The sequence below is a fragment of the Sabulicella flocculans genome (genome assembly GCF_045449635.1).
Taxonomy (GTDB): domain Bacteria; phylum Pseudomonadota; class Alphaproteobacteria; order Acetobacterales; family Acetobacteraceae; genus Roseococcus.
This window is the reverse complement of record NZ_JBJJBR010000015.1, coordinates 1-99633: the sequence shown is the minus strand read 5'-3', so window position 1 is coordinate 99633 and position 99633 is coordinate 1. Positions and strand designations below refer to the sequence as shown.

Genomic DNA, 99633 nt, shown 5'->3' with positions numbered 1-99633 from the left:
CGGGCGCGCCTGCGCCGCCGGGCGGGCCGGGGCGGCCGGCGTCGCGGCGGGGGCGGGCGCGGCGGCGGGCGCAGCAGGGCGGGGCGGCGGCACCGAACCGGCGCCGCTCAGGGAGGATTGCGCCCAGGCGGAGCCGATGCTGGCCAGCAACAGGGCGGCGATCGGCAGGGCGTGGCGCATCACGGCCTTGGTGCCGCGCCCGCCGGGGCGCGGTCAAGGGTCAGAAGGTGAGGACCGGCCCCTGCCCCACCGCGGACAGGAAGGTGACCAGCCCCGCCACCTCCGCCCCCGGCGGCGCCTCGGCCCCGGCCATGCGCAGCGCGGCGTCGCACAGCAGCAGGCGCACGCCCATCGCCCGCGCCGCCTCCAGCAGCTCGGCCACCGTGGCCACGCCGCGGGCGGCGGCCAGCGCCTCGCGCGGGTCGCCGGCGAAGGGATCGGGGCGGGACAGCAGCGCCGTCGCCTCGCCGGTGACGAACAGGGTGACCGGGCGGCCCAGCGCGGCGGCGGCGGCGGCGGCCATCAGCGCCAGCTGCGCCGGCCCATGCCCGGGGCGGGAGAGCAGCACGCCCAGGGGCATGCCCGGGGCGGCGCTCACGGCGCGGTGCAGGCCAGCGGGGCGGCGGCGCGGTGGGCCGACAGGTCGCGGATGCTCGCCTGCGGGCCGCACAGGGCGCAGCCGGGGTCGCGGCGCAGCCGCACCTCGCGGAAGCGCATCGCCAGCGCGTCCCACAGCATCAGCCGGCCATCCATCGGCTCGCCGATGCCCAGCAGCAGCTTCAGCACCTCCGTCGCCTGCAGGGTGCCCATGACGCCCACCACCGCCCCCAGCACCCCCGCCTCCGAGCAGGAAGGCACCAGCCCCTCGGGCGGCATCTCCGGGTGGAGGCAGCGGTGGCAGGGGTGCGGCGCGCCCAGGTGGCCGCGGAACACCGAGAGCTGCCCCTCGAAGCGCAGCACGGCGGCGGAAACCAGGGGCCGGCCCAGCAGGTGGCAGGCGTCGCCCAGCAGGAAGCGGGTGGGGAAGTTGTCCGTGCCGTCGCAGACCAGGTCGTAGCGGGGAATCAGCTCCTGCGCCGCATCGGCGTCGAGCCGGCGGTGGTGCAGCTCCAGCCGCACCTCCGGGTTCAGGGCGCGCAGGGCGGCGGCGGCGCTGTCCACCTTGGGCTGGCCCAGCCGCGCCGTGGCGTGCGCCACCTGGCGCTGCAGGTTGGACAGCTCCAGCGCGTCGTGGTCCAGCAGGCCCAGCGTGCCCACCCCGGCGGCGGCGAGGTAGAGCGCCAGCGGCGAGCCCAGCCCGCCGGCGCCCACCAGCAGCACCCGCGCGGCGCGCAGCCGGGCCTGGCCGGCCGCCCCCACCTCCCGCAGCAGGATGTGGCGGGAGTAGCGGTGCAGCTCGTCCTCGGAGAAGTCCAGGTCCATGGGGCGCATATGGCCGCGCCGGGGCGGCTTGACCACCGGGGGGTTCCGTGGTGCGCCATGCGGGCTTCCCGCGGAGAGAACCCATGCGCGTGCCGACCCCCAACCCCCCGCCCGGCATCATCGGCCAGGACCGCTCGCGCATCGCGCCCAGCTACGCCGTCTTCCCGGCCGAGGGCATCATGGACAGCCTGCTGCCGGACTGGCCGGGCTGCATCCTGCGCTTCCAGGCGACGCCGCACCTGGGCGCGCGCTTCGCCCAGGCGCTGGCCATCATCCCCGCCGGCTGCGGCACCGCCGGCGCGCTGGACGCGCGGGTGCAGCACTTCCTGTACGTCCAGCAAGGGGAGGTGGAGGCCACGGTGGGCGGGGCGGCGCACCGGCTGGTGCCCGGCGGCTACTGCTACGTGCCCGAGGGGGTGCCGCTGTCCCTGCGCAACGCGGGCGAGGCGGAGGCGCGCGCCCTGTGGGTGCGCAAGCGCTGGCAGCCCGCGCCCGGCGTGGCGAAGCCCGAACCCATCATCGGCCACCGCGACACCGCGGAGCGCGAGGAGAACGGCCCGCGCTGGCGCGTGCTGCTGCTGGGCACCCGCAACATGCCCATGGACTTCGAGATGAACATCATGGGCTACGCCCCCGGCGCGCATTTCTGGTGCGTGGAGACGCACGTGATGGAGCACGGCATGGTGATGCTGCAGGGCCAGTGCCTGCAGATGCTAAACCGCGACTGGCACGAGCTGTGGGAGGGCGACTTCGTGTGGATGGGCCCCTTCGTGCCGCAGCAGATCTACGCCACCGGCAGCGGCGACTGCGAGTACCTGCTGTACAAGGACGTGAACCGGGACGTGGAGCTCTAGAGGAAGCTCACCGGGTCCACGTCCACCTGCACCCGCACGTGGCTGGGCACCTCCACCTTGCCCAGCCAGTCGCGCAGGATGGCCTGCACCGGCATGCCGCGCTCGGCCTTCAGCAACAGGCGGTGGCGGTGGCGGCCGCGCAGCAGGGCCAGCGGCGCCGGGGCCGGGCCCAGCACCTGCACCGCCTCGCCCGCCGGCGCCGCCAGGGACAGGTCGCGCGCCACGCGCTCGGCCGCGCGGGCTTCCTCGCTGCTCACGATCAGCGCCGCGAGGCGCCCGAAGGGCGGCCAGTGGCCGGGGCGGCGCTGCTCGGCCTCCGCCTCCAGGAAGCCTTCCAGGTCGTCGCGCAGCAGGGCGGCCATCACCGGGTGCTCGGGGCTGAAGGTCTGCAGCAGCACCCGGCCGGGGGATTCCGCGCGCCCGGCGCGGCCGGCCACCTGGTGCAGCAGCTGCATGGTGCGCTCGCCCGCCCGCAGGTCGCCGCCCGCCAGGCCGAGGTCGGCGTCCACCACGCCCACCAGCGTCAGGTGCGGGAAGTGCCAGCCCTTGGCGACGATCTGCGTGCCGATGATCAGGTCCACCTCGCGCTGCTCGATCTGCCGCGCCGCCTCGGCCGCCGCCGCCGGGCCGGGGATGGTGTCGGACGCCATCACCAGCCGGCGCGCCTCGGGGAACAGGTCGCTCACCTCCTCCTGGATGCGCTCCACCCCGGGGCCGATGGGCACCAGGGAATGCTCGGCGCCGCATTCGGCGCATTCGGGGCGCACCGGCTCCACGTGGCCGCAATGGTGGCAGGCCAGGCGCTTCTGCGCCCGGTGCTCCACCAGCCAGGCGGTGCAGTTGGGGCACTGCATCCGGTGGCCGCAAGCGCGGCACAGCGTCAGCGGCGCGTAGCCGCGGCGGTTGAGGAACAGCATCGCCTGCTCGCCGCGCGCCAGCGTCTCGTGGATGGCCGCGGTCAGCGGGCCGGACAGGAAGCGCCCGCGCTCCGGGGGGGTGGCGCGCAGGTCGATGGCGCCCACCTGCGGCAGGGCGGCGCCGCCGTGGCGCTGGGGCAGCAGCACGCGGGCGTAGCGCCCGGCCTGGGCGTTGGTGACGCTTTCCAGCGAGGGCGTGGCGCTGACCAGCACGGTGGCCGCGCCGGCCAGCCGCGCGCGCACCACCGCCATGTCGCGCGCGTGGTAGATGACGCCGTCCTCCTGCTTGAAGGCGGTCTCGTGCTCCTCGTCCACCACCACCAGGCCAAGGTCGGGGAAGGGCAGGAACAGGGCCGAGCGCGCGCCCACCAGCACCGGCGCCTCGCCATCGGCCACCGCGCGCCAGGTGACGCGCCGGGTGCGCGAGCCCAGCTCGGAATGCCACAGCGCGGGCGGGGCGCCGAAACGCCGCTCGAAGCGCGCCAGCCACTGCGTGCTCAGCGCGATCTCCGGCAGCAGCACCAGCGCCTGGCGGCCCTGGCGCAGCGTTTCGGCGATGGCATCCAGGTAGACCTCCGTCTTGCCGGAGCCGGTGACGCCCTGCAGCAGCGTCACGCCGAAGGCGCGCCTGGCCACGGCGTCGCGCAGGAAGGCGGCGGCCTGCGCCTGCTCCTCGCCCAGGGCGGGCGGGCCGAAGGCGGGGTCGGGGCGCGGGAAGGCGGGGGCGCGCGGCAGCAGGGCGGGGGCCAGCAGCCCGGCATTGGCCATGCCGCGCACCACGCCAGGCAGCACCTCGGCCCGGCGCGCAATCTCGCCGCCGGTCAGCACGCCCTCGCCCAGCGCCTCCAGGGCGCGGAGGCGCTCGGCGGTCAGGCGCACGCCCTCGGGGCGCGGCAGCACGGCGCGCCAGCCGCCGCTGGCCGCCGGCTCGTCCAGCGCCTGGGGCGAGGACATGGCCATGCGCAGCACCGCGCCCGGCGGCGTCAGCGTGTAGGCCGCTACCCAGTCCACGAAGCGGCGCAGGCTGGCCGACATCGGCGGGGCGGGCTTGGCGGCGATCACCTCGCGCAGGCGGGATTCGGGGATGGGGTCCGGGTTCTCCGGCGGGTCCCACACCACGCCCAGGGCGGTGCGCCCGCCCAGCGGCACCTCGACGAAGCTGCCCGGCTCCGCCGCCACGTCCGGCGGCAGGCGGTAGTCGTAGGTGCTGCCCAGCGGCAGCGGCAGCATGACCGTGATCCGCCGCCCCGCCACCGCCTTCCTGTCCCCTGCCGCCATGGGCTATTGCTCCGCCAGAACCTCGCCCCCCGGAAGGGACCGACAATGAAATTCTTCGTGGACAGCGCCGATGTCGGCGAGATCAAGGCCCTCGCCGGCACCGGGCTGATGGATGGCGTCACCACCAACCCCTCGCTCATCGCCAAGTCCGGCCGCAGGATGAGCGAGGTGATCGCGGAGATCTGCTCCCTCACCGACGGCCCCGTCTCGGCCGAGGTCACCGCCACCGACCTGGACACGATGCTGCGCGAGGGGCGCTACCTGCGCGACATCGCGCCCAACGTCGCGGTGAAGGTGCCGCTGACCGAGGCCGGGCTGCGGGCCTGCAAGGCGCTGAGCGACGAGGGCACCCCGGTCAACGTCACCCTGTGCTTCTCGGCACCCCAGGCCCTGATCGCGGCGAAGGCCGGCGCGGCCTTCATCTCGCCCTTCATGGGCCGGCTGGACGACATCGGGCAGGACGGCCTCGACCTCATCCGCGATGTGGTCACGATTTATTCTCATTACAAGTTCCGGACGGAGGTGCTGGCGGCCTCGGTGCGCCACCCCGTCCATGTCCTGCACTGCGCCAAGCTGGGGGCGCACGTCGCCACCATGCCGCCCTCCGTCATCAAGGCGCTGTTCCGCCACCCGCTGACCGACCGCGGGCTGGAGGCCTTCCTGGCCGACTGGGCGAAGACGGGGCAGAGCATCCTCTGATGCCGCCGCGCGCCGCCCCATGACCCCGGAGGCCGTCGAGGCCTGGCTGCGCGAGAACCCGGGCTTCCTGGCGGAGCGCCCGGCCCTCTACGCCGCGCTGCACCCGCCGCGGCGCCACCACGGCCCGCCCCTGGCCGACCACATGGCGGCGATGATCGCCGAGGGGCGCCGGGAAACCGCGCGCGTGCTCGACGCCTCGCGCGCGCGACAGGCGCTGGCGGCGCGGGTGGGCGAGGCGGTGATCGCGTTGCTGCGCGCCCCCTGCGCGCTGGACTGCATGGCGGAGGAGTGGCCCGCCCTGCTGGCCATGGATTCCGTGCGCCTGCTGGCCGCCGGCCCGCCCGGCCGCCACCTTTCCCCCCTGCCCGCCGGCGCCGCCGCGCCGCCGGGCGGCGTGCTGGTGCGCCCGGTGGCCCACCCCGCCTGGCACGGCGAGGCCGCCGGGCTGGTGGTGCGCGAGGCGCTGGTGGCGCTGCGCCCCGGCGCGCTGCTGCTGCTGGGCGCGCGGGAGGCGCGGCTGCTGCCCGCCCAGCCGGCGCCGCTGGCCTTCCTGGGCCGCGCCCTGGCCGCCCGGCTGAAGGGATGACCGGCGCCGAGGCCCGCGCCGCCTTCCTGGCCTGGCTGTCGCGGGAGCGCCGGGCCTCGCCCCACACCGTCGAATCCTACGGGCGGGACGTGGCGGATTTCCTGCTGTTCCTGTCCGGCCACCTGGGCGGCGAGCCCGACCTGGCTGCCCTGGCCGACCTCACGCCCGGGGACCTGCGCGCCTTCCTGGCCGCCCGCGCCATGGCCGGCGCCGGCAACGCCACCCGCGCCCGCCAGCTGGCCGCCGTGCGCGGCTTCCTCAACTTCCTGTCGCGCCACCACGGCCTGCCGCCGCTGCCCATCCAGGGGCTGCGCGGCCCGCGGCGCACGCCGCCTATCCCCCGCGCCCTGACCCCCGCCGACGCGCGGGAGATCGCGCGCGAGGTCGGGGTGGCGCACCAGGCCGCCCGCGCCGAAAGCCCGGCCCTGCAATCCGCGCGCGACACCGCCTTGCTGACGCTGCTCTACGGCTGCGGTCTGCGCATCTCCGAGGCGCTGGCGCTGGACCTGCGCGACGCCCCGCTGCCGGGCAGCGAGGCCGGGCTGCGCGTGCTGGGCAAGGGCGGCAAGGCGCGGGTGGTGCCGGTGCTGCCGGCGGTGCGGCAGGCCATCGCCGCCTACCTGCGCCACCGCGGCCCGGGCGAGCCGGGGGAGCCGCTGTTCCTGGGTGCGCGCGGCGGGCGGCTGAACCGCCAGGTCGCCAACGGCGCCATGCGCGACGCCCGCCGCCTGCTGGGCCTGCCCGAGCACGCGACGCCGCACGCGCTGCGCCATTCCTTCGCCACCCACCTGCTGGCCGGCGGCGCCGACCTGCGCGCCATCCAGGAATTGCTGGGCCATGCCAGCCTGTCCACCACCCAGCGCTACACCGCGGTGGACGCCGAGGCGCTGCTGGCCACCTGGCGGCTGAATCACCCGCGGGCGGACCGTTAGAGCGGCTGCCGGCGGCGGATGACGCCGCCGCGGCGGATCGCCCCTCTCCGCCTCAGAACGGCTTCACGATGACCATGACGACGATGACGATCATCAGCACCGTCGGCGCCTCGTTCCACCAGCGCCAGGCGCGCTCGCTCAGCGGGCGCTCGTCGCGGGCGAAGCCGTGGCGCTGCGCGGCCAGGAACATGTGGAAGGCGCTCATCAGCAGCACGGAAAGCAGCTTCAGGTGCCACCACCCCGCCCGCCAGTCCACCACGCCGGGCGTCAGCACCAGCAGCAGGCCGAAGGCCCAGGTCCAGAGCATCGCCGGGTTCATGATGGCGCGCAGCAGCAGGCGCTCCATCCTCGCGAAGTGCTCCTGGCGCGGGTCCGCCCCGCCGCGCGGCACCTGGTGGTGGTTCACGTAGAGGCGCGGCAGGTAGAACAGCCCCGCCATCCAGGCGATGACGCCGATCAGGTGCAGCGCCTTGGTCCAGGGATACAGCGCGGCCAGCCAGGTCATGCGAGGATTCCCGCCACGAAGGCGTCCAGGTCGCCGCCGGGGAATCGGTGGCCGGGGATGCCGGCGGCGGCGGCGGCCTGCAGGTCGGTGTCCCGGTCGCCCACCAGGAAGGAGCCGTCGCGGCGCAGCGGGAAGAAGCGCAGCAGGTCCTCGATCATGCCGGGGCCGGGCTTGCGGCGGGGGCTGTCGCGCCGGTAGCGGCCCTGGCCTTCCGTGGGGTGGAAGGGGCAATGGGCGAAGGCGTCCAGCCGGGCGCCGGCCGCCGCGGCCTGCGCGCGCAGCCACAGGTGCATGGCGGCCACCTGCGCCTCGTCGTACAGGCCGCGCGCCACCCCGGCCTGGTTGGTGACGACGGCGACGAACAGGCCCGCCGCGTTCAGCCGCCGCACCGCCGCCCAGGCACCCGGCGTCACCTGCGCCTGCTCCGGCCGGTGGGGGTATCCGGTGTCGGCGATCAGCACGCCGTCGCGGTCCAGGAAGGCGGCGCTCCTCATGGCCCTGGTTGTAGCCATGCGCGCGCGGCGGGACTAGACAGCGCGCATGGACGCCCGCACCGCCACCGTCGCGCGCAAGACCGCCGAGACGGACATCACCGCGACGCTTTCCCTGGACGGCACCGGGCAGGCGCGCGTCGCCACCGGCATCGGCTTCCTGGACCACATGCTGCACGCCCTGGCCCGCCACGCCCTGCTGGACCTCGACCTCGTGGCCACCGGCGACCTGCACATCGACTTCCACCACACCACGGAGGATTGCGGCATCGTGCTGGGCCAGGCGCTGGCGCGCGCGCTGGGCGACAAGCGCGGCATCCGCCGCTACGGCCACGCCATCCTGCCGATGGACGAGGCGCTGGCGGAGGCGGCGCTGGACATCTCCGCCCGGCCCTTCCTGGCCTGGAACGTGCCCTTCGCCCGCCCCAAGGTCGGCGAGATGGACACGGAGCTGTTCGAGGAGTTCTTCCGCGCCTTCGCCTTCAACGCCGGCATCACCCTGCACGTGACGCTGAAGGCCGGCACCAACGCGCACCACGTGGCGGAGGCCTGCTTCAAGGCGGTCGCCCGCGCCCTGCGCATGGCGCTGGAGGCCGACCCGCGCACGCCCGGCGCCATCCCCTCCACCAAGGGGAGGCTGGACGGGTGATGCGCGCCTGGACCCTGCACCTGCCGCCCGCCCCCGGCCCGCGCCCGCTGCTGCTGCGCGAGGGCTTCTCCCTCTGGGCCTTCCTGCTCGGCCCGCTGTGGCTGCTGTGGCAACGCTGCTGGCTGGCGGCGGCCCTGGTGCTGCTGGCCGAGCTGGCGCTGGCGCAGCTGCCCGGCGCCGCCGGGCTGGCGCTGCCGCTGGCCTTCCAGCTGCTGGTGGGCTGGCACGGCCGCGACCTGCTGCGCTGGACGCGCGAGCGCCAGGGCTGGCGCCTGGCACAGGTGGTGCTGGCGGCGGATGAGGAGCGCGCCCTGGCCCGCCTCTGGGCCCGCGCCCCGGCGCTGCGGGAGGCGTGGCGGTGAGGCGCGTCGCCCTGGTGGACCCCGGCTCGGGCAACCTCGCCTCCGTGCGGCGCGCGGTGGAGCGCGCGGCCGAGGGCAGCGTGGCGGTGGAGATCACCCGCGAGGCCGAGAGCCTGCGCCACGCCGATGCCGTCATCCTGCCCGGCCAGGGCGCCTTCGCCGCCTGCCGCGCCGGGCTGGACGCGCTGGATGGCATGGTGGGCGCGCTGTACGAGGCGGTGCGGGTGCGCGGCCTGCCCATGCTGGGCATCTGCGTCGGGATGCAGCTGCTGGCCGAGAAGGGGCTGGAGCACGGCGAGACGCCGGGCCTGGCCTGGCTGCCCGGCGTGGTGGCGCCGATGGACCCGCGCGCCCCCGACGGCACGCCCCTGCCCTTGCCGCAGATGGGCTGGAACGCGCTGGACATCCACCGCTCCCACCCGGTGCTGGCCGGCATCGCGCCGGGCGAGCACGCCTATTTCGTGCATTCCTACGCCTGGCAGGGCGCGGCGCCGGGCGACCTGCTGGCCACCACCGACTATGGCGGCCCGGTCACCGCCGTCATCGGCCGGGACAACGTGGTGGCCACCCAGTTCCACGCCGAGAAGTCGGCGGGGCTCGGCCTCACCCTGCTGCGGAACTTCCTGCAATGGCGACCGTGACGCACCGGCTGGCGGTGGACCGCGTGGAGGCGCTGGAGCCGCACGAGCTGGCCGCGCTGTGCGACGCCACCAACGCCGCCATCGTGGAGGGCGGCGGCTTCGGCTGGGTGGACGCGCAGAGCCGCGCGGCGCTGGAGCGCCACTTCCGCGGCGTGCTGCTGGTGCCCGAGCGCGAGCTGTTCGTCGCCCGCCTGGACGGCGAGGTGGTGGGCAGCGCCCAGCTGGTGCGCCCGCCCCGCAACAACGAGGCCCAGGCCTTCAGCGCCACCCTGACGCACGCCTTCATCGCCCCCTACGCGCGCGGCCACGGCCTGGCGCGGCTGCTGGTGCGCCGGGTGGAGGAGCGCGCGGCCGCCGCGGGCGTGCGCGTCATCAACCTCGACGTGCGCGCCACGCAGGACACCGCCATCACCCTGTTCGAGGGGCTGGGCTACACGCGCTGGGGCACCCACCCCGCCTATGCGCGGGTGAACGGCGTCACGATCGAGGGCTTCTTCTACTTCCGCCTGCTGGAAACGCCGCGCGGCCGCTCCACCGGCGCCGCGCTGGGACTTCCCGAATGAGCTTCACCCTGTATCCGGCCATCGACCTCAAGGGCGGGCAGGTGGTGCGCCTGCAGCGCGGCGCGATGGACCAGGCGACGGTGTTCGGCGCCGACCCCGCCGCCCAGGCCGCCGCCTTCGCCGCCCAGGGCTTCGGGTGGCTGCACGTGGTGGACCTGGACGGCGCCTTCGCCGGCCAGCCGGCCAATGCCGCCGCGGTGCGCGCCATCCTGGGCGCCACGCCGGCGCCGGTGCAGCTGGGCGGCGGCATCCGCGACATGGCGACCGCCGCCGCCTGGATGGAGGCCGGGGTGTCGCGCCTCATCCTCGGCTCGGCGGCGGTGAAGGATCCCGGCTTCGTGCGCGCCGCCGCCCGCGCCTTTCCCGGCCGCGTCGCCGTGGGCATCGACGCCCGCGACGGGCGGGTGGCGACGGAAGGCTGGGCCGAGACCAGCGAGGTGACCGCCACCGAGCTGGCGCTGCGCTTCGCCGATGCCGGGGTGGCGGCCATCATCTTCACCGACATCGCGCGCGACGGCATGCTGGCGGGCGTCAACGTCGCGGCGACGGCGGCGCTGGGGCGCGCGGTGCCCATCCCGGTCATCGCCTCCGGCGGGGCGGCGGGGCTGGAGGACATCCGCGCGCTGAAGGCGGCCGGCGCCGTGGCCGGCTGCATCCTGGGCCGCGCGCTGTACGACGGCCGCATCGAGCCCCGCGCGGCGCTGGAGCTGGCGGCTGCGTAGTCGCCCTGCTTGACCCGGGGGCGGCATGGCCGCAATGCCATGTCGCCAGGCCGTCCCCGCGCCTGGACAAGCCGGGAAAACATCCGCGATGGCACTCGCGCTGCGCATCATCCCCTGCCTGGACGTGAAGGATGGGCGCGTCGTGAAGGGCGTGAACTTCCTCAGCCTGCGCGACGCCGGCGACCCGGTGGAGCAGGCCGCCGCCTACGACGCCCAGGGCGCGGACGAGGTGACCTTCCTGGACATCAACGCCTCGCACGAGAACCGCGACACCATGCTGGACGTGGTGGCGCGCACGGCGGCGCGCGTGTTCATCCCGCTCACCGTCGGCGGCGGCGTGCGCAGCGTGGAGGACGTGCGCAAGCTGCTGCTGGCCGGCGCCGACAAGGCCTCCATCAATTCCGCCGCCATCGCCGAGCCCGGGCTGGTGACGCGCTGCGCCGCCGCCTTCGGCTCCCAGGCCATCGTGGTGGCGGTGGACGCCAAGCAGGTGGCCTTCGACCGCTGGGAGATCTTCACCCATGGCGGCCGCCGGCCCACCGGCATCGAGGCCATCGGCTGGGCGAAGCGGATGGAGGAGGCCGGGGCGGGCGAGATCCTGCTGACCTCCATGGACCGGGACGGCACCAAGGCCGGCTTCGACCTGGAGCTGCTGCGGCGCATCCGCGCGGCGGTGCGCCTGCCGCTGGTGGCCTCGGGCGGGGTGGGCACGCTGGAGCATTTCGTGGAGGGCGCGCGCGTGGGCGCCACCGGGCTGCTGGCCGCCAGCGTGTTCCACGACGGCGTGTACCGCATCGGGCAGGCCAAGGCGGCGCTGAAGGCCGCCGGCTTCCCGGTGCGCGAGGTGAGGGACGCCGCGTGACCGCCGCGGCGGCGGATGGCGGGCGCCGCCCCAGCGGCGCGCTGGAAGGAAAAGGTGCCCATGGCTAAGCTGGCGAACAAGAAGAAGGTGAAGCTGCCGGTGCCGGCCGCGGTGGCGCCGGTGCGGGCCAAGCTGCCCAAGGCGGTGCGCAAGGCCGAGAAGGCGGCGCTGGTGCCCCTCGCGCCGCCGCGCCCGGCGGGCGACGCCGCGGTGCTGCAACGCCTGTGGGACACCATCGAGAGCCGCCGCGTCTCGGGCGACGCCGCCACCTCGCACTCCGCGCGGCTGCTGAAGCGCGGCACCGCCAAGGTGGCGCAGAAGCTGGGCGAGGAGGCGGTGGAGCTGGTGATCGAGGCGGTGGCGCAGAACCGCGACGCCATTGTGGGCGAGGCCGCGGACGTGGTCTATCACCTGCTGGTGCTGCTGGTGGATGCCGGCATCCCGCCCGGCGCCGTGTGGGGCGAGCTGGAGCGGCGCGAGGGCATCTCGGGCATCGTGGAGAAGGCCGCCCGCCCCAAGGCGCTGATGGCCGCGGCGCAGACGACCAAGATCCCCTGAGGCATGGGTCCGCTTCGCTGAATCAGGCGGCCGCATACCTGAGGGGGCGCTTCAACGCGGTGACGTTTCCGTCACGTCGGACCGCACTCTAGGCCGCCGGGGGCAGCACCTTGTCGCGGTAGTTGCAATGCGCCACCGCCGGGCAGCGCCAGCATTCCGGGGCGCGCGCCTTGCAGGTGTAGCGCCCGTGCAGGATCAGCCAGTGGTGGGCGTCGCGCAGCATCTCCGGCGGGCAGCGCTTCACCAGCGCCTCCTCCACCGCGCGCGGCGTGCGGCCGGGGGCCAGGCCGGTGCGGTTGCCCAGGCGGAAGATGTGGGTGTCCACCGCCATCGTCTCCTCGCCGAAGGCGACGTTCAGCACCACGTTGGCGGTCTTGCGGCCCACGCCGGGCAGCGCCTCCAGCTCGGCGCGCGTGCGCGGCACCTCGCCGCCGTGGCGCTGCTCCAGCAGCGCGCCCAGGGCCGCCAGGTGGCGCGCCTTGGCCTGCCACAGCCCCAGCCGGCGGATCAGCGCGCCGATGCCTTCCGCCCCCAGCGCGGCCAGCGCGGCGGGCGTCGGCGCCGCGGCGAACAGCGCTGGCGTCACGCGGTTCACCATGGCGTCGGTGCACTGGGCGGACAGCACCACCGCCACCAGCAGGGTGAAGGGGCTGTCGAAAGCCAGTTCCGTCTCCGGCGCCGGGTTGGCGGCCGCCAGGGCGCGCAGGAAGGCCGCCGCCTGGGTGCGCGGCATCAGCCGGGCGCGGCGCGGCGCCTGGGCGGTGCCATGCAGGGGCGGGCGCGGGGTGTTCAGCACGCGGATCGTCCTATCTGATTTCCCCATGGCCGAAAGCCCCGCCTTGTTCGAGAGCCGCACCCAGCCCCCGCAGGGGTTGCAGGACCAGGGTTTCCGCGTGGTCTGCGGCGTCCTGATGGCCGGCTTCACCTTCACCGGCACGGTGTTCACCCTGATGGGCGCCTGGCCGGTGCTGGTGTTCGCCTCGGTCGAGACGGCGCTGGCCATCGGGTTGCTGGCGCTCTACCGCCTCCATGCCCGGCGCTCGGTGGAATGGGTGATGCTGACGCAAGGCCGCCTGCTGGTGCGCCGGCAGGAGGGCGGGCGCCGGCTGGAGGCGGAGTTCGACCCGTTCTGGGCCCGGCTGGGCTGGGAGGGGGAGGAGCGGCTGGTGTTGCGCCACCGGCAGCGCGCGGTGGAGATCGGCCGCTTCCTGGCGCCAGACGACAAGAAGGCGCTGGAGCGCGCGCTGGCCGAGGCGCTGCGCCTCTATCGCAACCCCGTGTTCGACAATCCGCAACTGCGGTGAGTTCCCCGCCGCGGGGGGGGGGGGGGCGCCGCGGGGGGGGGGGCGCGGGGGGGGCGCCCCCCCCCCCCCCCCGGCGGGGGGGGCCCCGGGTGGGGGGCGCGCGTTTCGGTTGAGTGTGGCTACCGGCTGGGTGGCGGCCGCGCGGCTTCGCGCGCTCCGGGCCGTGCCTGGTCCTGGGGGGCCTGCTCCGCGCCAGGGCGAAGCCCCGGCGCGACCGCAAGGTGGGGGGTGCGCGGACGGGGAGGGAGCGCCCGGCGACCGAGGCCGATGCCGAAGGCGCGGCCGGCCCACCTGCGGCGCTGCTTGGAAAGTCAGGGCTCCGCCGCAGAGGCCGTGGCCGCAGGCGAGGCCGGTCCACTCGCGCTGTCCCGCAGAGAGTGAGCGCACGCCCCGCGCCCGAGGCCAACGCCGCAGGCGCGGCCGGCCCACCCGTGCCGCACCGTGCAAGGTCAGCGCATCCCAGCACCAGAGGCCGACGCCGCAGGCGGGCCGGCCCAAGCGCGTCGTCCCGGCAAGGGTGAGCGCACCCCGAACCCCAGAGGCCGACGCCGAAGGCGAGGCCGGCCAGCCGGAGCCGCCCGGCCAAGGTCAACACCGCGCACGGAGGATGCGCGCGCACAGCGCGCGCCGGCCCCCTTCAGGGGGCCGCAGCCAAGGCGGGCGGATGCCCGCCGCCCGGCGTAGCCGCCGCCATGGGCGGCGGCGGTGAGGGCACGAAAAACGGACGAAGATCGTGTGAGGCCAAGGGCCTCACACGATCTTCGTCCGGACCTCGCCCACGCCTTCGACGAAGCCTTCCAGCAGGTCGCCGCGGTTCACGGCGGCCACGTTCTCCGGCGTGCCGGTCATGATCAGGTCGCCGGGCTGGAGGCGCACCAGCGAGGACAGGTTGGCGATCACCTCCGCCACGCTCCAGATCATCTTGGACAGGTCGCTCACCTGGCGCAGCGTGCCGTTCACGTTCAGCTGGATCTTGCCCTTGGTGGGGTCGAAGGATCCGGCCTGGATCAGCGTGCCCATCGGCGCCGAATGGTCGAAGCCCTTGCCCATGTCCCAGGGGCGGCCGGTCTTCTTGGCGGCGTTCTGGATGTCGCGCCGTGTCATGTCGAGGCCGGCGCAGTAGCCCCACACATGCTTCAGCGCATCCCCCAGCGCGATGTCCACCCCGCCGGTGCCGATGGCGACCACCAGCTCCATCTCGTGGTGCAGCTCCTTGGTCTGCGAGGGGTAGGGCATGTCGGCGCCGCCCGTCAGCACCGCATCCGCGGGCTTGGCGAAGTAGAAGGGGGGCTCGCGCGTCGGGTCGCTGCCCATCTCGATGGCATGCTCGGCGTAGTTGCGGCCGACGCAGAAGATGCGGCCCACCGGGAACATGGCGCTGGTGCCCTGCACCGGCAGGCTCGGCTGCGGGCGCGGCGCAATCACGTAATCTGGCATGTAACGAATCCTTCCTCGACGGCGTTCCCATACCGTGGAAGCGTCGCCGCGGAAATCAGGGCCTGCCCCGCTTGACGCGGCTTCGCGCGCCCTGACATCCTGGCAATGTATGGCGTCCGCGCGGCGCGCAACAAAAAGCGCCCGGCCAGGGGGGTGGCCGAGCGCCCATTGGGAAACTCAAACTTCCGATCGGAGTCTGGTCTGGTCGGGCGAGCCGGTCGGGGGAACCGGGTCGTCCACCGGGCGTAGCGCTGTCCCGGCCAAGGGAGCATAGCAACGCCCGGTTCCGGACGCAATCGGGAATTCGCCTCATTCGGCGGCTTGCTGCCCAAGACGAAGGCGTGACAATGCGGCACAGGCGGCGCCGAACTGCTCAAAGATGCGACGGCTGAAGGCGTCACGGTCCCAGTCGTATTCCGGGTGCCATTGCACGCCCCACGCGAAGGCGCGCGCGTCGCGCACCTGCACCGCCTCCACCGTGCCATCCGGGGCCCAGGCGGCCGGCTCCAGCCGCGGCGCCAGGCGCTGAACGCCTTGGTTGTGCAGGGAATTCACCGGCACCTCGGCGCAATTGGCCAGCCGCGCCAGCAGCGTGCCATCGGCCAGCCGCACCCCATGCGCCTTGCCGGTGCGCACCAGCGGGATGGGCTGGTCGGCGGGGGTGGAATGGTCCATCCGCCCTGGCAGGTCCTGGATGCGCTGGTCCAGCGTGCCGCCCAGCGCCACGTTCAGCTCCTGCATGCCGCGGCAGATCGCCAGCAGCGGGACGCCCTGCGCGATGGCGGCGCGGATCAGCGGCAGGGTGGTGCTGTCGCGCTGCGGATCTTCCGGCGTGCCCTCGGCATGGGCAGGGCCGTCATAGAAGGACGGGTGGACGTTGGAGCGGCTGCCGGTCAGCAGCAGCCCGTCCAGCCGCGGCAGGATGTCGGGCACGCTGGCCTCGCCCGCGGCGGGAATCAGGATGGGAATGCCGCCGATGGGCCCCAGCACCACCTTCACGTAGTGGTCGGAGGCGGCGTGGTTGGGCGTGTTGAACAGGCCGAAGCCCTTCACGCAGCAGGATATCCCGATCAGCGGCTTCACGGCGCCACGCCCCTGTCATGTCACGGCCAAGGCCATGCAATAAACGCGCCGGATGCGGCGCGATCAAGGCGGGAAATTCACCTGCGCTCCAGTTCCTCGCGGAAGCGGGGGTCGTTGAAGGCGAACAGCAGCGAATCGAACCGCAGCCCGGTCTGGATCTGGTTCAGGGTGACGCGCGTCTGCCGCCCCTGCCCGTCCACCACCAGCCATTGCCGCAGCTGCATCGGCTGCTCCTCCAGCGCCAGCTGGATGCGCCCTTCCGCCTGCCGCCCGGTGCGGAACACCGTGACCCGCAGCAGCCCGCCCGAACGCTCGACCCCGCCCACCGTGACGTCGCCGCTCAGCGCGAGCGGCGAGCGCAGCAGCACGCCCAGCGGGGTGGAGTCCAGCGGCACCACGGTGGCCTGCCGCAACTCCTTGTCCCAGTGGAAGAACTGGCGGTCGGCCGCCACCAGCAGGGTGGGCTCCGGCGGGTCGTATTCGAAGCGCATGCGGCTGGGGCGCCAGATCCAGGCGGTGCCCTCGGCCGAGGCGCCGTTCTGCGCCAGTTGCAGGAAGCGCGCCCGCAGCGTGGTCAGCCCGTTGAAATAGGCCTCCACCCGCCGCAGCGCGTCGTCCTGCTGGGCCAGGGCCATGCCCGGCAGCAGCAGGGCGGGGGCGGCGAGGAAGCTTCGGCGGTGCATGCGGGCAGACATGGCGCGGGGGGCGGGCCGTGGCCAGCCCCCCTGGCACGCGGCGTCAGCGCGGCTTGCCGTCCACCGCCTCGCGCAGCGCGTCCTTGGCGCCGCCCACGGCGTTCTGCGCCTTGCCGGCGGCCTTGTCGGCCTTGCCCTCGGCCTGCAGCTTGGCGTCGCCGGTCAGGGCGCCGGCGGCGTCCTTCAGGGCGCCCTTGGCCTGCTTCAGCGCGCCGTCCACGCGGTCCTTGTCCATGGGAAACTCCTCCAGGCTTGCCGCGCCGGGGTGGCGCGGCCTCGACGGAGTCAACGCTCCCGCCCCGTCAGCGTTGCCCCAGCCCGGGCGGCGGCAGGGCGCTGCCCCGCGGCGGCTCGCCGGCCGGCGCGGCGCGGCCGCCGGGCATGGCCATGGTGCGGAAGCTGGGCGGGCGCTCAAACCGCGCCGGGTCCAGCGGCGCGCGGGACACCGCGGTGGCCTCCATGCGCCCCTGCGGGCTTTCGGCGCGCAGCAGCAGCCCGTCCTCGGTCAGGCAGGCGCGGGAGGAACGGCCCTCATCCGTCACGCGCCAGATCGTGCAGGGCAGGCCGGCCACGCTGTCCGCGCCCTCGCGCACGAAGCTGGCGGTGTCGCGCGGCAGGGCGGCGGCGGCGTTGCCCTCGGACGGCAGGTCCATCACCGTGCGCTGCGCCTCGATCACCATGAAGCCGGAGCGCCCGCGGCCATCGGCGACGATCCAGGCGCCGGGGGCGGCGTCCACCCGCACCAGGCCACGCGCGGCCAGGAAGCTCAGCCGCAGTTCCTGCAACTGGCCCTGGGCGGCGCCGGACAGGCGGTAGGTGACGGCGGCATCCCTGGTGGGCAGCACGGAAGGGCGCGTCTGCGCCGCCGCGGGCGCGGCGAGCAGCAGGGCGAGCAGGAGGGCGCGGGTCATGGGCGGCGAACCCCCCGCCCGCGCGCCGGTTTCAGAGGCGCACGCCCGTGGTGGCGAAACGGTGCTCCACCGTGTCCTGCACGCGCGTGTCGAGCACGAAGGCGGCGGTGACGGCGAAGAGGCTGGCGAGCACGATGCCCGTGATGACGGCCTTCATGGTGAACCCCCGGTGACTTGGTGCGGCGCAGACTTCCTGCACCGGGAAGGGATTAGGGTGCAACCGCCCCGCGCTGCAAGAGCGCTTCCGCCTCCGCCAGTTCCTCCGGCGTGTTGGCGTTGAAGAAGGGGTCGAGGGGCTGCACCGGCCAGGGGGCCTGGGCGCAGCCCAGCGTGGCGGTCCAGCGGTCGATCTTGCGCTCGCCGCGCTGCACCGCCGCGCGCAGCGCCCCGGCCAGGGCGCGCGGCCACAGGGCGATGGGCGGGTGCGCCCAGCCGCCGGAGGCCGCGCAGGCCAGGGGCGTTCCCGCTTCGTCGCGCGCCGCGTGCAGCCGCGCCACCAGGTCTGCGGGCAGGAAGGGGCCGTCGCCGGGCACCGTCACCACCCATTCGCAGGGGCTGTTCTCCATGGCGGCCAGGATGCCGGCCAGCGGGCCGGGGTGGTCCGGCAGGGTGTCGGGCCAGACCGGCAGGCCGAAGGCGGCGAAGCGCGCGGCATCGCCATTGGCGTTGATGGCCACGCCGGCCACCTGGGGCGCCAACCGTTCCAGCACATGCGCCAGGATGGGGCGGCCGCCGAGTTCGCGCAGCGGCTTGTCGCCGCCGCCCATGCGCCGCGCGAGCCCGCCGGCCAGCACCACGCCCCAGGTGTCACTCCGCATCGCGCGCATTCTTCCGCCAGTGCTTCGCGCTTTCCTCCGTGACGTAGTTCGGGTCGGCGTCCCACAGCAGGCGGTCCTCGCCGGCCAGCACGGTGAAGCGCCGTCCCTTGCAGCGGCCGATCAGCGTCAGGTTCGCCTCGCGTGCCAGCTCCACCCCCCAGGCGGTGAAGCCGGAGCGGCTGACGAGGATGGGGATGCCCATGCGCACCGTCTTGATCACCATCTCCGAGGTCAGGCGGCCGGTGGTGTAGAAGACGCTGCCGCGCACCCCTTCGCGCATCATCCAGCCGGCGATCTTGTCCACCGCGTTGTGGCGGCCGACATCCTCCATGTAGCACAGCGGCTGGTCGCCCTCGGCCAGGGCGCAGCCATGGATGGCGCCGGCCTCCAGGTACAGGCTGGGGATGGTGTTGATCCGGTGCAGCAGCCGGTAGAGCTGCGAGGTGGCCAGCCGCGCCTCGGGGTCCAGCTGCACTTCGGAAAACCCTTCCATCAGGTCGCCGAAGGCGGTGCCCTGGGCGCAGCCGGAGGTCAGGGTCTTCTTCTTCAGCTTCTCCTCGAAGGAGGTGCGCGCCTCCGTCCGCACCACCACCACGCCGAGGTCGTCGTCGTACTCCACGCCGGTCAGGGTGTCGTCCTGGCGCAGCATGCCCTGGTTCAGCAGGTAGCCCACCGCCAGATCCTCCGGCCGGTCGAGGATCGTCATCATGGTGACGATTTCCTGCCCGTTCAGGTAGAGCGTCAGCGGGCGCTCCACCGTCACGCTGGTCTCCACCGCCGCGCCGGTGTGGTCGCGGCCGGTGACGCGCTTCGTCAGCCGCGGGTCGGCGGGGTCTGGCGCGACGCGCAGCAGCGGCAGGTCGCTCATCCGCTGCGGCCCGCGGCCTGCGCGGATGAGCGCCTGTCCCTGCCCTCAGGCGCCGGGCGCCGGCTTGGCTGCGCCGCGCCGCGCGTGCTCCCCCTGCGATGGCATCCTGGCGGCGGGCCGCGCCGTGCGCGGCCGGGCGATGGCGGCACGGTCATCCCCGCCGCTTGGCCTCGATCACGTCCCAGATCGCCTTCTCCAGGTGCACGCCGTCGAAGCGCGCCAGCTCCTGCAAGCCGGTGGGCGAGGTGACGTTGATTTCCGTCAGGTGCCCGCCGATCACGTCGATGCCGACGAAGACCAGCCCGCGCGCCCGCAGCTCCGGCCCGATGGCGCGGCAGATCTCCTGCTCGCGCTCGGTCAGCGTGGTGGGCATCGGCGTGCCGCCGACATGCATGTTGGAGCGCGCCTCGCCCGCCGCCGGCACGCGGTTGATGGCGCCCATCGCCTCGCCATCCACCAGGATGACGCGCTTGTCGCCCTCGCGCACCGCCGGCAGGTAGCGCTGCACCATCAGCGGCTCCCGCGATTTCTCCGTGAACATCTCCAGCAGGGAGTTCAGGTTGGGGTCGTCCGGGCGCAGGTGGAACACCCCGGCGCCGCCATTGCCGAACAGCGGCTTCACCACGATGTCGCCGTGCTTCTCGCGGAACTTGCGGATCTCGCGCACGTCGCTGCTCACCAGCGTCTCGGGCATCAGCTCGGGGAAGCGCAGCACGAACAGCTTCTCCGGCGCGTTGCGGACATGCTCGGGGTCGTTCACCACCAGCGTCTTCGGGTGGATGTGCTGCAGGATGTGGGTGGCGGTGATGTAGGCCATGTCGAAGGGCGGGTCCTGGCGCATCAGCACCACGTCCACGTCGCGCGCCAAATCCAGCTCCACCGTCTCGCCCAGGGTGAAGTGGTTGCCGTGCTCGCGCCGCACCTGCACCGGCTGGGCGTGGCACAGCACGCGGCCGGCATGCATGGACAGGTGCCGCACGTGGTAGTGCCACAGCGCATGGCCGCGCGCCTGCGCCTCCAGCATCAGCGCGAAGGTGCTGTCCCCGTTGATGTTGACCGATGCAATCGGGTCCATCTGGACCGCCACGCGCAGGCTCATGCCGTCTCTCCGCCCCTGGCCCGTCCTGCTGGACGGGCTTTCCTTCCGCAACCGTTAATGTTTCCCTGGATGGCCGCAAGAGAAGGAAACGTCCATGTTCCGACGCCTGGTCCTCGTCGCCCCCGTGCTGCTGGCCGGCTGCGTGCAGCCGGGGGTGGCCACCGCCCCGGTCGCCACCATGGCCTGCGACACCTCCATCCGCGTGTCCAACCAGTCCTCCGGCGTGGTGCAGCAGCTCTACTTCAGCCACTCCTCGCTGAACGCCTGGGGGGCGGACCAGCTGGGCGCCAGCGTGCTGCCGCCCGGGCGCTTCGTGAACTACCGCATGAACAACCCGGGCAACTACGACTTCCGCGTCGTCTGGTCCAACGGCCAGGCGGCCGAGCTGCGCCGGGTGAACGTCTGCGCGGCGTCGCAGGTCATCGTCACCAACGCCGGGCTGCGCGCGGGCTAGGGGGCGATCCGCGGCGGCGGAGGCGTCGCCGCGGCACCTCGCCCTAGAGGCTGCGCTCCAGCCAGGCCCGCATCTCGCTGTGCGGGGCGGCGCCGACCTTGGTGTCCACCGGCTTGCCGTCCTTGAACAGGATCAGGGTGGGGATGCCGCGCACCGCGAACTGGGTGGGGATCATCGGGTTCTCGTCGATGTTCACCTTGGCGATGGTCAGGCGGTCGCCGTACTCGGTGGCCAGCTTGTCCAGCACCGGGGCCACCATGCGGCAGGGGCCGCACCACTCGGCCCAGAAATCCACCAGCACGGGGCCGGGGGCCTTCAGCACCTCCTCCTCGAAGGTGTCGTCGCTCACGGCCTTGGTCAGTTCGCTCATGGTCGGGGGTCCTTTCGTTCCCCGGAAGGTCGGGTGCCGGGGCGGCCGGGTCAAGCCGGGCCCCCTCCGGCCTCAATCCGGGGCGAAGCGGTCCAGCAGGGCGTCCGGCAGCGGCATGGCGCGGGCGTCCACCGTCCAGACCAGCACGCATTCCACCGCCGGCGCCCCGGGCAGCTGGCGCAGCACGGCGCGGTAGGCCGCCATCTGCCGCAGGTAGCCCTCCGGCGCCTCCTCCGGGGTGTCCGGCGGCAGGCGGTTGGTCTTGTAGTCCAGCAGCAGGATGCGGCCGGGCGTCATCCACAGCCGGTCCACCACGCCCAGCACGGTGCGCCCGCCCACCCGCCCCGCCACCGGCGCCTCGGCCAGCGAGCCGGGGCCGAAGGCCGCCGCCAGTTCCGGCAGGCGCATCACCGCCAGCGTCTCGGCCAGCACGGCGGCCTGCTGCCGGGCGTCCAGCCCGTGCGCGGGGCGGGCCAGGAAGGCGCGTCCCGCCGCCTCGCGCCGCGCCTCCGGCATGGCGGGCAGGGATTGCAGCAGGGCGTGCACCAGGTTGCCGCGCCGGAAGCGCTGGCCCAGCGGGTCGTCCCCGCCCTGGGGCGCCAGGGCCGGGCCGTCGCCGATGTCGTTCTCCTGCTGCGAGGGGGTAAGCAGCGCCTCCTCCTCCGGCGGGGTGGCGCGCAGCCGGGCCCAGCCGGGCAGCGGCGCGGCGGCCGCGGCGGCGGCGGCGCGGGATTCGTCGCGCCGGGGGTCCTTCTGCGCCGCCTCGTGCACCAGCAGCGGCGCGCCCACGAAGCCGTCCGCCGGGGCGCCGAAGGATTCCGGGTCGAAGGGCTCCTCCGCCGCGCCCAGGCGGCGGAAGCCGTGCAGCAGCTTGGCGTACCAGCTGTCCGGCGTCGGCTCCTTGCGGCGGTACCAGCCGCAGCACAGCAGCCGGTCCTCCGCCCGGGTCAGCGCCACGTAGAGCAGGCGGTTCATCTCCCGCCGCTCCGCCTCCTCCTGCGCCCCGGTCGCCTCGCGGTAGGCGGGGGCGTCGAAGCCCTCCACCCGTGGCGCCCACAGCGGCAGCCCGTCCGCCGTCCAGCGCAGCCCGGCGGCGCGCGGCCCGCCGGACAGGGTGTCGGGCAGGATGACGATGGGGGCCTGCAGCCCCTTGGCGCCGTGCACCGTCATGATGCGCACCTGGTCCGCGCCGGCGTCGTTGTCGCGCTTGACCTCGGAGGCGGCGCGGCGGAGCCAGTGCAGGAAGCCCTGCAGCGAGGAGGGGTGCGCCGCCTCGTGCGCGGCGGCCGCGGTCAGCAGCTCGTCCAGCGGGTCGGCGGCGTCGGGGCCCAGCCGGGCCAGCAGCCGGGCGCGGCCGCCGCGCTCGCCCAGGATCTCCGCGATGAGGGCGTGCGGCGGCACGTGGTCGGCGCGCTGCTCCAGCGCCGCCAGCAGCTCGGCGGCGCGGCCCAGCGGCGTTTCCGCCCCACGCTGCGCCATCAGCCGCGCGTGCAGCGAGGTGCCGCGCTCGTGCGCCAGGGCGAACAGGTCCTCCTCGCCGATGCCGAAGATGGGCGACTTCAGCGCGGCGGCCAGCTGCAGGTCGTCCTCCGGCAGCAGGATGGCGTCCAGCGTCGCCAGCACGTCCTGCACGGCGATCTGCTCCACCAGCACCATGCGGTCGGCGCCGCCCACCGGCACCTGCCGGTCCTTCAGGGCGCGCACCAGCTGCGGGATCAGCGCGTTGCGCCGGCGCACCAGCACCAGCACGTCGCCGGGGCGGATGCGCCGGCCCCGGGCCTTGTCGCCCTCGTGCCGCGCCTCCAGCACCTCGTGGTCCAGCATGTGGCGGATGCGCGCGGCCAGGGCCACCGCCAGGCGGGCGTCGGGGCCGCTCTCGTCGCGCGCCTGCTCGGGCACGTCCCAGGCGGGGGGGTCCTCCTTCTCGCCGCCGGCCTGCAGGGGCCACAGCTCCACCCGCCCGGCCGCCCCGGCGCGGTCGGGGATGTGGCGCAGCGTCGCGCCGGGCTCCACCACCCCCTCGCGCGCCTCGCCCTCGGCGAAGACGGCGTCCACCAGCCGCAGCACCGGCGGGGCGGAGCGGAACGAGACGTCGAGCGGCACGGCGCGGAACTGCTCGCCCGCCGCCGTCACCTCGCGCTCGTAGCCCGCCAGGGCGCGGCCCAGCCCCTCGGCGTCGGCGCCCTGGAAGCCGTAGATGCTCTGCTTCACGTCGCCCACGGCGAAGACGGTGCGCGGCAGCGGCGTCCGCTCGGAGCGCCCGCGCGATTCCGCCCCCTCGCCGGAGAAGAACTCGCCGGTCAGCGCGCGGGCGATGCCCCATTGCTCCGGGTTGGAATCCTGCGCCTCGTCCAGCAGCAGGTGCTCGATGCCGCCGTCCAGCTTGTACAGCACCCAGGCGGCGCCCGGGTTCTCCAGCAGGCGGCGGGCGCCGGCGATCAGGTCGTCGTAGTCGCGGCGGCCCAGCAGGTCCTTGCTGCGGGCGAAGCGGTCCAGCACCGGCACCGCCAGGCCCAGCGCGGCGGCGGTGGCCTGGTGCAGCGCCAGCGCGCCGCGCCGCCCGCGCAGCGCCACCAGCCGCTGCGCCTCCGCGGCCAGGGTGTCCTGCACGAAGTCGCCATCGGGGGTGGCCTTCACCCGGAAGGACTTCCGCGCCTCGCCCTTGTCGGTGAGGAAGATGCCCTCCCACTCCTCCCGCGCGGCGCGGCGGGCGGCGGGCTCCAGCGCCAGCAGCTCGCGGATGGCGGTGCCGCGGGCGTTGTCGTTCGCGTTGGGCGAGAGCAGCAGCTGCGCGGCGGCGCGGCCGATGGCCTTCTCCTCCGGCGGGCGCACCGCCTCGTCGTCCAGGTCGGCATCCTCCAGCCCCGGCGGCAGGTCCAGCTTGCGGGCGATGCGCGCCAGCAGCCCCTCCAGCCCGCCGGAGCGCCGCAGCGCGGCCTCCAGCCGGTCCTCCTCGCCGCGCAGCTCCGCCATCAGCGCGCCCAGCTCCTGCCCGCCGGCCAGCGGCGCCAGGATGGTGGAGACCTCGACCTCCGGCAGCACCGCCTCGCGCGCGTGGGTCAGCTCGGCGGCGGCGTCCATCTCCTCCATGAGGCCGAAGCCCGGCGGCAGCCCGGCCTCCAGCGGGAAGCCGCGCAGCAGGCTCTGCGCGAAGGAGTGGATGGTGGCGATGCGCATGCCGCCCGGCAGCTCCAGCACCTCGGCGAAGAGGGAGCGCGCGCGCGCCACCTCCTCCGGCTCCGGCACGCGGCCCAGCAGGGCGCGCAGGTCGCCCAGGATGGCGGCGTCGGTCTCGATGGCCCAGTCGCCCAGGCGGGCGTTCAGCCGCTGCGCCATCTCCGCCGCCGCGGCCTTGGTGAAGGTGAGGCACAGCAGCCCTTGCGGCCGCGCCCCCGCCAGCAGCAGGCGCAGGATGCGGTCGGTCAGCAGCTTGGTCTTGCCCGAGCCGGCGGAGGCGGTGACGAAGGCCGAGACCTCCGGGTCGCTGCCCAGGCGCTGGCGTTCGGCGGCGATGGAGCGGGCGTCGGGCATGGCGGCAGCATAACACGCCAGGGGGTTTTTGGCTGGCGCCGCCGCCCGCCGCGCCTCTAGCATCGCCCCAACGAAGGTTGCGGAGGGAACGGATGCAGGTCTCGGACCGCGCGGGCGGTGCCGTGCTGGTGGCCCTGGGCGCCGCCGCGGCCTGGGGCGGCTCCCGCCTGCCGCCGGTGCCGGGGCAGGAGGTCGGCCCCGCCGCCTTCCCGCTGCTGATCGGCCTCGGGCTGGTGCTGTGCGGCACCCTCATCGCGCTGGGCATCGGCCGCGGCTTCGAGGCGCCGGGGGAAGCCGCGCCGCCCGCCCCGCGCGGCGCCGCCTGGCGCGTGCTGGTGCCGCCCGCCCTGCTGCTGTTCTACGTGCTGGCGGCCAACACGCTGGGCTTCCTGCTGGCCGCGGCGCTGATGGTGGCCGTGGCCGCCTGGGCGCTGGGCGCCGGGCCGCGGCTGGTGCTGGGCCTGGCGCTGCTGGCGCCGCCGCTGGTCCACCTGGCCTTCGCCAAGGGGCTGCGCGTGCCCCTGCCCGAGGGGCTGCTGGCGGCCCCCTGGTGAGCGACCTGGCGGAAGCCTTCCGCCTGGTGATGGCGGGCGACGTGCTGCTGGCCATCGCGGCCTCGGCGCTCTACGGGCTGGTGGTGGGCTCGCTGCCCGGGCTGTCGGCCACCATGGCGGTGGCGCTGCTGGTGCCGGTCACCTTCTGGCTGTCGCCCATCGCGGCGGTGGCCACCATCATCACCGCCTCGGCCATGGCCATCTTCTCCGGCGACATCCCGGGCGCCCTGCTGCGCATCCCCGGCACCCCGGCCTCCGCCGCCTACACCGACGAGGCCTACGCGCTGACCCGCAAGGGCCAGGCGGAGCTGGCGCTGGGCGCCGGGCTGTGGTTCAGCGCCATCGGCGGCGTCGTCGGCACGCTGTCGCTGATGCTGCTGGCGCCCGCCCTGGCGGAGATGGCGCTGAACTTCTCCACCTACGAATACTTCTGGCTGGCGCTGCTGGGGCTGATGTGCGCGACGCTGGTGGCGCGGAGCTCGCCGGTGAAGGCCATCGCGGCGATGCTGGGCGGGCTGCTGCTGTCGTGCATCGGGATGGAGAACCCGGCCGGCACGCCGCGCTTCACCTTCGGCGTGGCGGAGCTGCTGGGCGGCATCGAGCCCATCCCCGCCCTGGTCGGCGTCTTCGCGGTGAGCGAGGTGATGCGCGCGATGGCCAGCGCCGAGCCGCCGCGCCTGCCGCGCCGCCGCTTCGGCTCCATCCTGGCCAGCCAATGGGCGCTGACCAAGCGCTACCAGTGGCCGATGTGGCGCGGCAACCTGGTGGGCGTCATCATCGGCGTGCTGCCCGGCGCGGGCGCCGACATGGCGGCCTGGGTGAGCTACGCCATCAGCAAGCGCTTCTCGCGCGAGCCGGAGAAGTTCGGCACCGGCCACCCGGAAGGGCTGGTGGAGGCGGGCGCCTCCAACAACGCCTCGCTGGCCTCGGGCTGGGTGCCCTCGCTGCTGTTCGGCATCCCGGGCGACACCATCACCGCCATCGCCATCGGCGTGCTGTACATGAAGGGGCTGAACCCCGGCCCGACCCTGTTCACCGAGCGCGCGCCGGCGATGTACGCGCTCTACATCATCTTCATCCTGGCCAACATCCTGATGATCCCGCTGGGTATCGCGATGATCCGCGCCGCCTCCTTCATCCTGCGCGCGCCGCGCGCGGCGGTGATGCCGGTGATCCTGCTGCTGTGCGCGGTGGGCGCCTTCGCCACCTCCAGCTCCCCCTTCGCGGTGCTGATGGTGGGCGCCTTCGGCTGCCTGGGCTTCGTGATGGAGCGCAACGGCTACCCGGTCGCGGCCCTGGTGCTGGGCGTGGTGATGGGCTCCATGGTGGAGCAGAACTTCGTCACCTCCCTCATCAAGTCCGACGGCGACGTGATGCCCTTCTTCGAGCGGCCAGTCTCCGCCGTGCTGGCCGCGCTGACCCTCGGCGCGCTGCTCTGGCCGCTCGCCGCGCTGCTGCTTCGCCAAGGGAGGAAACCCGCATGAGCACGAGACGCCTGATCCTGGCCGCCACGCCGGCCCTGCTCGCCGCGCCGGCGCTGGCGCAGCCGCGCTGGCCGGTGCGGCCCGTCACCATGCTGTGCCCCTGGGCGGCCGGCGGCGGCACCGACGCGGTGCTGCGCATCGTCGCCGCCCAGCTGGAGAAGGAGCTGGGCCAGCCCTTCAACGTGGTGAACCGCACCGGCGGCTCCGGCGTGGTGGGCCACGCCGCCATCAGCGGCGCGGCGCCCGACGGCTACACGCTGGGCATCATCACGGTGGAGATCGCCATGCTCCACTGGCAGGGGCTGACGGAGCTGTCCTTCCGCAACTTCACCCCGCTGGGGCTGATGAACAACGACCCGCCGGGCATCCAGGTCGGCCGCGATTCGCCACACCAGGATGCGCGCGCGCTGGAAGCGGCGATCAAGGCGTCGCGCCCCGGGCAGCTCAAGGCCTCGGGCACCGGGCAGGGCGGCATCTGGCACCTGGCGCTGGCCGGCTGGCTGGGCGCCATCGGGCTGCGGGCCGACCACGTGCGGTGGGTGCCCTCCAACGGCGCCGCGCCGGCCATGCAGGACCTGGCGGCGGGCGGGCTGGACATCACCACCAACTCGGTGCCCGAGGCGCGGGCGATCATCGAGGCCGGGCGCGCGCGTTCCCTGGCCGTGATGGCGCCCAGCCGCATCGGCGCCTTCCCGAACATCCCCACCCTGCGCGAGGCGACGGGGGTGGACTTCTCCACCGGCGCCTGGCGCGGCATCGCCGGCCCGGCGAACCTGCCGCGCGAGGTGGTGGCGGCGATGAGCGCGGCGCTGAAGCGCATCTACGACGGCGCGGAATACCAGGGCTTCCTGAACGGCCGCGGCTTCGGCGGCACCTGGGCCGACCCGGAGGGCTTCGCCACCCACCTGGCCGCCGCCGACCGGCAGATGGGCGAGGCGATGCGCGCGGCGGGGCTGGCGCGGACATGACCCGCCGCCGCGTCCTCGCCGGCCTCGCGCTGGCGCTGCCCGCGCTCGCCGCCCGTGCCCAGGCGCCCTGGCCGGAGAAGCCGCTGCGCTTCGTCGTCGGCGGCGCGCCGGGCGGGGCCAGCGACATCTTCATGCGCATCCTGGAGAACCGCCTGCGCGAGACGCTGGGCCAGGGCATGTGGCTGGACAACCGCCCCGGCGCCGGCGGCATGGTGGGGGCCGAGGTCGCGGCCCGCGCCGCGCCGGACGCGCACACCTTCTTCGTCAACCACATCGCCAGCCACGGCATCGGGCCCACGCTCTACCGCACGCGCCTGTCCTTCGACCCGCTGCGCGACCTGCCGGGCGTGGCGCGCATCGCCCAGCTGCCCAACGTGCTGATCGTGCGGCCGGACCGCGGCATCGCCGACGTGGCGGGGCTGGTGCGCTTCATCCGCGCGAACCCGCGGCTGGCCAATTTCTCCTCCGCCGGCTCGGGCACCTCCTCGCACCTGTCGGGGGTGCTGTTCGGGCTGCGCATGGGGCTGGAGGTGCAGCACGTGCCCTATCGCGGCACCGCCCCCTCCATGGCGGCGGTGATGAACGGCGAGGTGCTGTTCGCCATCGACAACGCCCCGGCCAGCCGCCAGCAGGTGCTGGCCGGCACCTTGCGGGCGCTGGGCGTGTCCACCGCGCAGCGCGTGGCCTTCATGGCCGAGCTGCCGAGCCTGCAGGAGCAGGGCGTGCCGGATTTCGACGTCGCGAGCTGGTACGGCGTCGCCGCGCCCGCCAGCACGCCGCGCCCGGTGATCGAGCGCCTGGGGCAGGAGATCGTGGCGGCGCTGCGCGAGCCTTCGATCATCCAGCGCACCCGCGACTTCGGCGCCGAGCCGATGCCGCTGCCGCCCGCCGACTACGACGCCTTCATGCGCGCCGAGGTGGCGAAGTGGCGCCCGGTGGTGGAGGCCGCGGGGGCGACGGTGGATTGAGGGGACGCGGCGCCCTCAGGGAAGGGCGAGGTCCGTCCGGAGGGCATCGTGCTGCGCCACCGGGAAATGCTGGCGCAGGAGCGTGGCGACGGCCTCGGCCGCGAGGCCGGGATGTCCGTGCAGCAAGGCCGTGACCTCAGGCGTGAAGCCGCCTTGGGGATTCAGGAGGTCGAGCTTCGCGGGCGTCCAGCCTTCGCCGCCCGCAATGGCCCACAGCCCCTCGCTCGCGAGGTAGATGAAGGGGTCCGCCGCGCTCGGCGCCATGCCGGTGGCGCCATGGCGCGGCAGCAGGGGATCGAGGCGGTCGCGCGCCTCGCGAAAGGGGATGCTGGTCCTGCCCCGGCGCACGAAGTCGCCGAGGAGCAGGAGCAGCAGGAGCGGCTTGTGCGGCGCCCGTCCGCGGTCGCCCTTCCTCAGGTGCGCCAGTTTCCCGAGGAAGGTTGCGGGCGTCCAACCGTGCAGGCCGGGCGCCCCGCCCGCCGTCACGCGATGAACTCGGCCTCGGTGGCCGCGCGCAGCTCGTCCAGGGACACTCCCGGGGCGAGCTCCAGCAGCTTCAGCTCGGTCGGGCCGCGGCGGGCGATGCTGAACACCGCCATGTCGCTCACCACCATGTCCACCACGCGCTGGCCGGTCAGCGGCAGGGTGCATTCCTTCAGCAGCTTGGGCTTGCCGCCGGCGGTGTGCTCCATCAGCACGATCACCCGCTTCACCCCGGCCACCAGGTCCATGGCGCCGCCCATGCCCTTCACCATCTTGCCGGGGATCATCCAGTTCGCCAGGTCGCCGTTCGCGGCCACCTGCAGCGCACCCAGGATGGAGCAGTCGATGTGCCCGCCGCGGATCATCGCGAAGCTGTCGGCGCTGCTGAAGATGCTGGTGGTCGGCAGCATCGTCACCGTCTGCTTGCCGGCGTTGATGATGTCCGGGTCCTCCTCCCCCTCCACCGGGAAGGGGCCGATGCCCAGCATGCCGTTCTCGCTCTGCAGCTGCACCGAGACCCCTTCGGGCAGGTGGTTGGCCACCAGCGTGGGGATGCCGATGCCGAGGTTGACGTAGAAGCCGTCTTGCAGTTCGCGCGCCGCGCGGGCGGCCATCTGGTCGCGGGTCCAGGCCATGGTGCGTTCCTCCCGTTCAGGCCGCGCGCGGCCGCGTGGTGCGCTGCTCGATGCGCTTCTCGTGGCCCGCCGGCAGCGCGATCATGCGCTTCACGAAGATGCCCGGCGTGATGACGTGGTCCGGGTCGATCTCGCCCGGCTGCACCAGGTGCTCCACCTGGGCCACCGTCACCTTGGCGGCGGTGGCCATCATCGGGTTGAAGTTGCGCGCGGTGCGCCGGTACACCAGGTTGCCCTCGGTGTCGCCCCGGAAGGCGTGCACCAGCGCCAGGTCGGCGAAGATGCCGCGCTCCTGCACGTAGGTCTCGCCGTCGAACTCCGCGGTGGGCTTGCCCTCGGCGACCTTCGTGCCGACGCCGGTCTTGGTGTAGAAGGCGGGGATGCCGGCGCCGCCGGCGCGGATGCGCTCGGCCAGGGTGCCCTGCGGGTTGAACTCGATCTCCAGCTCGCCGGCCAGGAACTGGCGCGCGAACTCCGCGTTCTCGCCCACGTAGCTCGCGATCATCTTGCGGACCTGCCGGGTGCGCAGCAGCTTGCCCAGGCCCACGTCGTCGATGCCCGCGTTGTTGGACACGATGGTGAGGTCCTTCACCCCGCTTTCCTTCACCGCGTCGATCAGCGCGTCGGGGATCCCGCACAGGCCGAAGCCGCCGGAGTGGATCACCATGCCATCGCGCAGCAAGCCCGCCAGCGCGGCGGTGGCATCCGCATAGACCTTGCCCATCGTCATCCCATCCCGGTTCCGATGGGGGGATGATTAGCCGCGCATGGGCCGATGCGGAAGGGGCATGCCGGGGCCCGGGGGGTGGGGTTGCGGGCCCGCGGAAGCGCCGCTATACGGCCCCTCACCTGCGTGGGGCCATAGCTCAGTTGGGAGAGCGCTTGAATGGCATTCAAGAGGTCGGCGGTTCGATTCCGCTTGGCTCCACCAGGTCCCTCCCGCTTCGGATGAGCTGAGCGCCGCCTACTCTGCGGCTGCCCTGGCGGGCGGCCGGCGCACGCGCAGGCGGCGGATGCGCCGGGCATCGGCGTCCAGCACGCGGAACTCCAGCCCGCTGGGCGCGTGGGCGATGATCTCGCCGCGCGCCGGCACGCGGCCGGCCAGGGTGAAGACCAGCCCGCCCACGGTGTCGATGTCCGCCCCGCGCTCCTCCTCCGTCAGCACGGGGCCGATGCGCGCCTCGAAATCCTCCACCGGGGTGCGGGCGTCCAGCTCCAGCACGCCCTCGGCGCGCTCGGTGATCTGGGGCGCGCCCACCTCGTCGTGCTCGTCGGCGATGTCGCCGACGATGGTCTCCACCAGGTCCTCGATGGTGATCAGGCCGTCGATGCCGCCGTACTCGTCCACCACCAGGGCCATGTGCACGCGCTCCATGCGCATGCGCAGCAGCAGGTCCAGCACGGGCACCGAGGGCACCACCAGCAGCGGCCGGCGCAGGATGGCGCGCAGGGAGAAATCCTCCGAGCGGCCGAGCTGGGCGATGATGTCCTTAATGTGGACCATGCCCAGCACGTCATCCAGCTCCCGCCCGTAGACCGGGTAGCGGGAATGGCCCTCGCGCTGCACGAATTCCAACGCCTGGGGGAAGCCCATGTCGGCCGGCAGGGCGATGATGTCGGCGCGCGGCAGCATCACGTCATAGGCGGTGGCGCCGCGCAGCTTCAGCACGTTGCGCAGCAGCGCGCGCTCGTGCGGGCCCAGCGCCTCGGCGTTCTCGCCGCGCTGCTCGACGCCCGGCTCCTCCTGCTCGATCAGCGCCTCCACGCTTTCGCGCAGGTTGGCTTCCTTGCGGCCGAACAGGCCGCGCAGGCGGTGGATGACCGGCGGGCGCGGGTGGCTGTCGCTGGGCATCAGGCGGCGCTCCGCGGGCGGGCGGTCCAGGGATTGGCGAAGCCCAGGCGGCGCAGGATGCGCGCCTCCGCGCGCTCCATCAGCACCGCCTCGCCGGCCTGCAGGTGGTCGTGGCCCAGCAGGTGCAGCACGCCGTGCACCACCAGGTGGGCGAAATGCGCCGCCACGCTGCGGCCTTCCTGCGCCGCCTCCCGCCGCAGCACGCCCAGCGAGACGGCGAGGTCCCCCAGCGTCGGCGCGCCATCCGGCGCGGGAAAGGACAGGACGTTGGTCGCCTTCTCCTTGCCGCGGAAGCCGCCGTTCAGGCGGCGGATGCGCGCGTCATCCGTCAGCAGCAGGGTCAGGTGGCCCTCCGCCCCCTGGTCGGCCAGGGTGGCGGCGGCGGCGCGGCGGGCCAGGCGCTCCAGCCCCGGCAGGGCGGCGCGCCAGCCCGGTGCCTCATGGATGATGTCCAGCCCGGGGAAATCCGCCCCGGGCAATCTACTGTCGCAGTCCATCGCGTCCCTTGCGGGCCTCCATGGCGCCATAGGCCTGCACGATGCGGCCCACCAGCGGGTGGCGCACCACGTCCCGCTCGTCGAAGCGGGTGAAGCCGATTCCGGGCACCCCGTCCAGCACTTCCATCGCCTGCACCAGCCCGGACTTCTGCCCCGGCGGCAGGTCCACCTGGCTGGGGTCACCGGTGATGGCCATGCGCGTGCCCTCGCCCATGCGGGTGAGGAACATCTTCATCTGCGCCGGCGTGGTGTTCTGCGCCTCGTCCAGGATGGCGAAGCAATGGGCCAGGGTGCGGCCGCGCATGAAGGCCAGCGGCGCGATCTCGATCTCGCCGGCGGCGAGGCGGCGGGCCACCTGCTCGGCCGGCAGCATGTCGTGCAGCGCATCGTAGAGGGGGCGCAGGTAGGGGTCCACCTTCTCCTTCATGTCGCCGGGCAGGAAGCCCAGGCGCTCGCCCGCCTCCACCGCCGGGCGGGACAGCACGATCCGGTCCACCCGGCCCGATTGCAGCAGCGCCACCCCCTGCGCCACCGCGAGGTAGGTCTTGCCGGTGCCGGCGGGGCCCAGGCCGAACACCATCTCGTGGCGCGCCAGCATGTCCATGTAGGCGGATTGCGCCGGGGTGCGGGGCGCGATGGCGCCGCGGCGGGTGCGGATCTGCGGGATGTCCTGCAAGGGCAGGCGCGGGTCGCCCTCCGCCTCGCCCTCGGCCATGCGGATGGCGCCTTCCACTTCGCTCGCGCCGATGCTCATGCCGCGCTCCAGCCCCCGCCACAGGCCGCGCAGCACCTGCTCGGCCATCAGGGTCTTGGCCGGGGCGCCGGAGATGGTGAGCTTGTTGCCGCGGCTGGCCACCCGCACGCCCAATCGCCCCTCGATCCGCGCCAGGTGCCGGTCATGCTCGCCATGGAGCAGCGGCAGCAGGGCGTTGTCCTCGAATTGCAGCGTGACGGATCGCGTCTCGCTGGAAGGCGGGGCGGGGCGGGGGCGCAAGGCGACGGTGGTGCTCAAGCGGCGGTTCTCTCCTGCTCGGCCAGCTCGCCGGACAGCGAGTTGGGGTGCCCTGCGAGGATGCGGACCGGGGTGATCCGCCCCACGCAATGGGAAGGCGCGAGGGCATGGACGGGTTGCAGCCATGGGGTGCGGCCGGACATCTGCCCGGGGTGGCGGCCAGGGCCGGTCCACAGCACCTCGCATATGGTGCCGGTCATGCGCGCGTTGAAGGCCGCCTGCTGGTCGCGCAGCAGCGCCTGGATCTCGGCCAGCCGGCGGTCCTTCGTCGCCTCCTCCACCTGGCCCGCCATCCCGGCCGCGGGCGTGCCGGGGCGAGGGGAATACTTGAAGGAGAAGGCCTGCGCGAAGCCCACCTCGCGGATGAGGGCCAGCGTCGCCTGGTGGTCCTCCTCGCGCTCGCCCGGATGGCCGGCGATGATGTCGGTGGACAGCGCGAGGTCCGGCCGCGCCCGCCGCAGCCGCTCCACCAGCCGCAGGTAGTGCTCCGCCGTGTGGCCGCGGTTCATGGTGGACAGGATGCGGTCGGAGCCGCTCTGCACCGGCAGGTGCAGGAAGGGCATCACCTGCGGGATGTCGCGATGCGCGGCGATCAGCGCCTCATCCATGTCGCGCGGGTGGCTGGTGGTGTAGCGCAGCCGCTCGATGCCCGGCACCTCCGCCAGCAGGCGCAGCAGGCCGGCGAGGCCATCGGCGCCCTCGCCGTGCCAGGCGTTGACGTTCTGGCCCAGCAGGGTGAGTTCCTTCGTGCCCTGGGCGGCCATGCGCCGCGCCTCGGCCAGGATGGCGCCGGCGGGGCGGGAGAACTCGGCGCCGCGGGTGTAGGGCACCACGCAGAAGGCGCAGAACTTGTCGCAGCCCTCCTGCACCGTCAGGAAGCCGGTCACGCCCTGGGGCGCGCCGCCTTCGGGCAGGTGGTCGAACTTCTCCTCCGCCGGGAACTCGGTCTCGATCACGGCGCCGGCGGCGCGGGTGGCGCGGGCCACCATCTCGGGCAGGCGGTGGTAGCTCTGCGGGCCGAAAACCATGTCCACGTAAGGCGCGCGGGCGGTGATCTCCGCGCCCTCGGCCTGCGCCACGCAGCCGGCCACGGCGATGACCATGCCGGGCCTCTCCTGCTTCAGCGCGCGCAGCCGGCCGAGCTCGGAGAACAGCTTCTCCGTCGCCTTCTCGCGGATGTGGCAGGTGTTGAGGATGACCATGTCCGCGCCCTCGGGCGCCTCCGCCGGCGCGTAGCCCAGGGGGGCCAGCACGTCGGCCATGCGGCCGCCATCGTAGACGTTCATCTGGCAGCCCCAGTTCTTCACGAACAGGCGCTTCTTGTCGGTCATGGCAGAGGGACCCCCGGACTTCCGGGGCGGGAGATGCGGGCCGGGGGGCGCGCGGTCAAGCGGCGCGCCGCCGGCGGGGGAACGACCGGCTCATCGGGCGCCAGCGTGGCAGGGCGGATTCGCGCCGGTCAAGCAACATCGCGCGCGGGGGCCCCGGGGTGCCGCGCTGGCGCGCGTGGGGCGGCATCGCGCGCTGGCGCGCGTGGGCGGCATCGCGCCGTGGCGCGGGGGGCGGCACCGCATCTCGGCGCGCGTCGGGCGGCACCGCGCCAGGGCGCGTCAAGCGGCGTCGCGCGCCGGCAGCGGGCGGTTCTGCCGCAGCGCCGCCGCCGTCGCCGTCACCCGGCGCCCCACCTCGGCGGCCATCGCCTTGCGGTCGGGCATCCCGGCGGGCGCGAAGGGCGCGCCCAGCGCCACCGTGGCGCGGGTGCCGCTGCGCCGCAGCAGCCGCCAGGCATGCGAGGCGGTCTCCATGTCGCCGTACCAGGCGAAGAGCGGGCGGTCCTTGCGGCCGACCGGCAGCCCGCCCAGGCGGTCATACACCACCGTCACCGGCTGCACCGCCGCCGCCGCCCCCGCCACCGCGAAGAAGGAGGAGCGGAACGGCAGCACCCGCGCGCCGTCGCTGGTGGTGCCCTCGGGGAACAGGATGATGCTCTCGCCGCCGGCCAGCCGGGCGCGCATCGCCTCGGCCTCCGCGCCCGTGCGGCCGCGGCTGCGCGAGACGAACACGGTGCGCCCCAGCCGCGCCACCCAGCCGACCAGCGGCCAGGCGCCGACCTCGGCCTTGGAGACGAAGCGCGCGTCCAGCACCGCGCCCAGCACCAGGATGTCCAGCCAGGAGGAATGGTTGGACACGAACAGGGTGGGCCGCGCGGCGCTGGCCGTGCCCTGCACCTGCAGCTTCATGCCGATCAGGCGCAGCAGGGTGCGGTGGTAGAAGCGCGGGAAGCGGTCCTTGCCGCGGCCCGGCAGGGCCAGCAGCGCGGCCTGCACCGGCATCGCCAGCAGGGTGAACAGCACCACGCACGCCAGCCGCCGCACGGCGCGCAGCCGCCCGCCTTCCGGCCGCTCCTCCAGCACGTCGGCCCAGGTGCGGCCGGGCAGGCGCGGGCGGAAGCGCAGCGGGGCGCCGGGGCGCAGGCGCCGGGCGCCGGGGGGCGAGGTGCGGGGCTTGGCCATGGCGCCGCGTTAACCTGCCCATCGCGGCAGGTCCATGACGTTGCGCGGACAGGGCGGTGAATCCGCGCTAGCCTGCGCGGCAGGGGGTTGGGGCATGAAGGTGGCGATCCTGGGCGCGGGGCCGGCGGGGCTGGCCATGGCGGCGCTGGCGGCGCGGCAGGGCCACGCGGCGCGGCTGTGGTCGCCGCGCGGCGGCGGCACCCGCCACGTGCTGGGCGAGGTGGCGGCCGAAGGCGCGCTGGAGGGCCGCTTCCCCCTGCGCGCCGCCGCCGATGCCGCCCGGGCGATGGACGGCGCCGCGCTGGTGCTGCTGTGCCTGCCCGGCCACGCCCTGCCCGCCGTGCTGGAGCGCACGGTGCCCATGATGACCGGCGAGCCCGCGGTGCTGCTGGCCCCGGCCGGCGGCTTGGCGGCGCTGCGCCTGCGCGCGCTGGCGCAGGCGCGCGGGCTGCGGCCGCGCATCGGCGCCCTGCCGGTGCCCGCCCTGGCGGCGCGCCGGGCCGGCGCGGCGGTGCACGTGGCGGCGCTGTGGCCACGCTGGTGGCTGGCCGGGCTGGACCCGCGCGACACCGCGCCGCTGGCACGCCTGGCCGGCGAGGCCTTCGGCCTGGCGCCGGACCCCCTGCCCGACCTGCTTTCCGCCGCGCTGGCCGACCCGCTGGCGCGGCTGCACGCCGCCCGGCTGCTGGGCGGCGCCGGCCAGCCGGCCCGGCTGCTGGCGCGGCTGGAGGCGGAGGCGCAGGCCCTGGCCGCGGCGCTGCGCCGCCCCCTGCCCGGCCTGCCCACCCTGGCGGAAGGCGGCGCGCTGGCCGAGGCCCGGCCGGACCCGGAGGCCGCGGCCGCCGGCCTGGCCTTCCTGGAGGCGGTGGGCGCCGCCGCCGGCCAGCCGCTGCCGCTGACCGCCGCGGCGCGCCGCCTGCTGGAGGCCGCCTGCGGCACCGAGGCCGCGCCGCCCCCGCCCGAAGCCGTCGAGGAGGCGCTGCGATGAGCCTGTATCAGCGGATGGTCCTGGCCTTCCTGGCCGTCGCCCTGGCGGTGGGGCTGCTGGCCCTGCTGCTCCAACCCTGAGGCCGGGCGCGGCGTTCAGCCCGCACCCGCACAGCAGGAGCCTTCGATGACCGAGAGCAAGGGCAAGGGCAGCGCCACCGCGCGGAAGGCCAACGCCAAGGCGGCGAAGGAGGGCAAGGGCAACCCGCGCACCTCCTCGGCCGCGCAGAGCGAGCTGGGCAAGAAGGGCGCGAAGGCGAAGAAGTAGCTACTTCCGCCGCCAGGCCCGCCACACCCACCACAGGATGACCAGCCCGGCCAGGGCCAGCAGCGGCTTGCTCAGGGGGTCGATCCAGCCCTCGATGGCGGTGTACTGCTCCTCCAGCACCCAGCCCAGCAGCGCCAGCGCGCCGACCCAGATGACGGTGCCCAGGGTGGTCAGCGCGTAGAACACCCGCCGCGGCATCTCGATGAGGCCGGCGGGAACGGAGATCAGGGTGCGGATGCCCGGCATCATGCGGCCCAGGAACACCGCCCAGGGGCCGTACTTGCGCAGCGCCGCCTCCGCCTCGTCCAGGTCGCCCTCGCGGATGCCGATCCAGCCGCCGAAGCGCGCCACCAGGGCGCGGGTGCGCGCGGTGCCGAAGGCGCGCGCCGCCTCGAACCACGCCGCGTTGCCCAGGATGGTGCCCAGCACCCCGGCCAGGATGGCGCCGGAGAGCGACATCTCGCCCCGCGCGGCGGCGAAGCCGGCCAGCGGCATGATGACCTCGCTGGGGATGGGGGGGAACAGGTTCTCCAGGAACATCAGCGCGAAGACGCCGGCCAGGCCGCCGGCGGCCACCCAGGAGGTGACGAGGTCCATCATCGGGAAGGTCAGTCCTTCTGGAACAGGTGCAGGGTCAGCGCCCGGCCGCGCGTGTAGTTGAAGCCCGCCACCTGCGCCACCTCGCGCGCCGCCATGCCCAGCGACGCCGCCTCGCGCCGGAAGTCGTCCAGCGCGCGGTCGCCCACCGCCACGGTGCGGGCCGGGCCCTCGTGCAGGAAGCGCGCCGCGTCCTCGCCCCGGCGCAGGAAGCGCACCTCCGCGCCCAGGCGGAACAGGGTGGAGGGCTCGGCGTGGGAGGTGATGCCGAAGCGCCCCGGCGCCCAGCCGGGGGCGTGCGCGTTCAGCGCCGCCTCCAGCCGCGGCGCGATCCAGATGGGCGCCACGCGCGGCAGGGTGAACTCCATCACCGCGGCGTAGAGCGGCACCGCCGCCGCCACGCCCAGGGCGGCGGCGCGCACCCAGGCGCCGCGGCCCAGCGCGCGCCCCACCAGCACCAGCAGCAGCAGCGCGAAGGGCAGGGCCAGCAGCGCGCCCAGCGGCTCGTGCCCGGTGACGAACCAGGGCACCGCCAGCGCCGCCGCGGCGATGCCCAGCGCCACCAGCGCCACCAGCGCCTGCGCGGCGCGCACCAGCCAGCGCGGCGGGGCGCGGCGCAGCGGGTCCATCGCCCAGGCGGCGGCCAGCAGCATGATGGCCGGGTAGGTGGGCAGGGTGTAGTGCGGCAGCTTGGTCGCCACCGCCTCGAACACCAGCCAGGTCGGCACGATCCAGGCCAGCAGGAAGCGGGTGCGCGGCAGGGCGCGCTCGGCCCAGGCGCCGCGCGCCGCCAGGATGGCCAGCACCCCGGCCGGGAAGGCGGCGATGGGGAAGCTCAGCAGGTAGAAGCCCGGCGGCCCCCAGTGCTTCTCGTCGCCCGAGCCCACCTTGCCCAGCATGTCGTCGCCCAGCGCCTGGGCGAAGAAGCGGCCCTCGGTGGCGATGCCGATGGCCACCATCCAGGGCAGCACCATCAGCAGCAGCAGCGGCACGCCCCAGGAGGCGCGCAGCACCCGCAGCCAGGGGGCGCGCCGGCGGTCGGCCAGGAACAGGGTCAGCCCGGCCAGCAGCGGCACCATGGGCGCGATGGGGCCCTTCAGCAGCACCCCGATGCCCAGCGCCGCCCAGAAGCCCGCCGCCTGCCGCGCCGTGAAGCCGGCCGGGTTCAGGTAGGCCGCGCCCATCAGCCCCATCGCCGCGGTGACGCTGGCCAGCAGGGCGGCGTCGGTCTTGGCGATGTGCGCCTCCACCATCAGCACCAGGCAGCCGGCCAGCATGGCGGCGGCCAGCAGCGCCGGGCGCGCCCCCACCAGCCGGCGGCCCAGCGCGTGGGTCAGCAGCACCGCCAGCACCATCCCCAGCAGGGAGGGGATGCGATAGGCCCAGATGTCGCGCCTCCCGCCCAGGCCCAGCGCCTCCATCGCGTGCACGCCGGCCGCCTGCGCCCAGTGGATGCCCACGGGCTTCTTGTTGCGGTCCTCCTCGCCCACGCGCAGGCGCACGTAGTCGCCGCTGTCCAGCATCTGGCGGGTGGCCTGGGCGAAGCGGCTCTCGTCGCGGTCGCCCGCGGGCAGGGAGAAGAAGCCCGGCAGCGCCATCGCCAGGCACAGCCCCACCAGCAGCAGGCGCGGGAAGCGCTCGGCCCAGCGGGCGAACGGGGCGGGAAGGGCGGGCATGTCGGCGCTGCGCCTAGCACGGGGGGCGCACGGGGGCCATAAACGCCCCGCCATGCCCGCCAACGCCGCCCGCCTCGTCGCCGCCCACCTGCTGGAAGCCGTGCTGGAGCGCGGCCGCTCCCTGGAGGACGGGCTGGACCACGCCCCCGCCGCCGACGGGCGCGACAAGGCGGCCGGCCACCGCATCGCCGCCGCGGTGCTGCGCCGCCTGGGCAGCCTGGACGCCGCGCTGGAGCCCTGGCTGCGGCGCGACCCGCCGGCCCCGGCCAAGCGCGCCCTGCGCATCGGCGCCGCCGAGCTGCTGCTGCTGGGCACGCCGCCGCACGCCGCCGTCTCCGCCGCGGTGTCCGTGGTGCCGCGGCCGCTGGCCGGGGTGGTGAACGCCGTGCTGCGCCGGGTGGCCGAGGCCGGGCCGGCGGCGCTGGACGGGCTGGACGCCGAGCGCCTGGACACCCCGGCCTGGCTGTGGGCCGCCTGGCACGCCGCGCACGGCGCCCGGGTGCGCGCCATCGCCCGCGCCCACCGCGAGGAGGCGCCGCTGGACCTGTCGCTGCGCCCCGGCGCCGAGGCCCCGCCGGGCGGCGAGGCCCTGGGCAACGGCAGCTGGCGCTTCCCCGCCGGCACGCGGATGACCGAGTTGCCGGGCTTCGCCGAGGGCGCCTTCTGGGCGCAGGACCAGGCGGCCGCCCTGCCGGCGGCGCTGCTGGCCGCGCGGCCGGGCGAGCGCGTGGCCGAGCTGTGCGCCGCCCCCGGCGGCAAGACGGCGCAGCTGGCCGCCGCCGGCGCCCAGGTGGTGGCGGTGGAGCGCGAGGCGCGCCGCATCCCCCGCCTGCGGGAGAATCTGGCCCGGCTGCGGCTGGAGGCGGAGGTGGTGCAGGCCGACGCCGCGCAATGGGCGCCCGGCGTGCTGTTCGACGCCGTGCTGCTGGACGCGCCCTGCACCGCCACCGGCACGGTGCGCCGCCACCCCGACGTGCCGCACCTGAAGCGCCCGAAGGACGTGCCTGCCCTGGCGCAGCAGCAGCGCGCCCTGCTGGAGAACGCGGCGCGGCTGGTGCGGCCCGGCGGGCGGGTGGTGTTCGCCACCTGCTCCCTCCAGAAGGAGGAGGGCGAGGACCACCTGGGAGCGCTGCCCCCCGGGCTGGTGGCGGAGGAAACCCGCCGCACCACGCCGGACATGGGCATGGACGGCTTCTTCATGGCGCGGCTGCGGCGGGCCGCCCCCTAACTGTTCCTTCACGCGATGCGGCGATGGTGCGGCTATGGCCGCCCTGCGCCCCGCTCTGTTGCTCACCCTTGCCGGCCTGCTGGCTTTGCCGCTGCTCGTCCTGCGGCCAGCCAGCGGTCAAGCGGTGATGTTGGTCTTCACCGATGCAGCAACGGCGGAGCGCGCGCTGCCGCTAGCCGCCGCTGCCGGATGGCGTCCGCTGCGGCTAGCGGGCCGGTCCTGGGCAGTGCTGCACCTGCTGCCCGATGCCGATGCCCTGCCGCCTGCCGCACTAGCGCGAATCTCTAGCGCGTCACTCATCCTCGCTGCCCGCACTGTGGCCGGCTGCGCCCCACCCCCAAGGACTACCTGACCGATGACGCTCGATACCCTGCGCTGCCAGCTGGCGCGCGCGCTGCTGCTGTTGCTGGCAGGTCTCGTACCCCTCACCGCCGTGCTGGGTTGGCTGGAAGGACTGGAAGGCACCGCGCTGTTGGGGCCTACCCTCCTGGCCGCCGCCGGGCTGAGCGCCGCGCTGGCGGCGGCGCGAGCAGGGCTGGAATCCACCGTGCTGCGCCACACTATCGCCGCAGCGCTGGTACTGGGCATCTCCATCCAGGTGGCCGTGGTGCCCGCCGCTTGGCAGACCGACCTGCACATGGTGTATTTCGCTGGACTAGCCCTTCTAGCGGGGTTCTGCTGCCCGCGCACGATCCTGGTGGCAACGGCCGGCGTTGCGCTGCATCACTTGGGGCTCAACATCCTGGCCCCCTACGCCGTCTTCCCCGAGGGTTCGAACTTGGCCCGCGTGGCACTGCACGCCGTGATCCTGTTGTTGGAGGCGGCGGCGCTGGTCTGGATTGCCACTCGCCTGGCCGAGGCGATTGCCGCCGCCAATGCCGCGGTGGCGCAGGCCCATGCCGCCCATGCCGCCGAGGCCGAGGCGGAAGCCCGGCGGCGCGCCGCGGAGGCCGAGGGCGCTACCGCCGCCCACCAAGCCCGGCTGGACATCGCCGAGGAGCTGGAGCGCAGCTTGGTCCGGCTGGCGCAGGAAAGCCGCGTCAACGCCCAGCGCATGGCCGAGAGCGCTACCGCGCTTGACGCCGCCTCTGGCGCCGCGACCGACCAAGCCGACCGTGCTGCCGGCGCCGCGGCCAGCGCCAGCGAGAACGTTGCTACAGTCGCCACCGCCACCGCCGAGTTAGCCGCGAGCGTGGGCGAAATCACCCGCCAAGTGGCACTAGCCAGCCAAGTCTCGGGCGAGGCGGTGCAGCGCACCAGGGAATCCGACGCGGTGATGCGCCGGCTAGCCAGCGACGCCGCGCGCATCGGCGACGTAGTGCGCCTGATCAGCGATATCGCCGGGCAGACCAACCTGCTGGCGCTGAACGCCACCATCGAGGCGGCGCGGGCCGGCGAGGCGGGCAAGGGCTTCGCTGTGGTGGCCAGCGAGGTGAAGGCGCTAGCGGCGCAGACTGCCAAGGCCACGGAAGAAATCGCCGCTCAGATCGGTGCCATCCAGTCTGCTACGGGTGAGGCGGTGCAGGCCATCGGAGGCATTGGCGTGGTGCTGGCACGAGTGGAGGAGGTGGCCTCGGCCATTGCTGGTGCGGTGGAGGAGCAGGGCGCCGCGACCCGCGAGATCGCCGCCACCGCCGAACGGGTGGCCTCCGGCACGGCAGAGGCGAGCGAATCCGCTCGTACTGCCAGCACTGCGATTGGTCAGGCTAGCGCGCGCATCCAAGTTATCCGCGGCGCCGCTGGTCAGCTTGGTGAACAGGGGCGCGTGCTGGACGAAGCATTGTCCGCCGCGCTGGAGGGGTTGCGCGCTGCTTGACGCCGCGGCCGCGATGAAGCGCGCTGTCCCTTTCCAGCGGTAAGGGACAAAACTATGTTCTTCGAGGGCTTCGCGCTGCGCGAGTTCGCCGGCACGCGCTTCCGCGTCGGCGGCTCCGGCCCGCCGCTGCTGCTGCTGCACGGCAACCCGCAGACCCACGCCATGTGGCACCGCGTCGCGCCCGCGCTGGCCCGGCGCTTCACCGTGGTGTGCCCGGACATCCGCGGCTACGGCTTCGCGCCCAAGCCGCCGCCCAGCGCGGACCACGCCCCCTACGCCAAGCGCGAGATGGCCAAGGACCCGCTGGCGCTGATGCGCCACCTGGGCCACGGGCGCTTCCAGCTGGTGGCGCATGACCGCGGCGCCCGCGTGGCGCACCGCCTGGCGCTGGACCACCCGCAGGCGGTGCAGCGCCTGTGCGTGATGGACATCGTGCCCACGCTGCACCACTTCGAGCGCGCGGACATGGACTTCGCCATGGGCTACTACCACTGGTTCTGGCTGGCCCAGCCGCACCCGCTGCCCGAAACCTTCATGGGCCACGACGTCGAGACCTGGTTCGACCTCCACACCTCGCGCGAGCCCAAGGACCGCGGCTTCTTCGACCCCGAGGCGCGGGCCGACTACCTGGCCGCCCTGCGCGAACCGGGCACGCTGCACGGCATCTGCGAGGACTACCGGGCGGCGGCCACGCTGGACCTGGAGCACGACCGCGCCTCCCGCGCCGCGGGGGAGAAGCTGCGCTGCCCGCTGCTGGCGCTGTGGGGGGCGAAGGGCCGCATCGGCCACTGGTACGCCCCGCTCGAGGTGTGGCGCGCCTACGCGGAGGCCGAGGTGAGCGGCCACGCGGTGAACAGCGGCCACTACCTGGCCGAGGAGGCGCCGGAGGAGGTGCTGGCGGCGCTAGAGGGATTCCTCGAGTCCTAGCACGAGCGGGGCATGTCCCCATTCCCGCAGCACCCGCACCAGTTCCGCCCCCGCCAGGGCGGTGGAGCGCGTGTTCACCAGCGGGTGGAACCACGCGGTGCCTGCCCCGGCCAGCGCGGCGTCCAGCAGCACGGCCACGCTGCCCGGCGCGGCATGGACCAGGCCGAAGGGCGTCACGCTGCCCGGCTCCACGCCCAGGGTGGCGCGCAGCTCGTCGGCGCCGGCCATCCGCACCCGGCCCCAGCCGGCCAGGCGGGCCAGGGCGTTGACGCTGGCCTGGCGGCCTTCCTCCAGCACCGCCAGGGCGAAGCCGCCGTCGCGCCGGCGCAGGAACAGGTTCTTGCTGTGCGCGCCCGGCAGCGCGCCGCGCAGCGCCCGCGATTCGGCCACGGTGAACACGGCGGCGTGCGACACCGTGCGGTGCGCCACGCCCAGCGCGTCCAGCCGGGCCAGCAGCTCCTCCGGGCTCATTCCGCCGTGATGCGGTTCTCGCGCACCACGCGGCCCCATTGCTCGGCCTCGCGCGCCAGCCAGGCGGCGAAGGCGGCGGGGCCCATGCTGCTGCGCTCCGTCGCCAGCTGGTCGTAGCGGCGCGCGATCACCGGGTCGGCCAGGTGGGCGCGGTCCAGCGCGGCGGACAGGCGCGCCACCGTCTCGGGCGGGGTGGCGGCGGGCGCCAGGATGCCCTGGAAGGTGCCCGAGCCGCCGGCCGGCCAGCCCAGCTCGTCGAAGGTGGGCACATCCGGCAGGGCAGGCAGGCGGCTGCCGGCGCGCGAGGTCGCCACGGCGCGCAGCCGGCCGTCGCGCGCGAAGGGCAGGGTGGCGGCGGCGCCGTTCACCAGCACCTGCGCCTCGCCCCCCGCCACCGCCGTCAGCGCCGCCGCGCCGCCGCGATAGGGCACGGTGGTCAGCGTCACGCCCCAGTGCTTCGCCAGCAGCAGCGGCACCAGGTGGTTGGCGGCGCCGACGCCGGAGGTGGCGATGTTGATGCTGTCCGGGCTGCGCCTGGCCAGCGCCTCCAGCGCGCGGGCGTCGGCCGCCGGCACCGCCGGGTTCACCACCAGCAGGTAGGGCGAGTAGCCCAGCATCTGCACCGGCCGCAGGTCGCGCAGCGCGTCGAAGGGCAGGCGCGGGAACAGCGCCGGCGCGGTGGCCAGCGCCCCGGCATCGGTCAGCAGCAGCGCCGTGCCGTCGCCGGCGGCGCGCGCCACCAGCTCCGCCCCCAGGTTGCCGTTGGCGCCGGAGCGGTTCTCCACCACCACGGGCTGGCCCAGCTCGGCCGCCAGGGGCCCTTGCAGCAGCCGGGCCAGGATGTCGGAGGTGCCGCCGGGCGCGAAGGGCACGACGAGGCGCAGCGGCGCCCCCGACTGGGTACCCGACTGGGCCCGCGCCACGGCGGGCAGGGCGAGCGTGGCGGCGAGCAGCGTGCGGCGGTGCATGGCGGTTCCTTCCCTTCTTTGCCTCAGCGATACCACAGCGAGGGCAGCCACATCACCACCCCGGGCACGTAGGTGCACAGCAGCAGCACGCCCACCAGCGGCACCATGAAGGGCAGCACGCCCTTCGCCGCCTCCTCGAACGATATCCCGCCGACGCGGGCCAGGATGAACACCACGATCCCCACCGGCGGCGTCAGCAGCCCGATGCACAGGTTCAGCACCATGATGAGGCCGAAATGCACCGGGTCCACGCCGATCGCCTCCATCACCGGCAGCATGATGGGCGTGAGGATGAGGATGGCCGGCAGCGGCTCGATGGCCAGCCCCACCAGCAGCAGGAAGATGTTGGCCAGCAGCAGGATCAGCCATTTCTGCTCGGTGATCGCCAGCACCCAGCCCACCACCTGCTCGGAGGCGCGGGTGGTGGTCAGCATCCAGCCGAACACCTCGGAGGCGGCGACGATGAGCAGGATGGTGGCGGTCACCTCCACCGTCTCGAAGCTCACCTTCGCCACCGCCTTGAAGCCCAGCGTGCGGTAGACCAGCACGCCCAGGAACAGCGCCCAGGCGACGGCGCAGATCGCGCCCTCCGTCGGCGTGAACAGCCCCGCGCGCATGCCGCCGATGATGAGCACCGGCGTGAGCAGCGGCAGGATGCCGCGCGCCAACGTGCGCCCCACCTCGTACAGGCGGAAGGACGCGTCGGCGCCGTAGCCGTGGCGCACCGCGTACCAGCGCACCATCGCCATCAGCGCCGCCGCCACCAGCAGCCCGGGCACGATGCCGGCCGCGAACAACTGCCCGATGGAGGCGTTGGCCGAGACGCCATACACCACCAGCGGCAAGGAGGGCGGCAGCAGCGGCCCCAGCATGGAGGACGCGGCCGTGATGCCCACGGCGAATTTGGGGTCGTAGCCATGCGCGCGCATCGCCCGCACCTCGATGGTGCCGAGCCCCGCGGCGTCGCCCACCGCGGTGCCCGACATGCCGGCGAAGACGACGGAACCCACCACGTTCACCTGGCCCAGCCCGCCGCGCATCCAGCCCACCGCGGCCACCGCGAAGTCGTAGATGCGCTCGGTGATGCCCGAGGAGTTCATCAGCATGCCGGCGAAGATGAAGAAGGGCACGCACAGCAGGGGAAAGGAATCCACCCCGCCCACCATGCGGTGCACGATGGCCAGCAGCGGGATGGAGCCGTCCACCAGCGCGAAGGCGATGCCCGAGCCCGCCAGCGCGACGGCGACGGGAACGCCCAGCGCCATCAGCGCCAGGAAGCCCAGCAGCAGGATGGCGGCGGTCATGCCAGGACATCCTGCGCGGCCGGCGCGTCGCCGTGGCGCCAGCGCCGCCACACCCATTGCCCCTCGCGCAGCAGCATCAGCACGAAGCCGATGAACACGGGCCAATAGACCCAGGCCAGCGAGTGATCGAGGCTGTCCATCGGCATCACGCCCATGCGGTCCGCCAGGTCGAAGGAGATCCAGGCGCCGAAGCCCCAGAAGCCCAGGCGCAGCGCGTCCTGCACCGCCCACAGCGCGCGGCGTCCGCGCGCGGGCAGCGCCATCTCCAGCGCCTCGACGCGGATGTGGGTGCCGCGCCGCACCGCCCCGGCGGCGCCGATGAAGGTGAGGACGACCAGCAGGTAGCGCGCCACCTCCTCCGTCCAGGCCAGGCTGTCGTTCAGCACGTAGCGGGTGAAGAACTGGGTGAAGACCAGCGCGCCCAGCACCCACAGCAGCACCAAGCCGGCCCATTCCTCCGGCCCGTGGTTGCTCCAGCGGAAATGCCGCAGGTCGTCGGCGTAGCCGGCTTCCTCCGCCTGCGCCACGCCCTCGAACGGCTTTCCCGCCATCGCCCTTGCCTCCCCTTCGTTGCCTGGAAGCGGACACGCGGCGCCGCGCCGTGTCAAACCCGGGCTTGCACGGACCGCGCTTCTGCCCCAGATGGCCCGCAGATGCGTGGGGGTGCGCCCCTCTGCCCGGTCGGCTTTCCCCGTCGCTGCGCGGCGGGGGCGGAGCGGGAGGCGGCGCTGAGAGGCGGGGGCCAGCCCCGCGACCCTGGAACCTGATCCGGATCATGCCGGCGGAGGGAAGCGCATCCGGGCGCACCCGCGCCCGCCCTCCGGATTGCGTTTGGAGGGATCATGCTCAACCGCCGCCACCTGCTCGCCGCGCCCTTGGCGCTGCCTCTCGCCGCCGGGGCGCAGACCGCGCGCGCCCGCACGCTGCGCTTCATGCCGCAGGCGGCGCTGGCGGTGCTGGACCCGGTGTTCAACCCCTCCACCATCATCACCACCCACGGCTTCTGCGTGTGGGACACGCTGTATGGCGCCGACCGGCAGATGCGCCCGCTGCCGCAGATGGCGCAGGGCCACGCCATCAGCGCCGATGGCCTCGAATGGCGCATCACCCTGCGCGAAGGCCTGCGCTTCCATGACGGCGAGCCGGTGCGCGGGCGCGATTGCGTGGCCAGCATCCGCCGCTGGGCGATGCGCGACAATTTCGGATTGGCGCTGATGCGCGCGGTGGCGGAGCTGGATGCGCCGGACGACGCCACCATCCGCTTCCGCCTGCGCCGCCCCTTTCCCGCCCTGGCCGACGCGCTGGCCAAGCCCGGCAGCAGCCCCTGCTTCATGATGCCCGAGCGCTTCGCCTCCCTGCCGGCCGACCGGCCGCTGGGGGTGGACGCGATGATCGGCTCCGGCCCCTGGCGCTTCATCGCCGGCGACTACGTGCAGGGCTCGCGCGCCGCCTACGCCCGCAACGAGGCCTATGTCCCGCGCGAGGAGCCGGCCGAGGCGATGACCGGCGGCAAGCGCGTGCATTTCGACCGGCTGGAGCTGGTCTGGATCCCCGATGGCGGCACCGCGGCCGCGGCCCTGCGCACCGGCGAAGTGGACTGGGTGGAATACCCCCTGCCCGACCTGGTGCCGGTGCTCCAGCGCGACCGCAACATCCGCACCCAGGTCTATGACCCCAACGGCTTCCTGGGCTTCCTGCGCTTCAACCACCTGCACCCGCCCTTCAATGACGTGCGGGTGCGCCGCGCCATCCGCGACATGCTGGTGCAGCCTGACTTCATGCAGGCGGTGGCCCTGCCGGGCGACTGGCAGGAGTGCCATTCCATGTTCCCCTGCGGCCTGCCGGGCGCGATGGAGTTCCCGGCCGCCCCGCGCGGCGCCGCGGCGCTGGACCGCGCGCGCGCCGCGCTGCGGGAGGCCGGCTACAACGGCGAGCCGATCATCCACATCAACCCCAGCGACTTCCCGGCGGTGACGCAGCAGGGCCGCGTCACGGTGGAAGCGATGCGCGCCATCGGCCTGAACATGCAGCCGGTCGAGAGCGACTGGGCCACCATCCTGGCCCGCCGCGCCAACCGCAACGCGCCCGCCCAGGGCGGCTGGCACCTGCACAACACCAACGCCCCGGCCGCCACCATCGCCAACCCGGCGGTGAGCTTCGTGATCCGCATGAACGGCGCCCAGGCCTGGCCCGGCTGGCCGGAGGACCCCCAGGTGGAAGCCGAGGTCAGCGCCTGGCTGGAAGCCGCCGACGCCGAAGGCCAGGCCGGCGCCATGCGCCGCCTGCAGGAGAAGGCGTGGGACAGCGTGCCCATCGCCCCCACCGGCCTGTTCCGCCTGCGCACCGCCTTCCGGGCCGACCTGTCGGGTGTGCTGCAGGCGCCCAGCCCGATGCTGTGGAACCTGCGGCGGGGCTGACGCCGCCTCAGGCCCGCGCCGCCACCCAGCCGCCGCCCGCCACCAGCCCCAGCGCGACGAGGAGGCGCCAGGAGGCCTCGCCCGCGCCGGCCAGCACCAGCAGCGCGGTGGAGGCCACCGGCACCGCGTAGGCCAGGGTGCCCAGCAGCCGCGGGTCGCCGCGCTTCATGCCGTGGTCCCACAGGAAGAAGGCCAGCCCCACCGGCCCGGCGCCCAGCAGCGCCACCGCCAGCCACTGCCGGGCATCGGGCGCCACCGTCGCCTCCAGCGCCAGGTGCGCCAAGGCGGCCAGGGCGGCGGAGGCGGCGCAGAACCCGGCCACCGCCTCCGTCGGCACCGCGGCCAGGCGCTTGGCGGAAACGGAATACAGCGCCCACACCAGCGCGCAGCCGATGGCGCAGAGGAAGCCCAGCCAGGCCCCGGCCGGGAAGCGCGCCCCGGCCCCCACCAGCAGGGCGCAGCCGGCGAAGCCCAGCGCCACTCCGGCCAGCCGCCGCTTCCCCAGCGGCAGCCCCAGCACCGGCGAGGACAGCAGCACGATCAGCAGCGGCCACAGGTAGTTCAGCAGGTTGGCCTCCACAGCCGGCGCCCAGTGCAGCGCGGCGAAGTACAGCGCGTGGTAGCCGAACAGCCCGCCCACCCCGTGCAGCCAAGCGACGGGCGGGACGCGCAGCCGCGCCAGCCGCCCGCGCGCCGCCACCACCGCCAGCGAGAGCGCGGCCGCCACCGCGAAGCCCATCGCCGTCAGTTGCAGGGGCGGCAGGCCGGCGGCCAGCCGGGTCAGCACGCCCAGGAAGGCCCACAGCACCAGGGCGGCGACGCCGGACAGCGTGGCGTTCATCGGCTTGCCCCCGGCGCGACGCCCGGCAGCGCCGCGTTCACCCGCGCGCCTCCGGCGCGACGCCTGGCAGCGTCCTCACCCCTGCGGCAGGGCGGCGTAGGGCAGCGGGGCGAAGCGGGTGGGGAAGCGCGTCACCGCGCCCCAGACGCCGCCGGCCACGTAGGGGTCGGGCGCCCAGAAGGCTGCCGCTTCCTCCACCGTGGCGTGGCGGGTCACCGCCAGCGAGCCCGCCATGCCGCCCCGCGCGTCCAGCAGCGCGCCGCCGAAGGCCAGGGTGCCGTCCTCCGCGAAGCCGCGCACCCGCGCCATGTGCGGCGCGCGCTGCGCGGCGCGGTCGGCGCCCGGCGCGTCCTCGGCGATGGTGACGACGTGGGTGAAGTGCTGCGGCGTCGGCCCCGAGGGCAGCGGCTGGTACGGCAGCGGCGCGATGCGGAAGGGCCGCGCCTCGTAGCGCCGCCACACGCCGTCGCGCGCGAAGGGTTCCTCGGCCAGGTATTCCTTGACGCCGACCTCGTCCTCCTCGCCCAGCACCATCAGCGAGCCCAGCGCGCGGCCGTCCGGGTGGAACAGCGGCACCGCCAGGTTCAGCCGCCCGGCGGCGGCCCAGCGGGTGATGACCTCCAGGTGGCGCGGGCGCGCGGCGGCGCGGCGGGCCGGCGCCCCGGCGTCCGTGCCGTCCCAGGCGATGATGGCGTGCCCGTGGCTCACTTGCGCAGCTCCATCTGGATGGGTCCCTCGCGCTCGCCATTGGCGAACTGGTCCACCATGGCGTTGCCGGTGTGGCCCAGCGTCTCCGCCGCGCCGGTCCAGACGATGCGCCCCTTGTGGATCATCGCCGCGTCGTCGCCGATGCGCCGGGCGCTGGCCATGTCATGCGTGATGGAGAAGGCGGTGGCGCCCAGCCGCTCCACCACGTCCACGATCAGCCCGTCGATGACGGCGCCCATGATGGGGTCCAGCCCCGTGGTCGGCTCGTCGAAGAACACGATGTCGGGCTTGGCGGCGATGGCGCGGGCGAGCGCCACGCGCTTCTGCATGCCGCCCGACAGCTCGGAGGGGGACAGGTCGCCCACGCTGGACGCCAGCCCCACCTGGGCCAGCGCCTCGGCCGCCACGTCGCGCGCGGCGGCGCGCGTCACCCGCTTCTGCGCCAGCAGCTTGAAGCACACGTTCTCCCACACCGGCAGGCTGTCGAACAGCGCGCCGTTCTGGAACAGCATCCCCGTGCGGTCGAGGATGGCGGCGCGGTCCCGGCGGGACAGCTTCGCGACGTCCTGCCCGTCGATCTCGATCAGCCCCTCGTCGGGCTGAATCAGGCCCAGGATGCACTTGATGGTGACCGACTTGCCCGAGCCCGAGCCGCCGAGGATGACCATGGAATGGCGCGCGCGCACCTCCAGGTCCACCCCGTCCAGCACCTGCTTGGCGCCGAAGGCCTTGCGCAGCCCGCGCAGCCTGATCTTCGCGCTCACGAGAAGAACGCCGCGGTCAGCGCGTAGTCGAGCGCGAGGATGAGGATGGAGGCCCAGACCACCGCGCGCGTGGTGGCCTGCCCCACCCCCTGCGCCCCCCCGCGCGAGGCGTAGCCGCACCAGCAGCCCATCAGCGCGATGACGAAGCCGAACACCGCCGCCTTCACCAGGCCGGAGACGACGTCCATCGTCTCCAGCACCGCCCAGGAGTTCACCAGGTAGGTCTCGGCCACGAAGCCCAGCTTCCAGGTGCCCACCAGGAAGCCGCCGGCCACGCCCAGCACGTCCGCCACCAGCACCAGCAGCGGCATGGCCAGGGTGGCGGCCAGCAGCCGCGGCGCCACCAGGTACTTCATCGGGTCGGTGGACAGGGTGGTGAGGGCGTCCACCTGGTCGGTCACCCGCATGGTGCCGATCTCCGCCGCCATGGCGGCGCCGATGCGCCCGGCCACCATCAGCCCGGCCAGCACCGGGCCGAGTTCGCGCGTCACGCTCAGCACCACGACGGAGGCGATGGCGGATTCCGCGTTGAAGCGCGCGAAGCCCACGTAGGATTGCAGCGCCAGCACCATGCCGGTGAACAGCGCCGTCAGCGCCACAACGGGCAGGGAGAAATACGCCACCTCGATGAAGTGGCGCCAGAACTGGCGCCAGAAGAAGGGCGGGCGCAGCAGGTGCGACACCGCCTCCAGCGCGAACAGCGACACCTCGCCCACCGCGCGCAGCAGGGCGAGCGCGGCGCGGCCGATGACGGCGACGAAATCCAGGGCGGCGGTCATGCGCCCACATACTCCCGCACGAAGCGGCGGCCCAGCCGGGTGAGGATTTCGTAGCCGATGGTGCCGGCGGCGGCGCCCACATCGTCCTGGTCCTGCCCCAGCCCGAGGATTTCCACCATGTCGCCCGGCCGGGCGGGCGGGGCGTCCGTCACGTCGAAGCCCATGAGGTCCATGGAGACGCGGCCGGCCAGGGGCACCTCCCTGCCGTGCAGCACGCCCCAGCCCCGGCCTTCCCAGGCGCGGGGGATGCCGTCGGCGTAGCCGCCGGCGACGGTGGCGATGCGCGTGGGCCGCGTGGCCAGCCAGGCGCCGCCATAGCCCACCGTGCCGCCCGGCGGCACCTCGCGCAGCTGCAGGATGGGCAGGCGCAGCGTCACCACCTGCTCCATCGGGTTGTCCCGCCCCGGCGTGGGGTTGATGCCGTAGAGCGCCGCCCCGGGCCGCGCCAACTCGGAGCGGAAGCGCTCGCCCAGGAACAGGCCGGAGGAATTGGCCAGGGAGCGCCGCGCCCGCGGCAGCCGGGCGCAGGCGGCGGCGAAGGCGTCCAGCTGGCGGTCGTTCAGCGGGTGGGAAGGATCCTCGGCGGCGGCGAGGTGCGTCATCACGTAGCGCAGCCGCAGCCCCTCGGCCAGGCCGGGCTCGCGCGCCAGGGCGTCCACCTCGGCGGCCGGCAGGCCCAGGCGGTTCATCCCGGTGTCCAGGTGCAGGATGGCGTCGCCGCGGGCGTGGCGCACCTCGTCCAGGCTGTTCAGCACCGGGGTCAGCCGCGGGTGCGCCCGGCCGGAGAAGCCGTCCAGCACCGCCACCATCGGCCCCTCGCCCAGCGCCTCGCGCAGCGCCTCGCCCTCGTCGGGGGTGGCGACGAAGAAGTGGCGGCAGCCGGCGCGGGCCAGCACCGGCGCCACCCGCGCGGCGCCCAGCCCGTAGGCGTCGGCCTTGACCACCGCCGCCACCTCGCCCGGGGCGTGCAGGGCGCGCAGCATCGTCCAGTTGCGCGCGACGGCGCCGAGGTCGATGGAAAGCACGCCCGTGGCCATTCAGTCGGCGTAGGTGGGCGAATGATGGGTGTCCAGGTCGCCGAAGCGGGTGAACTCGGCCTCGAAGAACAGCGGGATGGTGCCGGTGGGGCCGTGGCGCTGCTTGGCGATGATGAGGTCCGCCTTGTTGTGCGCGCGCTCCATGTCCTGCTGCCAGCGCTCCATGGCCTCGTGGAACTTGGAATCGTCGCCGAAGGCGGTGATCTTGGGCTCGCGCGCCTTGAGGTAGTACTCGTCGCGGTAGACGAACATCACGCAATCCGCGTCCTGCTCGATGGAGCCGGATTCACGCAGGTCCGAAAGCTGGGGCCGCTTGTCCTCGCGCTGCTCGACGGCGCGCGAGAGCTGGGACAGCGCCATCACCGGGATGTGCAGCTCCTTGGCGATGGCCTTCAGCCCCTGGGTGATCATGGAGATTTCCAGCACGCGCGATTCCGGCCGCGTGCCCACGGCGGGGCGCATCAGCTGCAGGTAGTCCACCACGATGAACTTCAGCCCGCGCGTGCGCTGGATGCGCCGGCAGCGCGTGCGCAGCGCCGAGAGCGTGATGGCCGGCGTGTCGTCGATCAGGATCGGCAGCCGCGCCAATTCGCGCGAGACGGTGACGAAGTTGTCGAACTCGCGCTGGGAGATCTCGCCGCGGCGGATGCGGTCGCCCTGGATGCGCGAGGCCTCGCTCAGCAGGCGGTTGGCCAGCTGGTCGGCGCTCATCTCCAGCGAGAAGATGGCCACCGCCGGCGGCACGGCGCCGGGGCCCTTCTGCTCCTCGGTCTCGCGCAGCAGGGCCTGGGCGGCGCCGAAGGCCACCTTGGTGGCCAGCGCCGTCTTGCCCATGCCCGGACGCCCGGCGAGGATCAGCAGGTCGCTGTCGTGCAGCCCGCCCAGCTTGGAATCCACGTCGCGCAGGCCGCTGGGCAGGCCGGAGACGCCGCCGCCGCGCTCCAGCGCCGCCGCCGCCACCTCCACCGCGCGGGTCAGCGCCTTCTCGAAGGAGATGGCGCCGCCCTCGCTGGCCTTCTCGGTGGCCAGGTTGAACAGGGCCTGCTCGGCCGCCTCGATCTGGTCCTTGCCTTCCAGCGTGTCCTCGACGCCGAAGGCGCGGTTCACCACCGTCTCGCCCAGGTCGATCAGCTGGCGGCGGATCCAGTGGTCGTGGATCAGCTTGCCGTACTCGCCGGCGTTGACGATGCCGACCATGGCGGTCAGCAGCTGCGTCAGGTAGGCGGGGCCGCCCACCTCCTCCAGCGCGCCGTTGTGGGCGAATTCGTGGCGCAGCGTCACGGCGTCGGCCAGCTGGCCGTTCTCCACCCGGCGGCGGATGGCGGCGAAGACGCGGCCGTGCACGGCGTCGGCGAAATGCTCGGGCTCCAGGAACTCCGAGACGCGCTCATAGGCCTTGTTGTTGGCCAGCAGCGCGCCCAGCAGCGCCTGCTCCGCCTCCAGGTTGGCGGGCGGCAGGCGGGTGCCCAGGCCGAGCAGGCCGGAATCCTCGTGCAGGGCGGGCGGGTGGATGGTGTTCATGGGCCTGCCGTTCTAACGCGGCGGCGGCCCCGAAGCCACCGCGCCCCCCTGTGGATAACGGGGACGGATGGGACGTCAGATGCCCTCGAACAGCTCCGTCGAGAGGTAGCGTTCGGCGTAGGAGGCGGCGATGCCGACCACCAGCTTCCCCGCCATCGCCGGCTCGCGCGCCAGCTCCAGCATGGCGTGCAGCACCGCGCCGGAGGAGATGCCGACCGCCAGCCCCTCCGCCCGCGCCGCCAGACGGGCGGCGGCGAAGGACTCGCGCTCGGCCACCCGGCGCACGCCGTCCAGCCGCTCCAGCTCCAGCACCGCCGGGCGGAAGCCGGCGCCGATGCCCTGGATGCGGTGCGGCCCCGGGTCGTCGCCGTTCAGCACGGCGGATTCCGCGGGCTCCACCCCGATGACGCGCAGCCCGGCCTTGCGGGGCTTCAGGGCGCGGGCGATGCCGGTCAGGGTGCCGCCGGTGCCGATGCCGCCCACCACCGCGTCCACCGCGCCCGCCGTGTCGGCCCAGATTTCCTCCGCCGTGGTGCATTCGTGCACCGCCGGGTTGGCGGCGTTGTCGAATTGCCGGGCCATCCAGGCGCCCTCCGTGCGCGCCACGATCTCCTCGGCGCGCGCGATGGCGCCGCCCATGCCCTTGCGCGCCGGCGTCAGCTCCAGCTCCGCGCCCAGCAGCTTCAGCATCTTGCGCCGCTCCACGCTGGCGCCGTCGGGCATCACCACCAGCAGGCGGTAGCCCTTGGCCGCCGCCGCCACCGCCAGGGCGATGCCGGTGTTGCCCGAGGTCGGCTCCACCAGCACGGAGCGCTCCGGGGCGATCTCGCCCGCCGCCTCGGCGGCCAGGATCATCGCCAGGCCGATGCGGTCCTTCACCGAGCCGCCGGGATTCATCCATTCCAGCTTCAGGGCCAGCCGCGCCGCCACCCCCTCGCGCGCCATCAGCCGCGGCAGCAGCACCAGCGGCGTGCGGCCGATGGTGTCCAGCACGGAGGTGCGCATTCCCCCACCGCCGGGATTGGACATGTCAGTTGCCATACCACGCTCCATGGCCGTAATTTTGGGGCGCGGCGGTGGGAAATGTCCAGCGCCCACCCCATTTTCCGTTCCGTCACCGCGTTGAGGTCGCCCCCGTCATGCTGCTGCGCCAGGACCGTGCCCTGCTCGCCCTCGACATCGTGCTGGACGTCGCCTTCCACGCCGGGCGGGGCAGCGAGGTGACCGGCGCGGCCGAGATCGCCGGGCGGCTGGACGCGGCGCGGCGCGGCATCGAGCCGCTGCTGCAGGCGCTGGTGCGCGCCGGCATCCTGGACAGCCTGCGCGGCCCCAAGGGCGGCTACCGCATGGCCCGCGCCCCGCGCGAGGTGAAGCTGGCCGAGGTGCTGGACGCCGTGACGGACGACGAGGTGCCCCTGCCCGCCGGCAAGCTGGCTGCCGCCGTGACGGCGCCGCTGTGGCGGGAGCTGGACGCCGGGCTGACCGACCGGCTGAGCGCGCTGTCGGTGGAGGAGCTGCTGAAGCGCGCCGCCGCCGCCGGGCTGCGCCGCCCGGTGACGGAGCCGCTGCACTTCGTCATCTGACGCCCGCCATGCCCCGCATCGACGACGCCGCGCTGCACGAGGCCGCCCTGGCCCACCTGGCGCGCTTCAGCGCCACCGAGGCCGGGCTGCGCCGCGTGCTGAGCAACCGCATCCGCCGCTGGGCCCGCGCCGCCGGGCAGGCCGGCCAGGACCCCGAGGCCATCGCCGCCGAGGTGGCGCGCGCCACCGCCGCCGCCGCCGCGGTCGCCGCGCGCATGGTGCGGGCCGGCGCGGTGGACGACGCCGCCTTCGCCGCCGCCCGCGCCCGCCGGCTGCGCGGCGCCGGGCGCTCCGGCCGTGCCACCCTGGCCCACCTAGCGCAGAAGGGCGTGGCGGCGGAACTGGCGGCGGCGGCCCTGCAGGGCGAGGAGGTGCCGGACGAGTTCCACGCTTGCCTGGTGGCCTGCCGGCGCCGCCGCATCGGCCCCTTCGCCGCCGCCGCGCCCGGGCCCGATACCCGCCGCAAGTGGCTGGGCACCCTGGCCCGCGCCGGCTTCGGCGGCGAGGTGGCGCGCCGTGCCCTGGACACCCCCCGCGCCGAGGCGGAGGCCCGGCTGGCATGAGCGGGCCGGTGGTGTTCACCCGGCACGGCTTCCGGCGCGGGGCGCGGGCGGGGCTGGCGCTGGCCCCGGCCATGCTGCCCTTCGCGCTGGTGGTGGGGGTGGCGGCCGCCGGCAAGGGCCTGTCCCTGCTGGAAACCGCGCTGATGAGCCTGCTGGTCTTCGCCGGCACCTCGCAGGTGGTGGCGCTGGAATTGTGGAGCGACCCCGCCCCCATCCTGGGCGCCACCCTGGCGGCGCTGGTGGTGAACCTGCGGCTGGCGCCGATGGGCGCGGCCCTGGCGCCCTGGCTGGACCGGCTGCGCGGCTGGCGCCTGTGGGGCACCCTGGCCACCCTGGTGGACAACAGCTTCGCCGTCTCGGTGGCGGACCAGCGGGCGGGCGGGCGCGACGCCGCGCTGCTGGCGGGCATGGGCGTCACGCTCTGGGTGGTCTGGGCCGCCTGCACGGTGGCGGGGCACGCCCTGGCCGGGCTGGTGCGGCTGCCCCCCGGGCACCCGGTGTTCTTCGCCGCCCTGGCCTCCGTGCTGGCCATCACCGTGCCGCTGTGGCGCGGGGCGCGCAGCGACCTGTGGCCCTGGGCGGTGGCGGGGGCGGCGGCGCTGCTGGCCCACGCCGCCGGGCTGGGCGCCCCCTGGCCGGTGCTGGCGGGCGCGCTGTGCGGCGCGGCGCTGGGCGCGTGGCGGGACACCCGGGCGTGACCCTGCGGTGGGACGTGCTCCTGGCCATCCTGGGCATGGCCCTGGCCACCTACGCGCTGCGCGCCGGCGGCTACGCCCTGCTGCGCGCCACCCGGCCGGGCCCCTTCGTGCAGGCCATGCTGCAGCACATGCCCGGCTGCATCTTCGTGGCCTTCGCCCTGCCGCCGGTGGTGCAGGGCGGCCCCTGGCACTGGCTGGCCGCCGGCGTCACCGTGGCGGTGATGGCGCGCACGCGCTCCTACCTCGCGGCCATCGCCGCCGGGGTGGGGGCGCTCTGGGCGCTGGCGGTGCTGGCGTAGGGCGCGGTGCGCGGCCATCGCCCCCCAGGCGGGGCCGGGGCGTGATTCCGCCGCGCGCCATCCCGGTCTAGCCTGCTTCCCATGCCCCCCGAAGTGCTGATGCGCAGCGATTCCCCCGCCTACGCCACCCTGCTGCGCGAGGCGGGGCTGACGGTGGCCGACGGCTTCTCCCGGCCCATCGCCGCGCTGCCGGCCGCGCTGCGCGAGCGCCAGCGCATCCTGGTCACCTCCGGCCTGGCCGGCGCGACGGCGGAGGAGATGGCGCTGCTGCCGGCCCTGGGGATGGTGGCCTGCCTGGGCACCGGCTTCGACCGCGTGGACGTGGCCGCCGCCACCGCGCGCGGCATCGTGGTGACGCACGGCGCCGGCGCCAACGCCACCGCGGTGGCCGACCACGCCATGGCCCTGCTGCTGGCCGCCCTGCGCGACCTGCCGCGGGTCCATGCGCTGACGCGGGCGGGCCACTGGCGGCAGGGCGTGGGGCCGCGCCCCATCCCCTCCGGTAAGCGGCTGGGCATCCTGGGCATGGGCGCCATCGGCGAGCGCGTCGCCCGCCGCGCCCTGGGCTTCGAGATGGAGGTGCTCTACCACGCCCGCACCCCGCGGCCGCACCTGCCGTTCCGCCACCTGCCCACCCCGCTGGCCCTGGCGCAGGCCAGCGACCACCTGGTGGTGGCGCTGCCCGGCGGCCCGGCCACCCGGCACCTGGTGGGCGCGGCGGTGCTGGCGGCGCTGGGCCCGCAGGGGGTGGTGGTGAATGTCGGCCGCGGCAGCGTGCTGGACACCGCGGCGCTGCTGGCGGCGCTGGAAGCCGGCGCCCTGCTCGGCGCCGCGCTGGACGTGTTCGAGGAGGAGCCGGACATCCCCGCCGCCCTGCGCGCGCGCGAGGACGTGGTGATGACGCCGCACATGGCCGCCTGGGCGCCCGAGGCGCGGCAGGCCAGCGTGGCCCTGCTGCTGGACGCCATCGCGCGCTTCGGGCGCGGCGAGCCGGTGCTGAACGCGGTGCCCGGCGCGCTGGCGGTTCAGCCCGGCGGCGCCACCGCGGCGTCGGCCTGACCGCTCTCGGCCAGGGCGCGGGCCACCAGCCCGCTGGCCTTGGCCTCCTCCACGAAGGCGCGCAGCCAGGGCAGCGCCGCCTCCCGCCCCCCGGGGATGCCCACCGCCTGCTCGATGGCCATGAAGCGGCCGGGCAGCACCCGCAGGCCCGGGTTGGCCGCCGCGTGGGCCACCAGCGGCTGGCGCACGTTGGCCGCCACCTCCAGCCCCTCGGCCATGAACTGCGCCACCGAGGCCGGCGAGGTCGGGGCGCGGATGATGGTGGCGTGGCGCAGCTCGCGCGTCAGGAACAGGTCATAGGCGCTGCCGCGGCCCACCGCCACGCGCACGCCGGGGCGGTCCACCTCCTCGTTGCGGGTGATGGGGCTGTCCTGGCGCACCATGTAGGCGCCCTCGATGACGACGTAGGGCGCGGTGAACAGGATGCCCTGGGCGCGCTGCGGGTCCACCGCCAGGAAGCACAGGTCCCACTCGCCGCGCGCCCCGGCCTCCGTCACCCGCCCGGCGGCGTCGAAGGGCACGTGGCGCAGCGGCAGGCCCAGGCGGCGCGCCACCTCGGCGGCCAGCACGGCGGACACGCCGCGCGGCGCGCCGTCCGGCCCGCGCTGGGCCAGCACCGGGTTGCCGAAGTTGATGGCCGCGCGCAGCGTGCCCGAGGGGGCGATGGCCGCGGCCACCGCGGCGTCGGCGCGGGCGGTGGCCGGCAGCAGCGCGGCGGCGGCCAGCAGGGGGCGGCGCGGCGTCACGACACGCTGATGCGCGAGTCGCGGATGACCTGCGTCCACTTCGCCGTCTCGGCGCGCAGCCATTCCGCCGCCGCCTCCGGCCCGCCGCCGGAGCGCGGCTGCATGGCCAGGTCCTCCAGGCGGCGGCGCATCCGCTCCTCGCCCACCGCGGCGTTCACCGCGGCGTTGAGGCGCGCCACCACCTCCGGCGGCGTCGCGGCGGGCGAGAGCACCATGTGCCAGGTGTAGGCCTCGTAGCCGGGCAGCCCGGCCTCGGCGAAGGTCGGCACCTCGGGCAGCTGGGCCATGCGGCGCTCGCCCGTCACCGCGAAGCCGCGGGTGGTGCCGCGCTGGGTGGGGGCGATGCCGTCGGAGGCGACGTTGAGGATCATCGCCAGCCGCCCGCTCAGCAGGTCCGGCATGGCGGGGGCGGAGCCGCGGTAAGGGATGTGGTTCACCCGCAGGTTGCCCGCCTGGTGCAGGAACAGCTCGGTCGCCAGGTGCACCGCCCCGCCCTGGCCGGAGGAGCCGTAGTCGAAGCGCCCCGGGTTGTCGCGGAACAGCGCCACCAGCCCGCGCAGGTCGCGCGCCGGGACGTCGTTGTTCACCATCATCAGCATGGGAATCAGCCCGACCAGCGCGGTGGGGCGGAAATCCGCCACCGGGTCGAAGGGCAGCGTGGCGAAGAGCGGGCGCAGCACCGCGTGGGCGATGGTGGAATACAGGAAGGTGTGGCCGTCGCGCGCGCTGGCCACTGCCTCGGTGCCCACCACCACGCCGGCGCCGGTGCGGTTCTCCACCACCACGCGCTGGGGAAGCTGGGCGGACAGCGCCTCGGCCACCAGCCGGGCGGCCACGTCGGTCGGCCCGCCGGCGGCGAAGGGGCAGACCAGGCGCAGCGGCTGGGAGGGCCAGGCGGGCTGCGCCAGGGCGGGCCGCGCCAGCGGCGGCAGCGCGAGGGCGGGCAGCAGCAGCGCCGCGCGGCGGGTGGTGGTCATCCGGTTCCTCCCTTGCCGCGCCGTTCGCGCGGCGGGGGCCATGATGGCCGCCGCCGCGCGTGCGTGGGAAGGGGTTTCAGCGCCCCGTCATGATGCGCTCGACCAGCTGCCGCACCGTCGGCACGAAGCCGTTGGAGTAGAAGGGGTCGGAGCCGAAGCGGTAGGCGTTGTGCCCGGCGAACATCAGGTTGTCCTCCAGGCTGCCGTCATGCGCGATGTCCTGCAGCGTCTTCTGGATGCAGAAGGAGCGCGGGTCGGCCTTCTTGCCGTTGTCGTAGTCCGGCCCGTGCTGCGACCAGTTGGAGAAGCGGCACTGGCTCAGGCAGCCCATGCAGGCCACCTGGTCATGCAGGATCTCGCGCGACTTCTCGGGCGTGACGAAGATCAGCGTGCTGTCGGGGGTGCGCATCGCCTCGGTGAAGCCGGCCGCGGTCCAGGCCTGGGCGCGGTCGCGGTCGGCCGGGGCCAGCCAGACCAGGCGCTTGCGCGGGCCGATGCCGAATTCCGCCGCGTGCTCGCCCACCGGCTCGGTGCTGAAGGCCACCTGCCGCTCCGAGCGCGCCTCCAGCTCGGCCAGGAAGTCGTTCTTGACGGCGCTGCTGTAGAAGCCGGTGGGCGAGAAGGGCTGCAGCAGCACGTCGCCGGGCTTCAGCTCGCACAGGCGCTTCTTCCAGGCGTCGCTGATGGGCGACTCCTGCGTCAGCAGCGGGCGGGTGCCGAACTGGAAGGCCACCGGCCCCAGCTCGGGGTTGTCCAGCCAGTCCTCCCACTCCTCCAGCCACCAGACGCCGCCGGCCATGATGATCGGCGTCTCGTCCAGGCCGAAGGCGCGCATCTGCTCGCGCAGCTTGCGCACGCGCTCGTAGGGGGCCTCGGGCTTGCGCGGGTCCTCGCTGTTGCTCAGGCCGTTGTGGCCGCCGGCCAGCCAGGGGTCCTCGTAGACCACGCCGCCCAGCCACTCGCTCACCTTGCCGTAGGAGCGCTTCCACAGCGCGGAGAAGGCGCGGGCGGAGGAGACGATGGGATAGTAGTGCACGCCGAAGTCGCGCGCGATCTCGGCCAGCTTGTAGGGCATGCCGGCGCCGCAGGTGATGCCGTTCACCAAGCCCTTGGCGCCTTCCAGGACGCCGCGGATCACCCGCTCGGCCCCGCCCATCTCCCACAGGATGTTGGCGTGGATGCGCGCGTTGGCGCCGCCCACCTCGCGCGCCTCGCGCGCCTGGGCGATGCCGCCGGCGATGCCGTAGGCCACCAGCTCCTCGTGCCGGTCGCGGCGGGTCTTGCCGTGATAGACCTGCCGGATGGTGCGCCCCTCGGCGTCGTAGCTGTCGGCGTTGACGGCGGAGAAGGTGCCCACCCCGCCCGCGGCCGCCCAGGCCCCCGCGGTGAGGCCGTTGGAGACGGCGACGCCCTTGCCCCCTTCCACCAGGGGCAGAACCTCCACCCCGCCCATGCGGATCGCGTTGATGGCCTTCACGGCAGCAGCCTTGCTATGCGGATTGTTTCTGGATGTGTCGCTAACACGGAAAGGGCCGACCCCGCGAGTCGGGATCGGCCCTCATGGCGCGCGGGAGGTCAGTCGTCCCGGCGGGGGCGGCGCGGGCCGCGGTCGTCGCGCTCGCGGCGGGGGCGGTCCTCGCCCTCGCCCTGCTCGCGCGGGCGGCGCTCGCCGACCTGCTCGGTGATGTCGGCGCCGGTCTGCTGGTCCACCACGCGCATGGACAGCTTCACCTTGCCGCGGTCGTCGAAGCCGATGACCTTAACCTTCACCGCGTCGCCCTCCTTCACCACGTCGGTGGTGCGGTTGACGCGCTCGTTGGCCAGCTCGCTGATGTGGACCAGCCCGTCCTTGGCGCCCAGGAAGTTGACGAAGGCGCCGAACTCGGCGGTCTTCACCACCTTGCCGGTGTAGATCACGCCCACCTCGGGCTCGGCCACGATGCCGCGGATCTTGTCGATGGCGGCCTGGGTGGCCTCCTGCGACGTCGCCGCGATCTTGATGGTGCCGTCATCCTCGATGTCGATCTTGGTGCCGGTCTGCTCGACGATCTCGCGGATCACCTTGCCGCCGGTGCCGATCACCTCGCGGATCTTGTCCTTGGGGACGTTGATCACGGTGATCTTCGGCGCGGTGGCCGCCATCTCGCCGCGCGCGCCCGACAGCGCCTTGGCCATCTCGCCCAGGATGTGGATGCGCCCGTCCTTCGCCTGGCCCAGCGCGGTGCGCATGATGTCGAAGGTGATGGAGGTGATCTTGATGTCCATCTGCAGGGCGGTGATGCCCTGCTCGGTGCCGGCCACCTTGAAGTCCATGTCGCCGAGGTGGTCCTCGTCGCCCAGGATGTCGCTCAGCACGGCGAAGCCCTTGTCCTCCTTGATGAGGCCCATGGCAATGCCGGCCACCGGGCGCAGCAGCGGGCAGCCCGCATCCATCAGCGACAGCGAGGTGCCGCAGACGGTGGCCATGGAGGAGGAGCCGTTGGACTCCGTGATCTCGCTCACCACGCGCAGCGTGTAGGGGAACTTCTCCTTCTCCGGCAGCACGGGCCGGATGGCGCGCCAGGCGAGCTTGCCGTGGCCGATCTCGCGCCGGCCGGGCGAGCCCATGCGCCCCGTCTCGTTCACCGAGTAGGGGGGGAAGTTGTAGTGCAGCATGAACCGCTCGCGGTACTCGCCCACCAGCTGGTCGATGATCTGCTCGTCCTGGCCGGTGCCCAGGGTGGCGACGCACAGCGCCTGCGTCTCGCCGCGGGTGAACAGCGCCGAGCCGTGGGCGCGCGGCAGGATGCCGACCTCGCTGAGGATGGGGCGGACGGTCTTGGTGTCGCGCCCATCAATGCGCAGGCCGGTGTCGAGGATGGAGTTGCGGACCACGTCCGCCTCCAGCTCCTTCATCATGCCCTTGGCGGCGGCGACGTCGAGGCCCTCGGCCTCCAGCTGCGCCAGCACGGCCTTCTTGGCCTCGCCCACCTTGCCCTGGCGGAGCAGCTTCTGCGTCTCCTTGTAGGCCTCGGCCATCGGCGCGGTGCCGATCTCGGCGATGCGGGCCTTCAGCGTGGCCAGCGCCGGGTCGGCCTCGGCCAGCGTCCAGGGCTCCTTCGCCGCGACCTCGGCCAGGGCGATGATGCCCTCGATCACCGGCTGGAAGCCCTGGTGGCCGAACTCCACCGCGCCGAGCATCACGTCCTCGCTCAGCTCCTGCGCCTCGGACTCCACCATCAGCACGCCCTCGGCGGTGCCGGCGACCACGAGGTCGAGCTGGGAGAGCTTGGTCTGCGCCAGGGTCGGGTTCAGCACGTACTGGCCGTCCACGTAGCCCACGCGGGCGCCGCCGATCGGGCCGAAGAACGGAATGCCCGACAGCGTCAGCGCCGCCGAGCAGCCGACCATGGCGACGATGTCGGGGTTGTTCTCGCCATCATGCGACAGCACGGTGGCGATGACCTGGACCTCGTTGCGGAAGCCCTCGGGGAACAGCGGACGGATGGGCCGGTCAATGAGGCGCGAGGTCAGCGTCTCGAACTCGGAGGGGCGCCCCTCGCGCTTGAAGAAGCCGCCGGGGATCTTGCCGGCCGCGAAGGCCTTCTCCTGGTAGTTGACCGTCAGCGGGAAGAAGTCCTGGCCCGGCTTGACGGAGCGGGCGCCGACCACGGTGCACAGCACGATGGTGTCGCCCAGGCGCGCCATCACGGCGCCGTCGGCCTGGCGCGCGACCTTGCCGGTCTCCAGCGTCAGGATCTGGCCGCCCCAGGGGATGTCCTTGCGGAAGTAGTTGTCGAACATGCGTCGTCCTTCATGGCCGGCGCGGCAGGGTGGCAGTCCGGGCGCGAAGCCGGGTCCCGGCGCGGGAGGCTCTCGGCGTCTCGGGGCGCATGGGGGGCCGGGCGATTGCGCGCCGCGGCGGGTGCCATGGGGCCGGAAACGCCGCCAGACCCGTTGCCGAAGGCATCGCTGGGGCTCTGACAACCCGCCACGCGGCGCGGTTGCGCCGGCCCGGGCGTCCCGGTCCGGCCGGGGCTATATGGCGCGGATGGGGGCCCAGGGGAAGGGGAAAGCGTGCGCGCCCCCTACAGCTGCAGGTCCATGCCGCGGGTGATCTCGATCCATTTCGCCTGCACGCGGGCGATGGTGCGGGCGAAATCCTCCGGGCCCAGCCAATCGGGGTCGGTGTCCATCTCCAGCAGGCGGCGGCGGATGGCGTCGCGCGCCATCACCTGGCGGAAGGCCTCGGCGTGGCGGGCCAGCACGGCGGGCGGCAGGCGGGCCGGGCCCAGCAGGCCGATGAAGCCGCTCCAGCCCCGGCCCACATCCACCCCCTGCTCGAAGAAGGTCGGGATGTCGCGCATGTTGGGGTGGCGGGCGTCGCCCAGCGCCGCCAGTCCGCGCAGCTTGCCGGTGGCCATGTGCTCGCGCACGGAGGTGAGGGAGTTGATGCCGCAATCCACCTCCCGCGCCAGGTAGGCCGTCACCATCGGCGCCTCGCCCCGGTAGGCCACGTGCGTCATGCCGAGGTCGAGCTGGTTGTTCATCGCCAGCGCGTAGACATGCGCGGTGGAGCCCGCGGCCCAGGAGCCCAGCATCAGCGCCTGCCCCGCCGCCCGGCGGGCGCGGGCGAAGGCGATGAAGTCCCCCAGGGTGCGGGGCGGGTGGTCGCCGCGCACGCAGAAGATCAGCGTGGTGTTGCCCATCTGGCCGATGGGCGTGAAGTCCCGGATCGGGTCGCAGGGGCTATTGCCCAGCACGATGGGGGACTGCACCAGCGGCGTGATGGTGAACAGCAGGGTGTGCCCGTCCGGCGCGGACTTGGCCACGGCGTCGGCGCCGATCATGCCCGCGGCGCCGGAGCGGTTCTCCACCACCACCGGCACCCGCAGCAGCTCGGCCAGGGGCTCGGCCAGCAGCCGGGCCCAGACGTCGGTGGCGCCGCCGGCCGGGAAGGGCACGATGACGCGGATGGGCCGGTCCGGCTGCCACTGGCCCACCCCGCCCCCCTGGGCGAGGGCCAGCGACGGCGCGGCGAGGCCGAGCGCCAGGACGGCGCGGCGGGGCGTGGACATGGGACCTCCCTGGTTGCGTTCTTGCCAGGGAGGCTAGCAGGGCGCCGGCGCGCCCGGCCAGGGGTGGCGTCAGCGCGCCGGCGCGGCCAGGCGCAGCGGCACGAAGCGCTGGCCGTTCTGGCTCTCGATCAGGAACAGGGCGGTGGCGCGGTTCTGCCGGCGCAGGCGCTCCAGCCGCTCCGTCAGCTCCTGCGGGGTGGTCACGCGCTCCTGCTGCACCTCGACGATGACGTCGCCGGGGCGGATCTCCCGCTCGGCGCCGGGCGTGTTGGGCAGCACCTCCACCACCACCACGCCGCGCTGCTCGGCGCGCAGGCGGAAGCGCTCGCGCAGCTCCGCCGTCACGCCCTGCACGCGCAGGCCCAGGCCGCTCAGCTCCACCGGGCGGTCGCCGCGCGGGGTGGGCTGCTGGGCGGGCGCGCTGGCCTGCTGCGCCTCTCCGGGCAGCTCGCCCAGGGTGACGGTCAGGGTTTCCTCCTTGCCGTCGCGCCACACCACCACCGGCACCTGGGTGCCCACGGCGGTTTCGGCGACGATGCGCGGCAGGGTGCGCATCTCGCGCACCTCCTGGTTGTTGAAGCGCAGCACCACGTCGCCGTTGCGGATGCCGGCGCGCGCGGCCGGCGCGTCCTCCTGCGCGCGGGCGATCAGGGCGCCGCGGGCGCCGCCGCGCAGGCCCAGGCTCTCGGCGATCTCGTCCGTCACCTGCTGGATGTTCACCCCCAGCCAGCCGCGGCGCACGCGCCCCGATTCCGCGAGCTGCCGCACCACCCCCTGCGCCAGGTTGGAGGGGATGGCGAAGCCGATGCCGATGGAGCCGCCGGTGGGCGAGTAGATGGCGGTGTTGATGCCCACCACCTCGCCCCGCAGGTTGAACAGCGGGCCGCCCGAGTTGCCGCGGTTGATGGCGGCGTCGGTCTGGATGAAGTCGTCGAAGGGGCCCTGGCGGATGTCGCGCCCGCGCGCCGAGACGATGCCCGCCGTGGTGGTGCCGCCCAGGCCGAAGGGGTTGCCGATGGCCAGCACCCAGTCGCCCACGTCGGCGGTGTCGCTGTTGCCCCAGGGCACGGAGGGCAGCGGCTGGGCCGGCTGCACCCGCAGCACCGCGAGGTCGGTGCGCGGGTCGGTGCCGACCAGGGTGGCGCGCAGGCTGGTGTTGTCCTGCAGGATGACGTTGATCTCGTCCGCGCCGTCGATGACGTGGTTGTTGGTCACCACCAGCCCGGACGGGTCGATGATGAAGCCCGAGCCGAGCGACTGCGCGCGCCGCGCCGGCGGCTGCGGGCGGCCGGGCTGGCCTGGCTGCGCCTCGCCCTGGCCGGGGCGGTTGCGGTTGAAGAAGTCCCGGAAGAACTCCTCGAAGGGGGAGCCGGGCGGGGCCTGGGGCGCCTCGGGCGCGTCGGGCCGGTTGGCGCGGCTGTTGGCGCCGCCCTGGGTGGTGGAGATGTTCACCACCGCCGGCAGCAGGGAGCGCACCAGCGGCGCGAAGGATTCCGGCGCGCCGCGCGGCGGCGCCACCGCCGGGGGCACCGCCGGCTGGGCGGCGGCGGTGGAAGGCGGCTCCGCCCGCGGCTGCGCCAGCGCCGGCAGCGCGGCGATGCTCAGGACGAAGGCGAGGGCGTGGCGGTGCATGCGATGAACCTCGAAGGATGCTTCCGGGCCGGGCGCCAGAGATGCGCCCGGCCCGGGGAACGGCAAGCCTAGGCCCGCGTTGCGGGCGGCATCAACCGGGCGGGCGGGCGCCCGCCACGTCCGGGATCTCCCGGAAGAAGCGGAAGAAGTCGCTTTCCGGGGTCAGCACCATGCGGGATTCCCCGTTGGAGAACACCTCGCGGTAGGCCTGCATGGTGCGCCAGAACTGGAAGAACTCCGGGTCGCGGCGGAAGGCCTCGGCGAAGACGCGGATGGCCTCCTGCTCGCCGGTGCCGCGCAGGATGGCGGCGTTCGCCTCCGCCTCGGCCAGCAGCACGGTGCGGTCGCGCTCGGCCTGGGCGCGGATGCGCGCCGCCACCTCGGCGCCCTCGGCGCGGGCCTCGCGGGCCACGCGCTCGCGCTCGGACTGCATGCGGCTCAGCACCGCCTGGGTGTTCTCGTCCGGCAGGTCGGCGCGGCGGATGCGCACGTCGGCCACCTCGATGCCGAAGCGCTGCGCCTCCTCGTTCACCAGGCGGCGGATCTCGCCCATCACGCGCGGGCGCTCGTTGGAGAGCACGGCGTTCAGCTGCTCGCTGGCCAGCACCCGGCGCAGCGAGGAGGTGACGATGGAGGACAGGCGCCCGCGGATGCCCTGCTCCGTCACGCCCACCGTCTGGTAGAACAGCAGCGGGTCGGTGATGCGGTAGCGGGTGAAGCTGTCCACGATGATGCGGCGCTGGTCACCCAGGATCACTTCCTCGCCCGGCGCGTCGTAGTCCAGCAGGCGGCGGTCGAAGGGGATCACCGTCTGGATGAAGGGGATCTTCACGTTCAGCCCGGGCTGCTGGACCACGCGGATCGGCTGGCCGAACTGGGTGATCAGCACCTGCTGCGTCTGCTGCACGGTGAAGAAGGCGCCGGCGGCGGCGAACAGCGCCGCCAGCAGCACCACCGAGGCGATGACGATCTTGTTCATCGGGCCACCCCCGGGCGCATCTGCTGCTGGACCATGGGCGCCACCGCCTGGGGCGGCGGGGCCGCCGGGCGGCCCGCCCCCGGCGCGGCCGGCCGCGTGCCGTCCGGCCCCAGGGGCAGGAAGGGCACCAGACCCTGCAGGCGGTCATCCACCAGGATCATGTTGTTGCGCTTCAGGATCTCTTCCATGGTTTCCAGGTAGATGCGGCGGATCGTCACGTCCTGCGCCTGGGAATAGGCCCCCAGCACGGCGGTGAAGCGCCCGGCCTCGCCGCGCGCGCGGGCGATCTGCCCGTCGCGGAAGCCCTGCGCCTCGGCCACCATGCGCTCCGCCTCGCCGCGGGCGCGGGGGATGATGTCGTTGCGGAAGCTCTCGGCCTCGTTGCGCACGCGCTCGCGGTCGGCGTTGGCGCGCTGCACGTCGCGGAAGGCGTCCACCACCGCGGCCGGGGGGTCCACCTTCTGCATCTGCACCTGGGTGATCTCCACCCCCGCGCGGTACTGGTCCATGATGGCCTGGGTGCCGCGGCGCACGTCCTGCTCGATCTGGGCGCGCGCCTCGGTCAGCGCCGCCTGGATGGGCGTGCGGCCGATGATCTCGCGCATCACGGATTCCGCGGCGGACTTCACCGTGTCCTCCGGGTTGCGGGTGTTGAACAGGAACTCGCCGGCATCGCGGATGCGCCAGAACACGGCGAAGTCGATGTCGATGATGTTCTCGTCGCCGGTCAGCATCAGGGATTCCGCCAGCACGTCGCGGCCCGCCGCGGCGCGGCCGGACGCCACGGCCGGCGCGTCGGCCGGGCCGCGGAAGCCCACGTCCACCCGGTTGATGCGCGTCACCCGCGGCGTCGTCACCGTCTCCACCGGCCAGGGGATGCGGTAGTTCAGCCCCGGCGGGGCGGTGCGGTCGAAGGCGCCGAAGCGCATCACCACGCCCAGCTCATCCGGCTGGACGCGATAGACGCCCGAGAAGCCCCACAGCCCCAGCACCACCAGCGCGCCCAGCGCCAGCCCCTTGCCGCCGAAGCCGCCGCCGCGCGGCAGGAAGCGCCGCACCGTCGCCTGGGCCTGGCGGATCATCTCCTCCACGTCCGGGCCGCCACCCGGAGGGGGGCGGTTGCCGCCCGGGGGCGGGTTGCCCCAGGGGCCGCCGCCATTCCCGCCGGGACGCGGATTGCCCCAGGGGCTGGGCCCGCCATTGTTCCACGCCATCTGGTCCGCGCTCTCCCGCCATTCCGACGCTGAAAAGATAGGACGCCCCGCCCCCGGAAGGGAGGGGTGCGCGGCGCCCCGGTGCGGTGCATATGGAGAGCCGACAGCGTTAAGGAAAGGTCATCTTGCCATGGCATCTCTCGTCGAGGCGGTCCGCGCCGCCCTGGGCCAGGTGAGGGACCCGGCCACCGGCCGGGACGTGGTGGCCGCCGGCATGGTGGAGGGCATCAGCGAGCGCGACGGCATGGTGCAGTTCGCCCTGGCCGTCCCGCGCGAGCGCGCGCGGGAGATGGAGCCGCTGCGCCGGGCCGCCGAGGCGGCGGCGGCGGCGGTGCCCGGCGTGCTGTCGGCCACCGTGGTGCTCACCGCGCACCGCGCCGAGGCGCCGGCCGCCCCGCCGCCCGCCGCCAAGGCCCCCGCCGGCCAGGGCGCCATGCTGCTGCCCGGCGTGAAGCGCATCGTCGCCGTGGCGTCGGGCAAGGGCGGCGTGGGCAAGAGCACGACGTCGGTCAACCTCGCCGTGGCGCTGGCGGCGCAGGGGCTGCGGGTCGGGCTGCTGGACGCCGACATCTACGGCCCCTCCCTGCCGCAGATGCTCGGCACGCAGGAGAAGCCGCGCGCCGTGGGCCAGCGCATCATCCCCGTCTCGCGCTGGGGGCTGAAGGCGATGAGCATCGGCTTCCTGGTGGAGCAGGAGACGCCGATGGTCTGGCGCGGCCCCATGGTGATGGGCGCGCTGGAGCAGATGATGGGCCAGGTGGAGTGGGGCGAGCTGGACGTGATGGTGGTGGACATGCCGCCCGGCACCGGCGACGCGCAGCTGACGATGTCCCAGCGGGTGCCGCTGGCCGGCGCGGTGATCGTCTCCACCCCGCAGGACGTGGCGCTGATCGACGCCCGCCGCGGCGTGCGCATGTTCGAGAAGGTCAACGTCCCCGTGCTCGGCCTCATCGAGAACATGAGCTTCTTCTGCTGCCCCAAATGCGGCGAGCGCACGGAGATCTTCGGCCATGGCGGCGCCCGCGCCGAGGCCGGGCGCCTGGGCACCGAGTTCCTGGGCGAGCTGCCGCTGAAGCTGGCGATCCGCCAGATGGCCGATGCCGGCACCCCCATCGTGCTGGCCGCGCCCGACAGCCACGAGGCCGGCGCCTACCGCGCCATCGCCGCCCGGCTGTGGGAGAAGCTGGAGGCGCCGGCCACGCCGCGGGCCCCCAGCATCAGCATGGGATGACCCGGCTGCTGCATGCGGCGCTGGGGGGCACCCTGGCCTTCGGCCTGGCGCTGCTGCTGCTGCCGGGCCCAACCCAGGCCGCGTTCAACGGGCTGCTGTTCGGCCAGGCGGCGCTGCCGGCGGCGCTGGCGCCGGCCGCGGGCTACATCCGCTTCCTCTACGCCGTGCTGGGCGCCGTCATCGCCGGCTGGGCGCTCACCCTGCTGCTGCTGCCGCTGCGGCGGGACCGCGCGGCCTGGCGCGCCGCGATGGCCGGCTGGGCGCTGTGGTTCGCGCTGGACAGCGCGGCCTCGCTGCTGCTGGGCTTCTGGCCCAACGCCCTGCTGAACGCCGGCTTCTTCCTGCTGGTGGCGGTGCCGCTGTGGCGGCTCAGGCCGCGGCGGGGATGACCGCCTCCCACGGGCCGCCGCGGTAGCGCCACAGGCGCAGGGCGGCCACGCGGGTGTGCAGCGGCGCCCAGCCGGCCAGCAGCGCCGCGTGCAGCGCCCGCGCCACCTCGGGCGCCACCTTGTTCTGCACCGTCACGTGCGGCCGCCAGCCCTGGCGGTCCTGCGGCGTCAGCACCGGTTGCCATTCCCGCGCCAGGGCGGCGCGAAGGGCACCCAGGCCGGGGGCCTCCACCGCCAGCGCCACGCCGCGCCCGGTGAAGCGCGGCGGGCCGATGCGGGCGCGCCGGTCCTCCGGCAGCGCCAGCCGGGCCAGCACCTCCGCCTCCATCTCGCCGGGCAGGGCGTGGAACAGGGTGCAATGGGCGGGGATGAAGTTGCGGTGCGCGGGGAAGTGGTCGCGGCGCAGCGCCTCCAGCGCGGATTGGACGGGTTCGGCGAATTCGGCGGAAACGATCAGCGGGTCCATGCCCGCCTCAACGCAGCAGGCCGCGCGCCATCGCCTCCCCGTACAGGTGCAGGATGGGCGCGGCGAAGGGTTCACCCAGCGCGATGGCCGGGCCCATCCGGACCAACGAGCGCTCCTTGGTCAGCCCGATCGCCGTCCAGGCCGGGGCGCCGCATTGCACCTGCTGGGCGAAGCCCTGCAGGCGGTCGCAGCCCATGGCGAAGCGCGCCTCCGGCGTCTCGCCCGCCTCGAACTCGGCCCACAGGGCGGCGAGGGCATCCGGCAGCTTGCGCGCCGCCGCGGCCTCGCGCGCCAACTGGGTTTCGAGGCCTTCGTCGTCGAAGGCGAAGGTGTCGCCGGCCTCGATCTCCACCAGGTCATGCGCGGCGATCATCGCCAGCACCTGGCCGAGGTCGGGCCTGGGCTCCGGCGCCTGGGGGTGCAGCAGCACCGCCACCAGCGCCACCTGCCAGCAATGCTCGCCGCTCGTCTCGCGGCGGGTGCCGGTGAAGGCCGCGCGTTCCACATGCTTCAGCGCGTCGGAGCGCGCGAGGATGTCGAGCAGCGCCTCGGGCGTCACCGCCCGAGCGTCTCCATCAGCTCGCGCCATTCGCGCTTGCTCAGGCCGCTCGCTTCCTGCGTCACAGGCTCGCCGGCCAGCATGGCGCGCAGCACCTGCATGGCGGGGCCGGAGATGTTGGCGGCGTCGCGCATGTAGTCGGCGAAGGCCTCGAAGACCGTGGGCACCCAGGCCTGCACGATCTCCAGCATCGCCTCGGCATAGGCGCGGATTTCCATCTGCGCGTGCGGGTCGGCGCGCAGCTTCAGGAAGTGCAGCAGGTTCCACAAGTTGGCCTGCCAGTAGAACTGCGTCAGCACGTTGATGGGCAGGTTCATCCGCGCCAGCTCGCGCGCCAGCCCGGTGCGGGATTCGTCCAGCACCTTGCCGTCCTCGTCCGCGTTCAGCAGGTGCAGGTAGTGGTCATAGGCGCGGGACGCATCCTCGCGCAGCAGGGACAGCGCGGCCTCGGCCTGCTCGGGCGGCAGGGATTCGGCGCGGCCCTGGCGGTTGGTGGCGCTCTGCGCCGCCATGTCCTCCGGGCGGGGGAAGTAGAACTCGCGCTCCAGCACGCTGTAGCGCGCCGAGTACTCGTTGATGCTCGCCGTGCGGTGGCGGAACCATTGGCGCGTCACGAAGATCGGCGCGCGCACGTGGAACTTGGCCACGCACAGCTCGAAGGGCGTGGTGTGCTTGTGCCGCATCAGGTAGCGGATGAGGTTGCGGTCGTCGCTGACCGCCTTCGTCCCCCGCCCGTAGGAGACGCGGGCGCCCTGCACCACCGCGCCGTCATCGCCCATGTAGTCCACCAGCCGCACGAAGCCGCTGTCCAGCACCGGGCGGGCGGTGAACAGCGCCGCCTCCGCGCCGGGGCTGACCGGGCGCAGGGTCGGCCGGGCCTCCGCGCGCGCGGCGGCGATCTCGGCCAGTTGCTCCGGCGAAAGGCTCACGCGCGCACCGCTTCGGCGAGCGCCCGCACCGCGTCCAGCACCACCCGCACCGTGTCGGGCTTGGCGCGCCCCTGCTCATCCAGCGAGGCGGCCAGCGCGTCGCACAGCGCCGAGCCCACCACCGCGCCGTCCGAGACGCGCGCGGCATGCGCCGCCTGCTCCGGCGTGCGGATGCCGAAGCCGATGCAGATCGGCAGGCCGGTGTGCTCGCGGATCGGCGGGATGGCGCGGGCCAGCGCCGCCGGGTCGGCGGAGCGCGTGCCGGTGATGCCGGTGATGGCCACGTAGTAGACGAAGCCGGAGGAGGCGTTCAGCACCACCGGCAGCCGCGCGGCGTCCGAGGTCGGCGCCACCAGCCGGATGATGTCCAGCCCGTGCCGCGCCGCGTGGGGGGCCAGGATCCCGGCTTCCTCCGGCGGCATGTCCACCACGATGAGGCCGTCCACGCCGCTCGCCGCCGCATCGGTGCAGAAGCGCTCCTCGCCATAGGCCAGGATGGGGTTGAGGTAGCCCATGAGGATGACGGGCGTGGCGTCGTCCTCCGCCCGCAGGTCGCGCACCATCGCCAGCGTGCCGGCCATGGTGACGCCCGCCTTCAGCCCGCGCTGCCCGGCGCGCTGCACCGAGGGGCCATCGGCCATCGGGTCGCTGAAGGGCATGCCGATTTCGATGAGGTCGGCCCCCGCGCCCGGCAGGCCGCGCAGCAGGTCCATGGAGGTCTTGCGGTCGGGGTCGTAGGCCGACAGGAAGGTGACCAGCGCGCCGCGCCCCTGCGCCTTCAGCGCCGCGAAGCGCCGGGCGATGCGCCCCTCGCCGGCCGTGCGGTCCATCTCCGCCGCCGGCGCGTCCTGCACGGATGCCATCACAGCTTCACCCCCAGCCGCTCGGCCACCGCGAAGATGTCCTTGTCGCCGCGGCCGCACATGTTCATCACGATGATCTCGTCCGGCCCCATGGTGGGGGCCACGCGCAGCACATGCGCCAGGGCATGCGCGGGCTCCAGCGCCGGGATGATGCCCTCCAGCTTCGAGCAGAGCTGGAAGGCGTCCAGCGCCTCCGTGTCCGTCGCGTTGACGTAGTGCACCCGGCCCAGCTCATGCAGCCAGGAATGCTCCGGGCCGACGCCGGGATAGTCCAGCCCGGCGCTGATGGAATGGCCCTCGATGATCTGGCCCTGGGCGTCCTGCAGCAGGTAGGTGCGGTTGCCGTGCAGCACGCCGGGCCGCCCGCCCGTCAGGCTGGCGGCGTGGCCATCGGGCAGGTGCACGCCGTGGCCCCCGGCCTCGACGCCGTGCATCTTCACCGAAGGGTCGTCCAGGAAGGGGTAGAACAGCCCCATGGCGTTGGAGCCGCCGCCGATGGCCGCCACCAGCAGGTCGGGCAGGCGGCCTTCCGCCTGGTCCATCTGCCAGCGCAGCTCCTCGCCGATGATGCTCTGGAAGTCGCGCACCATCGCCGGATAGGGGTGCGGGCCGGCCACCGTGCCGATGCAGTAGTAGGTGTCCTCGACATTGGCGACCCAGTGGCGCAGCGCCTCGTTCATCGCGTCCTTCAGCGTGGCGGCGCCGGAATCCACCGCCACCACCTCGGCGCCCAGCAGCTTCATGCGGAACACGTTGGGCTGCTGGCGGGCGACGTCGGTGGCGCCCATGAAGACGGTGCAGGGCAGGTTGAACAGCGCACACGCCGTGGCGGTGGCCACGCCGTGCTGCCCGGCCCCGGTCTCGGCGATGATGCGCTTCTTGCCCATGCGCCGCGCCAGCAGGATCTGGCCCAGCACCGCGTTGATCTTGTGCGCGCCGGTGTGGTTCAGCTCGTCGCGCTTGAAGTAGACCTTGGCGCCGCCACAGTGCTCGGTGATGCGCTCGGCGAACCACAGCGGGCTGGGGCGGCCGACATAGTCCTTCAGCAGCCGCCGCCACTCGGCGTCGAAGGCGGGGTCGGCCTTGGCGGCGGCGTAGGCCTCCTCCACCTCCAGGATCAGGGGCATCAGCGTCTCGGCCACGAAGCGGCCGCCGAAGCCGCCGAACTTGCCCGAGGCATCGGGGCCGGACTTGTAGGTGTTGGGCAGGGTCACTGTGAGGCACTTCCGTGTGACGGCGTTCCCCGCGGTCTTAACGGGGGACGCGCCGGGAGTCAGCCCACGGCCTTCGCCGCCGCCACGAAGGCGCGCACCTTCGCCGGGTCCTTCACCCCCCGCCCGGCCTCCACCCCCGAGGACACGTCCACCCCAGGCGCGCCGCTGGCTTCCAGCGCGAGGCGGACATTGGCGGGGGTCAGCCCACCGGCCAGCAGCCAGGGGCGCGGGATGTCCCGGCCGCGGGGCAGCGTCCAGTCGAAGGCATGGCCGTTGCCGCCGGGCAGGGCCGCCGGCTTGGCGTCCAGCAGCAGCCAGTCGGCCACCGGGGCGAAGCGCGCCACCTGGTCCAGGTCCGCCGCCTCGCCGATGCCCAGGGCCTTCATCACCGGCAGGCCGAAGCGGGCGCGCACCGCCGCCACCCGCTCCGGCGTCTCCTTCCCGTGCAGCTGGATCATGTGCAGCGCCGGGGCGGCGGCGGCGAGGAGCGCGTCGTCGGCATCCACGAACAGCCCCACCCGGCGCGGCCCTTCCGGCGCCTGCGCCGCCAGGGCGATGGCGCGCTCCGGCGTCACCGCGCGCGGCGAGGGCGGGAAGAACACGAAGCCCAGGAAATCCGCCTCCTTCGCCGCCGCCATGCCCCCGGCGTCGCGCAGGCCGCAGATCTTCACCCAGCTCACCGCCCCAGGCTCTCCGTGATGGCGCGCGCGGCGGCGGCGGGGTCGGCGGCGCCGGTGACGGGGCGGCCGACCACGATCCAGTCGGCGCCGTCGCGCACCGCTTCCTCCGGCGTCGCCACCCGGCTCTGGTCGCCCAGGGCGGCGCCGGCGGGGCGGATGCCGGGCACCACCAGCGCGGGCGCCTCGCCCAGCGCGTCGCGGATCGGCGCGACCTCGCGCGGTGAGCACACCAGCCCGTCGGCGCCGGCGGCCATCGCCATGCGCGCCAGGCGCAGCACCTGGGAAGCCGCCCCGCCCGCCACGCCGGTGGCGGCCAGGGCGGACTCGTCCATGCTGGTCAGCACCGTCACCGCCAGGATCAGGGGCCGCGCCGCGCCGACGGCCTCGGCGGCCTCGCGCGCCGCGGCGATCATGGCGGGGCCGCCGCCGGCATGCACCGTCAGCATCGCCGCGCCCAGCGGCGCCAGCGAGCGCACGGCGCCGGCGACGGTGTTGGGGATGTCGTGCAGCTTCAGGTCCAGGAACACCGGCGCCCGGGCCGCCACGGGGGCCATGGCGGCGGGGCCCTCGGCGCAGAACAGCTCCAGCCCCAGCTTCACCAGGGCGGCGTGCGGCGCCACCTGCGCCGCCAGCGCCGCCGCGCGCGCCGCCCCCGGCACGTCCAGCGCCACGATCAGCCGGCCGGCGGGGCCGGCGGGGCGGGCGATCATGCCTTCCTCGTCTCCTCGCGGCTGGCGAGCTCGGCCTCCATCAGCCGCGCCGCCTGCTCCAGCGTGGCGAGGCGGCGGCGCTGGCGCCAATGCGCGCCCCAGACCACCGCCGCGCCCAGGGCGAAGGCCAGCGCCGCCGGGCCCAGCACGGCCAGCCACAGCGGCACCTCGGCGTCCAGCGCCAGCGGCCACAGCGACACCATCACCCCGTGCGGGTTGGCGATGGCGAAGAGGCCCAGCAGCGCGGCCAGGACCAGCGTCACGGCAATGCCCATTCAGCCCCCCTCGCCCGGGTCCTGCCCGCCATTCACGCGCATCCGCAGCTCCTTGCCCGGCCGGAAATGGGGCATGCCCTTGTCGGCCACGGCAACGGCGGCGCCGGTGCGGGGGTTGCGGCCGGTGCGCGCGGCGCGGCGGCGGGTGGTGAAGGCGCCGAAGCCGCGCAGCTCCACCCGGCCGCCGGCGGCCAGGGTGGCGGCGATCTCATCGAAGATGGTTTCCACCACCGTCTCCACGTCGCGGCCGCGCAGGTGCGGGTTGGCCTCCATCAGTTGCTGGATCAGCTCGCTCCTCGTCACCCTCGCTTCCCCCGATGCGCCGCGCCATTGCACGGCAGGGCGCGCGCCCTGTCCAGCGCCGTCATCGCGGCAGGGCCAGCGGGGCCAGCGCCTGGAGGCCGGCCCGCCACGCCGCGGCGGCGGCGGCGTCCAGCAGGCGCTGGGCGCGGGGGCGCGCGTCCAGCTCCTCCACCGGCAGGTCCTCGTCCACGCCGTGCGCCTCGGCCAGCCAGCGCCGGGCCTCGCGCTCGCCGCCGATGGCGTCCACCAGGCCCAGCGCCAGCGCCTGCCGGCCCGACAGCACCCGGCCATCCGCCACCGCGCGCACCTGGGCCTCCTCCATGCCGCGGCCGTGCACCACCTTGGCGACGAACTGGGCCTGCATGTCGGCGATGACCGCGGCCAGGGCGGCGCGGCCTTCCTCCGTCAGCGGGCGGAACGGGCTGGGCTGGTCCTTCAGCGGGCCGGAGGCCAGGGTTTCCGCCCGCACGCCCAGGCGGGCCAGCAGCTCGCTCGCCTCGAAGGATTGCAGGATGACACCGATGGAGCCGGTCAGCGTCGCCTCCCGCGCGAAGATGCGCTGCGCCGGCAGCGCCACCATGTAGCCGGCCGAGGCCGCGGTGCCGCCCATCACGGCGGCCACCGGCTTGCCGGCCTCCCGCAGGCGGGCGATGGCGGCGTGCAGCGCCTCGCCCCCCGCCACCGAGCCGCCGGGGCTGTCGATGGCGACGATGACGGCGCGGATGTCCGCGTCCTCCGCCGCCGCGGCCAGGGCGCGCAGCAGGCGCGGGTCGTCGCCGATGAAGCCGCGCAGGGAGAGGCGCGCCACATGCCCGCCGCCGAGCAGCGCGGGGCCGAGCAGGGCCGGGCCCAGCAGCGCGGCGCCGCCCAGCAGCGCCAGCGCCACGGCCAGGGCCCGCCACAGGCCCAGCCGCCGCTTCACGCGCCGGCGTTCGAGGAGGAGGTCGGTCTCGAGCGACATGGGGGCGGGCTTACCAAGCGCGCGGGGCGGTTGCCAGCGGGGGGCCGCTGCGGTAGGACCCCCCGCGTTGCCTGGGCCGACGTAGCACAGCGGTAGTGCAACCGATTCGTAATCGGTAGGTCGGGAGTTCGATTCTCCCCGTCGGCACCATTCTTCTCGTTTATTTCGCCGCCTCGTTCCAAGGTCGCATTCCCGAAATGTGACCCCACAAGTTTGGACCTGCATCCTCGTCAGTCAGATGCGCTCGTCTTCCTCTCGCTCGCGGTCTGTCACGGCAGGGGGCGTCGGCGGCGGTAGCCCATGGGGATAGCGAACAGGGACCACGAACTTGATGCGCTGGACGTTCGTCCTGCCCTCCCGTTCACTCCCGCCGACGCCCCCAGAAAGCTCCACAACTTTGATCGAGAGCTTGCCGCCGAAATCATTTCGAGACGTGCTCTCCGCGCTTACTGTCACAGAGAGATCGAAGCTCACGACGTGGGCGTGACCTCCTCCATCTTCTTTGCGAACGGGCAATGCCACATCGAGCGGTGCGCCGGCCAAAAGGGGTGCAATCAGCGTCCCGGTAGTGTCGTCGGTTGTCGCGGCTCGCGCTTCACCTACGGCTGCCACCAATTCCAGAAGCGTAGCTTTCACGAAGTCCTTCAGGTCCATTCTCACCATCCTCGCCCGTGACGCTTCGGCTTCGCCGGAAGGATGATGCTTGCCCTTCTTCGGTCGGCAAGTGGGCCACAGCTCCACCACTTGACCTCATGGCCAGCGCGCTCCTCATGGTGGACCTAGCCGTTCCCGTGGTGTGTCACTGCGGAGATAAAGTCGCTGAATCTCCCCAGCCTCTGAAATCGCTGTCACACCCGCCGCGCCAATTCCTCCGCCAGCCGCTGCGCCGCCACGCCGGCCAGGGCCGCGGCACCCAGCGCCAGCCAGGGCCGGGACGCGGGCAGGCCGCTGCGGGCCAGGGCGCCGGCCGCCGCCACCGCCACCACCCCGCCCGTCACCCCGGCCAGCGCCCAGCGCATCTCCTCGCGCACCGGCTGGCCCAGCACGCCCGCCGGGTGGTCGGGCGTGCCGGGGCGCATGCCCTCGCGCCCCGGCGCGGTGCCATAGGCCTGGGCGGGCGCCGCGCTCAGCGTCGCGCCGCCGCGCGGCTCGGCCATCGGGCAGCCGGCGCGGGCGCCGCGCCAGGCGGCAGCCTCTCCATAGGCGCGCCGCCGGGCCCGGTTCAGCGCGCCCAGCGGCCGGTGCGCCGCCAACCCGTTCCAGGGCGCGAAGGCCAGCCCGTCATCCACCTGCCGCGCCCGCGCCTCGCTCCAGGCCGGCTGGGGCGGCACCCGCAGCCGCGCCACCGGCACGTGCGGGCTCTCCGCCTCCGGCCATTCCACCGAGGCGTCCTCGATGGGCATGCTCGCCGCGTCGCGCCACAGCTGCACGCGCAGCTCCCACTCCGCTTCCTGGTCGGCGAAGAAGGCGATCACCGCCTCGCGCAGCGCGTTGGGGCGGTCCAGCGGCACCTCGCGCCCCGCCAGCGCCCGCAGCGCCGGCGAGGCCGGGGCGAGGGAATACTTGGCCACGTAGGCGCCGTGGCGGAACGGCACCTGGCTGTGGAAGGTCTCGCCCAGCGGATGGGTGGCCGGGTGGCCGCCCAGCAGCGACAGCGTGGTCGAGGGGCCCACGGCCGCCTGCATGGCGCGCGCGACGGCCGAGACCGCCTTCTTCCAGCCCTGGCCGGTGTCGGTGGTGGCGGCCAGCAGCGCCAGGTTGCCGGCGAAGCCTTCCGGGCCGGGCGCGGCGAAGGCGGGGGCGTTCGCCATCACGAAATCCTGGGTGGCGCCGTCCCGCGCCTCTTCCAGCCGCTCGCCCGGCACTTCCAGCACCTTCAGCGCCAGGCCGCGGGGCGAGGAAACGTCGTCGTCCAGCATGTCGCCGGGGATGGTGGACAGGCGCAGGATGGCCTGGTGCCGGCCGGGGCGGGCGAAGGCGCCCTGGGCGTATTCAGGCGGCAGCCCGTCCAGCACCTCCAGCTCGCCCATCAGCAGGCCCAGGCTTTTGGCATGGACGGGGCGCAGCGGGTGGCCGTGGTCGGCGAGCGTCGTCTCCTGGATGGAGCGCATGGAGCGGCGCAGGCTCTCCTCGGCCGCGGCCTCGCCGGGCGCGGGGGTCTCGATGTCGGGGTGGTAAGGCAGGGGCGGGCGCATGCGGGGGCAACGGCCCGCGCCGCCGCCGGTTGGCGGCAACCCCGTCCGGGGGGCCACGTTGCCATGCCGTGCAACCCCTGACGGAGCCCTCGCCATGAACAACATCATCTACATCGTCGGCCTGGTGGTCGTGGTCGTCGCGGTGCTGAGCTTCTTCGGCCTGCGCTGACCCGTCTGGCGCCGCCGGCTGGCGGCGCCCGCGGCGCGGCATCAGTGAGGTCCGCGCCGCAGCATCCTCGCCCCCCGGCCGGCTGAGCCCGCCGGACGCAGGGCTGGAACCCGGCGGCGGCGTGCGCCGCCCGCCGGGGCGGCGCTACCCGGCCAGCGCCGCCTTCGCCGCCGCCAGCGCCTCGGCCGCCTTGTCCGCCTCCGGCCCGCCGGCCTGGGCCATGTCGGGGCGGCCGCCGCCGCCCTTGCCGCCCACCGCCGCGGCGGCCGCGCGCACCAGCGCCACGGCGTCGGCCCGGCCCTTCCCGGCCTCGCCCACCCCGGCGACGATGGAGGCCTTGCCGCCCTCAGTGGACACCAGCACGGCGACGTCGGCGCCGGATTTCAGGATGGCCTCGGCCAGGCCCTTGAGGTCGCGGGCCGGCACCTCGCCCAGCTCGCGCAGCGCCACGCGCAGGCCGCCCACCACCTCCAGCTCCGCCCCCGCCCCGCCGGTGGCCAGCTTGCGGCGCGTCTCGGCCAGCTCGCGCTCCAGCCGGCGGCGGTCCTCCAGCAGCGCCTGGACGCGCGCGGGGATGTCGGCGGGGCTGGCCTTCAGGGCGGCGGCGGCCTCGCGCAGCAGGCGGGCCTCCTCCTCCACCACCGCCAGGGCGGCGGCGCCGGTCACCGCCTCCACCCGGCGCACCCCGGCGCTCACCGCGCCTTCGCCGGTGATGCGGAACAGGCCGATGTCGCCGGTGCGGCGCACATGGGTGCCGCCGCACAGCTCGATGGAGTAGTGCCCGCCGCGCTCGGCCGCGGCCTCGTCGCGGCCCATCGCCACCACGCGCACCTCCTCGCCGTACTTCTCGCCGAACAGGGCCATGGCGCCCTCGGCCACCGCGGCGTCGGGGGTCATCAGCCGCGTCGTCACCGCGGCGTTCTCGCGGATGCGGGCGTTCACCTCCGCCTCCACCACCGCGAGGTCGGCGGCGGGAATGGGCGTGGGCTGCGAGACGTCGAAGCGCAGCCGGTCCGGCGCCACCAGCGAACCCTTCTGCGCCACATGGGTGCCCAGCCGCCGCCGCAGCGCCTCGTGCAGCAGGTGAGTGGCGGAATGGTGGGCGCGGATGGCGGAGCGGCGCGCGTGGTCCACCTCCGCCACCACGGCCATGCCGACCTCCACGTCGCCGCGCTCCACCGTGCCCAGGTGGATGAACAGGTCGCCCAGCTTCTTCTGGGTGTCGCGCACGCGGATGACGGCGTCGCCGGCGCGGATGACGCCGGCATCGCCCTGCTGACCGCCGCTCTCGCCGTAGAAGGGGGTCTGGTTCAGCACCACCGCCACCTCGCGGCCCTGGGCGGCGCTGCCGATGGCGTCCTTGCCGGCCACCAGGGCGGTGATGGTGCCCTCGGCGCGCTCGGTGGCGTAGCCCAGGAACTCGGTGGCGCCCAGCTTCTCCTTCAGGTCGAACCACAGGGTCTCGGTCGCGGCCTCGCCGGTGCCGGCCCAGGCGGCGCGGGCGCGCTGCTTCTGCGCCGCCATCGCCGCCTCGAAGCCGGCCACGTCCACCGCGCGCCCCTCGGCGCGCAGGGCGTCCTGCGTCAGGTCCAGCGGGAAGCCGTAGGTGTCGTAGAGGCGGAAGGCGACCTCGCCCGGCAGCGCCTCGCCCTCGGCCAGCTTCTCCTTCTCGCCTTCCAGCAGGCCCAGCCCGCGCTCCAGCAGCGAGCGGAAGCGGTTCTCCTCCAGCTTCAGCGTCTCGGTGATCAGGGCGGCGGCGCGCGACAGCTCGGGGTAGGCGGCGGCCATCTGGCGCTCCAGCGTCGGGAACAGCCGGTGCAGCAGCGGGTCGCGCGCGCCCATCATGTGGGCGTGGCGCATGGCGCGGCGCAGGATACGGCGCAGCACGTAGCCGCGCCCCTCGTTGGAGGGCAGCACGCCGTCGGCAATCAGGAAGGAGCCGGCGCGCAGGTGGTCGGCCACCACGCGGTGCGAGGCGCGGAACGGCCCGTCCGGCTCCTGCCCCGTCAGCGAGGCGCTTTCCAGGATGATGGCGCGGAAGGTGTCGGTGTCGTAGTTGTCGTGCTTGCCCTGCAGGATGGCGGCGAAGCGCTCCAGCCCCATGCCGGTGTCGATGGAGGGGCGGGGCAGCGGGTTCCGGGTGCCGGCGGGCTCCTCCAGGAACTGCATGAACACCAGGTTCCAGATCTCGATGAAGCGGTCGCCATCCTCGTCCGGCGAGCCGGGCGGGCCGCCGGGGATGTGCTCGCCATGGTCGAAGAAGATTTCCGAGCACGGGCCGCAGGGGCCGGTGTCGCCCATGCGCCAGAAATTGTCCGAGGTAGCGATGCGGATGATGCGCTGGTCCGGCAGGCCGGCGACCTTGCGCCACAGGGCGGCCGCCTCCTCGTCCTCGTTGAACACCGTGACCAGCAGCTTCTCCCTGGGCAGGGCGAAGTCCCGGGTCAGCAGGGTCCAGGCATGGGTGATGGCCTGTTCCTTGAAGTAGTCGCCGAAGGAGAAGTTCCCCAGCATCTCGAAGAAGGTGTGGTGGCGGGCGGTGTAGCCCACATTGTCCAGGTCGTTGTGCTTGCCCCCCGCCCGCACGCATTTCTGCGCCGTGGTGGCGGTGGAATACGGGCGGCGCTCCTGCCCGGTGAACACGTTCTTGAACTGCACCATGCCCGAATTGGCGAACATCAGCGTCGGGTCGTTGCGCGGCACCAGCGGGCTGGATTCGACGACGGTGTGGCCGTTCTTGGCGAAGTAGCCCAGGAAGGTGGCGCGGATGTCGTTGCTGGTGCTCATGGCATCCGCGCATACCGCAGCGCGCCGCCCCCCTCAATGGGAGGGCGGCGCGCCGGGGGCGCCCTACTGGTTCTGCTTCAGGCGCCCGTCATGCGCGGGGTCCTTCACGCGGCCCTGGCCGCCGGGCTGCACGTCGTCGTCCTGGCCGGAGGACTGGCTCTGCTGCCCGCCGCGGTTTTCCTTCAGGCGGCCGTCATGCGCGGGGTCCCGCACCTGGCCCTGGCCGTGGTTCTTCTGCCCGCTGCCCTGCTGGTTGTTCGCCATGTTCCGGTTCCTCTTTGCCGTGTCGTGCCGTTGCTGGCACGCGTGAAGAACCGATCACCCCCCGGGGTCGGTTGGTGGGAAGGTGGGCAAATAAAAACCCGGCCCTCCCAAGGAAGGACCGGGTTGAAGGAAGACGAAACCGCCCCAATCAGGCGTCGTCGTCGGCCTCCGGCGTGCCCTGCAGCGCCTCGGCCACCACGGCGCCCTGGCCGCGGATGCGCGCCTCGATGCTGGCCGCCATCTCCTTGTTGTCGCGCAGGAACTGCTTGACGTTCTCGCGCCCCTGGCCGATGCGCTGCCCGTCGCAGGAGAACCAGGCGCCCGACTTCTCGACGATGCCGGCCTTCACGCCGAGGTCGATCAGCTCGCCGACCTTGGAGATGCCCTCGCCGTACATGATGTCGAACTCGACCTGCCGGAACGGCGGGGCCATCTTGTTCTTCACCACCTTGACGCGGGTCTGGTTGCCCACCGCCTCCTCGCGGTCCTTGATGGCGCCGATGCGGCGGATGTCCATGCGCACGGAGGCGTAGAACTTCAGCGCGTTGCCGCCCGTCGTGGTCTCGGGGTTGCCGAACATCACGCCGATCTTCAGCCGGATCTGGTTCAGGAAGATCAGCAGCGTGTTGGAGCGCGACACCGTGCCGGTCAGCTTGCGCAGCGCCTGGCTCATCAGGCGGGCGTGCAGGCCGACATGGCTGTCGCCCATCTCGCCCTCCAGCTCGGCCTTGGGCACCAGCGCCGCCACGCTGTCCACCACCAGCACGTCCACCGCGCCGGAGCGCACCAGCGTGTCGGCGATCTCCAGCGCCTGCTCGCCGGCATCGGGCTGGGAGATCAGCAGGTTGTCCACGTCCACGCCCAGCTTGCGGGCGTAGCCGGGGTCCAGCGCGTGCTCGGCGTCGATGAAGGCGCAGGTGCCGCCCTTCTTCTGCGCCTCGGCGATGGCGTGCAGCGCCAGCGTCGTCTTGCCCGAACTCTCGGGGCCGTAGATCTCGACGATGCGGCCCTTGGGCAGCCCGCCGATGCCCAGCGCCAGGTCGAGCCCCAGCGAGCCGGTGGAGATGACCTCGATGTCCTCCGCCTGGCTCTTGGAGCCCATACGCATGATCGAGCCCTTGCCGAAGCTCCGCTCGATCTGGGCGAGCGCCGCGTCGAGCGCCTTGTTCTTTTCCATCCTGGGACCTCTCGAAAGGGCTGCAACCCAGGGAGGAAGATGCCCTGGCCCGCTCGCCGATACCACCCTCGGGCAGGGCCCTGCCGGGCCGTTCCGCGTGTTCGGTATATGTTCCGTTCAGGCGCCTTTTGCAAGCGAAAGCGTGTGCGAAATCGCCGCTTCCAGTTCCTCCGAAGTGAAGGGCTTGCGGAGGAAATGGGTGGCCCCGGCGGCCGCTTCCAGCCCGTAGCCGCTCATCAGCAGCACGGGGATCGTTCCGGCGACGGCGCGGGCCAGGGCGGCGCCGTCCAGGCCGGGCAAGGTCAGGTCGGTCACCAGCAGGCCGGGGGGCGGGCCGGCCCGCAGCGCCTCCAGCGCCGCCTCCGCGTCCTCGAAGCCGCGCACGGCGTGGCCGGCGCGCGCCAGCACCGCCTCCACCGCGCGGCGGATGCCGGGCTCGTCCTCCACCACCCAGGCGGCGCGGGCGGCGGCCACGGGGGCCAGCGGCAGCTCCAGCCGCACCAGCGCCCCGCCCAGCGCCGCGCGTCCCAGGGCCACCTGCCCGCCCGCCGCAGCCGCGGCCGCGCGCACCACGGCCAGCCCCATGCCGGTGCCGCCGGCGCCGCTGAACCCGGCCTCCAGCCCGCGGGCCAGCGCGGCGGCGGAGAAGCCGGGCCCGTCATCCGCCGCCTCCAGCACCGCCCGGCCGCCCTCGCGCCGCAGGGACAGCACGAAGCGGCCCTGCCCGCCCGTCGCCCGGCGGGCATTGCCGGCCAGGTTCAGCACGGCGCGGTCCAGCGCCTGGGGGGCGGCCAGCACCTCCAGCGGGCCGGCGGGGGCGCGCAGCTCCAGTGCCACGCCGGGGCCCAGCAGGCGGCGCAGCAGCGGCGCGGCGCGGGCCAGCCAGGCGGCCAGGTCCAGCCGCTCCGGCGGTTCGGCCTCGCCGTGCAGGGCGCGCAGCTGGGCGCGGCCGCGCGCCACGGCGTCCAGGATGGCGCGGCGCTCGCCCTCGGCGGCGCCGGGCAGCGCGCCCATCGCCTCCGCCGCCGCGCCGATCACGGCCAGCAGGTTGCCCAGGTCATGCGCCAGGGCGGCGCCCTTCACCGGCGGCCCCGCAGCTTCAGCACGTAGGCGATGATCTTGGCCACGGCGTCCCAGTGCTCGGCGGGAATTTCCGCGTCCAGCTCCAGCCTGTAAAGCGCCCGCGCCAGCGGGGGGTCGGGCATGATGGGCACGCCCGCCTCCTGCGCCGCCTCGCGGATGCGTGCGGCCATGGCGTCCACCCCCTTGGCCACCACGCGCGGCGCGGCGCTGCTGCCGGCCTCGTAGGCCAGGGCGACGGCGTAGTGCGTCGGGTTGGTGACCACCACAGCGGCCTTGGGCACCTCGGCCAGCATGCGGCGGCGGCCCAGCGTCTCGCGCAGCTGGCGCTGGCGGCCCTTCACCTCCGGGCTGCCCTCGCTTTCCTTCATCTCGTCGCGCTGCTCCTTGCGCGTCATCCGCAGGCCCTGCAGGAAGCGGTGGTTCACCAGCAGCACGTCGCCCAGCGCCAGCAGGAAGAACACCGCCAGCGCCACCGCGCCCAGCCGCAGCACGCCGCGGCCCGCGGCCTCCAGCAGCGCGCCCGGCGGCTGCTCCAGCAGGCCGCCCAGCCGCGGCAGGTCGCCCGCCACCCACCACAGGGCGCCGGCCACCACCGCCAGCTTCAGGCAGGTGCGGCCGAACTCCAGCCAGCCCTCGGCGCCGAACAGCCGGCCGAAGCCGCCCAGCGGCGACAGCTTGGACAGCGCGGGCCGCAGCGTCCGGGCCGAGATGGCGCCGCGCGTCTGCGCCAGCGTCGCCGCCGCGGCGGCCAGGATGGCGACCGCCGCCACCGGCCACACCATGCCCAGGAACAGCCGCAGCCATTCCCGCGCCGCCGCCCCGGCGGGCCATTCATGGGTGCGCGACAGCGCCCCGCCCAGCGCCGCCTGGAACCCCGACACCTGGCCGGGCAGCAGCAGCGCCGCCACCGACAGCGTGCCCAGCAGGGTGGCGAAGCCCACCGCCTCGCGCGAGAGGGGGACGTTGCCGCCTTCCCGCGCCTTCTGGATCTTGCGCGGGGTGGCTGGCTCGGTGCCTTCCTCCCGGTCGTCGTCGTCCTCGCTTTCCTCCTCGGCCACGGGTCAGCCCGCGCCGGGCAGGCGGGCGAAGCCCGCGGCGGTGGCGGCGGCCCACAGGGCCAGCATGGCGGGCAGCAGCAGCGCCAGCAGGGCGAAGCCGCCCAGGATCTGCACCGGCGCGCCGATCACGAACACCTGGCTCTGCGGCGCCACCCGCGCCAGCAGGCCCAGGGCGGCGTTGAACAGCACGGCCGCCAGCACGAAGGGCGCCGCCACCTGCAGCGACAGCGCCAGGGACGCCGCCGCCACCCGCGCCACTTCCTCCGCCGCCGCGCCGCCGGGCCATTCGCCCGCCGGCAGCACGGCGTAGGAGGACGCCATGGCGCGCAGCGGCAGCTCGTGCAGGCCGGTTGCCAGCGCCAGCGCCGCCGCCAGCAGCGACAGGGCGCGCGCCGGGGCGGTGGCGGCGCCGCCCAGCACCGCATCCCCCTGCAAGGGCGAGGACAGGCCGATCATCAGCGCCACCACCTGCCCCGCCTGCGCCAGCGCCAGGACCAGGATGCGCGCCAGCAGTCCGAACCACAGGCCGATGCCGACCTCCAGCACCAGCAGCCGGGCCAGCCCGCCCAGCTCCGCCGGCATGGGCGGCAGGCCGGGCGCCAGCGCGGGCAGCAGCACGCCCACCAGCCCCAGCGCCAGCGCCAGGCGCTGGGTGGCGGGGATCTCCGCCTCGCCGATGCCGGGCAGCAGCATCACCGCCGCGCCCAGCCGACACAGCAGCAGCACGGCGGCGAAGGCCAGGCCGGGCAGCGCGGCCAGCAGCGCCGCGTCGCTCACGGCAGGCCGCCCACCAGCACCACTTGGTCGAACAGGCGCCCGGCCCAGCCGCGCATCACCTCGCCCATCCAGGGGCCCAGGAACAGCAGCAGCGCGCCCAGCGCCGCCACCTTGGGCAGGAAGGCCAGCGTCGCCTCCTGGATCTGCGTCAGCGCCTGGAGCAGCGAGACGGTGAAGCCGATCGCCAGCACCAGCACCAGCGGCGGGCCGGAGAGTTGCAGCGCGATCCACAGCGCGTCGCGCATCGCCATCGCGGCGGGTTGGTCCATCATGGCGCCCGGCCTCCTGCCCGGCGGAGGGCTCGCGCCCTCAGATCGGCATGCGCATCACGTCCTGGTAGGCGCTCACCACGCGGTCGCGCACGGCGGTGGCCGTCTGCAGCGCCAGTTCGGCGCGCGACACCGCCAGCACCACGTCGCTGACGTTGCCCGCGCCCGACAGCGCCGCGACGGAGGCCGCGTCGGCCTGGCGGCCCGCGCCCACCGCGCCTTCCACCGCGCGCTGCAAGGCCGCGCCGAAGCCCGCCCCCTGGGACAGCGCCTCCCCCGCGCCGGACGCCGCGCGATAGGCCGCCGCGGCGCCGGCCAGGCCGATGGCCGGCAGCGCCATCAGCGCAGCGCCTCGATGGCGCGGGACAGCATGCCGCGCGTGGTCTCCAGCACCGCCAGGTTGGCGGAGTAGGAGCGGTTGGCCTCGCGCATGTCCATGTTCTCCACCAGCGAGTCCACGTTGGGCGTGCGGACGTAGCCGTTGGCGTCCGCCGCGGGGTGCGAGGGGTCGAAGCGGGTGGGGAACTCCCCGGCGGCACGGCCGACGCGGCGCACCTCCACCACCTCCGCGCCCAGGGCGCGGTCCAGCCGCGCGCCGAAGGCGACGGTCTTGCGGCGATACGGCTCGGCGCCGGGGGATTCGCCCGTGGAATCCCGGTTGGCGATGTTCTCCGCCACGACGCGCAGGCGGGCGGCCTGCGCCGTCATCCCGGCGGCGGAGATGCGCAGCGCGCGTTCCAGCTCCATCGGTCAGCCCCTTTCCTCAGTTGCGGCCCAGCGCGGTGCGGAACAGCGCCAGGTACTTGCGGTGCAGGCCCATCGCCAGGGCATGGGCCTGGTCGGTCTCGGCAATCTTCATCGCCTGCTCCTCCAGCGAGACGCCGTTGCCGTTGGGCGCGACGTCCAGCCCGCCCCGGCCGGCGCGGGCCAGTTGGCCGCCGGACGGTTCCAGGTGGCGGGCATCCGTGGCGGCCAGCGTCGCGGCGGCGGTGCGGCGGGACAGCACGGCCTCGAAGGCGCGCACGTCGCGCGGCAGGTAGCCGGGGGTGTCGGCATTGGCCACGTTCTGCGCCAGCACGCGCTGGCGGCCATCCAGCCAGGCCAGGCGGCGTTCGGCGAGGGCGAGCGGTCCGATCTCCATGCCCGCCATCCTCCGGCCCCGCCGGTAAAGGAAACGTGAAGGCCGCGGCGGCGGGACGTGCACGCTTCCTTCACTTCTTGCGCCCATCCTGCGGGGCATGGACGCCGCCGCCCTCGAACTCGCCGCCACCCGCGCCGCGCTGGAAAGCCTGCACGGCACCATGGCCATCGCCCGCGCCCTGGTGCTGGCCGGGCGGGAGGTGGACCTGACCGGGCTGGACGGCGATGCCGGGCGGCTGTGCGCCGCCATCGCCTGCCTGCCGCCGGGGGCGGGCGCGCAGCTGCACCTGCCCCTGCTGGAGTTGACGGAGGAGCTGGACCGCCTGCGCCGCGCCCTGGAGGACGCCTGATGGAGCTGCCCTGGCTGCAATCGGTGGCGGCGCTGGCGGCGGTGGTGCTGCTGGCCTGGGCCGCCGGGCAGTGGGCGCGCCGCCGCGGCCTCGCCGCGCCGGCCGCCGGGCGGCTCTCGGTGGCCGCCGCCTGCGCGGTGGATGCGCGCCGCCGCGCCGTGCTGCTGCGCTGCGACGGGCGGGAGGCGCTGGTGCTCACCAGCCCGGCGGGCGACACCTTCCTGGGCTGGGTGGAGAAGGGCTGATGCGCTGGCTCCTCCTGCTGATGCTGCTGCCGCTGCCGGCGCTGGCGCAATCGGTTTCCATCGACCTCGGCGCGGCGGGGCAGCCGGGCGCCACGGCGCGGCTGGTGCAGCTCACGGCGCTGATCGGCCTGCTGTCCCTCGCGCCCTCGCTGCTGGTGATGGCGACCGCCTTCACGCGCATCGTCATCGTGCTGGCCCTGCTGCGCCAGGCCATCGGCGCGCAGGGCGTGCCGCCCAACCCGGTGCTGATCGGCCTCGCGCTGTTCCTCACCCTGTTCGTGATGCAGCCGGTGTTCGAGGCCGCCTGGACGCTGGGCATCCAGCCGATGAGCGAGGGCCGCCTGGGCGAGATGGAGGGGCTGGCCGCCGCCGCCGAGCCCTTCCGCAAGTTCATGGCCGCCAACGTGCGCGAGAGCGACCTGGCGCTGTTCCTCGACCTCGCGAAGCTGCCGTCCGCCCCGGGGCCCGAGCAGGCGCCCTTCCGCGCGCTGATGCCCGCCTTCCTGGTGACGGAGATGAAGCGCGCCTTCGAGATCGGCTTCCTGCTGTTCCTGCCCTTCCTGGTGATCGACATGGTGGTCGCCTCCATCCTCATGTCGCTGGGCATGATGATGCTGCCGCCCTCCGTGGTGGCGCTGCCCTTCAAGCTGATCTTCTTCGTGCTGGTGGATGGCTGGGCGCTGCTCTCCGCCTCCTTGGTGCAGGGCTTCGCGGGGGTGTAGCGCCTCACTCCACCTCGGCCGGCGGCTCCTCCGCCTGCGCGCGCGGGCGGGGGCGCGGCGGCACCCAGGGGCGCTCGCCGCGATGGGCGCGGTCGCTCAGCACGCGCGCGCCGCCGGGCTCCAGCCACACCGCGTGGGCGCCGTCGCGCCACACGGCGAAGCGGTCCACCACCTGCGTGCCCTCGCAGCGCCCGCGCACCGGCTCGGGCGAGAGGAGGACCTGCACCTGCCCGCACAGCGGCTCGGGCGTCCAGTCGGCCGGGCGGCGCACCCCGCGCGGCGGCGGGGCGGGGCGCAGCAGCGCCAGGCGCCCGGCCAGGATGCAGCGCGCGGGCGTGCAATCCAGCGCGCCCTGCGTCGTTTCGCGCGGCAGCTCGGGCGCCTCGGCCTCGCCGAATTGCCGCAGCCAGGCGTCGCGCACGAAGCGCGAGGCGCCGGCGCGCCGCTCCAGGAACAGCGCCTCGCCGTCGCGCAGCAGGAACAGGCGGCCATCGGCGGCGGCCACGGCGTCGGGCGGGCGCGCCAGCAGGGCGCTCAGCAGCCCGGCCGCCACCAGCGGCACCCCGGCCCAGCGCCAGCGCCGCCGCCACAGGCACAGCCAGCACAGGCCGAACCCCGCCAGCGCCAGCCCCCAGCCGGGAATGGGCGCCAGCGCCATCGCCGCGCCCGGCCAGGCGGCGACGGCGCGGGCGATGAGGAGCACGCCCTCCACCCCCCAGCCCATCAGCGCCAGCGGCCAGGCTTCCAGCCCCAGCGGCATCAGCAGCGCCGCCAGCATGCCCGCCGGCATCACCAGGAAGGAGGTCAGCGGCACCGCCAGCGCGTTCGCCGCCACGCCATACAGCTGCACCCGGCCGAAATGGTGCAGCCCGAAGGGCATGGTCGCCAGCCCGGCGACGACGGAGGTGGCGATGCTGGCCCCGACCCAGAACAGCGCGCGCCGCCAGCCCGGCGGCGGCACGCGGCCCCGCGCGGCCTCGGCGGCGGCGACCAGCGCCAGCACAGCGGCGAAGCTCATCTGAAAGGAGGGGCCGAGCACGGCGGCCGGGTTCCACAGCAGCACCAGCGCCGCCGCCACGGCCAGCACGCGCGGCGACAGCGCCCGCCGCCCGGCCAGCACCGCCAGCGCCACCAGGCAGGCCATGGCGAAGGCGCGCAGCATCGGCACCTGCAAGCCCGTCAGCACGGTGTAGAAGCCGCCCGCCGCCACGCCCGCCAGCAGCGCCCAGGGCCGGGTGCCCCAGCGCAGCGCGAAGGCCGGCACCAGCGCCAGAACCAGCCGCGCCACGAAGGCCGCCGCGCCGATGACGATGGCGATGTGCAGCCCGGATACCGAGAGCAGGTGCGCCAGCCCGGAATCGCGCATCGCCTGCATGCCGGCGGGCGAGATGCCGCTCTGCCCCCCGGAAAGCAGCGCGGCCGAGATGGCCCCCGCATCGCCGGGCAGCGCGGCCATGACGCGCGCCTCCATCGCCGCGCGCAGCGGCGCCAGCGGCGGGGCGCGGCCCTGCGCTGGCGGCGCCGCCCCAGCATGCCCTTGCGGCACCGCCCCGCCGTGTCCTTGCGGCGTCGCCCCGCCGTGTCCTTGCGGCGCCGCACCGACCGGCGCCAGCACCTCCACCGGGCCCAGCGCGAAGCCGGAGCCGCCGAGGCCGTCGAAGAAGGCGGCGCGCTGGAAGTCCCAGCCGCCCGGGTAGGCGGGGGCGGAGGGCGGGCGCAGCAGGGCGCGCAGCCGCACCGCCTCGCCCGGCTGCGGGCGCAGGGCGTCGCGGGCTTGCAGGCGCACGCGGATGTCGCGCTCCAGCGGGGCCATCGCCTCGGTCCAGCGGGCGCCGCGCAGGGTGATGCGCGCGCCGTTCGGCAGCGGGTCCAGCTCGCTCACCGTGCCCGTCACCACCAGGGCGGTGCGGGGGAAGTCCGGCATCGCCGGGGCGGCGGCGACGTGCCAGGCGGCGGCGGCGAAGCCCAGCCCGGCGGCGGCCACCAGCCCCAGCAGCCAGCCACCCAGCAGCGTGCGCCGGGCCAGCAGCAGCGCGGGCGGCAACGGCCCCAGCGCCGCCCAGGCCAGCCACCCCGGCGGGTCGCTGCGCGGCAGCAGGAAGGCCAGCACGCCGGCGCCCATCGCCACCGCCAGCCAGGGCGCCAGCCGGCCGTGCTCACCCGCCAGGGCGGCTTCGGCGGCATGGAAGGCGCGGCGCAGGGGCACAACCCTTGGTGGCACAGGGGCGGCGTTCCGCGGAAGCCCCGGGGGGTGTATGGGGCTTGGCATGACCGTCCGCACCCGCTTCGCCCCCTCGCCCACCGGGTTCCTGCACATCGGCGGCGCGCGCACCGCGCTGTTCAACCAGCTCTTCGCCCGGCGGCATGGCGGGCAGTACCTGCTGCGCATCGAGGACACGGACAAGGCGCGCTCCACTCCCGAGGCGGTGCAGCAAATCCTCGACAGCCTCGCCTGGCTGGGCCTGAGCCCCGACGAGCCGCCGGTGTTCCAGAGCACGCGCGAGGCCCGCCACGCCGAGGTGGCGCGCCAGCTGCTGGCCGAGGGCAAGGCCTACCGCGCCTACGAGACGCCCGAGGAACTGGCGGCGATGCGCGAGCGCGCCATCGCCGAGAAGCGCCCGCCCCGCTACGACGGCACCTGGCGCGACCGCACCCCCGGCCCGGAGCAGGAGGGCAAGCCCTTCGCCATCCGCATCAAGGCCCCGCGCGAGGGCGAGACGGTGGTGGAGGATCTGGTCCAGGGCACCGTCCGCGTGGCGAACAGCGAGCTGGACGACATGATCATCCTGCGCTCCGACGGCACGCCCACCTACCTGCACGCCGTGGTGGTGGACGACCACGACATGGCCATCACCCACGTCATCCGCGGCGACGACCACCTGACCAACACCTTCCGGCAATGCATGGTCTACGACGCCATGGGCTGGCACCGCCCGCGCTTCGCCCACATCCCGCTGATCCATGGCGCGGACGGCGCCAAGCTGAGCAAGCGCCACGGCGCCGTTTCCGTGCTGGAGCTGCGCGACCAAGGCCTGCTGCCGGAGGCGGTGTGCAACGCCCTGCTGCGCCTGGGCTGGGGCCATGGCGACGAGGAGATCATCGGCCGCGAGCGCGCGGAGCAGATCTTCGACATCGCCGATGTCGGCCGCGCCGCCTCGCGGCTGGACTACGCCAAGGTGACGCACATCAACGGCGTCTACCTGCGCCAGGCGACGCCGGAGCGCCTGCTGCCCCTGGTGCTGGAGCGCCTGCGCGCCATGAAGGTGGATTACGGCACCGTGGCCCTGGCCCGGCTGGAGCTGCTGCTGCCCGCCTTGCAGGAGCGCGCCAAGACCCTGCATGACATCGCCGACGGCGCGACCTTCGCCATGGCCGATGGCGCGCCGGTGCCGGACGCGAGATCCGCCGCCTTGCTGACCCCCGAGGCCCGCGCCCGCCTGGCCGACCTCGCGGAGTTCCTCTCCACCGCGCCGTGGGAGCGGCAGGAGCTGGAGCGCTGGCTGCGCGACTACTGCGACGTGAAGGGCATCAAGCTGAAGGAGGTGGCGCAGCCGCTGCGCGTGGCGCTGACCGGCAGCACCATGTCCCCGCCCATTGACCTGACGCTGGAGGCGCTGGGCCAGGCGGAGGCGCTGCACCGCATCCGCGCGGCGGCCGTTCAGCCCAGCTGACGCAGCCCCTTGGCGAAGCGCCGCTGGTTGGCGACGTAGCCCTCGGCGCTGGCCTTCAGCCGCGCCGCGCTCGCCTCGTCCAGCGTGCGGATGGCGCGGGCGGGGGAGCCGACGATCAGCGAATTGTCGGGGAACTCCTTGCCCTCCGTCACCAGGGCATTGGCGCCGACGATGCAGTTGCGGCCGATGCGCGCGTTGTTCAGCACCGTGGCGCCCATGCCGATCAGCGAATTGTCGCCCACGGTGCAGCCATGCAGGATGGCGTGGTGGCCCACCGTCACGTCGGCGCCCACCGTCAGCGGCGCGCCGCGGTCGCTGTGCAGCATGGCGCCTTCCTGGATGTTGGTGCGCGCGCCGATGCTCATCGCCTCGTTGTCCGCGCGGATGACGGCGCCGAACCACACGCCCACCCCCTCGCCCAGCGTGACGCGGCCGATGACGTGGGCATCCGGCGCCACCCAGTTGTCGCCGCCAATGACAGGCTCGTGCTCGTCCAGCGCCCAGACCGGCATGGTCACTCCTCCCCAAGAATGGCGGCAGTGTGCTGGCCCGGCGCCGGCAGGTCCAGCCGCAGCGGCAGCCGCGCGCCGCCCATCGCCACCGGCAGCGCCGGCACGTGGCTGGCGCGGCCATCGGGTAGCGTCACCGGCAGCAACCCGCCGGAGCTTTGCAGGTGCGGGTCCTCGAACAGGTCGCCCGGCGCGTTGATGCGGGCATAGGGCAGGCCATTGGCCTCGCAGAGCGCCTCGATCTCCGCCACGGTGCGCTGCCCCAGGATCTCCTGCACCAGCGGGATCAGCGCCTCCCGCGCCGCGGAGCGCGCGTTGTTGCCGGCGAAGCGCGCATCATGCAGCCGCGCATCGCCCAGCGCCGCGACGAAGCCCTGCCACTGCGTCTCCGTCACCACGCCGACGAAGACCTGCACGCCATCGGCGGCGTCGAACACGTCATACACGCCCCAGGCGCGGCGGCCGCCGGGCATCGGCGGCGGCGCGCGGCCCGTCACCGCCTGCTGCATCATGGCGGTGGAGACGAGGAAGGCGCAGGTCTCGAACAGGCCGGATTGCACCTGCTGGCCGCGTCCCGTCCGGTCGCGCTCGCGCAGCGCGGCGAGGATGGCGATGGCGCCGAACATGCCGCCCATCATGTCGTTCACCGGGGCGCCGGCGCGCAGCGGGCGGCCGGGCGGGCCGGTCATGTAGGCCAGGCCCGCCATCATCTGCACCACCTCGTCCAGCGCGGTGCGCCGCTCGTAAGGCCCGGCGAGGAAGCCCTTCAGCGAGCAATGCACCAGCCGCGGGTTGCGCGCCGACAGCGCGGCATATCCCAGCCCCTTTGCCTCCAGCGCGCCGGGGCGGAAGTTCTCGATGAGCACGTCGGCGGTGTCGAGCAATGCCAGCAGGCGGTCCAACTGCGCCGGGTCCACCATGTCCACCGTGACGGATTTCTTGTTGCGCGACAGGGCGGGGAAGAAGCCGGCGCCGCTCGCGGTCAGGCCCCGCGTGCGGTCGCCGCCGGGCGGTTCCACCTTGATCACCTCGGCGCCCAGGTCAGCCAGGATGAGGCCGCAGGTCGGGCCCATCACCATGTGGGAGAACTCGACGACGCGGATGCCTTCCAAGGGCAGCATCAGGCGACCCTCCGCACGCCGGAGCGCAGCAGGTTGGACGGGCATGGGTGGCCGACGATGCGCTCGGCCAGCCGCGCCGCTTCCAGCAGCGCCGGCAGGTCCACGCCGGTCGCCACCCCCATCTCCTCGCACAGGAAGACCAGTTCCTCGGTGGCGATGTTGCCGGGCGCGCCGGGCTGGCCGGCGAAGGGGCAGCCGCCCAGCCCGGCCACCGCGGCGTCATACCGCGCCACGCCCAGCCGCAGCCCGGCGGCGGCGCAGGCGATGCCCAGGCCGCGCGTGTCGTGCAGGTGCAGCGTGATGGCCAGTTCCGGGAAGCGCGCGCGCACCGCGCCCACCAGGCGCTCCACCCGCAATGGCGTCGCCCAGCCCATGGAATCGGCCAGGGTGACTCGTCGGATGGCGCAGCCTTCGTCATCGGCCAGCGCCATCGCATCCCCCAGCACCGCCAGCGCTTGCGCCGCGCTCACCTCGCCGCCGAAATTGCAGCCGAAGGCGGCCTGGACGGAAACGCGCTCCATCGCCACGCCGTGCTCGCGGTGTGCCGCGATGTTCGCGCGCTGCGCCACCAGCTGCTCGGCCTGCGTCCTGTTGAGGTTGCGCCGCGTGAAGGCCTCCGACGCCGTGACGGTGACGGAGCCGAAGATGCTCAGCCGGTCCTTGAAGGCCAGCGCGCGTCGCAGCCCGGCGGCGTTGAACCACAGCGCGGTGTAGTCCACGCCCGCGCGCGGCGAGAAGCCGCCCACCACCGCCTCCGCATCCGCCCAGCCCGGCACGATCTTCGGCGAGACGAAGGACGCCGCCTGGATGCGCCGCAGCCCGGTGTCCGACAACGCCTCGATCAAGGCGATCTTGTCGGCGGTGGGGATGGGGCCGGGCTCGATCTGGAAGCCCTCGCGCGGGCCTTCCTCCGTGATCTCGATGCGCTGCGGCAGGTCGGTCATGTGCCCTGGTTCCCTTGACCGGCGCAGGGTGGGCGCGGCGGGCGGCAGCGTCCAGCGCCGGGCCTCAGGCCGCGGCGCGCCCCGGCAGGGCGGCCATCATCGCGGCCACCGCCTCGGCCGGCTGCGGCTTGCCGAACAGCCAGCCCTGGCCCAGCTCGCAGCCCAGCTCCAGCAGGGCGGCCAGGTCGGCCTCCTCCTCGATGCCCTCGGCCACCACGGGCATGCCCAGGCTCTCGCCCAGCCCCACCACGGCGGCGACGATCTTGCGCGCGCCGGAATCCAGCGCCATGGCGCGCACGAAGCCGGCATCCACCTTGATCTTGTCGAAGGGCAGCGCCTGCAGCTCGCGCAGGTTGGAATGGCGCGTGCCGAAATCATCGATCGCCAGCTGCACGCCCAGCGCCTTCAGCGCGTGCAGCGCGGCGCGCGCCTGCTTGACGTCGCCGATGAAGGCCATCTCCGTCAGCTCCAGCTGCAGGCGCTCGGGCGGCAGGCCGGTTTCCTCCAGGATGCGGCCCACCTGCTTGGCCAGGTCGCCGCTCTTCAGGTGCAGCGGCGACAGGTTGAAGGAGAGCATGACGTGCGGCGGCCAGCGCAGCGCATCCGTGCAGGCCTGGCGCAGCAGCTGCTCCGTCAGCGGCACGATGAGGCCGGAGCCCTCGGCGATGGGGATGAACTCGGAGGGCGGGATCAGGCCGCGCGTGGCGTGCGGCCAGCGCGCCAGCGCCTCCAGCGCCAGCAGGCGGCGGGTGCGCATGTGGCGGATGGGCTGGTAGTGGCAGCGCAGGTGCTCGCCGGCCAGGGCCTGGCGCAGCTCCGCCTCCAGCCGCATGGTGCCGCGGCGGGTCCCGATGCGCGGGTCCATCTCCGGCAGGAAGCGGCAGAAGCGGCCGCGCCCCTCCGCCTTGGCGCGGTACAGGGCGGCGTCGGCGCGGCGCATCAGCTCGCCCAGGTCCTGCGCGTCGGCCGGGGCCAGCGCCCAGCCCAGCGACAGGCCCACCCGCACCGGCACCCCGGCCTCCCCGGACTCGCGCCCCTCCGGGTGCACGGCGATGGGGGCGCGCACCACCCCCAGCACGCGGCGGGACAGCTCCTCGGCCGCGCCCACCGGGTCCTCCGGGTCCAGCTCGGCCAGCAGGGCGAATTCGTCGCCGCCCAGCCGGGCCACCACGCCGCGGGGCCCCACCTCCCGCGCCAGGCGCGCGGCGATGGCCTGCAGCAGCTGGTCGCCCGCCGGGTGGCCGAAGGTGTCGTTCACCGGCTTGAAGCCGTCCAGGTCGGCCAGGGCCAGCAGGATGGGGCGGCCGGCGGCCCAGGCCTCGGCCAACGCGCCGCGCTCCGTGGCGTCGGTGAAGCCGCGGCGGTTCAGCAGCCCGGTCAGCACGTCGCGCATCGCCAACTCGCGGGAGGCTTCCTCGGCGCGGCGGAAGCGGCGCAGCCGGTGGCGCAGCACGCCGAAGCCCAGCCCGCCCAGCGCCAGCGAGGCCGCGGCCGACAGCGCCGCCGACCAGCCGAACTGGCGCTGCGCCGCGGCCACCAGCGGGCGCTGGTCCCACAGCAGGGCCACCCGCCCCACCTGGGCGCCGTCCGCCGCGGTGGCGATGCGCCCGATGGTGGCCAGCGGCGCCAGCGGGCGCTCCGGCGCCGGCTGCCACCAGCCGTCCGGCGGGCCGGCGCCGGGGCGCGCCCATGCGTGCAGCACCGTGCCGTCAGCGCGCTCGAAGCGCGCCGCCAGCAGCTCGGGGTTGCGGGCGGTCAGCGGGGCGATCACCGCCTCCACCGCCCCGGCGCGGCCGAAGCGCAGCCCGGGCGCGGCCAGGGCGGCCACCATGTCAGCCTGGATGCCGGCCATGCCGTGGTTGCGCCGCAGCTCCCCCCGCAGCGCCGCCTCGGAGATGACCCAGGCGCCGCCGACCTCCGCCGCCACCAGGCAGGCGGCGGCGGCCAGGGCGAAGCGCAGGCTCAGCGCGTGGCGGGTCACGCCGCGTCCAGCTCCCGCAGCAGGAAGCCGACGGAGCCGTCGGCCTCCAGCGCCGCCATAGCGTCGCGCAGCTCGCCGCCGGGGATGGCGCCCTTGGGGTTCTGCGCCAGCCAGCGCGCCGTGCTGCCCAGCGGCCGGCCCAGCCGCGCGGCGGCGCCCAGGGCGTGGCGCTGCATCGGCGCGCTGCCGTGCCAGGCGTCGGCCTCGCCCTCCCGCAGCGCGGCCACGATGTCGCGCGGGGAGGCGTGGTGGCGCAGCTGCCCCGGCGGCAGCGGCGGCGGCGCATCGCCCTCCAGCACCGCCACCGCGGGCAGGGCGAGCGCCTCGGCCCAGCTGCCGGGCGGCGGGCCATGCAGGGTGGCGAAGCCGTCCGGTGTCTCGAACAGCGGCAGCGACCAGTCCAGCACCGGGCCCAGGCCGGGCAGGCGCGGCGCCGGCGCCAGGGCGGCGCCCGGCTGCTCCCCCACCCGCGCCAGGGCATAAGCGTAGGGCAGGAAGGTGAATACGGCCTGCACGCCCACCAGGCGCAGCACCTCGGCCACCAGGGCCAGGGCCAGGCCGGGCTCCGGCCCGCGGCGGATGGCGAAGGGGCGCGCCTCGAAGGTCAGGACCTCGATGGCGCTGCGCGTCGCCAGGGCCGGCAGCGCCAGACCGGCGACGCCCGCCGCGCAAACCGCCCTTCGGCGCATGACCGGACCCTCCTTCCTGCGGAGGGTTCAGCCTAGGCGGCGGTGGTTAAGGAAACGCTGCGCTCAGGTCTTCTCGACCTGGCCGTATTCCAGCTCCACGGGGGTGGAGCGGCCGAAGATGGAGACGGACACCTTCACGCGGCCCTTCTCCTCGTCCACCTCCTCCACCGTGCCGTTGAAGCTGGTGAAGGGGCCGTCGGAGACGCGGACCTGCTCGCCCACCTCGAAGGTGATCTTGGGGCGCTTGGGCTTCTCGGCCTGCTCGGTGATCTGCTGCACCATGCGCATCGCCTCGCTCTCGGGGATGGGCTGGGGCTTGTTGCGCGCGCCGAGGAAGCCGGTGACCTTGGGCGTGTCGCGCACCAGGTGCCAGGTCTCGTCGTCCATCTCCATCTTCACCAGCACGTAGCCGGGGAAGAGCTTGCTCTCGGTCTCCACCTTCTGGTTGCGCCGCACCTCGGTGCGGCTCTCGGTGGGGACCATGATGTCCTCGATGCGGTCGGCGAGGCCGGACTTGTCCGCCTGCTGCTTGATCTGCTCGGCGATCTTCTTCTCGAAGCCCGAATAGACGTGGACGACGTACCAGCGCTTGGCGGCCATGCCGAGATGCTCCCTCAGAACCCGAAGACCAGGCGCATCGCCAGCTGGATCAGCTGGTCCACCACCAGGAAGAACACGGCAGCCAGCGAGGAGAGCGCCAGCACCAGCCCGGTGGTCACCAGGGTCTCCTTGCGGGAGGGCCAGGTGACCTTGGCGGTCTCCTGGCGCACTTCGCGCACGAACTGGGCGGGCTCGATCTTGGCCAAGGTCGGGGTTCCTGAAAATTCCGTGCGCCGGGCGGCGCGGATGCTCCAAAAGCACGCCCGCCGCCGTTCTGCAACGTGGGGCGGGCGGTGCTGGCAGGGGCGGAGGGTCTCGAACCCCCAACCTCCGGTTTTGGAGACCGGCGCTCTAGCCAATTGAGCTACGCCCCTGCGGCGTGTGCGGACCTACCCGAAGCCGGGCGGGCGGTCAAAGGGGGGCGGCACGCAAAAGGGGCGCCCGTCGCCGGGCGCCCCCTGCCTTGCCGGCCAGCCGGAAGGCTCAGCCCGCGATGGAGGCGACGACGCCCGCGCCCACGGTGCGGCCGCCCTCGCGGATGGCGAAGCGCAGGCCCTCGTCCATGGCGATCGGCGCGATCAGCTCGACCTCCATCGACACGTTGTCGCC

General features: G+C 74.4%; 112 protein-coding genes and 3 tRNA genes. 36 read left to right on the top strand and 79 right to left on the bottom strand.

Going from position 1 to position 99633, the window contains the following annotated elements:
• From ACI6QG_RS14285 to ACI6QG_RS14275, 3 genes are all read right to left on the bottom strand, one after another.
• A partial coding sequence (locus tag ACI6QG_RS14285; RefSeq protein WP_407025244.1) for a hypothetical protein occupies positions 1-180 on the bottom strand: 180 nt, incomplete at its 3' end.
• A gap of 40 nt (positions 181-220) precedes the next feature.
• The gene (locus tag ACI6QG_RS14280; RefSeq protein WP_407025243.1) at positions 221-598 is read right to left on the bottom strand and encodes a DsrE family protein; all 378 of its coding nucleotides are present in this window, start codon (positions 596-598) and stop codon (positions 221-223) included.
• Positions 595-1431 carry a HesA/MoeB/ThiF family protein gene (locus ACI6QG_RS14275; RefSeq protein WP_491630739.1) on the bottom strand — a complete coding sequence of 279 codons (837 nt, stop codon included), beginning with the start codon at positions 1429-1431 and terminating at the stop codon, positions 595-597. The genes ACI6QG_RS14280 and ACI6QG_RS14275 overlap by 4 nt, the downstream gene beginning before the upstream one ends.
• Before the next feature lie 74 nt (positions 1432-1505).
• Between ACI6QG_RS14275 and allE the strand changes: the two genes are divergently transcribed.
• On the top strand, positions 1506-2276 hold the full coding sequence (gene allE, locus ACI6QG_RS14270) for a (S)-ureidoglycine aminohydrolase (protein ID WP_407025242.1): 771 nt from the start codon (positions 1506-1508) through the stop codon (positions 2274-2276).
• On the opposite strand, the gene ACI6QG_RS14265 is transcribed toward allE, so the two are convergent.
• Positions 2273-4423 carry a primosomal protein N' gene (locus ACI6QG_RS14265; RefSeq protein ID WP_407025241.1) on the bottom strand — a complete coding sequence of 717 codons (2151 nt, stop codon included), beginning with the start codon at positions 4421-4423 and terminating at the stop codon, positions 2273-2275. The genes allE and ACI6QG_RS14265 overlap by 4 nt on opposite strands.
• Before the next feature lie 93 nt (positions 4424-4516).
• Here ACI6QG_RS14265 and fsa point away from each other — a divergent pair, with 93 nt between their 5' ends.
• Genes fsa through ACI6QG_RS14250 form a run of 3 tightly spaced genes read left to right on the top strand, consistent with a single transcriptional unit; the run spans position 4517 to position 6688 of the window.
• Positions 4517-5170 carry a fructose-6-phosphate aldolase gene (gene fsa, locus ACI6QG_RS14260; RefSeq protein ID WP_407025240.1) on the top strand — a complete coding sequence of 218 codons (654 nt, stop codon included), beginning with the start codon at positions 4517-4519 and terminating at the stop codon, positions 5168-5170.
• 19 nt (positions 5171-5189) lie between these two features.
• Positions 5190-5756, top strand: coding sequence for a hypothetical protein (locus ACI6QG_RS14255; RefSeq protein ID WP_407025239.1), 567 nt, complete (start codon positions 5190-5192; stop codon positions 5754-5756).
• On the top strand, positions 5753-6688 hold the full coding sequence (locus tag ACI6QG_RS14250) for a tyrosine recombinase XerC (RefSeq protein WP_407025238.1): 936 nt from the start codon (positions 5753-5755) through the stop codon (positions 6686-6688). The genes ACI6QG_RS14255 and ACI6QG_RS14250 overlap by 4 nt, the downstream gene beginning before the upstream one ends.
• 52 nt (positions 6689-6740) lie before the next feature.
• Here ACI6QG_RS14250 and hemJ read toward each other — a convergent pair whose 3' ends face one another.
• Positions 6741-7193, bottom strand: a complete 453-nt coding sequence (hemJ, locus tag ACI6QG_RS14245; protein WP_407025237.1) for a protoporphyrinogen oxidase HemJ — start codon at positions 7191-7193, stop codon at positions 6741-6743.
• Positions 7190-7687 carry a D-glycero-alpha-D-manno-heptose-1,7-bisphosphate 7-phosphatase gene (locus tag ACI6QG_RS14240; RefSeq protein ID WP_407025236.1) on the bottom strand — a complete coding sequence of 166 codons (498 nt, stop codon included), beginning with the start codon at positions 7685-7687 and terminating at the stop codon, positions 7190-7192. Before ACI6QG_RS14240 ends, hemJ begins: the two co-directional genes overlap by 4 nt.
• A gap of 46 nt (positions 7688-7733) precedes the next feature.
• Here ACI6QG_RS14240 and hisB point away from each other — a divergent pair, with 46 nt between their 5' ends.
• The 7 genes from hisB to ACI6QG_RS14205 all read left to right on the top strand — a co-directional run bounded on the left by hisB (position 7734) and on the right by ACI6QG_RS14205 (position 12041).
• Positions 7734-8333, top strand: a complete 600-nt coding sequence (gene hisB / locus ACI6QG_RS14235; RefSeq protein WP_407025235.1) for an imidazoleglycerol-phosphate dehydratase HisB — start codon at positions 7734-7736, stop codon at positions 8331-8333.
• Positions 8333-8695 carry a DUF2628 domain-containing protein gene (locus ACI6QG_RS14230; protein ID WP_407025234.1) on the top strand — a complete coding sequence of 121 codons (363 nt, stop codon included), beginning with the start codon at positions 8333-8335 and terminating at the stop codon, positions 8693-8695. Before hisB ends, ACI6QG_RS14230 begins: the two co-directional genes overlap by 1 nt.
• Positions 8686-9336, top strand: coding sequence for an imidazole glycerol phosphate synthase subunit HisH (gene hisH / locus ACI6QG_RS14225; protein WP_491630738.1), 651 nt, complete (start codon positions 8686-8688; stop codon positions 9334-9336). The genes ACI6QG_RS14230 and hisH overlap by 10 nt, the downstream gene beginning before the upstream one ends.
• On the top strand, positions 9324-9899 hold the full coding sequence (locus ACI6QG_RS14220) for a GNAT family N-acetyltransferase (RefSeq protein WP_407025232.1): 576 nt from the start codon (positions 9324-9326) through the stop codon (positions 9897-9899). The genes hisH and ACI6QG_RS14220 overlap by 13 nt, the downstream gene beginning before the upstream one ends.
• On the top strand, positions 9896-10621 hold the full coding sequence (gene hisA, locus ACI6QG_RS14215) for a 1-(5-phosphoribosyl)-5-[(5-phosphoribosylamino)methylideneamino]imidazole-4-carboxamide isomerase (protein WP_407025231.1): 726 nt from the start codon (positions 9896-9898) through the stop codon (positions 10619-10621). The genes ACI6QG_RS14220 and hisA overlap by 4 nt, the downstream gene beginning before the upstream one ends.
• An 88-nt stretch (positions 10622-10709) precedes the next feature.
• Positions 10710-11483 (top strand): imidazole glycerol phosphate synthase subunit HisF, encoded by a 774-nt coding sequence (gene hisF, locus ACI6QG_RS14210; RefSeq protein WP_407025230.1) that lies wholly within the window; start codon positions 10710-10712, stop codon positions 11481-11483.
• A 60-nt stretch (positions 11484-11543) separates the two neighbouring features.
• Entirely contained in the window at positions 11544-12041 is a 498-nt protein-coding gene (locus tag ACI6QG_RS14205) for a phosphoribosyl-ATP diphosphatase (RefSeq protein ID WP_407025229.1), read from the top strand.
• Positions 12042-12129: 88 nt separating this feature from the next.
• Here ACI6QG_RS14205 and nth read toward each other — a convergent pair whose 3' ends face one another.
• Entirely contained in the window at positions 12130-12774 is a 645-nt protein-coding gene (nth, locus tag ACI6QG_RS14200) for an endonuclease III (RefSeq protein WP_407025248.1), read from the bottom strand.
• Between the two features lie 88 nt (positions 12775-12862).
• On the opposite strand from nth, the gene ACI6QG_RS14195 reads away from it, so the two are divergent.
• Complete coding sequence (locus ACI6QG_RS14195; protein WP_407025228.1) at positions 12863-13345, top strand: DUF2244 domain-containing protein; 483 nt, start codon at positions 12863-12865, stop codon at positions 13343-13345.
• Between the two features lie 750 nt (positions 13346-14095).
• Here ACI6QG_RS14195 and ACI6QG_RS14190 read toward each other — a convergent pair.
• From ACI6QG_RS14190 to gshB, 9 genes are all read right to left on the bottom strand, one after another.
• A complete protein-coding gene (locus ACI6QG_RS14190; RefSeq protein ID WP_407025227.1) occupies positions 14096-14782 on the bottom strand; it encodes a fumarylacetoacetate hydrolase family protein in 687 nt (228 codons plus the stop codon).
• Positions 14783-15091: 309 nt separating this feature from the next.
• Entirely contained in the window at positions 15092-15865 is a 774-nt protein-coding gene (locus ACI6QG_RS14185; RefSeq protein WP_407025226.1) for a gamma-glutamyl-gamma-aminobutyrate hydrolase family protein, read from the bottom strand.
• Positions 15866-15942: 77 nt separating this feature from the next.
• Entirely contained in the window at positions 15943-16548 is a 606-nt protein-coding gene (locus ACI6QG_RS14180) for a LolA family protein (protein WP_407025225.1), read from the bottom strand.
• Between the two features lie 55 nt (positions 16549-16603).
• Complete coding sequence (locus ACI6QG_RS14175) at positions 16604-16795, bottom strand: CsbD family protein (RefSeq protein ID WP_407025224.1); 192 nt, start codon at positions 16793-16795, stop codon at positions 16604-16606.
• Between the two features lie 67 nt (positions 16796-16862).
• Entirely contained in the window at positions 16863-17471 is a 609-nt protein-coding gene (locus tag ACI6QG_RS14170) for a hypothetical protein (protein WP_407025223.1), read from the bottom strand.
• A 31-nt stretch (positions 17472-17502) separates the two neighbouring features.
• Positions 17503-17628, bottom strand: a complete 126-nt coding sequence (locus ACI6QG_RS14165; protein ID WP_407025222.1) for a hypothetical protein — start codon at positions 17626-17628, stop codon at positions 17503-17505.
• A gap of 52 nt (positions 17629-17680) precedes the next feature.
• Entirely contained in the window at positions 17681-18289 is a 609-nt protein-coding gene (mobA, locus tag ACI6QG_RS14160) for a molybdenum cofactor guanylyltransferase MobA (protein WP_407025221.1), read from the bottom strand.
• Complete coding sequence (fdhD, locus tag ACI6QG_RS14155; protein WP_407025220.1) at positions 18279-19157, bottom strand: formate dehydrogenase accessory sulfurtransferase FdhD; 879 nt, start codon at positions 19155-19157, stop codon at positions 18279-18281. The genes mobA and fdhD overlap by 11 nt, the downstream gene beginning before the upstream one ends.
• 151 nt (positions 19158-19308) lie before the next feature.
• A complete protein-coding gene (gshB, locus tag ACI6QG_RS14150; protein ID WP_407025219.1) occupies positions 19309-20256 on the bottom strand; it encodes a glutathione synthase in 948 nt (315 codons plus the stop codon).
• A 94-nt stretch (positions 20257-20350) separates the two neighbouring features.
• Here gshB and ACI6QG_RS14145 point away from each other — a divergent pair, with 94 nt between their 5' ends.
• A complete protein-coding gene (locus tag ACI6QG_RS14145) occupies positions 20351-20710 on the top strand; it encodes a hypothetical protein (RefSeq protein ID WP_407025218.1) in 360 nt (119 codons plus the stop codon).
• A 43-nt stretch (positions 20711-20753) separates the two neighbouring features.
• Here ACI6QG_RS14145 and trxA read toward each other — a convergent pair whose 3' ends face one another.
• Positions 20754-21080 (bottom strand): thioredoxin, encoded by a 327-nt coding sequence (gene trxA, locus ACI6QG_RS14140; protein WP_407025217.1) that lies wholly within the window; start codon positions 21078-21080, stop codon positions 20754-20756.
• Positions 21081-21152: 72 nt separating this feature from the next.
• Entirely contained in the window at positions 21153-24611 is a 3459-nt protein-coding gene (gene addA / locus ACI6QG_RS14135) for a double-strand break repair helicase AddA (protein WP_407025216.1), read from the bottom strand.
• A 92-nt stretch (positions 24612-24703) separates the two neighbouring features.
• On the opposite strand from addA, the gene ACI6QG_RS14130 reads away from it, so the two are divergent.
• Genes ACI6QG_RS14130 through ACI6QG_RS14115 form a run of 4 tightly spaced genes read left to right on the top strand, consistent with a single transcriptional unit; the run spans position 24704 to position 28585 of the window.
• Positions 24704-25165: a tripartite tricarboxylate transporter TctB family protein gene (locus ACI6QG_RS14130; protein WP_407025215.1), complete on the top strand. Its 462-nt coding sequence runs from the start codon at positions 24704-24706 to the stop codon at positions 25163-25165.
• Positions 25162-26649: a tripartite tricarboxylate transporter permease gene (locus ACI6QG_RS14125; protein ID WP_407025214.1), complete on the top strand. Its 1488-nt coding sequence runs from the start codon at positions 25162-25164 to the stop codon at positions 26647-26649. Before ACI6QG_RS14130 ends, ACI6QG_RS14125 begins: the two co-directional genes overlap by 4 nt.
• Positions 26646-27617 carry a tripartite tricarboxylate transporter substrate binding protein gene (locus ACI6QG_RS14120; RefSeq protein WP_407025213.1) on the top strand — a complete coding sequence of 324 codons (972 nt, stop codon included), beginning with the start codon at positions 26646-26648 and terminating at the stop codon, positions 27615-27617. The genes ACI6QG_RS14125 and ACI6QG_RS14120 overlap by 4 nt, the downstream gene beginning before the upstream one ends.
• Positions 27614-28585, top strand: coding sequence for a Bug family tripartite tricarboxylate transporter substrate binding protein (locus tag ACI6QG_RS14115; protein ID WP_407025212.1), 972 nt, complete (start codon positions 27614-27616; stop codon positions 28583-28585). Before ACI6QG_RS14120 ends, ACI6QG_RS14115 begins: the two co-directional genes overlap by 4 nt.
• 15 nt (positions 28586-28600) lie before the next feature.
• On the opposite strand, the gene ACI6QG_RS14110 is transcribed toward ACI6QG_RS14115, so the two are convergent.
• Genes ACI6QG_RS14110 through ACI6QG_RS14100 form a run of 3 tightly spaced genes read right to left on the bottom strand, consistent with a single transcriptional unit; the run spans position 28601 to position 30427 of the window.
• The gene (locus tag ACI6QG_RS14110; protein WP_407025211.1) at positions 28601-29071 is read right to left on the bottom strand and encodes a phosphorothioated DNA-binding restriction endonuclease family protein; all 471 of its coding nucleotides are present in this window, start codon (positions 29069-29071) and stop codon (positions 28601-28603) included.
• Positions 29068-29703, bottom strand: coding sequence for a CoA transferase subunit B (locus ACI6QG_RS14105; protein ID WP_407025210.1), 636 nt, complete (start codon positions 29701-29703; stop codon positions 29068-29070). Before ACI6QG_RS14105 ends, ACI6QG_RS14110 begins: the two co-directional genes overlap by 4 nt.
• Before the next feature lie 16 nt (positions 29704-29719).
• Complete coding sequence (locus tag ACI6QG_RS14100) at positions 29720-30427, bottom strand: CoA transferase subunit A (RefSeq protein ID WP_407025247.1); 708 nt, start codon at positions 30425-30427, stop codon at positions 29720-29722.
• A 131-nt stretch (positions 30428-30558) separates the two neighbouring features.
• On the opposite strand from ACI6QG_RS14100, the gene ACI6QG_RS14095 reads away from it, so the two are divergent.
• Positions 30559-30634, top strand: a tRNA-Ala gene (locus ACI6QG_RS14095).
• Positions 30635-30667: 33 nt separating this feature from the next.
• Here ACI6QG_RS14095 and ACI6QG_RS14090 read toward each other — a convergent pair.
• The 5 genes from ACI6QG_RS14090 to ACI6QG_RS14070 all read right to left on the bottom strand — a co-directional run bounded on the left by ACI6QG_RS14090 (position 30668) and on the right by ACI6QG_RS14070 (position 35577).
• Complete coding sequence (locus tag ACI6QG_RS14090; protein WP_407025209.1) at positions 30668-31555, bottom strand: hemolysin family protein; 888 nt, start codon at positions 31553-31555, stop codon at positions 30668-30670.
• Positions 31555-32052, bottom strand: a complete 498-nt coding sequence (gene ybeY / locus ACI6QG_RS14085) for an rRNA maturation RNase YbeY (RefSeq protein WP_407025208.1) — start codon at positions 32050-32052, stop codon at positions 31555-31557. The genes ACI6QG_RS14090 and ybeY overlap by 1 nt, the downstream gene beginning before the upstream one ends.
• Positions 32036-33064: a PhoH family protein gene (locus ACI6QG_RS14080; protein ID WP_407025207.1), complete on the bottom strand. Its 1029-nt coding sequence runs from the start codon at positions 33062-33064 to the stop codon at positions 32036-32038. The genes ybeY and ACI6QG_RS14080 overlap by 17 nt, the downstream gene beginning before the upstream one ends.
• Entirely contained in the window at positions 33061-34395 is a 1335-nt protein-coding gene (gene miaB / locus ACI6QG_RS14075) for a tRNA (N6-isopentenyl adenosine(37)-C2)-methylthiotransferase MiaB (protein WP_407025206.1), read from the bottom strand. Before miaB ends, ACI6QG_RS14080 begins: the two co-directional genes overlap by 4 nt.
• 279 nt (positions 34396-34674) lie before the next feature.
• On the bottom strand, positions 34675-35577 hold the full coding sequence (locus tag ACI6QG_RS14070; RefSeq protein ID WP_407025205.1) for a lysophospholipid acyltransferase family protein: 903 nt from the start codon (positions 35575-35577) through the stop codon (positions 34675-34677).
• Between the two features lie 94 nt (positions 35578-35671).
• On the opposite strand from ACI6QG_RS14070, the gene ACI6QG_RS14065 reads away from it, so the two are divergent.
• The gene (locus ACI6QG_RS14065; protein ID WP_407025204.1) at positions 35672-36565 is read left to right on the top strand and encodes a hypothetical protein; all 894 of its coding nucleotides are present in this window, start codon (positions 35672-35674) and stop codon (positions 36563-36565) included.
• Between the two features lie 126 nt (positions 36566-36691).
• Entirely contained in the window at positions 36692-36832 is a 141-nt protein-coding gene (locus tag ACI6QG_RS14060; protein ID WP_407025203.1) for a hypothetical protein, read from the top strand.
• On the opposite strand, the gene ACI6QG_RS14055 is transcribed toward ACI6QG_RS14060, so the two are convergent.
• Both ACI6QG_RS14055 and ACI6QG_RS14050 read right to left on the bottom strand, forming a co-directional pair.
• Positions 36833-37432 (bottom strand): DedA family protein, encoded by a 600-nt coding sequence (locus tag ACI6QG_RS14055; RefSeq protein ID WP_407025202.1) that lies wholly within the window; start codon positions 37430-37432, stop codon positions 36833-36835.
• A gap of 8 nt (positions 37433-37440) precedes the next feature.
• The gene (locus tag ACI6QG_RS14050; protein WP_407025201.1) at positions 37441-39105 is read right to left on the bottom strand and encodes an ArnT family glycosyltransferase; all 1665 of its coding nucleotides are present in this window, start codon (positions 39103-39105) and stop codon (positions 37441-37443) included.
• 52 nt (positions 39106-39157) lie between these two features.
• On the opposite strand from ACI6QG_RS14050, the gene ACI6QG_RS14045 reads away from it, so the two are divergent.
• From ACI6QG_RS14045 to ACI6QG_RS14035, 3 genes are all read left to right on the top strand, one after another.
• Positions 39158-40333, top strand: a complete 1176-nt coding sequence (locus tag ACI6QG_RS14045; protein ID WP_407025200.1) for a transcription antitermination factor NusB — start codon at positions 39158-39160, stop codon at positions 40331-40333.
• A gap of 355 nt (positions 40334-40688) precedes the next feature.
• A complete protein-coding gene (locus tag ACI6QG_RS14040) occupies positions 40689-42149 on the top strand; it encodes a methyl-accepting chemotaxis protein (RefSeq protein WP_407025199.1) in 1461 nt (486 codons plus the stop codon).
• Positions 42150-42203: 54 nt separating this feature from the next.
• Entirely contained in the window at positions 42204-43076 is an 873-nt protein-coding gene (locus tag ACI6QG_RS14035; RefSeq protein WP_407025198.1) for an alpha/beta fold hydrolase, read from the top strand.
• Here the strand turns inward: ACI6QG_RS14035 and ACI6QG_RS14030 are convergent.
• Genes ACI6QG_RS14030 through ACI6QG_RS14015 form a run of 4 tightly spaced genes read right to left on the bottom strand, consistent with a single transcriptional unit; the run spans position 43053 to position 46370 of the window.
• On the bottom strand, positions 43053-43547 hold the full coding sequence (locus tag ACI6QG_RS14030) for a prolyl-tRNA synthetase associated domain-containing protein (protein ID WP_407025197.1): 495 nt from the start codon (positions 43545-43547) through the stop codon (positions 43053-43055). The genes ACI6QG_RS14035 and ACI6QG_RS14030 overlap by 24 nt on opposite strands.
• Positions 43544-44515, bottom strand: coding sequence for a tripartite tricarboxylate transporter substrate-binding protein (locus tag ACI6QG_RS14025; RefSeq protein ID WP_407025196.1), 972 nt, complete (start codon positions 44513-44515; stop codon positions 43544-43546). The genes ACI6QG_RS14030 and ACI6QG_RS14025 overlap by 4 nt, the downstream gene beginning before the upstream one ends.
• 23 nt (positions 44516-44538) lie before the next feature.
• Complete coding sequence (locus tag ACI6QG_RS14020; protein ID WP_407025195.1) at positions 44539-45819, bottom strand: TRAP transporter large permease; 1281 nt, start codon at positions 45817-45819, stop codon at positions 44539-44541.
• Positions 45816-46370, bottom strand: a complete 555-nt coding sequence (locus ACI6QG_RS14015) for a TRAP transporter small permease (RefSeq protein WP_407025194.1) — start codon at positions 46368-46370, stop codon at positions 45816-45818. The genes ACI6QG_RS14020 and ACI6QG_RS14015 overlap by 4 nt, the downstream gene beginning before the upstream one ends.
• Positions 46371-46661: 291 nt before the next feature.
• Between ACI6QG_RS14015 and ACI6QG_RS14010 the strand changes: the two genes are divergently transcribed.
• Positions 46662-48236 (top strand): ABC transporter substrate-binding protein, encoded by a 1575-nt coding sequence (locus tag ACI6QG_RS14010; protein WP_407025193.1) that lies wholly within the window; start codon positions 46662-46664, stop codon positions 48234-48236.
• A gap of 7 nt (positions 48237-48243) precedes the next feature.
• Here ACI6QG_RS14010 and yddG read toward each other — a convergent pair whose 3' ends face one another.
• From yddG to cysK, 7 genes are all read right to left on the bottom strand, one after another.
• Complete coding sequence (gene yddG / locus ACI6QG_RS14005; RefSeq protein ID WP_407025192.1) at positions 48244-49077, bottom strand: aromatic amino acid exporter YddG; 834 nt, start codon at positions 49075-49077, stop codon at positions 48244-48246.
• 75 nt (positions 49078-49152) lie between these two features.
• Positions 49153-49785 (bottom strand): YciI family protein, encoded by a 633-nt coding sequence (locus ACI6QG_RS14000; protein ID WP_407025191.1) that lies wholly within the window; start codon positions 49783-49785, stop codon positions 49153-49155.
• Entirely contained in the window at positions 49782-50549 is a 768-nt protein-coding gene (locus ACI6QG_RS13995; protein ID WP_407025190.1) for an ABC transporter ATP-binding protein, read from the bottom strand. Before ACI6QG_RS13995 ends, ACI6QG_RS14000 begins: the two co-directional genes overlap by 4 nt.
• Positions 50546-51328, bottom strand: coding sequence for an MlaE family ABC transporter permease (locus ACI6QG_RS13990; protein ID WP_407025189.1), 783 nt, complete (start codon positions 51326-51328; stop codon positions 50546-50548). The genes ACI6QG_RS13995 and ACI6QG_RS13990 overlap by 4 nt, the downstream gene beginning before the upstream one ends.
• Positions 51325-52365 carry an alanine racemase gene (alr, locus tag ACI6QG_RS13985; RefSeq protein WP_407025188.1) on the bottom strand — a complete coding sequence of 347 codons (1041 nt, stop codon included), beginning with the start codon at positions 52363-52365 and terminating at the stop codon, positions 51325-51327. Before alr ends, ACI6QG_RS13990 begins: the two co-directional genes overlap by 4 nt.
• Positions 52366-53886, bottom strand: a complete 1521-nt coding sequence (locus ACI6QG_RS13980) for a replicative DNA helicase (protein WP_407025187.1) — start codon at positions 53884-53886, stop codon at positions 52366-52368.
• A gap of 75 nt (positions 53887-53961) precedes the next feature.
• Complete coding sequence (gene cysK / locus ACI6QG_RS13975) at positions 53962-54891, bottom strand: cysteine synthase A (RefSeq protein ID WP_407025186.1); 930 nt, start codon at positions 54889-54891, stop codon at positions 53962-53964.
• A 134-nt stretch (positions 54892-55025) separates the two neighbouring features.
• On the opposite strand from cysK, the gene ACI6QG_RS13970 reads away from it, so the two are divergent.
• The 5 genes from ACI6QG_RS13970 to ACI6QG_RS13950 all read left to right on the top strand — a co-directional run bounded on the left by ACI6QG_RS13970 (position 55026) and on the right by ACI6QG_RS13950 (position 58088).
• Positions 55026-55469 carry an RrF2 family transcriptional regulator gene (locus ACI6QG_RS13970; protein WP_407025185.1) on the top strand — a complete coding sequence of 148 codons (444 nt, stop codon included), beginning with the start codon at positions 55026-55028 and terminating at the stop codon, positions 55467-55469.
• 8 nt (positions 55470-55477) lie between these two features.
• Complete coding sequence (locus ACI6QG_RS13965; RefSeq protein ID WP_407025184.1) at positions 55478-56032, top strand: RecX family transcriptional regulator; 555 nt, start codon at positions 55478-55480, stop codon at positions 56030-56032.
• Positions 56029-56730 carry an AzlC family ABC transporter permease gene (locus ACI6QG_RS13960; protein ID WP_407025183.1) on the top strand — a complete coding sequence of 234 codons (702 nt, stop codon included), beginning with the start codon at positions 56029-56031 and terminating at the stop codon, positions 56728-56730. The genes ACI6QG_RS13965 and ACI6QG_RS13960 overlap by 4 nt, the downstream gene beginning before the upstream one ends.
• Positions 56727-57029, top strand: coding sequence for an AzlD family protein (locus ACI6QG_RS13955; RefSeq protein WP_407025182.1), 303 nt, complete (start codon positions 56727-56729; stop codon positions 57027-57029). The genes ACI6QG_RS13960 and ACI6QG_RS13955 overlap by 4 nt, the downstream gene beginning before the upstream one ends.
• Before the next feature lie 81 nt (positions 57030-57110).
• Positions 57111-58088 carry an NAD(P)-dependent oxidoreductase gene (locus tag ACI6QG_RS13950; RefSeq protein ID WP_407025181.1) on the top strand — a complete coding sequence of 326 codons (978 nt, stop codon included), beginning with the start codon at positions 57111-57113 and terminating at the stop codon, positions 58086-58088.
• On the opposite strand, the gene ACI6QG_RS13945 is transcribed toward ACI6QG_RS13950, so the two are convergent.
• From ACI6QG_RS13945 to hflK, 8 genes are all read right to left on the bottom strand, one after another.
• The gene (locus tag ACI6QG_RS13945) at positions 58055-58834 is read right to left on the bottom strand and encodes an ABC transporter substrate-binding protein (RefSeq protein WP_407025180.1); all 780 of its coding nucleotides are present in this window, start codon (positions 58832-58834) and stop codon (positions 58055-58057) included. The two genes, ACI6QG_RS13950 and ACI6QG_RS13945, sit on opposite strands and share 34 nt — an antisense overlap.
• Positions 58831-59811 carry a Bug family tripartite tricarboxylate transporter substrate binding protein gene (locus ACI6QG_RS13940; RefSeq protein ID WP_407025179.1) on the bottom strand — a complete coding sequence of 327 codons (981 nt, stop codon included), beginning with the start codon at positions 59809-59811 and terminating at the stop codon, positions 58831-58833. The genes ACI6QG_RS13945 and ACI6QG_RS13940 overlap by 4 nt, the downstream gene beginning before the upstream one ends.
• Positions 59812-59887: 76 nt before the next feature.
• Entirely contained in the window at positions 59888-61288 is a 1401-nt protein-coding gene (locus tag ACI6QG_RS13935; protein WP_407025178.1) for an NAD(P)H-dependent flavin oxidoreductase, read from the bottom strand.
• Between the two features lie 98 nt (positions 61289-61386).
• Positions 61387-63594 (bottom strand): polyribonucleotide nucleotidyltransferase, encoded by a 2208-nt coding sequence (gene pnp / locus ACI6QG_RS13930; RefSeq protein WP_407025177.1) that lies wholly within the window; start codon positions 63592-63594, stop codon positions 61387-61389.
• 284 nt (positions 63595-63878) lie between these two features.
• The gene (locus ACI6QG_RS13925) at positions 63879-64868 is read right to left on the bottom strand and encodes a Bug family tripartite tricarboxylate transporter substrate binding protein (RefSeq protein WP_407025176.1); all 990 of its coding nucleotides are present in this window, start codon (positions 64866-64868) and stop codon (positions 63879-63881) included.
• A gap of 69 nt (positions 64869-64937) precedes the next feature.
• On the bottom strand, positions 64938-66500 hold the full coding sequence (locus ACI6QG_RS13920; protein WP_407025175.1) for a DegQ family serine endoprotease: 1563 nt from the start codon (positions 66498-66500) through the stop codon (positions 64938-64940).
• Between the two features lie 91 nt (positions 66501-66591).
• Positions 66592-67479, bottom strand: coding sequence for a protease modulator HflC (gene hflC / locus ACI6QG_RS13915; protein WP_407025174.1), 888 nt, complete (start codon positions 67477-67479; stop codon positions 66592-66594).
• Positions 67476-68561, bottom strand: coding sequence for an FtsH protease activity modulator HflK (gene hflK, locus ACI6QG_RS13910; RefSeq protein WP_407025246.1), 1086 nt, complete (start codon positions 68559-68561; stop codon positions 67476-67478). The genes hflC and hflK overlap by 4 nt, the downstream gene beginning before the upstream one ends.
• A 262-nt stretch (positions 68562-68823) precedes the next feature.
• Between hflK and ACI6QG_RS13905 the strand changes: the two genes are divergently transcribed.
• Together ACI6QG_RS13905 and ACI6QG_RS13900 are read left to right on the top strand one after the other, a co-directional pair.
• Positions 68824-69924, top strand: a complete 1101-nt coding sequence (locus tag ACI6QG_RS13905; RefSeq protein WP_407025173.1) for an Mrp/NBP35 family ATP-binding protein — start codon at positions 68824-68826, stop codon at positions 69922-69924.
• Entirely contained in the window at positions 69921-70313 is a 393-nt protein-coding gene (locus tag ACI6QG_RS13900) for a hypothetical protein (RefSeq protein ID WP_407025172.1), read from the top strand. Before ACI6QG_RS13905 ends, ACI6QG_RS13900 begins: the two co-directional genes overlap by 4 nt.
• Here the strand turns inward: ACI6QG_RS13900 and ACI6QG_RS13895 are convergent.
• The 10 genes from ACI6QG_RS13895 to sppA form a co-directional block, all read right to left on the bottom strand.
• Positions 70294-70779 carry a 2'-5' RNA ligase family protein gene (locus ACI6QG_RS13895; RefSeq protein ID WP_407025171.1) on the bottom strand — a complete coding sequence of 162 codons (486 nt, stop codon included), beginning with the start codon at positions 70777-70779 and terminating at the stop codon, positions 70294-70296. The two genes, ACI6QG_RS13900 and ACI6QG_RS13895, sit on opposite strands and share 20 nt — an antisense overlap.
• Before the next feature lie 7 nt (positions 70780-70786).
• A complete protein-coding gene (locus ACI6QG_RS13890) occupies positions 70787-71338 on the bottom strand; it encodes an HD domain-containing protein (protein WP_407025170.1) in 552 nt (183 codons plus the stop codon).
• The gene (gene thyX / locus ACI6QG_RS13885; protein ID WP_407025169.1) at positions 71335-72267 is read right to left on the bottom strand and encodes an FAD-dependent thymidylate synthase; all 933 of its coding nucleotides are present in this window, start codon (positions 72265-72267) and stop codon (positions 71335-71337) included. Before thyX ends, ACI6QG_RS13890 begins: the two co-directional genes overlap by 4 nt.
• The gene (gene trpA, locus ACI6QG_RS13880; RefSeq protein ID WP_407025245.1) at positions 72264-73097 is read right to left on the bottom strand and encodes a tryptophan synthase subunit alpha; all 834 of its coding nucleotides are present in this window, start codon (positions 73095-73097) and stop codon (positions 72264-72266) included. Before trpA ends, thyX begins: the two co-directional genes overlap by 4 nt.
• Before the next feature lie 32 nt (positions 73098-73129).
• Positions 73130-74344: a tryptophan synthase subunit beta gene (trpB, locus tag ACI6QG_RS13875; protein WP_407025168.1), complete on the bottom strand. Its 1215-nt coding sequence runs from the start codon at positions 74342-74344 to the stop codon at positions 73130-73132.
• Positions 74345-74403: 59 nt separating this feature from the next.
• Positions 74404-75024: a phosphoribosylanthranilate isomerase gene (locus tag ACI6QG_RS13870; protein ID WP_407025167.1), complete on the bottom strand. Its 621-nt coding sequence runs from the start codon at positions 75022-75024 to the stop codon at positions 74404-74406.
• Positions 75021-75734, bottom strand: a complete 714-nt coding sequence (gene pyrF, locus ACI6QG_RS13865; RefSeq protein ID WP_407025166.1) for an orotidine-5'-phosphate decarboxylase — start codon at positions 75732-75734, stop codon at positions 75021-75023. The genes ACI6QG_RS13870 and pyrF overlap by 4 nt, the downstream gene beginning before the upstream one ends.
• On the bottom strand, positions 75731-75997 hold the full coding sequence (locus ACI6QG_RS13860; protein WP_407025165.1) for a lipopolysaccharide assembly protein LapA domain-containing protein: 267 nt from the start codon (positions 75995-75997) through the stop codon (positions 75731-75733). The genes pyrF and ACI6QG_RS13860 overlap by 4 nt, the downstream gene beginning before the upstream one ends.
• Before the next feature lie 12 nt (positions 75998-76009).
• Positions 76010-76312, bottom strand: coding sequence for an integration host factor subunit beta (gene ihfB, locus ACI6QG_RS13855; protein ID WP_407025164.1), 303 nt, complete (start codon positions 76310-76312; stop codon positions 76010-76012).
• A 61-nt stretch (positions 76313-76373) separates the two neighbouring features.
• A complete protein-coding gene (gene sppA / locus ACI6QG_RS13850) occupies positions 76374-77273 on the bottom strand; it encodes a signal peptide peptidase SppA (RefSeq protein ID WP_407025163.1) in 900 nt (299 codons plus the stop codon).
• A 75-nt stretch (positions 77274-77348) separates the two neighbouring features.
• Here sppA and ACI6QG_RS13845 point away from each other — a divergent pair.
• Positions 77349-77423 (top strand) — tRNA-Thr (locus ACI6QG_RS13845).
• Positions 77424-77507: 84 nt separating this feature from the next.
• Here the strand turns inward: ACI6QG_RS13845 and ACI6QG_RS13840 are convergent.
• The 12 genes from ACI6QG_RS13840 to ACI6QG_RS13785 all read right to left on the bottom strand — a co-directional run bounded on the left by ACI6QG_RS13840 (position 77508) and on the right by ACI6QG_RS13785 (position 88193).
• A complete protein-coding gene (locus ACI6QG_RS13840) occupies positions 77508-77927 on the bottom strand; it encodes a hypothetical protein (protein WP_407025250.1) in 420 nt (139 codons plus the stop codon).
• A gap of 194 nt (positions 77928-78121) precedes the next feature.
• Positions 78122-79468: a catalase family protein gene (locus ACI6QG_RS13835; RefSeq protein WP_407025162.1), complete on the bottom strand. Its 1347-nt coding sequence runs from the start codon at positions 79466-79468 to the stop codon at positions 78122-78124.
• 313 nt (positions 79469-79781) lie between these two features.
• Positions 79782-82424: an alanine--tRNA ligase gene (alaS, locus tag ACI6QG_RS13830; protein WP_407025161.1), complete on the bottom strand. Its 2643-nt coding sequence runs from the start codon at positions 82422-82424 to the stop codon at positions 79782-79784.
• A gap of 63 nt (positions 82425-82487) precedes the next feature.
• Positions 82488-82688 carry a hypothetical protein gene (locus ACI6QG_RS13825; RefSeq protein WP_407025160.1) on the bottom strand — a complete coding sequence of 67 codons (201 nt, stop codon included), beginning with the start codon at positions 82686-82688 and terminating at the stop codon, positions 82488-82490.
• 148 nt (positions 82689-82836) lie between these two features.
• Entirely contained in the window at positions 82837-83865 is a 1029-nt protein-coding gene (recA, locus tag ACI6QG_RS13820) for a recombinase RecA (protein WP_407025159.1), read from the bottom strand.
• A gap of 117 nt (positions 83866-83982) precedes the next feature.
• A complete protein-coding gene (locus ACI6QG_RS13815; protein WP_407025158.1) occupies positions 83983-84948 on the bottom strand; it encodes an ATP-binding response regulator in 966 nt (321 codons plus the stop codon).
• Positions 84945-86006 (bottom strand): EscU/YscU/HrcU family type III secretion system export apparatus switch protein, encoded by a 1062-nt coding sequence (locus tag ACI6QG_RS13810; RefSeq protein ID WP_407025157.1) that lies wholly within the window; start codon positions 86004-86006, stop codon positions 84945-84947. Before ACI6QG_RS13810 ends, ACI6QG_RS13815 begins: the two co-directional genes overlap by 4 nt.
• Positions 86007-86009: 3 nt before the next feature.
• Positions 86010-86783, bottom strand: coding sequence for a flagellar biosynthetic protein FliR (locus ACI6QG_RS13805; RefSeq protein WP_407025156.1), 774 nt, complete (start codon positions 86781-86783; stop codon positions 86010-86012).
• Positions 86780-87055 carry a flagellar biosynthetic protein FliQ gene (locus ACI6QG_RS13800; protein WP_407025155.1) on the bottom strand — a complete coding sequence of 92 codons (276 nt, stop codon included), beginning with the start codon at positions 87053-87055 and terminating at the stop codon, positions 86780-86782. The genes ACI6QG_RS13805 and ACI6QG_RS13800 overlap by 4 nt, the downstream gene beginning before the upstream one ends.
• A gap of 37 nt (positions 87056-87092) precedes the next feature.
• A complete protein-coding gene (fliE, locus tag ACI6QG_RS13795) occupies positions 87093-87392 on the bottom strand; it encodes a flagellar hook-basal body complex protein FliE (protein WP_407025154.1) in 300 nt (99 codons plus the stop codon).
• Positions 87392-87799 carry a flagellar basal body rod protein FlgC gene (gene flgC, locus ACI6QG_RS13790; protein ID WP_407025153.1) on the bottom strand — a complete coding sequence of 136 codons (408 nt, stop codon included), beginning with the start codon at positions 87797-87799 and terminating at the stop codon, positions 87392-87394. The genes fliE and flgC overlap by 1 nt, the downstream gene beginning before the upstream one ends.
• Before the next feature lie 16 nt (positions 87800-87815).
• On the bottom strand, positions 87816-88193 hold the full coding sequence (locus ACI6QG_RS13785; RefSeq protein ID WP_407025152.1) for a flagellar basal body protein: 378 nt from the start codon (positions 88191-88193) through the stop codon (positions 87816-87818).
• A 97-nt stretch (positions 88194-88290) separates the two neighbouring features.
• Between ACI6QG_RS13785 and ACI6QG_RS13780 the strand changes: the two genes are divergently transcribed.
• Genes ACI6QG_RS13780 through fliP form a run of 3 tightly spaced genes read left to right on the top strand, consistent with a single transcriptional unit; the run spans position 88291 to position 89509 of the window.
• Positions 88291-88542, top strand: coding sequence for a hypothetical protein (locus ACI6QG_RS13780; RefSeq protein WP_407025151.1), 252 nt, complete (start codon positions 88291-88293; stop codon positions 88540-88542).
• Positions 88542-88787: a hypothetical protein gene (locus ACI6QG_RS13775; RefSeq protein WP_407025150.1), complete on the top strand. Its 246-nt coding sequence runs from the start codon at positions 88542-88544 to the stop codon at positions 88785-88787. Before ACI6QG_RS13780 ends, ACI6QG_RS13775 begins: the two co-directional genes overlap by 1 nt.
• Entirely contained in the window at positions 88787-89509 is a 723-nt protein-coding gene (gene fliP / locus ACI6QG_RS13770) for a flagellar type III secretion system pore protein FliP (RefSeq protein WP_407025149.1), read from the top strand. The genes ACI6QG_RS13775 and fliP overlap by 1 nt, the downstream gene beginning before the upstream one ends.
• A gap of 4 nt (positions 89510-89513) precedes the next feature.
• Here fliP and ACI6QG_RS13765 read toward each other — a convergent pair whose 3' ends face one another.
• Positions 89514-91715, bottom strand: coding sequence for a ComEC/Rec2 family competence protein (locus ACI6QG_RS13765; protein WP_407025148.1), 2202 nt, complete (start codon positions 91713-91715; stop codon positions 89514-89516).
• A 61-nt stretch (positions 91716-91776) separates the two neighbouring features.
• On the opposite strand from ACI6QG_RS13765, the gene gltX reads away from it, so the two are divergent.
• Positions 91777-93180: a glutamate--tRNA ligase gene (gene gltX / locus ACI6QG_RS13760; protein ID WP_407025147.1), complete on the top strand. Its 1404-nt coding sequence runs from the start codon at positions 91777-91779 to the stop codon at positions 93178-93180.
• Here gltX and ACI6QG_RS13755 read toward each other — a convergent pair.
• The 9 genes from ACI6QG_RS13755 to ACI6QG_RS13715 all read right to left on the bottom strand — a co-directional run.
• Positions 93168-93692 carry a gamma carbonic anhydrase family protein gene (locus ACI6QG_RS13755; RefSeq protein ID WP_407025146.1) on the bottom strand — a complete coding sequence of 175 codons (525 nt, stop codon included), beginning with the start codon at positions 93690-93692 and terminating at the stop codon, positions 93168-93170. The genes gltX and ACI6QG_RS13755 overlap by 13 nt on opposite strands.
• 2 nt (positions 93693-93694) lie before the next feature.
• Positions 93695-94810 carry a CaiB/BaiF CoA transferase family protein gene (locus tag ACI6QG_RS13750; RefSeq protein WP_407025145.1) on the bottom strand — a complete coding sequence of 372 codons (1116 nt, stop codon included), beginning with the start codon at positions 94808-94810 and terminating at the stop codon, positions 93695-93697.
• Positions 94810-95754: a hydroxymethylglutaryl-CoA lyase gene (locus tag ACI6QG_RS13745; protein WP_407025144.1), complete on the bottom strand. Its 945-nt coding sequence runs from the start codon at positions 95752-95754 to the stop codon at positions 94810-94812. Before ACI6QG_RS13745 ends, ACI6QG_RS13750 begins: the two co-directional genes overlap by 1 nt.
• 64 nt (positions 95755-95818) lie before the next feature.
• A complete protein-coding gene (locus tag ACI6QG_RS13740; RefSeq protein ID WP_407025143.1) occupies positions 95819-97735 on the bottom strand; it encodes a putative bifunctional diguanylate cyclase/phosphodiesterase in 1917 nt (638 codons plus the stop codon).
• A complete protein-coding gene (locus ACI6QG_RS13735; protein ID WP_407025142.1) occupies positions 97732-98424 on the bottom strand; it encodes a hypothetical protein in 693 nt (230 codons plus the stop codon). The genes ACI6QG_RS13740 and ACI6QG_RS13735 overlap by 4 nt, the downstream gene beginning before the upstream one ends.
• Before the next feature lie 63 nt (positions 98425-98487).
• Positions 98488-99024, bottom strand: coding sequence for a transcription termination/antitermination protein NusG (gene nusG, locus ACI6QG_RS13730; protein ID WP_407025141.1), 537 nt, complete (start codon positions 99022-99024; stop codon positions 98488-98490).
• A gap of 14 nt (positions 99025-99038) precedes the next feature.
• Complete coding sequence (gene secE / locus ACI6QG_RS13725) at positions 99039-99230, bottom strand: preprotein translocase subunit SecE (protein ID WP_407025140.1); 192 nt, start codon at positions 99228-99230, stop codon at positions 99039-99041.
• Between the two features lie 91 nt (positions 99231-99321).
• Positions 99322-99398: transfer RNA gene (locus tag ACI6QG_RS13720), tRNA-Trp, on the bottom strand.
• Positions 99399-99507: 109 nt separating this feature from the next.
• The coding region (locus ACI6QG_RS13715; protein ID WP_491630740.1) for an EF-Tu C-terminal domain-related protein at positions 99508-99633 on the bottom strand (126 nt) is incomplete at its 5' end.

Excerpts from the sequence above, each read along its gene's own strand:
- ACI6QG_RS14275 (WP_491630739.1), bottom strand. The coding sequence starts at position 1,431 with ATGCGCCCCATGGACCTGGACTTCTCCGAGGACGAGCTGCACCGCTAC.
- allE (WP_407025242.1), top strand. The coding sequence starts at position 1,506 with ATGCGCGTGCCGACCCCCAACCCCCCGCCCGGCATCATCGGCCAGGAC.
- ACI6QG_RS14265 (WP_407025241.1), bottom strand. The coding sequence starts at position 4,423 with ATGCTGCCGCTGCCGCTGGGCAGCACCTACGACTACCGCCTGCCGCCG.
- fsa (WP_407025240.1), top strand. The coding sequence starts at position 4,517 with ATGAAATTCTTCGTGGACAGCGCCGATGTCGGCGAGATCAAGGCCCTC.
- ACI6QG_RS14255 (WP_407025239.1), top strand. The coding sequence starts at position 5,190 with ATGACCCCGGAGGCCGTCGAGGCCTGGCTGCGCGAGAACCCGGGCTTC.
- ACI6QG_RS14250 (WP_407025238.1), top strand. The coding sequence starts at position 5,753 with ATGACCGGCGCCGAGGCCCGCGCCGCCTTCCTGGCCTGGCTGTCGCGG.
- hemJ (WP_407025237.1), bottom strand. The coding sequence starts at position 7,193 with ATGACCTGGCTGGCCGCGCTGTATCCCTGGACCAAGGCGCTGCACCTG.
- ACI6QG_RS14240 (WP_407025236.1), bottom strand. The coding sequence starts at position 7,687 with ATGAGGAGCGCCGCCTTCCTGGACCGCGACGGCGTGCTGATCGCCGAC.
- hisB (WP_407025235.1), top strand. The coding sequence starts at position 7,734 with ATGGACGCCCGCACCGCCACCGTCGCGCGCAAGACCGCCGAGACGGAC.
- ACI6QG_RS14230 (WP_407025234.1), top strand. The coding sequence starts at position 8,333 with ATGCGCGCCTGGACCCTGCACCTGCCGCCCGCCCCCGGCCCGCGCCCG.
- ACI6QG_RS14220 (WP_407025232.1), top strand. The coding sequence starts at position 9,324 with ATGGCGACCGTGACGCACCGGCTGGCGGTGGACCGCGTGGAGGCGCTG.
- hisA (WP_407025231.1), top strand. The coding sequence starts at position 9,896 with ATGAGCTTCACCCTGTATCCGGCCATCGACCTCAAGGGCGGGCAGGTG.
- hisF (WP_407025230.1), top strand. The coding sequence starts at position 10,710 with ATGGCACTCGCGCTGCGCATCATCCCCTGCCTGGACGTGAAGGATGGG.
- ACI6QG_RS14205 (WP_407025229.1), top strand. The coding sequence starts at position 11,544 with ATGGCTAAGCTGGCGAACAAGAAGAAGGTGAAGCTGCCGGTGCCGGCC.
- nth (WP_407025248.1), bottom strand. The coding sequence starts at position 12,774 with ATGCCGCGCACCCAGGCGGCGGCCTTCCTGCGCGCCCTGGCGGCCGCC.
- ACI6QG_RS14195 (WP_407025228.1), top strand. The coding sequence starts at position 12,863 with ATGGCCGAAAGCCCCGCCTTGTTCGAGAGCCGCACCCAGCCCCCGCAG.
- ACI6QG_RS14190 (WP_407025227.1), bottom strand. The coding sequence starts at position 14,782 with ATGCCAGATTACGTGATTGCGCCGCGCCCGCAGCCGAGCCTGCCGGTG.
- ACI6QG_RS14180 (WP_407025225.1), bottom strand. The coding sequence starts at position 16,548 with ATGCACCGCCGAAGCTTCCTCGCCGCCCCCGCCCTGCTGCTGCCGGGC.
- ACI6QG_RS14175 (WP_407025224.1), bottom strand. The coding sequence starts at position 16,795 with ATGGACAAGGACCGCGTGGACGGCGCGCTGAAGCAGGCCAAGGGCGCC.
- ACI6QG_RS14170 (WP_407025223.1), bottom strand. The coding sequence starts at position 17,471 with ATGACCCGCGCCCTCCTGCTCGCCCTGCTGCTCGCCGCGCCCGCGGCG.
- ACI6QG_RS14165 (WP_407025222.1), bottom strand. The coding sequence starts at position 17,628 with ATGAAGGCCGTCATCACGGGCATCGTGCTCGCCAGCCTCTTCGCCGTC.
- mobA (WP_407025221.1), bottom strand. The coding sequence starts at position 18,289 with ATGCGGAGTGACACCTGGGGCGTGGTGCTGGCCGGCGGGCTCGCGCGG.
- fdhD (WP_407025220.1), bottom strand. The coding sequence starts at position 19,157 with ATGAGCGACCTGCCGCTGCTGCGCGTCGCGCCAGACCCCGCCGACCCG.
- gshB (WP_407025219.1), bottom strand. The coding sequence starts at position 20,256 with ATGAGCCTGCGCGTGGCGGTCCAGATGGACCCGATTGCATCGGTCAAC.
- ACI6QG_RS14145 (WP_407025218.1), top strand. The coding sequence starts at position 20,351 with ATGTTCCGACGCCTGGTCCTCGTCGCCCCCGTGCTGCTGGCCGGCTGC.
- trxA (WP_407025217.1), bottom strand. The coding sequence starts at position 21,080 with ATGAGCGAACTGACCAAGGCCGTGAGCGACGACACCTTCGAGGAGGAG.
- addA (WP_407025216.1), bottom strand. The coding sequence starts at position 24,611 with ATGCCCGACGCCCGCTCCATCGCCGCCGAACGCCAGCGCCTGGGCAGC.
- ACI6QG_RS14130 (WP_407025215.1), top strand. The coding sequence starts at position 24,704 with ATGCAGGTCTCGGACCGCGCGGGCGGTGCCGTGCTGGTGGCCCTGGGC.
- ACI6QG_RS14120 (WP_407025213.1), top strand. The coding sequence starts at position 26,646 with ATGAGCACGAGACGCCTGATCCTGGCCGCCACGCCGGCCCTGCTCGCC.
- ACI6QG_RS14115 (WP_407025212.1), top strand. The coding sequence starts at position 27,614 with ATGACCCGCCGCCGCGTCCTCGCCGGCCTCGCGCTGGCGCTGCCCGCG.
- ACI6QG_RS14105 (WP_407025210.1), bottom strand. The coding sequence starts at position 29,703 with ATGGCCTGGACCCGCGACCAGATGGCCGCCCGCGCGGCGCGCGAACTG.
- ACI6QG_RS14100 (WP_407025247.1), bottom strand. The coding sequence starts at position 30,427 with ATGGGCAAGGTCTATGCGGATGCCACCGCCGCGCTGGCGGGCTTGCTG.
- ACI6QG_RS14090 (WP_407025209.1), bottom strand. The coding sequence starts at position 31,555 with ATGCCCAGCGACAGCCACCCGCGCCCGCCGGTCATCCACCGCCTGCGC.
- ybeY (WP_407025208.1), bottom strand. The coding sequence starts at position 32,052 with ATGGACTGCGACAGTAGATTGCCCGGGGCGGATTTCCCCGGGCTGGAC.
- miaB (WP_407025206.1), bottom strand. The coding sequence starts at position 34,395 with ATGACCGACAAGAAGCGCCTGTTCGTGAAGAACTGGGGCTGCCAGATG.
- ACI6QG_RS14070 (WP_407025205.1), bottom strand. The coding sequence starts at position 35,577 with ATGGCCAAGCCCCGCACCTCGCCCCCCGGCGCCCGGCGCCTGCGCCCC.
- ACI6QG_RS14065 (WP_407025204.1), top strand. The coding sequence starts at position 35,672 with ATGAAGGTGGCGATCCTGGGCGCGGGGCCGGCGGGGCTGGCCATGGCG.
- ACI6QG_RS14060 (WP_407025203.1), top strand. The coding sequence starts at position 36,692 with ATGACCGAGAGCAAGGGCAAGGGCAGCGCCACCGCGCGGAAGGCCAAC.
- ACI6QG_RS14055 (WP_407025202.1), bottom strand. The coding sequence starts at position 37,432 with ATGATGGACCTCGTCACCTCCTGGGTGGCCGCCGGCGGCCTGGCCGGC.
- ACI6QG_RS14050 (WP_407025201.1), bottom strand. The coding sequence starts at position 39,105 with ATGCCCGCCCTTCCCGCCCCGTTCGCCCGCTGGGCCGAGCGCTTCCCG.
- ACI6QG_RS14045 (WP_407025200.1), top strand. The coding sequence starts at position 39,158 with ATGCCCGCCAACGCCGCCCGCCTCGTCGCCGCCCACCTGCTGGAAGCC.
- ACI6QG_RS14040 (WP_407025199.1), top strand. The coding sequence starts at position 40,689 with ATGACGCTCGATACCCTGCGCTGCCAGCTGGCGCGCGCGCTGCTGCTG.
- ACI6QG_RS14035 (WP_407025198.1), top strand. The coding sequence starts at position 42,204 with ATGTTCTTCGAGGGCTTCGCGCTGCGCGAGTTCGCCGGCACGCGCTTC.
- ACI6QG_RS14030 (WP_407025197.1), bottom strand. The coding sequence starts at position 43,547 with ATGAGCCCGGAGGAGCTGCTGGCCCGGCTGGACGCGCTGGGCGTGGCG.
- ACI6QG_RS14025 (WP_407025196.1), bottom strand. The coding sequence starts at position 44,515 with ATGCACCGCCGCACGCTGCTCGCCGCCACGCTCGCCCTGCCCGCCGTG.
- ACI6QG_RS14020 (WP_407025195.1), bottom strand. The coding sequence starts at position 45,819 with ATGACCGCCGCCATCCTGCTGCTGGGCTTCCTGGCGCTGATGGCGCTG.
- ACI6QG_RS14015 (WP_407025194.1), bottom strand. The coding sequence starts at position 46,370 with ATGGCGGGAAAGCCGTTCGAGGGCGTGGCGCAGGCGGAGGAAGCCGGC.
- ACI6QG_RS14010 (WP_407025193.1), top strand. The coding sequence starts at position 46,662 with ATGCTCAACCGCCGCCACCTGCTCGCCGCGCCCTTGGCGCTGCCTCTC.
- yddG (WP_407025192.1), bottom strand. The coding sequence starts at position 49,077 with ATGAACGCCACGCTGTCCGGCGTCGCCGCCCTGGTGCTGTGGGCCTTC.
- ACI6QG_RS13990 (WP_407025189.1), bottom strand. The coding sequence starts at position 51,328 with ATGACCGCCGCCCTGGATTTCGTCGCCGTCATCGGCCGCGCCGCGCTC.
- alr (WP_407025188.1), bottom strand. The coding sequence starts at position 52,365 with ATGGCCACGGGCGTGCTTTCCATCGACCTCGGCGCCGTCGCGCGCAAC.
- ACI6QG_RS13980 (WP_407025187.1), bottom strand. The coding sequence starts at position 53,886 with ATGAACACCATCCACCCGCCCGCCCTGCACGAGGATTCCGGCCTGCTC.
- cysK (WP_407025186.1), bottom strand. The coding sequence starts at position 54,891 with ATGCGCACCTCCGTGCTGGACACCATCGGCCGCACGCCGCTGGTGCTG.
- ACI6QG_RS13970 (WP_407025185.1), top strand. The coding sequence starts at position 55,026 with ATGCTGCTGCGCCAGGACCGTGCCCTGCTCGCCCTCGACATCGTGCTG.
- ACI6QG_RS13965 (WP_407025184.1), top strand. The coding sequence starts at position 55,478 with ATGCCCCGCATCGACGACGCCGCGCTGCACGAGGCCGCCCTGGCCCAC.
- ACI6QG_RS13960 (WP_407025183.1), top strand. The coding sequence starts at position 56,029 with ATGAGCGGGCCGGTGGTGTTCACCCGGCACGGCTTCCGGCGCGGGGCG.
- ACI6QG_RS13950 (WP_407025181.1), top strand. The coding sequence starts at position 57,111 with ATGCCCCCCGAAGTGCTGATGCGCAGCGATTCCCCCGCCTACGCCACC.
- ACI6QG_RS13940 (WP_407025179.1), bottom strand. The coding sequence starts at position 59,811 with ATGACCACCACCCGCCGCGCGGCGCTGCTGCTGCCCGCCCTCGCGCTG.
- pnp (WP_407025177.1), bottom strand. The coding sequence starts at position 63,594 with ATGTTCGACAACTACTTCCGCAAGGACATCCCCTGGGGCGGCCAGATC.
- ACI6QG_RS13925 (WP_407025176.1), bottom strand. The coding sequence starts at position 64,868 with ATGTCCACGCCCCGCCGCGCCGTCCTGGCGCTCGGCCTCGCCGCGCCG.
- ACI6QG_RS13920 (WP_407025175.1), bottom strand. The coding sequence starts at position 66,500 with ATGCACCGCCACGCCCTCGCCTTCGTCCTGAGCATCGCCGCGCTGCCG.
- hflC (WP_407025174.1), bottom strand. The coding sequence starts at position 67,479 with ATGAACAAGATCGTCATCGCCTCGGTGGTGCTGCTGGCGGCGCTGTTC.
- hflK (WP_407025246.1), bottom strand. The coding sequence starts at position 68,561 with ATGATCCGCCAGGCCCAGGCGACGGTGCGGCGCTTCCTGCCGCGCGGC.
- ACI6QG_RS13905 (WP_407025173.1), top strand. The coding sequence starts at position 68,824 with ATGGCATCTCTCGTCGAGGCGGTCCGCGCCGCCCTGGGCCAGGTGAGG.
- ACI6QG_RS13900 (WP_407025172.1), top strand. The coding sequence starts at position 69,921 with ATGACCCGGCTGCTGCATGCGGCGCTGGGGGGCACCCTGGCCTTCGGC.
- ACI6QG_RS13895 (WP_407025171.1), bottom strand. The coding sequence starts at position 70,779 with ATGGACCCGCTGATCGTTTCCGCCGAATTCGCCGAACCCGTCCAATCC.
- trpA (WP_407025245.1), bottom strand. The coding sequence starts at position 73,097 with ATGGACCGCACGGCCGGCGAGGGGCGCATCGCCCGGCGCTTCGCGGCG.
- pyrF (WP_407025166.1), bottom strand. The coding sequence starts at position 75,734 with ATGATCGCCCGCCCCGCCGGCCCCGCCGGCCGGCTGATCGTGGCGCTG.
- sppA (WP_407025163.1), bottom strand. The coding sequence starts at position 77,273 with ATGTCGCTCGAGACCGACCTCCTCCTCGAACGCCGGCGCGTGAAGCGG.
- ACI6QG_RS13840 (WP_407025250.1), bottom strand. The coding sequence starts at position 77,927 with ATGGACCTGAAGGACTTCGTGAAAGCTACGCTTCTGGAATTGGTGGCA.
- ACI6QG_RS13835 (WP_407025162.1), bottom strand. The coding sequence starts at position 79,468 with ATGCGCCCGCCCCTGCCTTACCACCCCGACATCGAGACCCCCGCGCCC.
- alaS (WP_407025161.1), bottom strand. The coding sequence starts at position 82,424 with ATGAGCACCAGCAACGACATCCGCGCCACCTTCCTGGGCTACTTCGCC.
- ACI6QG_RS13825 (WP_407025160.1), bottom strand. The coding sequence starts at position 82,688 with ATGGCGAACAACCAGCAGGGCAGCGGGCAGAAGAACCACGGCCAGGGC.
- recA (WP_407025159.1), bottom strand. The coding sequence starts at position 83,865 with ATGGAAAAGAACAAGGCGCTCGACGCGGCGCTCGCCCAGATCGAGCGG.
- ACI6QG_RS13800 (WP_407025155.1), bottom strand. The coding sequence starts at position 87,055 with ATGATGGACCAACCCGCCGCGATGGCGATGCGCGACGCGCTGTGGATC.
- fliE (WP_407025154.1), bottom strand. The coding sequence starts at position 87,392 with ATGGCGCTGCCGGCCATCGGCCTGGCCGGCGCCGCGGCGGCCTATCGC.
- flgC (WP_407025153.1), bottom strand. The coding sequence starts at position 87,799 with ATGGAGCTGGAACGCGCGCTGCGCATCTCCGCCGCCGGGATGACGGCG.
- ACI6QG_RS13785 (WP_407025152.1), bottom strand. The coding sequence starts at position 88,193 with ATGGAGATCGGACCGCTCGCCCTCGCCGAACGCCGCCTGGCCTGGCTG.
- ACI6QG_RS13780 (WP_407025151.1), top strand. The coding sequence starts at position 88,291 with ATGGACGCCGCCGCCCTCGAACTCGCCGCCACCCGCGCCGCGCTGGAA.
- ACI6QG_RS13775 (WP_407025150.1), top strand. The coding sequence starts at position 88,542 with ATGGAGCTGCCCTGGCTGCAATCGGTGGCGGCGCTGGCGGCGGTGGTG.
- fliP (WP_407025149.1), top strand. The coding sequence starts at position 88,787 with ATGCGCTGGCTCCTCCTGCTGATGCTGCTGCCGCTGCCGGCGCTGGCG.
- gltX (WP_407025147.1), top strand. The coding sequence starts at position 91,777 with ATGACCGTCCGCACCCGCTTCGCCCCCTCGCCCACCGGGTTCCTGCAC.
- ACI6QG_RS13755 (WP_407025146.1), bottom strand. The coding sequence starts at position 93,692 with ATGCCGGTCTGGGCGCTGGACGAGCACGAGCCTGTCATTGGCGGCGAC.
- ACI6QG_RS13750 (WP_407025145.1), bottom strand. The coding sequence starts at position 94,810 with ATGCTGCCCTTGGAAGGCATCCGCGTCGTCGAGTTCTCCCACATGGTG.
- ACI6QG_RS13745 (WP_407025144.1), bottom strand. The coding sequence starts at position 95,754 with ATGACCGACCTGCCGCAGCGCATCGAGATCACGGAGGAAGGCCCGCGC.
- ACI6QG_RS13735 (WP_407025142.1), bottom strand. The coding sequence starts at position 98,424 with ATGCGCCGAAGGGCGGTTTGCGCGGCGGGCGTCGCCGGTCTGGCGCTG.
- nusG (WP_407025141.1), bottom strand. The coding sequence starts at position 99,024 with ATGGCCGCCAAGCGCTGGTACGTCGTCCACGTCTATTCGGGCTTCGAG.